We start from the raw sequence: 114122 nt of genomic DNA on the forward strand, positions 1-114122 counted from the left end.
AGCACTTTCTCCCCGCCGTACGGCTCGCGTGGAGCTATTCGTGGAGCTATCGAGCTACTCTCGGGCCCGTGGCAGGGACGAAGCGGCAACGCGGCGAGATCATGACGCTCCCCAGCGGGTCACTCAGGGTGAGGGTCTACGCAGGCGTCGACCCGCTCACCGGGAAGCGGCACTACCTCACCGAGACGGTCCCGGCGGGTCGGAACGCCCAGCGGGAGGCCGAGAAGGTGCGGACCCGCTTCCTCAACGAAGTCGACGAGAAGCGCAATCCGCGCACCCGAGCGACACTGAACCAACTGCTCGACAAGTGGCTCGACGTCGCCGACATCGAACCGACCACCCGCATGGGCTACGAGAACAAGCTGAACAAGCACGTCCGGCTGGTGCTCGGCAAGCTGTCGCTGAATCGGCTCGACGCCGAGACGCTCGAATCCTTCTACGCGAGCCTGCGCCGCTGCCGGGACTGGTGCGGTGGCAAGGCGTCCGTGACGCACCGGGTGGCCGGCGAGCACCCCTGCACCGCGAGATGCCGGCCGCACGTGTGCAAGCCGCTCAGCCCGTCCTCGGTGCGGCAGATCCACTGGATACTGAGTGGTGCGCTGAGTCGGGCGGTGCGGTGGCGGTGGATCGCCATCAACCCCGCTGCACAGGCTGAACCACCCGCCGCGCCGCACCCCGACCCGCAACCACCGAACCCGACCGACGCTGCCCGCATCATCACCGAGTCGTGGCGTGACCCGGACTGGGGCGCACTGGTATGGCTCGCCATGACCACCGGCGCCCGGCGCGGCGAACTAGCCGCCCTGCGCTGGCATCACCTCGACCTGGCCGCCGGTGTGCTGACCCTCCGGCGAAGCGCCTACCTCGACGCCAACGGTGGGTTGCAGGAGAAGGACACCAAGACCCACCAGCAACGACGGGTCGCCCTCGACCCCGAAACGGTCGACGTACTCACCGAGCTGCACGCCCGGTACGTCGACCGCCTGGAGCAGCTCGACGCGACAGCCGACCCGACGGACTACGTCTTCTCCCCCGAGCCCGACAACAGCCGCGGCTACCGCCCTGACACCATCACCCAGCGGTACGGACGACTCGCCAAGCGCCTCGGCATCGACAGCCACATTCACGCCCTACGCCACTACTCGGCCACCGAGCTGATCAATGCCGGTGTCGACGTGCGTACCGTCGCCGGCCGGCTCGGCCACGGGGGTGGTGGTACCACCACCCTCCGGGTCTACGCCGCGTGGCTGTCGGAATCCGACCAGCGGGCCGCCGGCACCCTCGCCGCCCGGATGCCCTCCCGCCCGACGTCGCCCACCCTGCCGAGCAGCCCGTACAGGGTCATTGCTGAGGAACTACGAGAGCAGATCCGCACCGGGAGCCTCAGGCCGGGCGACCCGCTTCCCACGGTCGCCGAGCTGGCTGCGGCGCATGCTGTCTCGGTCGGTACCGCTCACCGTGCCGTGGCTTCTCTGACAGCAGACGGCCTCGTCAGCGTTACGCGGGGTCGCCGGGCGACCGTAGCAGGACAGCGCGACGGGTAACCGCTGGACAAGCCAACTGGGGCACTTCAAGCCTCTGATGGCAGCGGCTCAAGTTCGCCCACCTCGCTAGCTTTTCCCCGCCCTACAAGAAAGCTATTGTGACCGGGCCACAGATCGCTGTATCCCGGAAACAGGTGAGCCTCCACGTGGATCTGGTTGATGAGTTCATTGCTCGATACACCAAGGAATACGACTTTTACGAACAAGCCGGGCGGATCGCCGCAAGGGAGTTGGAGTCCACTCTCCAAGCTGCCGGCATACGGTCGATCGTAACCTATCGGGCAAAGTCGATCGATCGACTCCGAGATAAGTGCCGCCAACGGGAACAGAAAAAGGGAAAATATCAAGACGTCGAAAAGATCTTCGATGATATCGTTGATTTGGTGGGAATTCGAGTAGCACTGTACTTCCCGGCTGAGCAAAATCAGGTCGATGGGATCATCAGGAGGCTATTCACTATCCTAGGCATCAAGAACTTCCCCGAAAGCAGCGCACTACGGAATGGCAAACGATTCAGCGGCTACTCGGCGACTCACTACCGGGTACAGCTAAGGGAACAAGATCTGAACGAAACCGACAAGAGGTATGCAATCGCACGAATTGAAGTTCAGGTTGCATCGGTACTTATGCACGCATGGTCAGAGGTCGAACATGACCTGGTGTACAAGCCCCTAGCCGGCGATCTTTCAGAGGACGAACTAGCAATTCTGGATCAACTCAATGGCCTAGTCCTGGCAGGCGAAATTGCCCTAGAAAGACTCCAAAAGGCTGGCGAGGCCAGGGTTACAAATAGTGGTCGCAAGTTTGCGAATCACTACGACCTAGCGGTCCACCTATTAGGCCGCGTGCCAGAAGGGTTGAACCGACCGGTTAATGATGCCGGCCTAGGGCGAGTCGATCTCCTATTCGATCTAATCGCGCTCCTCAACGTGGACACGCCAGAGCAACTCTCTCCTTACCTAGGTGCCTTACACAATGACCTCGAAACTCGCCCTCTAGCAGAGCAGATTATTGACGCCATCCTGGCCGAAAAGCCTGACCGGTACGGGGCCTACCAAACAATTCGACAGAATAGGCGAGCGGCCTTCTCTGACGCGAAAGCCGACAGCAATGGCACCGCCACCCAAATCGGCAGCTTTCTCATGCACTGGATAGAGCTAGAGCACCTCATGAGAGATATCGGCCCACAATTGGGGCTCCACAGAAATCTATTGCCTCAAGGTCGACACTTGAGACAAAGCGGCCTACTTCCAAAAGAAATGGTCGTAGAGTACGACCGTATACGCCAGTTGCGCAATCATCTCGTGCACGGCTTTGAGCCCGCCTCAGCCGTACAACTCGAGGAGGCATCTCAGCGGCTTCAAGAGGTCACCGCTGAGATCCGCAGAAGGTTGGAGAACTTCAAAGATGGAGAATCCGGCGAAAGCCAGTCCACGAAGTAAACTAATCCGATGCGCTTGCTGGTGCTCGGCGGAACGTGGTTCGTAGGCCATGCGGTTGTCACGGCTGCCCTCAATGCAGGGTGGGATGTGACACGACGTTCAACCGGGGCACCTCCGGGCCGGACGTCAACGGCGTTCGCGCATTCCGGGGTGACCGGACACGGTCGGCCGACGTCGACGCCCTAGCTGACGTCGGGCCATGGGATGCCGTGGTGGATACCTCTGGCTACGTCCCGAGGAACACCCTCGACGTGGCCCGCGCGCTGGCTCCCGTCGCTGGCCGGTACGTCTTCATGTCGACGGTGAGCGTCTACCGGGACTGGCCGGTGAAGCCGCTCAGCGAGGAATCCGAGGTGCTGTACGGTCCGCCCGATGCCGGGCCGGACTACGGCAGCGACACGGAGGACGGGCCGACGCAGTACGGCTACCAGAAGTCGGGGTGCGAGGCTGCCGCACTGGCCGCGTTCGGCCCAGACCAGACGACGGTCCTACGGCCCGGTGTGGTGCTCGGCCCGCGCGAGTACGTCGGCCGGCTGCCCTGGTGGCTGCGCCGGGTCGCTGCCGGTGGGACGGTTCTCGCGCCGGGTTCGCCGGACCGGACGATTCAGCCCGTCGACGTCCGCGACCTGGCCGCGTTCGCCTTGCGTACCGCCGCCGAGGGAATCTCGGGTGCGTTCAACGTCTGCGCTCCCGTCGACGGGGCCACGTTCGGGGAGCTGCTTACCGCGTGCGCCGTCGCGACCGGTGCCGCACCGCGGTTCGAGTGGGTGCCGGATGACGTGCTCCTCGACCAGAGCGTACGGCAGTGGTCAGAGTTGCCGCTCTGGCGCACCTTCGAGGGAGTCTGGCGGGTCGACGCCGCCCGCGCGCACCGCGCCGGCCTGCTCTGTCGGCCGCTGGCCGACACCGTCGCCGACACCTGGCGGTGGATAGTCGAGACCGGCGAAATGAGCACCCACGACCGGGCCACCGAGATCGGGCTCAGCAGCGACAAGGAAGCACGGGTGCTCGCCGCGTGGCGAACGTCAAGAAAGCGGACGGGCTGACGTTTCCGCGAGCCAGACGGAGATACGTTCGGCGAGCTGCTGCGCTTCCGAGTCGTCACGCCACGCTGGCGTGGTCAGCAGCCGCCCGACCTTCTCCAGTCGCCCGGTCAACGACACGTTCCGCTTCTGCGCCGGCAGGTCGAGAACGCCTTGCAACGCTTCGGCCGCGCCGTCCCGGTCGTGCATGCGTCGCGGAACATCGCCACCGTCAACGACCGGCTGTGGATGGCCACCGGCAACAACCTCCAGGTCGGTGGCGACATGGCCTCCCGCACGGTCCGGGTGCACCTCGACCCGAACATGCCCCACCCCGAACTCCGCGACCAGTCCGGTTTCGGCATCCCGCACCTCGACCAGTGGATCACCGTCCCGGCGAACCAACTCACCGTGCTGTGGCACCTCCTGGTCCTCGTGCTCGACTGGACCCGCCACGGCGCACCCCGCATCACCGGCGTGTCGATGCGGCAGTTCACCCCGTGGGCGCAAGCCCTCGGCGGATTCCTCGCCCACCACGGCATCGATGGATTCCTGTCCAACGCCGCCGAGGTCAAGGGAATCGATGAAGACGAAACGCGCTGGCGCGCGTTCCTCACTACCTGGCACGAGCGCCACGGCGGTCGGGCTCTCACCGCCGCTGACCTACGCCGCGACGCAGAACCCACCCACATCGGCAGCGACATCCACGACCCGTGGGAAGGGCAGTTCATCACCACCAGCGCCGGACGCCTACCCAACCCGCTGCAACTCGGCCGACTCCTCACCGGACAGGCCGGACGGTGGCGCGGCAACCACGTCCTACGGGCCGGCAAACACGAACGCGGCAACCGGGCCGTGTTCTGGGTCGAACGCCACGACACCTGAAACCCGCTGGACCATCTCGGCAACTCGGCAACTCGGCGGAACCGGCCAGCTAGCAGGGCAAACAGCCTGCCGAGATCCGGTTGGTAGACCGGTATCGATCTCGGCAACTCGGCATCTCGGCAACCGGTCTGCCGAGATGAACGCCGGTTGCCGAGATGGAACAGCGAACCCTCAACGATCTCGGCACACGTTTCCCCAGCTCAACGGCACCTTTGCCGAGATGCCGAGATGCCGAGATGGTTCAGCCCTCCCCACAACAACCACCGAGCAGCCGGAGCAGCACTCCAGGAGCATGACGGCTCGCTTGCAAGCTCTACGCGCTCTGTTCGGGAACTTCTCGTCGCGTTAGTTCAGACCGAGGCTTCACGGAGAGTGACGTTCCTCGCCGCCAATACACCGTTGATCGCTGGCGCTGCCGACGCTTCGACACGCCGCCCTTCAAACCCTGAGGATCGGTCCTGGGCGTTGTAGACGATTACTGGACACATCGACCATCACAGCGATCTTCCAGAAGGTGACACTCTACGCACTTTCCCTGCCGCAACCAGCGCCAACGCAGCGCTACACTCTCGTCACCCAGAGGGTTAATTCTGGCACCCAAGTAAGGAAGGATCAAGCCGTGAAGAAGTTCGGCCAGTCTTCCACATTGGCCTCAGTCGTTCTATTGTCGCTTTTCGCAACGTCCGGATGTACCACCACAGAGGAACCACCATCAAAAGAAACCACACCCTCATCAACATCATCGGCAGGACCCTCGCGTTCAGGTACTGCGGATATCCTCGTATCCCTTGAGCGAAAGGCTGCGTACGAAGTACCCACCAGGGACCAGGAGATCATTGCAGACGGCGCTCTTGTCTTCAAGAACTCTTCCGACGCCCCAATTCGAATCAAAAGAGTGGAGCCCGTGCTTGGGGTTGGCGGTAACGGCTTGGATGTGGTGGGCATAAAGGTCGCCCCGCTTCGAAGCCCTACCGACGAACCGGTAGGCATACAGAGAAAGTTTCCCCCAAACAAGTCCGTGGCGGAACGCTGGCAGGATGCAGCGGGCGCAACGATCGAGCCGGAGGACATCGTTACCGCTTATGAACTCATAATCGGCTTCCGCGTCCAGGCAGGCACCCATCGCATCGTCGACGTGCGAATCGAATTCGAAGCGAACGGTTCCACCACCCAGACAGAACTCAGTCACGATCTGACCTTGTGCCGAATGGCAACCTCCTCAAGCACTACATGCTGACAGCCCTTCGTCCACCCCAGGGAGAAGACCATGCTCAAAAGAGCCAGCGCCGCTCTTCTGACGACTGCGGTAGCGACCGCCCTAGCCTCGGCGATTGCCCCCGTAATGCCTGCCGCAGCGTCCCCCGCTCCGGCTCCCTTAGCTTGTCCAATAGAGGAAACCTACGACCCCACCTCTCTCACCAAGGGCTGGTTCGCGTCCGCTGCTACCAGCGCCTGGCTCGCGGGACCAGGTACGATTTCTTACGCCGAATCAGAGGCCGCTTCGTTCTCGGGAACGTTCTCGGTTAGCTGGACGTTTAGCGCGAGCGCGGTCTGGGCTTCGGTTAGCACCGAGTACAGCGTGGCCCTAACGGCCTCAACCACTCACACGAAGCAGTGGGCTTACACCAAGCCCGTTCCCTCGGGAGCGACAGCACGCGCTGTGGTCCATAAGCGCGGAGCGAAGTACAACTTCAACAAGCACCGCCTGAACTCCGACTGCTCGACTAGCAGCTACTATAACGGGTCGGGAAGTCACCCATATGTTGCCAACTCGCTTTCCGAGTACTGCATTGCCCTGGACACCTACCCAGCGACCGATTTCCAGGCAACTACAGGCGCCTGCACCGATCACTAATCGAAATGGCTCATAGAATCGGCGTCTAGCACCTACGTCATGGGCTCCAGCCGCTTTGACTCCCAGGCAAACGCTCATAACGTATGGCTGAGCTTCGCCAAGCTACTCTTCAGGCTACTCCCAACCAACGAATTAGACGATTCGCCATCCCGTTCACCGTCGAACCGCACTCCTATGGAGCGGATCGCCGATCGGCCGGACAGCCACGCCAAGACGGTCCTGACGGCTGGAAGGACACTGGCGCTCCGGGCGATGGTCTGCTCGGCTCGCTCTGATCGACGGTGGACGGGATGGCTACCGTCCAAACCACGGACCGCAGGCCGCCGACGTGTCCCGGCCACCCTGAAAACCGGAACGCCGATGCCGGAGGCGCAACGACCGCATCCCCGGCATCGGCCCGGTGCGTGACCGTCTACGCGCCGCGGCACGACACAGGGGTGGTCGGCCGCGCGTCCAAGCCGGGCTGCCAGCCAAGCACCCATTGGAGACGGCCTGCCATCCTGCAGCGGCCGACCGTCCCACCCGCTGTCTGCGCCAGCCGCCGGGCGTGGCCGGAGCCGGAGCCGTCAGCGGAGCGACGGGCGCGTCCAGGCTGTGGCTCGGGCGGCCCGTTCAGGGCCGGCTTGAGAAGCTACATAAGCCTGAACCGCAGCGGCTCACCTCCCGGGAGGGCGGAGGATCACAGCTAGTCACCAATATGGAGACCCCCGGACCACATCTTCTTAGCCGCCCGTGGAGCTATTCGTGGTGCGAAATGCGGGCCATCGGGGAAGCCAGAGACGACCAGAGCACGGGTTTGCGCAGCTAGCGAAGCTGGTGAAGCCAGGGAGTGGAACGTGAACGCCACTTCTAATCCCAAGGCCGCAGGTTCGAATCCTGCCAGGCGCACAGCACTTCCCCCAGCCGAACGAACCTGACCGACGCCGCCCGCATCATTACCGAGTCGTGGCGCGCCCCGGACTGGGGCGCGCTGGTCTGGCTAGCCATGACCACCGGCGCTCGGCAGGGCGAGCGGGCCGCCCTGCGGTGGCATCACCTCGACCTGGCCGCCGGCCCGCTCAACCTCCGACGGAGCGCCTACCTCGACGTCGACGGCGAGCTACCAGAGAAGGGCACCAAGACCCACCAGCAACGGCGCGTCGCCCTCCATTGACCCATCTTGCGCACTGCATCGGGCACGGACCGGGCACGCGGCAGACAATGGCCCGGCGTCCGCGAGGGCCTTAGCCAGGTCTCCGTCGTATGTAGTGTGCGGAAATGACAAGAAGCGAGCATCTCGCGGAACAGTTGGACTGGTACTGGCGCAAGAACCTGCGGCCACGGCTGGAGGGTCTCACCGACGAGGAGTACTTCTGGGAGCCGGTGCGTGGCTGCTGGAGCATCCGTCCACGTGGCGCGGCGGCCGCACCGATGTCGGTAGGTTCGGGGGAATGGACGATGGACTACCTGTTCCCTGGCCCGGAGCCGGCGCCAGTGACCACGATCGCCTGGCGGCTGGCGCACATCATCGTCTCGTGCCTGGGCTATCGGGTCGGATGGTACTTCGGCGGCCAGGACGTCGACTCCGAGACATTCGCCTACGCGGGGACCGCGGACGAGGCGCTGAAACAGCTCGATGAGATGTATGGGAAGTGGAACGCGGGGGTCCGCGATCTTTCGGACGCTGACCTGGAGAATCCGCCCACGGTGGGTCCCGAGCGGTTTCCCATGGAGAACAGAATCCTGCACGTCAACAGGGAGCTGATCCATCACGGTGCCGAGATTTCCCTGCTGCGCGACCTCTACCGCTGGCAGGACGGAGCCGTACCGCACCGAACATCACTTCCCCGGTGACCGGCGATCGAGCCTCGGAGACCTACGTGGCCTCCGTGACGCTCCGTGGCTACGAGCTTCAGTGAAGCTGCGCTGTCGAGCAACCGTCCGATCCCGTCGCTGCCTCCGGCTGAATCACGCACGCGAGGGTGCAGCCGGTCCGGCCGATGCCGGCGGCAGGTGGCCAGCAGGCCGGGGCCGAGCCGGCCCGGCCCCGCACGACAAACGGGACCTTGACGCACGGTCGGACGCTGCCGGAACAGCTCTCGTGTCACGGAACCGCGCCCTCGACCGGCACCGCCCCCATGCTTGGGCTTGCCGCGCGGCTCCGCACGCGCGCTCCTGGGTGATCATCGCTCGGGTATGTGGTGGGTCCACTTACGGCAGTCGGTCAACGACAACAAGTTTGCCAATGCCGCCCAAACCCTGACTGCTTACCCTTTTATCCCGCCGGGGATGCCCCCGGCGGGATGGTGCAGGATGGGTGATCAGTCGCGCACCCGTACGACGCAGTAAGTAGTGTCGGGGGTCGCCGGGGCGGACAACCGCGCGTTGACCGCGTACAGGCTCGAGCCGAAGGAAACCACTGCCGACGGCTCGTCGAGGTCGCGGTCACGGATCACGTCGACCGGCGTAGCCCGCGTCAGCCGCTCGTTGAGGCGGAACTTGGCGATCACATTGTTCCGGTTGCGCACCACATACAGCGTGCGCCCCTCAAGCAGCAGGCCATCGCCATTGGATACCGACACGCCGCCCGTGCTGATCTGAGCGGCCATGCCCGCGCGGGGATCGAAGCAGTAGAGCCGGCCGGTCTTGGCCTGCACGATAATGAGCTTGCCCGACCACGCGGCGACGATGCCGGTGTTACAGGCGGTGGGGTCGCCGAGACCACCCGGCAACGGCAGCGCCCGTACTCCCGACTGTCCGGGCAGCGACCCATTGCGGCCAAACTCGACGCAGTAAACCTTGGCCTTCTCCGAGTCGGTGAAGAACATGGCATTCTTCGTGGCGGTCACGCCGTCGATGAACCCGCCGCCGAAATCGTACGTCGCCAGGCATTCGCCGGTCGACTCACGGTAGACGGCCGCGCCGCCCATGTTGCCGCAGGCCGCCCAGATCCGACCTCGTTCGACCTCCAGACCCGTTGCCTGGGTACCGGACACCGGCGGCACGAGGAGCATCCCGTTGCCGGTGCGCAGGTCGGCGCACCAGATACACCCGTCGGCCATGGAGCTGACGTAGATCTTCGTGCCGGTTCCGCGGGCGATCCCCTCCGGGCAGAACCCGTTCGGTAGGTTGATCACTGAGGGATACCGGCCGTTCCCGTGGTGGGCCGAGGCCGGAACTGCGGCGATGGCGGCCCCGATGGGCGCGGCAACGGCTGCGGCCAAGAGCGTTCGTCTGTGCACTGTCGTGCTCCTTCTAATAGGCGAACACGTATATGGATATATGCGGATCAAGCACCGGGGCCACTTCGCCATTGCTCGACAAGCGATCGGATAGAGCCCGCGTGCCAAACCTGCCGATCGCCGCCGCCGGAGGATCCAGCGAGCCGAAGATCCGTGGCGGCCGGGTCGCTGGTGCACATGGAAGCGGTCTCCGGTGGCCTCACCACCGGCCCCGACGACGACTCCCCGCCACCCATAGCCGCCAGCACTGTCACCCCTGCCGGGCTCGCCGGTCTGCTCGCCGAGCACGCCTACGTGTAGCGGCTCAAGGCCCGCAAGGGCGACGGCGGCAACCCCGAGGTGTTCAGCCCGAGGTTACGGGGAGTCACTCCGGTGTACCCTCGAGCCTCTCGGCCACGTCTAGTCATGGAGCTATTCATGATGCGAAACACGAGATACCAGAGAAGTCAGGCATAGGCGGAGAACTGTTTGCGCAGCTCGTGAGGCGGGTGAAGCCACGGATCGAAACGTGGAATGCCAATTCCGATCCCAGGGCCCCAGGCTCGAATACTGCCAGACGCACAAGACTTCTCCCGCCGCATGGACAACGTGTCCACCGACTGAAGACTCCGGCTGAACGCTCTCATGTTCCGCGCGGACGGAGTTCCGCACAGACGGAGACGGGGAACACCTTCCGGTGCTCCCCGTCAGCCCCTTCACCTCACGATCTTGTGAAGGAGCGCGACGACCGCGATCCCTACCGACAGGCCCGCGATGTACCCCTCGCCTGCCGGGCCGACGGTTGTACCGATGCCGGTTCCGGCAAGGAGGATCACCACCCACCTCAACGACAGGAGCTGCGCGGTCGACTCCTCTTCAGTTGTTTCCTCCTGCGCATCTCGCCCCCTTCTCTCGTCACTTGCCATGAGAGAAGCAGGCGACTCAGAGAAGGGGGAAGAATGCCCGTCGCTTGTGTGCTGGAATCCAGGTCAGCGGACGCAGCAAACCGTGTTAAGAAACAGTGCTCCTGAGCCGGCTAACCGACAGAAATGCAGTCGACATAGACGTCGAAGATCAGACGATCGTTACTCACGGAAAGTGCTGACCTTGCCCGAAGCTCCTCTCGGCGGTGCCGACGGCCCACCAGCGCCCGCCCGTGCGGTGGTCACGGGAATCGTCCGGCGGGGTCGGAGGAGTGCGGGTCTCTGCGGACGTCGGTCCGCTCCCCGGCCGGCGATGCCCCCGGACGGAGATGGCCCCGGCCGCGCGGCGCACCCGGCGAGAAGCGGGGAAACGGCCGGCCTGCCGCCTTCGGTCCGCCACCGCCGGGCCGCCTCGGTGTCGGGAACGCTCCGTCGAGCGAACGATCAGCGATCAGGCGCGTAATGCCTGGGTACCAGGAGGCCGCGCTCGCATAGTGCTGTTGTAGTGCCGGGCTGGAGGTGAAGGTGTCGATGATGTACGCCCGCCAGCCCCACTCGCCCTCCGCGTTCAGGCTCCTCTGTCGATACCAGATCCACTCGAACGCGTCCAGGACCAGTTCCGCCACGGCTCGAACCCGGTGATAGTCGGGATCGTCGGGATCGACCGGCTTCCCATCGTAGATGTACGGTCGTGTCTCGGGATACTCCACGAAGGTCTTGTCCAACTCCCGGAAGAGACCGATCGCACCGTAGTAGGTGGAGACGTGGTGAGCCTGCCGGGACAACCGGTAGCTGTAGATCGCGGAAGCCAGCGATGCCACTATCGCTACGATTGAGAGGACTTCTGACGATTCCATGGTTTCCGGGCATCCAATCGAGGTGTGAGGCGTACCGCCAGGAGGATGAGGCGAGCTACCAACCAGCTCCAGGTACGTGCCGACTCCGACCGTCGCTCACCGCCGCCCGGAAAGCCCGATGACACCGTTCATGCTTCTCATACATTTACGCATACCGACATTGTCCTTAGCGGCGCAAGGCTGCCCGCCCGCGATTCGGAGTGCCTCGCCGGAGTCGCCCCCGCCAACGGACAGGTGCCCCGCAGGAAGCGCCCGCGCTGTCCCGCCGACCGCCGACCGCCGAACGCCGGCACGGCCCGGCACGGCCCGGCACGGCCCGGCACGGCCACCGGCTACCCGGTTCTGCTACGGCACGGCCCTGCTACCGGCGATCGTCCGGGCGGCGTACGCCGCACTTGAGGAATGGTGACGATCCGTCGGGCTCGTCCGACGGCCGACGCCGAACGGTCAGCGGAGTTGGAGGTCGCTGGCGGGGAAGTCGTACCAGGACAACTCGAAGGACGAGCCGACCTGCGGCACCACCGGGAACACGGCCCAGCTCGTCAGTTCCCGGCCGGGTGCGAGGTCGAACGACTCGCCGGGCCGGGTGGTGGCGCAGTACGTGCTCTCCGCCTGCACGGTCCTGCCGTCGGCCAGGGTGAGCTGCGCGGACTCGCGGTCCTCGGCGGCGGTGGGGCAGTTCAGCGTCCACGGCACCACCGAGCCGTTGCGGTACCGGACGTTGAGCCGCAGCTTGCTGCCGGTGACCTCGGCGTTGACCAGGGTGACCGTCATCGACGCCTGGTCGTAGAAGACCCGGTCGAGGCGGTACGTCCGGGGCTGCCCGTCTCCGGGAGGGGCGGACGGTGCCGTGGAAGTGGACGAGCCCGCTGGCGGCTTCGTCGACGGAGCAGCCGAGTCCGGTCCCCCGGTGGCCCCGGGGCCACCCGTCGGAGCGTCGGCGTCGGGGGTCCGGCCGGCGTCCACCGTACGGTCGGTCGCTGCGCGGTCGTCCCGGTTGGCCAGGTAGTTGCCGCCGACCGCGCCGACGACCGCCACACCGGCCAGCACCGTGACGATGGCCACCGTACCGACGTGCCTCTTCTCCATCACGGACTCCCACTGTGGCCGGCGCTGCTGGCGTGACGGTAACACCGCCCGACCAGTGGCCGGCGTCTCCGAGTCCGACAAGCCAGGGCGGTCCGTCCGTGGGCCGCGATGACCGTCCCCGCCAGAGCCGACGCCGCGGGTCGACGCCGCGGGTCGACGCCGCGAGGGTCCGACGCCGTGGAGTGCGTCGGACCCTCGCTTTCGCGTCAAACGGACTAGACGTCCTTGAGGCAGGTCATGTAGGTGTAGCCGTACTGGTTCGAGAAGGCGATCTCGAGCCATCCGTTCGCATTCGACGTACCACACGCGGTGTACCGGTCACCCAGGGCGTACCACCCCGAGCAGTTGTACTGGTAACCGACCTGGGCGGTGGTAATCAGCGGGGCATCGTGGAATGGTGCCACCCGAATCGGCAGGTTGGTGGCGATGGATTCGACCCGACCGGTGGTGCAGTTGGCGATGGTGGCGCCCACATCCGACGTGGCGGCCGACACCCGGGTGAAGCTGGCACTGTCGGCTGCGGAGGCGGCCGAAGGCGCTCCCACCACGAACACGAACGCAAGCAGGAAAGCCGGAACGAATCTTCGCACGTCGATAATCTCCCTTGTTTACCGTACGGACAGTCGTCTCGTTGAGCAGCGCGACCGAGTGACGGAAACTCCACGGAAAACTGCCCGCCCCCGTTCCCACCTCGATCCTGCAAGACATCCATCGATATAGCAAGGGGTTATCCTCGCGTCACCCTCAGCGAGAATCGGCGTCGTCCGGCCCGGCCCACCTCCTCCGGCCGGAGACCATGCAACCGTCGATGCCGCAGGCGCGGCCGACGCCAGCGCGGTCACGTCCAACCATCCGCAGGAACGGCCGTCGACGCCGTATGCACGGTCGGCTACCCCGACAGGTCATGGCGGCGGGGCGGACGGGACGGGCGTTGCACCAGCCGGCCGGCCCGCTGGATCAGCAGCCCCGCCGGCTGCACGAAGATGGCCCGACGGGCGACCGCCTCGCCCTTCGCGTCGAGCTGGTAGCCGTCGACCCGCCTGGTCGGCCTTCCTCACCCGGCTACGGCACGCCCCACGCTGAGCACCCCCGCACCGCCTACGGCACGCCCGGCGCCGAGCACCTCCGCACCCGGCCGGTCCGGGTGAACCGCCGGCTCGGAGTGGACGGCCAGCCGGTTCGGGTGGACCGGGCGGCCATCCGCCGCCCTGGCGGAACACCCCGTCCACGGGACGTTCCGCCAGGGTGCGGGGCACGGTAAGGCTCAGCAGCCGGCGGTACGGACGTAGTTCTGCGTCCCGAAGTACAGCGCCAGGTTGCCACTGAACCGCACCTTGATGTCACTGCCGTTCAGCCGCTGCTCGTAGTGCAGGTGGGAGCCGCTGGAACCACCGCTGTTGCCGACGTACCCGATGGTGGTGCCGTAGCCGACGCTGTCCCCCACCGAGACGTTGAACCCGCTGAGGTGCGCGTAGTACGTGGTGTACCCACCCCCGTGGTTGATCCGCACGTACCGGCCGTAGCTGGTGTCCCCGAGGTTGGCGACCACGTCGACGGTGCCCGGCGCGCTGGCCTTGACCGGATCGCCGTGGTCGTCGGCCCGGTTGAAGTCGATCGCGTACTGCGGGCTGTGGCCGGTCCGGGTCTCGCCGGACCAGTTCTGGTTGCAGGGGAACGGCACCCGGAACGAGGGTGCCGCCGCGGCCGGGGCCGCCGGGACCAGTACGGCGGCGACCAGCACCGCGCCAACGCTGAGCAGACTCGCCAGACGGGACCGCATCCGAACCTCCACACTCGACAACATCGACTCTTCTGGATGTTGCCAGGGCGGCCGGAGCCGGGAAAGGCCGCGCCCTCGAATCCGGCTGGAGGAGCTACCGGCTGGAGGAGCTAGAGGAGCTTGCGCATCTGCACGGAGACCACCTGGTACCCCAGTTCCTCGTACAGGGCACGGGCACCGGTGTTGTGACCGAAGACGTTGAGGCCCACCGCCACCACGCCGGCTTCCCGGCACCACCGGTCGACGGCCTGCATGATTCCCCGGCCGTAGCCCCGGCGGCGCAACCCCTCGTGCACCTCCACGTCGTAGACGAAGGCGTGCGGGCCGTCGGACTTCCGCTCGGTGCCCACCCACGCCAGGCCCACCTCGACGTCGCCGTCGTAGACGGTCCAGAGCCGGTGGCCCGCCGTACCCAGCCCGTCGGGCAGCAGCCGCCGGTAGTCCGCCCGTGCCTTCTCCGTCGCCTCCGGCAGCGCCATCGCCCCACTGGCGACGATGCTCTGCGCGTAGTCGGCCTCGGCCCGCGCGGAATAGCGGGCGTACTGTTCCTCGGTCATCGGCTCGAGCCGGAGAGTCTGCATTCCGGCACCCTATGCGGGCTCTCATTCCGCCTGGTGCACCCACCGGTGCAGCAGGTAACGCCGGCCCTTGTCCTCGACCTCCTGCGGGGCGAGGTCCGCCGGACGGAACCCCGCCGACCGGGCGACGGCGACGCTGCCGGCGTTGTCGGCCTCGATGTCCAGGTACACCTCGGGCATCGCCAGGGTGTCGTGCGCGTACCCGGTGACCAGCCGGAGAGCGGCGGTCGCCAGGCCACGCCTGCGGTACGCCGCCCCGACGACGTACCCGATGGTGTGCCCCACCGGGTTGAGCAGCACCTCGCCGCACGGCCGGTCGTCGCCCGCCTCGGTGATCACGAGATAGCGCCAACCGCCCTTCGCCCACGCCCGCCGGGTCATGTCCAGGTGGGTCCGGGCGGCGGCGAGGTCGAACGGGGCGGCCACCGGCACCCGGAAGGCGATCTCGGGTTCGTCGAACAGGGCGACCATCGCGGCCAGGTCGTCGTCCGCCCAGGGGCGGAGCACGACGCGACCGTCGGACAGCCGAAGCTCGTCACCGCTCATCGGGGGCCGCCACCGTGAACTCCTCGAACATGACCTCGTACCCGTCCGGGTCGAGACCGTAGAAGATCCTGGCCCAGCCGACGTCCTCCGGTTCCAGGGTCACCGGCAGCCCCTCGGCCCGCCACAGCTCGTACGTCGCGGTCAGGTCGGGGGTCGGCACCGCGAGGACGAAACCCTGCCCCACCGGGCCGGCCTTGACCGCCTGCTCCCGCTCGGCGTCGTGGTAGCCGTGCCGGTGCAGGTCCGACAGGATCAGCCAGGTGTGCCCGAAAGTGAGGTACCGCAGGTTCGGCTGGTCCTGGCCCGGGATCTGCCGGAAGCCGAGCCGCAGGTAGAGGGCACAGGACCGGTCCAGGTCGGCGACCCGCAGCCCGACCTTCAGTTGGCGGGCACCCATCATGCCGTGTTCCTCCCCAGGTTCGACGCGACGACCCGTTCAGGATCGCGGACCCGTTCAGGATCGCGGTGACCCGATAAGGCACGCGGACCCGTTCAGGGGTCGCGGTGACCCGTTCAGGGTCGCGGTGACCGGACGCCGCCCGCAAGCCGCCGGCCCCGGACGCCGCCCGGGAGCCGCCGGGACCGGACGCCGCCCGCAAGCCGCCGGCCCCGAAGCGGTCCGTACTCGTCCGGGGGCGTCCGTCCGCTTTCCGGCGAGCGGTTCCGGACCGGTCCGGGTGCGGTTCGCGATACCGGGGCCAGGCCCCGGCCGCCGGTTCTACAGTTTCGTCGTGGGCACGTACCAGAAACCGAGAGTCACGGCTTCTGCGGCACTGCCAGCCGGCCCCGAGCAGCCGCCACCCGGCTCGACGGACCTCCGGGGCACGAGGGGCGGCGGGACGCTGGTGGCGCTGGTGATCCTGGCCGGCATCGGCCTGGCCCTGTTCAGCGTCTTCGTCAGCGGCGCGTGGTCGCCCTCCGGTGGGGGTCAACACGTCGCCCGGTCGACGGCGGACTGGGCCGGCACTCTGGCCCAGGTGCTGCGCCTCAGCCTGGTCGCGGCCAGCCGGAGCGTCTCGTCGGCCTGACCCCCACACGGGTCGGGACAACAGCGGACCAGGAGCACGCCCGGCCCGGGTGGGGGTCAGACCACGGCCAGCAGGACGGCCTGCCCGGCCCCGGCCGCGGCGCGGTAGAACTGGCGTAGCAGCGTGTAGTGCGGCGCGAGATAGCTGTCGAACTCGTCGTCGCCGTCGTCCCAGATGTTCGGGTACACGTCGGCGGCGCGCAGCGCGGGCACGTCGTACCGGGTGCGGAGCGTCTCGACGGTGACCGCTTCGAGCCCGGCGGCGATCGTGCGGACCTGCTCCGGGTCGAGCAGCCGGGCCGGGCCGTAACCGATGTCGCCACCGACCGGCCCGCCGCCGAGCACCGCCGCGCCGGCCCCGGTGCCGGTTTCCCAGGCGGTACCGGTGAGCAGAAAGTGGATGGCGTGCCACGCCTTGTCCAGGGCCGACCGCGTTCCACCCCGTGGGCGGGTGGCGGGCATGCCGCATCATGACGCACATGATCAAAATTGGTGGGCACGGCCATCATCACCACCGTCAGCGCAAGCGGAAGCGCAAACGCGACTACTGCGACGGCCCGAACTGCGACGGCCCCAACTGCGACGGCCCGGGCTGCTGCGACTTCGGACTCTTCTCCACCCTGCTCACCCTCGGCGCGGTGACCGCCGGGGCGGTGCGTACGCCGGTCGTCGACCGGGCGGGTCGGGCGGCCATTCTCGGCTACCGCCGGTGGCTGTCGCACCGCTGGCCCGGCCAGTGCCGGTTCACCCCGACGTGCAGCGCGTACGGGCTGACCGCCGTCGAACGGTACGGCCTCGCGGTGGGTGGCCGGCTCGCCGCCGACCGGCTGCGGCGCTGCCGTCCCGACGTCCCACGGGGCACCCACGACCCGGTGCGGTGAGCCGGCGGCGGGGGGAGTTATCGGGTTGACCCGGTCCGGACGGACGGTAGCGTGAACGCCGTGAGACCGCTGGACGCCACGGCCGCCGCCTACGCGCAGTGGGTCCGCCCCGACCTCCCGCTCTACGGCAACGACCACGAGCGCGCCGACTTCGCTCCCTGACAGGGCCGTACCGCGACGGCCCCTGTCCTTTCTCCTCCACCGGGAGCGATCCGCCATGTCCACCGACCGTCAGACCCCGATGACCGGACCACCCCGTCCCCGCGTGACCGAGGTGCTGCGTGCGCCCCAGGTGAGCTGGGTGCTGGTGGCGAGCCTGGTGGGACGCGTCCCGCTGGGCGCCGCCCCGCTGGCCCTGCTGCTGTTCGCCCGGGACACGATGACCATCTCGCTGGCCGGCCTGCTGGTCGGCGCGTACTCCGCCGGGCTGGCCGTCGGGCAGCCGATGCTGGCCCGGATGGCCGACCGGTGGCGGCAGCCGCCGGTGATGTGGGCGGCGGTGGCGCTGTCCACGGCCGGCTTCGTGCTCACCGCCGTACGTCCCGCCCCGGCGCTGGCGGTGCTCGCCGCCGTCGCCGCCGGGCTCGGCGCGCCGCCGTTCGAGGCGGGGCTACGGGTGCTCTGGAAGGACCTCGTCGCCGACCGGCTGCGGCACGCCGCGTACACCCTGGACGTGACCATCCAGGAGCTGATCTTCATTGCCGGGCCCTTGTTGACCATGGTGGCGCTGGCCGTCGCCGGACCGGCCGGCGGGCTGCTGGTGATCGCCGCCGGCCAGGTCGTCGGTACCGCCCTGTTCACCCTCGCCCCGGTGGTGCGAGGCTGGCGCGGCGAGACCGCCGTACGGCACTGGGCCGGTCCGCTGCGCGCGGCCCGGCTGCGGCTGCTGCTGGCCGTCACCGCCCTGGTCGGCGCGGCGGTGGGAGCCACCACCGTCGCGGTCGCCGGCTACGCCGAGGCCGAAGGGGTACGCTCCTGGGCCGGCTGGCTGCTGGCCGCCCAGGCGACCGGGGCGCTGGTCGGCGGGCTGGTCTCCGCCCGGCACACCCCCAGCGACCCACGCCGTCACCTGCGGCTCGCCGTCGCGCTGCTGGCGGTGGGGTACCTGCCGCTGCTGCTCGTCCCACCGCCGCTGCTGATGGCGGTGGGCATGGCGGTCAGCGGGCTCGCGCTGCCCACGGTGCTGACCGGCATCTTCCTCAGCGCCGACGGGGCGGCCCCACCGGGCACGGCGGCCGAGTCGTTCGCCTGGGTGGCGACCGCGTTCGCGCTGGGCAGCGCCGCCGGATCGGCCGTGGACGGTGCGCTGCTCGACACGGTCGGCGGGGTGCTGGTGGGGTTCGCGCCGGCCCCGCTGCTCATCCTCGGCGCGGCCCTGCTGGTCCGGGTCGGCACGCGGACGGTTCAGCCCCGGTAAGGGCCGGGTCCGGCCGGCGTGCGGCAGGTACGGAGCCACGGGACGTCGGTCACGCAGGGTTCCGGCCCGGTCGCGCTCGCCGCGCCGGCCGTGTCACCGCGTGTTATTGTCCGGCCGCTGTCCCCCATCGCCCGCCCGTACGGACCCACTGTCGGGAGGACGCCACCCCGATGCCGGTCGTCACCACGCCGTACCTGACGGTGGGAGCCCCGGGCCGTCCCACCGCGCCACCACCACCGTCCCCACCCGTCCCGGACAACCCGGCCGCCGACGCGCTGGCCCGGGTCTTCACCACGCTACCGATCGTGCTGCGACTGACCTGCGGGATCGCCGGAGCGGCGGCGGCCCTGGCGGTCCGTAGCGAACCGGTCGACCCGACGCTGCTGGCCGTGGCGGTGGTCGTCCTCACCGGATGGTCGGGGTGGTTCGCGTGGCGGGGTCACCGGTCCGGGCTCACCGGCCGCCTGGTCGCGGTGGACGTGGCGCTGACCGTCGTCGCCTGTCTGCTCATCCCCCGGTTGGTGGCCGCCGAGGTGCTGCCCGGGGAGGTGAGCTGGGTGGCGATCCTGGCCAGCACGTCGGTGATCGTGGCTCAGCTCGCCCTGCGTTCCCGCTGGGCGGTGCCGGCCGGGCTGCTGGTCACCGGCGCGTACGCGGTCGGCGCGCACCTGGCCGGCAACGACGTCGAGGCGATCGCGCACGCGACCACCCTGACCGTGCAGACCGCCTCGGGAACGGCACTCGCGGTGGTGCTGCGGCGCAGCAGCCGGCGGGCGGACCGGGCCTTCGCCGAGCGGCAGCGCGTCGCCCGGGACGCGGTGATCGCCCGCACCGCCCGCGAGGCCGAGCGGCGACAGAACCGGGACCTGCACGACACGGTGCTCTCCACGCTGACCATGGTGGGGCTGGGCGCGGTCCGCGCCGACTCGGTACTGCTGCGGGAACGGGCCGCCGCCGACCTGCGTACCCTGACCGGCCCCGACCTGCCGGCGCTGGCCGCCACCGTGCCGGTGGCCGACCGGCTGCGGGCGGTGCTCGCCCGGTTCCCCGACCTGCCGTTGACCACCGAGCTGGGCCCGGTCACGGCACCGGCGGCGGTGGCCGGGGCGGTCGCCGACAGCACCTTCGCCGCCCTCGCCAACGTGGTGCGCCACGCGCCCGGCGCGGCCGTACGGCTGCGGCTGGCCGGGGTCGCCGGCACCGTCGTGGTCGAGGTGGTCGACGACGGGCCGGGCTTCGACCCGGTCGGGGTGCCCGCACACCGGTACGGGCTACGCGAGTCCGTCCGGGGCCGGATGGCGGCGGCCGGTGGCCGGGCCACCGTGGACTCGGCCCCCGGCCGGGGCACCCGGATCACCCTGGAGTGGCCGGATGACCGTTGACTCCTCGATCGCACCGCCGCCGGGGGCGACCGTCGACCCGTCGACCGCACCGACGGCGGGAGCGGTGGCGGTCGCGGCCAGCTCCGACCGGGCCGCCCGGATCGCCGCACTGGTGATCGCGTACGGCTGGCACCTGCTGATCAGCCTGCCCGCCGTACTGCTGAACTGGTCGGAGCTGCGGTGGCCGTGGGTGGTCGGCGGCGGTTGGCTGGCGGTGGCGCTGGCCGGCGGTTTCGCGGCCCGGCGGCTGCTGCGCGGCCGGGCGCTGCCGGCGGGGCCGCTGGTGGTGGGCCTGCTGGTGGTCGACGCGGTGGTCTTCCCGGCCAGCGGGGAGGAGTTCCTGTTCCACTCGGCGAACTGGGGCTGGGGGACCGTCGGTTGGTTCGCCATCCTGTTCCTGTGGGGTCGGCCGCTGCGGGAACTGGTCGCCACCATCGCGGCCGGAGCGGTGATCGCGCTGGTCGCGGTACTCGGGCAGGGCGCGGACGCCGCCGACCTGAGCCGCTACGGGATGTACGTCTACGGGGTGGCGGCCCTGCCGATCGCGCTCGCGGTCGGCGCGGCGACCCTGCGCACGCTCGCCGCCGAACGGGCCCGGGCCGCCTCGGCCAGCGCGGCGGTGACCGCCCAACGCCTCGCCGCCGCCCGCGCGCAGCGGGACCGGCGGGACCGGCTGGCCCTGGTCGACGCCACCGCCGGCGACGTTCTCGCCGACCTGGCCGCCGGCCGGGCCGACCCGGCCGATCCGGCGGTGCAGCGACGCTGCGCGTTGGCCGCGGCCCGGCTGCGCCGGCTGATCGCCGAGTCCGACGACGTGCCCGATCCGCTGCTGCATGAACTGCGGGCCAGCGCCGACCTGGCCGAACGGCGGGGCGTCGCGGTGGACCTGGTCACCCTGGGTACGCCGCCACCGGTGCCGGTTCCGGTCCGCCGCCGCCTGGTCGATCCACTGGCCGCTGTACTGTCCACCGTGGACGACCGGGCCCGGCTCACCGTCCTCGCGTCCCCGGACGCGGTGGAGATCAGCCTGGTCACCCCGGACCGGGGCACCCTGGAGGAGGTCGTGCCCCCGCCCGGGGACGAGCCGGTCGAGTACGAAGACGTTCGGGACGGGGAGGTCAGATGGACGCGGACCCGATGGCAGGCCCGGTGAACGGCCCCGACACGGCCCCGCCGGACGGCGGCGAGACGGCCCCGGCGGACGACCGCGACACCACGTCGGCGGCCGGGCCACCGGCACCGGCGGGTGACGACGTGGTGTCGGCGGGCGGGCGGGCGGTGCGGGTGGCGATCGTCGACGACCATCCGGTGGTCGTCGAGGGCATCCGCTCCTGGCTGGCCGCCGAGCCCCGGCTGACCGTGGTGGCGACCGGGGACGACCCGGACGTGGTGCTGCGGGCGGCCCCGGACGCCGACGTGGTCCTGCTGGACCTGCGGTTGCACGGCCGGATGGCGGTGGAGAAGGTGACCGAACTGAGCGCGGCCGGACGCCGGGTGGTGGTGTACTCCGAACACACCGACCCGGAGACGGTGCTGGCCGTCCTGGACGCCGGCGCGGTGGCGTTCCTCGCCAAGCACGAGGGCCGGGAGCACTGCGTGGCGACGGTGCTGGCAGCGGCGAGCGACCGGGCGTACGTGCCGCCGACCCTGGCCGGGGCGATCGTCGGTGACGCCCGCCCGGACCGGCCGGCCCTGTCCGACAAGGAACGCGAGGCGCTGCTGCTGTGGTTCCAGTCGATGTCGAAGGCGTCGGTGGCCCGCCGGATGCGGATCAGTGAGCACACGGTGAAGCAGTACGTGGACCGGGCCCGGATCAAGTACACCCGGGCGGGCCGGCCGGCCGCCACCAAGTCGGCGCTGCTGGCCCGGGCGATCGAGGACGGCCTCATCCGGCCCGAGGAGATCGGCACGTACCAGTCGTACGCGGCGGACGACCGGCCGACCCCCTAACGGGTGTCATGACAACCGGCCACCCGGCAGGCAAGGCTCGACGGAGGACCGCCCCGCTCCGGGTCCCCGGCCCGGGCGTGGTTCCCGTCCGCCACCACCGCGTGCACCCGGGAGGTTCGATGTCCCCCGACGACGGGTCGCCCTTCTTCATCGCACCGCACCGGTTCGACGCGGCGGAGGCCGCCGACCGGCCGGTCCTCGACCGGCACCTGGCGCCGGTGCCGGAACCGGGCGAGCGGGCGCTCGGCCGGTACCGGTCGACGCTCGCCGGTCACCTGCTCGGCCCGACCGGGGATCTTCGGCAGTGGGCGCTCGGTCCGGTCGCCACGGTCACCGTCACCGACCGGCGGATCGTGTACGTCTGCGAGGACCTGACGCTCGCCCAGGTCGGCACCGGTCCCCGGCACCGACGCAGCCTGCGGGCGGCCCGCCCGGTAAGCGGGCAGATCCGCTGGCAGTGGCCGTCCCGGCTGGAGCTGCGACCGGTCACGCCGGACCAGCCTGCGCAGTCGCGGGACGCCAGCCCGGACGGCTGCCCCGAGTTGCTGATCGTCTGCGACGCGCTGCGCACGATCCAACAGCCCGCGCTCGGTCTCGGTGGCCTGCCCACCCGGGAGGCCGCCGCCCTGGCCCGGCTGGTCCGCCGGTCGGTGGCCGGGTTCCGGCTGGCGAACCCGGCCCTGGTGGAGCTGTCGGCGGCCGAACGGGACGTGCTGCTCCGGCGGGCCGGCACCGCCCCGGTGGTGCACGGAGTCCCGGTCACCCTGCCCGGGGCGCTGCCACTGGAGTTCCTCAGCCGGGACGACTACTACCGGCCGGCCGGCCGGTCCCGCCGGGTGACCCTGCGCCGACCGGCGGGCCGTCCCGGCTCCGCCTGCTGACAGCTTCCTGATCCACTGTGGACGCGGGACGGCCGACCGTTTAGGCTCCTCAGCTCGGTGCCGGACGACCTCGGCACCGCGTCGACAAATGCCCAGGGTTCCGACCGGAGACGGCCCGGCCCACGGATGGGGAGCGCCGCATGCCGGTGATCGAGACCGCCGCCACCGGGTTGGCGAAGACGGTGGTGACCCGCGCCGTCGGGCAGTGGCTGGGACACCGACAGGCCCGGGACGCCCGCAGTCTCGACCTGTCGGAACTGGTCGCCACGACGTTCCGGGACCGGATCGTGCGCCGCAAGGCCGAGGCACAGATCGGCAGCCTGGTCACCGAGGTCACCGAACGCATCGAGCAGACCTTCGAATCCGAGTACGGCAAGCTGCCCGAACACGAGGTGGCGGCCACCCTCGACACGGTCAGCCGGGTGGTCGCGTCCGGGGTGGCGACCGACGGGCAGCTGTTCGCCGCCGACGCCGACCCGGCCCGACTCACCCGGGCCCTCCAACCGGCGTACGCGGCAGCGGCCGAGCGGGCCGGGCTGAGCGAGGCCGCCGGCCGGCTCGGCGAACGGGTACTGGCTGACTGCGTACGCTGCCACGTCGAGCTGGTCCGGCACCTGCCCGAGTTCACCAACCGGGCCAGCCAGGAGATCCTCGCCCGGTTCTCCCGGCTCTCCGCCGACCTGGCCGAGGTGCTGGCCCGGCTGCCCGCTCCGCCGAGCGCCGCCGCCGGTGACGACGACTCCTTCGAGCAGCGCTACCGGCAGTTCGTCTCCACCCACCACGACCAGCTCGAACTTTTCGGGGTGGACGTGCACAACTTCACCCCGGAGACCACCCTCAGCATCGCGTACCTGAGCCTCAGCGTGACCGGCTCCGGGGGCGGCGGTCGTCGGGTCTCCGCTGCCCGTCCGCACGCCCATGGCGCGTTCGGCCGGCTGGTCGAGGTCAGCTCGGGGAAGGCCCTGTTCGGGGGCGGCCAGAGCGGGCTGCGCGTGGAGGGGGCGCTCGGCCAGCACCGTCGGGTCCTGCTGCGCGGCGAGGCGGGCTCGGGCAAGAGCACCCTGCTGCGCTGGCTGGCGATCAACGCCGCCCGAGGGGGGTTCGCCGACTCGCTACAGGACTGGAACGGGCGGATTCCCTTCCTGGTGAAGTTGCGCGCGTACGCCGACCGGCCACTGCCACCGGTCGGCCCGCAGCTCGGCGACGACATGACCCAGTTCGCCACCGAGGCACCACCCGGCTGGGTCGAGCGGATCTTCGCCGAGGGTCGTGCGCTGCTCCTCGTCGACGGCGTCGACGAGCTGGTCAGCAGCCAGCGGGCCGGCGTCCGGGAGTGGTTGCGTCGGATCCTGCACCGGTATCCGGGAGCGATCGCCGTGGTGACCTCCCGGCCCACGGCGGCACCGGCCCGCTGGCTGGCCGCCGAGGACTTCACCACGCTGATGCTGGAGCAGATGAGCCCGGCCGACATCACCGTCTTCGTCAACCGCTGGCACCGGGCGATCGGTGGGGCCCGGCACCTGCCCTGCCGGTCCGAGGACCTGCCCCGGTACGAACGCCGGCTGCTCACCCGACTGGACGCCAACCGGCACCTGCGCGGGCTGGCCACCAACCCGTTGATGTGCGCCATGCTGTGCGCGCTCAACCTGGACCGGGGCGACGACCTGCCGCACGACCGGATCAGCCTCTACCAGGCCGCGCTGGACATGCTGTTGGAGCGGCGGGACACGGCCCGGAACGTGCCGGCGTACCGGCGGGTGGGGTTGGGCGCGCAGCACGCCCGCACCCTGCTCCAGGACCTGGCCTGGCGGTTGGCGATCAGCAACCGGTCGGAGCTGGACGTCGGGCAGGCCCGGGACCACGTGACCCGCAAGCTCGCCACCATGCCGAAGGTCACCGCCGAACCGGCCGACGTGTTCGCGCACCTGCTGGACCGCAGCGGCGTCCTCAAGGACGTGGCGGAGGACCGGATCTCCTTCGTGCACCGCACCTTCCAGGAGTACCTGGCGGCGAAGGAGATCGCCGAGGAGAACTACGTCGACGCGCTGCTGGAGCTGGCCGGGCGGGACATCTGGCGGGAGACCGTCATCATGACCGCCGGCCTGGCCAACAGCGAGTACCGTGAGCGGCTGATCGGCGGGCTGCTCGACCGGGCCGACGCCGCGTCCGGCCGCAAGCAGCGTCTGTTGCGGCTGCTCGCGGCGGCCTGCGTGGAGACCGCACCCGGCCTGACCCCGGCCACCCAGACCCGCATCGACGTCAGCCTGGTGGCGCTACTGCCGCCCCGCAGCAAGCTGGAGGCCCGCTCCCTGGCCCTGGCCGGGGAACGGGTCCTCGACTACCTGCCCGACGACCTCGGCGATCTCACTCCCCCGGTGGCGGCGGCCGTGGTCTCCACCGCCGCCTTCGTCGGCGGGCCCCGCGCCCTGGACAAGCTCGCCCGGTACGGCCCGGACCAGCGTCCCGAGGTGGTCGCCGCCCTGGTCAGCGCCGCCGACCATTTCGAGCCCGACGAGTACGGCCGCCGCGTCCTCGCCGACTCCCCACTCGAGGACGGCTGGATCACCGTCGACGGCTGGACCGCGCCGATGGCCCGCCACCTGCGGCACCTGCGCTACCTGCGGTTCGACGTCCAGATGTCGCCGGAGGTGGTCCGCGCGCTTCCCCCGGTCCGCGGTCTGTACCTTTTTGAGGGCATCGGCGGCCCCGCCGACCGGGAGATCGGGGCCCTCCACGCCCACCCCGGTCTGGAACGCCTGGTCGTCAACTCGCCGGTGGACCCGGTGGCGATCCCGGCCACCCTCAGCCAGCTCCGGTTGCTCGACCTCGACCTGCTGCCACCGTACAGCGGCCGGACGAACCTGTCCTGGCTCGCCCAGTTCCCCCGGCTCACCGCGCTGACCCTCTGGGGCCTCTACCGGCCGTACAGTTGGCGACCGCTCACCGAGCTACCGGAACTGAGCGACCTGTTCCTCACCCCCGGGCCGGGGCGGCGCCCGCTGGACGACGTGGCGTTCCTGCGACAGCTTCCCGCGCTGACCTCGCTGGGGCTCGGCGTCTGCACCGACCCCCGCGTCCTGGCGCACGTCGCCGCCCACCACAACCTGAAGAGACTGTCGCTGATCTGGCTGGACGTGCCGGGCCTCGATCTGGGGACGATCCGCGACCTACCGCTGGAGTACCTGGACCTCAGCCGCTTCGTCGGCCCACTCGATCTCACCAGGTTGGCAGGTCATCCCACCCTGGAGGCAGTCAGCCTGCAGGGATGTGCCAACCCGATGGATCTGGGCCCGCTGGCCACGATGCCCCGACTACGCAGGCTGTTCATCGGCAACGCGGGACCTCCCGCCCTCGGCCTCGATCTCGGGCCGCTCCGCGACCGTCGCCGCCTCACCGTGTACGCCGAGGCAGACCAGGTGCTCCACAACCGGGAGGGCGTCCGGGTCCGCACCTGACCCGCCGGCGGGCCGCTGCGGCCAGTACCGGCCAGGCCCGCCAGAGCCGGGGCTACGCGGTCGGGGCGGGCCGCGGCGGGCGGCCCTCCATGGCGGCGGCCTGCTCCGGGGTGGGTGCGGTGCCGCCCAGGTGGGCCGGCTGCCACCAGGCGTCGTCCGGGCCGGACGGCTGGTCCGGGTACTCCCGCTGGGCCCGGTCGACCAGGGCGGTGAGCCGCGCCTTGAGGTCCGCGTTCATCTTGCCGGCGTACTGGTAGCCGGCCGGGTCCAGCGGCTCGCCGATCAGGATGGTGATCGGCACGTGCCGGGTGAGGGTGGGCTTGCGGTCCTTGGTCCAGATCCGCTGCCCGCCCCACAACGCCACCGGCAGGACCGGCACCCCGGCCTCCTGCGCCATCCGGACGGTGCCGGTCTTGAGGCTCTTGACGGTGAACGAGCGGCTGATGGTGGCCTCCGGGAAGACCCCGACCACCTCGCCCCGGCGCAGCGCGGCCATCGCCTCGTTGAACGAGCCGGCGCCGGCCGCCCGGTTCACCGAGATGTGCCGCATGCCCCGCATCAGCGGACCGGAGACCTTGTGCGCGAACACCTCGCTCTTGGCCATGAACCGGACCAGCCGCTTCGACTCCTGCGCGCCCAGCCCGCAGAAGATGAAGTCGAGGTAGCTGACGTGGTTGGCGGCCAGCACCGCCCCGCCGGTCCGCGGTACGTGGTGTGCGCCCTCGATGGTGATCTTCAGGTCGAGGACCCGGAACATGGTCTTGCAGGCGGCGATCACGGGCGGGTACACGAGTTCCGGCATTGGGCGAGATTACCCTGCCGTCGCCGCCCCGAAGCCCACCGACGGCACCCGGGCGGCCGGGCCGGGCGGACCGGTACCCGGCCCGCCCGCTCAGTCGCGATGGTGCTCCAGCTCAGTCGGGATGGTGTTCCAGCTCCAACCGGCCCCGGGCGAAGGCGTCCACCCGCCCCCACCGGCCCGGGATGTCGAGCACCTCGATCCGACCCATGCCGACCGGTAGCCGGGGCTCCACCGACAGGTGCCCCTCGTGCGGTTCGATCCCGAGCATGGTCCGGATCAGCAGCAGCGGGGTACCGGTCGACCAGGCCTGCGGGCTGCACGCCGTCGGGTACTCCACCGGGAACTTGGTCAGCTCCCGCTGGTACCCGCCGAACGCCTCGGGCAGCCGCCCGTCGAAGTAGCCGGAAGCGGCGATGATGCCGTCGGCGATGGTGGCGGCCTCCTCGGCGAACCCGTACCGGCGCAGCCCCCAGGCGATGAACGAGTTGTCGAACGGCCAGATCGTGCCGTTGTGGTAGCCGATCGGGTTGTAGCGGGCGTCCCCCTCGGCGAGGGTCCGCACCCCCCAGCCGGAGAACAGCCGGGGACCGACCAGGTGTTCGGCGATCTTCGGGGCGCGTTCGTCGGTGACGATCCCGCTCCACAGCAGGTGCCCGATGTTGGAGGTGAGCGAGTCGACCTGCCGGCCGTCCGGCTCCAGGGCGATCGCGTAGTACTCGCCGTCGGCGACCCACCACTCCCGGTTGAAGCGTTCCTTCAGCTCGGCGGCCTCCCGTTCGAGCTGGTCGGCGTACGCCGGATCGTCCCAGAACTCCCGGGCCAGCCGGGCCGCCCGCACCTTCGCGTCGTACGCGTACCCCTGCACCTCGCAGGTGGCCCGGGGGAAGCCGGGCAGCCGGCCGTCCCGGTAGGAGATCGAGTCCCAGGAGTCCTTCCAGCACTGGTTGTCCAGGCCGGTCTCGGTGTTGCGCCGCTCGTACCAGACGTAGCCGTTACCGGCCAGGTCGGCGTAGTCGTCGATCCAGCGCAGCGCGGCCCGGCACTCCCGTTCCAGTTCCCGGACCAGCGCGGCGTCCCCGCTCCACCGCTCGTACTCGTCGAGCAGCACCACGAACAGCGGGGTCGCGTCCACCGAGCCGTAGTAGGGCGAGTGGGGTTGTTCCTCGAAGGCGGCCGTCTCGCCGTACCGCATCTCGTGCAGGATGCGGCCGGGGTCCTCCTCCCGGAAGTCGTCGAACCGGCTGCCCTGCAACGTGGCGAGGACGCGCAGCGTGGTCCGGGACAGTTCCGGGGTGAACGGCAGTGTCTGGAGGCAGGTCAGGATGCTGTCCCGGCCGAACATGGTCATGAACCAGGGCAGCCCGGCCGCCGGGATCGCCCCGGGCACCGAGATCGGCCCGAACCGCAGCGCGGCCAGGTCGACCAGGCTGCGCCGGTACGTCCGGGCGAGCGTCTCCCACTCGCAGTTGACCTTCGGCGCGTTCGCCAGCCACTCCTGGAGGTCCTGCTGAAGTGAGATCTGCCCGGTGCCGTGCACCCGCGCCCCCATCGGCACGGGCCGGCCGCCCGGCCCGAGCACCAACGTGTCGACGTCGATCCGGCTGGTCCACTGCTCGTTGGGTTCCAGCCGTACCGTGTACGCGAAGCCCCGGGCGTCGAACCGGGCCGGCTCGGACGACGTGATCACGGTTTCCCGGTTGAAGTTCCCCCGCCGGTAGCCCAGCCGGAGCCGGTCCGCCTCGGCCTCGGTGTAGGACTCCCCCTTCTTGTTCAGGATCTCGTCCTTGACCTGGAACAGGTCGGCGAAGTCCGCTGCCGCGTCGACCCGGATCTCCAGGTCGACCGGTCGCTCGTCGTGGTTGAGGACGGTCAGTTGTTCCCGGAAGCTGCCGCCGACGACCCGTTCCCGGATCACCGACAGCTTCGCGTCGGTGTAGTGGCTGGCCGTCCCCGGCACCAGGAAGAAGCGCGCTTCGTAGTACTGGAGGTCGTCGTAGGAGAGCGCGTTGAGCCGTTCCCCGTTGACGGTGAGCACCCAGGTGGAGAGGAACCGGGTGTCGTTGGCGAACATGCCGGTCGGTTCGGTCGGCGTGGCCTCGATGTCGCCGGTGTCCTCGCAGACCACGAAGGTGTTCCCGTCGAGGATCCGGACCAGGTTGGTGTTCGCCATCAGCGTGCCTCCTTCGCGACCACCCGGCGCGGACCGCAGGCGTCCGGCGGGCCGGGGAAGATCCGCTCCACCTGGGCGAGCAGGCGGGGATCACCGGTGGCGCTCAGTTCGGCGCGCAGCGCGGCCGCGATCAGGCTCTCCCGGCCGGTGATGATCCGCTCGAACAGGTCGGGACCGATCCGTACGACGCTGTCCGCCGCCCGTTCCTCCTGGTCCGCCCGTGTTCGTCCCCGGTCGATGCTGACCAGCCAGTGCGTCGTCCGGGCCCCCTCGTGGAGGTCGAAGCGGATCGTCCCGGACGTCTTGGTCAACAGCGGCTCGAACCCCCGCCGGTCCAGTTCCTCGAAGAACTGCGTGATCGCGTCCGCCATCGGTGTCCGCCCTCCCCTGTCGAGACTGTCGGTCACGGTGGCCCGGCGAGACGGGTCGCCGCCCGAGCAGGGTCCCCACCGCCGGGCCGGCCAACCTCACCCGGACCGGGTGAGGTGGGTGCGGGACGCGCGACGGCCCGCCGGTCCGGTGGACCGACGGGCCGTGGTGAGAGCCGGGAGCCGGGTCAGTTGTTCGGTTCGTCGGCGCTGATGTCCGCCAGCACCGACTGCGGCTCCCGCTCGACCGCCAGGTCACCGATGGAGATCAGGCCGACCAGCCGGCCGTCGTCCATCACCGGCAGCCGGCGTACCGCGTACGTCCGCATCAGGTCGGTGGCGGCCACCGCGTCGTCGTGCTGGCTGACGGTGATCAGTTCGGTGCTGGTGATCTGGCGCAGCCGGGTGGTGTCCGGGTTCCGCTGCTCCGCCACGCCCCGGACGGTGATGTCCCGGTCCGTGACGATGCCGAGCACGGCGTCACCGTCGGTCACCACCACGTCTCCGATGGCGCTGTCCCGCATCTCCTGGGCCGCTGCGGTGAGCGTGTCGTTGCCGTCCATGGTCACCAGACGGGTCGTCATGAACTCTCCGACCGTGGTCATGCTGCTCCCCTCTCGGTGTCGGCCCGGCCGTCTACCCGTCGCCGGGGGCCGGGTAACCCGCAGGGCCTCGACCGCAGCCGGTGCCGCTTCAGCCGCCGCCGGGTCCCACCTCGACCGCAGCCGGTCCCGCCTCAGCCGCGCACCGGGACGCCGACCACCCGGTCGACGCGCAGCCGCAGCACCAGCCGCCGCTGCGTCACCATGGCCTGGCGGAACTCGGCCCAGTCCGGGTGTTCGCCCTGCACCGACCGGTAGAGCCCGACCAGTTCCTCCACCACCGCGTCGTCCGGGTGGGCGGCCACCCCGGTCAGCTCAGCCCGCACGTCCGCCGCCGTGTACGACCAGCCGTCCCCGGCGCTGACGTGGAAGCTGGCCCGGGGGTCGCGGCGCAGGTTCGCCGTCTTCGCCCGACCGTCGGTGACCGAGACGCGGATCAGTCGCTCCGCCCGGTCGAAGCTGTACACCACGGTGGACTGTTGCGGTCGACCGTCCCGCCGGACCGTGGCCAGCACCCCCAGCCGCCCGGCGGCGAGGGTGTTAATCAGTTTGTCCTGGTACTCGGCGTCCGTCACGCGAATCCCTCCATCGTCTCCGTCGCCCGGTGCGTCCCCCCATCCAACCGGATCGGCCTCGCGCCCGGCCGGAGGCCGGCGGATCCGACACCGACGTGGTCCGGCCCGGAGACGACGCACCCGCCGTCGCGGCGGCGACGGCGGGTGCCCACGGTACGAGTTCAGCACGGCCCGGTGGCAGCGGCTGCCCACCGTACGGGTCGACGCGGCTCAGGTCAGCGCGGCTCGGCGGCGACCAGTTCGGCGATCTGCACCGCGTTGAGCGCGGCGCCCTTGCGCAGGTTGTCGTTGGAGCAGAAGAACGCGATGCCGTGCGCGACGGTCTCGTCGGCCCGGATCCGCCCGACGTACGTCGGGTCCTGGCCGGCGGCCAGCAGCGGGGTGGGCACGTCGGCCAGCGCCACACCGGGGGCGTCGGCGAGCAGCTCACGGACCCGCTGCGGGGTGATCGGCCGGGCGAAGCCCGCGTTGACCTGGAGCGAGTGGCCGGTGAAGACGGGCACCCGGACGCAGGTGCCGGAGACCTTCAGGCCGGGGATCTCGAGGATCTTCCGGCTCTCGTTGCGCAGCTTCTGTTCCTCGTCGGTCTCGTCGGAGCCGTCGTCGACGATCGAACCGGCGAGCGGGAGCACGTTGAAGGCGATCGGCTGGGCGAAGGACCGCGGGGCCGGGAACTCGACGGCGGTGCCGTCGTGGGCCAGCCCGGTGGCGTCGGCGGCGACCTTGCGGACCTGCTCGTCCAGCTCGGCCACGCCGGCCAGCCCGGCCCCGGAGACCGCCTGGTACGTGGCGACGACCAGGCTGACCAGTCCGGCCTCGGCGTGCAGCGGGCGCAGCACCGGCATCGCCGCCATCGTGGTGCAGTTCGGGTTGGCGATGATGCCCTTGGGGCGGTTGGTAACGGCGTGCGGGTTGACCTCGGCCACCACCAGCGGCACGTCCGGGTCCATCCGGTACGCCGAGGAGTTGTCGATCACCACGGCGCCCGCCTCGGCGACCCGGGGAGCGAGTTCCTTCGAGGTGGTCTTGCCGGCCGAGAAGAGCACCACGTCCAGGCCCCGGTAGTCGGCGGTGGCCGCGTCCTCGACGGTGACCTCGCCGCCGTCCCACGGCAGGGTACGCCCCGCCGACCGGGCGGAGGCGAACAGCCGGAGCTGCTCGGCCGGGAAGCGCCGCTGGGCCAAAACCTGCCGCATGACGCCGCCGACCTGGCCGGTGGCGCCCACAATGCCGATCCTCATGCCCGCGAGGCTACCCAGGCCGGGGCCCGGACCGGGAACGCTTTCCCACGGCCCGGACCGGGCACGACGTACGTCACACCCCGACCGCCCGACCGGCCGCACGACCGGCCGACCAGCCACCCGCCCGACGGGCCGACCAGCCGTCGGGCCGGTCGGCGTCGGGCACCCGATGGCGGCCAGCTGCCGCCGGTCAGCGGTCGGCGTCGACCACCTCGCCGAGGCCGGTGGCGACCAGTTCGTCGCGGATGACCGCCGCGTCCCCCTCGACGACCAGGGTCAACGCCTCCGGACGCAGGTGCGCGGCGGCAGCCGCGGAGACCTGTGCCACGTCCGCGGCGAGCAGCGACTCCCGCAGTCGGGCGTGGTAGTCGTCGGGCAGGCCGTGCACCACCAGGGTGGTCAGCGCGGAGGCGATCGCCCGGGGCGACTGCAACTCGACCGAGAGCTGCCCGGCCCGCCAGGCCCGGGCCACCGCCAGCTCCTCCTCGGTGACCCCGGTGAGCTGGGTACGGGCGATCTCGCCGATCGCCTCGACCAGGGCCGGCGCGGTGACCGCGGTCTGCACCCCGGAGGAGACCGCGAACCGCCCGAACCGCCGGGAGGTGGCGAAGTCCCCCCGGATGCCGTACGTGTAGCCGTGCACCTCGCGGATCAGGTGGTTGAGCCGGGAGGTGAAGGCCCCGCCGAGCACCGTGCCGGCCAGGGCGGTCGGCACGTGGTCGGGGTGGGCCCGGTGCGGGGCGGGGTGGCCGAGGCGCAGCGTGGACTGCACCGATCCGGGCCGGTCGACCAGCAGGATGCGTCGCCCCTCGCGGAAGGTCAGCCCGATCGGGCCCTCCTGGGGGGCCGGGCCGCCGCCGGCTCCGGCGAAGGCCGCCGCGCCGAGCGCGGCCAGGTCGATCCGCTCCAGGTCACCGGCGACGACCAGGGTGCCGGGCCGGAGGAACCACTCGGAGTGGAAGACCCGTACGTCGTCGACGTCCAGCCCGGCCACCGACTCCGGGTCGCCGTACATCGGCCGGCCGATCCGGGTGTCCGCGCCGTACAGCTCGGCCCGGAGCACCGCGTCGGCGCGGGGGCCCGGGTTCGCCCAGTCCATCCGCAGGGCGGTCGCCTCGTCGTCGCGGACCCGCAGGATGTCGGCCGGGTCGAGCCGGGGCGTCCGGACCGCCTCGGCGAGCAGCTCCACGGCGGCGGTCAGCCGGTCCACCGGCACCTGCACGCTGACCTGGAAGGAGTCCCAGTCCAGGCCGGTCACCAGCTCGGTGCCGAGCGCCTCGATGGCCAGCGCGAACGCGGTGGCGTCCCGCTGGGCGGTGCCCTCCTCGACGGCCTTGGCGAGGACCGCGCCCAGCCCTTCCCGACCGAGCGGTTCGCGGCCCGCGCCGGCGTCGAGCAGCAGCAGCGCCACGGCGAGGTTCTGGCCGGGCAGGTGCGCGGCGACCACCTCGCCGCCGGCCACCGTCCGGCGGGTCACCGCCGGGAACCGGTACGGGCGGGCCGTACCGGGACCAGGGCGTTCGGCGATCAGGGTCATCGGGCCTCCTCCTCGGGCTGGTAGGTGAGGATCGCCCGGTCCTGGGGCGCGAGCACCTCGGCGGCCGTCCCGGCGATCTGTTCCGCGGTGACCGCCAGCCAGGCGGGCAGCCGTTCACCCACCCGGGTCGGGTCACCGAACTGGATGGTGTACCGGCTGAGCAGGTCGGCCCGGCCATCCACGGTGGACGTCTGCCGCCACCAGGCGGTGGTGAGCAGGGCCCGCGCCCGGTCCAGCTCGGTGCCGGTGACCGGCACGGTCGCCAGTTCGTCGACCACCTCGGCCAGCCCGTCGGCCAGGCGTCCGGCGGTCACCCCGGGCCGGGCGGTGGCGGTGGCGATCAGCGGGGCGGGGGCGTGCGCGAGGTCCACCCCGTACGCGCCGACCAGGTCCGGCTGGGCGATCCGTTCGCCGTCGGCGAGCCGCTGGTAGAGGCGGCTGCCCCGGCCGCTGCCGAGGACGGTGGCGAGCACGGTCACCACGTCGTACCCGCCGGAGCCGAAGGGGTGGGTGCGGTGCGCGAGGTACACCCGGGGGGCGGGCACGTCACCGGTGACCACCTCGTGCACCGGCGTACCGGCGGCGGCGACGGTGTGCCCGTCCGGCGCGGCCGGGATGTCGGCGCGGGCCGGGATCGCGCCGAAGTACCTGTCGGCCAGCGCGAAGACCTCGTCGGCCCGGGCGTCGCCGACGACCGTGAGCACGGCGTTGTTCGGCGCGTAGTAGGTGCGATGGAACTCCTGGAAGGTGCCCAGGTCGGCGGCGTTCAGGTCGGCCATCGACCCGATGGTGGCGTGATGGTACGGGTGGCCGGGCGGGTAGAGCATCGGCAGCAGCCGCAGCCAGGCGTCGCCGTACGGGACGTTCTCGTAGCGTTGCCGCCGCTCGTTCTTGACCACGTCCCGCTGGTTGTCCAGGGTCTCCTGGGTCAGCGCGGGGACCAGGCCGCCCATCCGGTCGGCCTCCAGCCAGAGCGCCAGTTCGAGGTGCTCGGCGGGGACGGTCTCGAAGTAGTTGGTCCGGTCCGGGTTGGTGGTGGCGTTCAGCGAGCCACCGGCGCCCTGGACCAGCTTCATGTGTTCGGTCTTCGCGACGTTGACCGAGCCCTCGAACATCAGGTGCTCGAAGAGGTGGGCGAAGCCGGTCTGGCCGGCCGGCTCGTGCCGGGAGCCGACGTCGTACCAGAGGTTGACCGCGACCGCCGGGGCGGTGCGGTCCTCGCTCACCACCACGCGCAGGCCGTTGTCCAGTCGGGTGGTCTCGATCGGCCAGGGGTAACCGCTGTCGGGCATGGCCCCGACGCTATCCGATCGTCCCGGTCGGGGTGGGCCGCCCGGCCGGTGGCGGCGCGGCGGCCCCGGCGGCCACCGGCCCGGCGGGGGCCGTCGGTCGCCGACGCCGCCCGCGCCGGGTCCGCGGGTCAGTCCGGGGGTTCGATGGGGGTCACGGTCTCCTCCGAGGTACGCCGTTCCAGCACGGTGTCCGGTGCGGCGTTCGGGTCGGCCTCCCGACGGTCGGAGTCGGCGAGGATGGCGGAGGCCTGCGCCTGCGGGTCGTCGCTGCCGGCGGCCCGTTCCTCCGGCAGCAGGTGCCGCGCGCGGGACTCCACCCGTTCCTGATCGGTCACGTCGCTACTCATGGCCGCTCTGATACCCCGCCGGCGCTCGCGCCACGCCCCTGCGATTGCGCCGTTCACGGTCAGCGGAACGGTCCGCGTACCTCGTAGGTGATGCCGCCGGAGGAGAGGCCGGAGGTGCCGCGCTGCGAGGAGAAGTAGAGGCGGCTGCCGTCCGGGGAGAACGCCGGTCCGCAGATCTCCGACGAGGACTGTCCGGTGATCCGCAGGAACGGGGCGACCACCTCGTCCGGGGTGATGATGTTGATCTCCATGTTGCCGCCGTCCTCGGCCACGTAGAGGTCCCCACCCCGGCTGCCGGTGATGTTGTCCACCCCGGTCAGCGGCGCACTTCCGGAGACCAGCGAGTCGTCGTACGCCAGGTCGATCCGCTGGGCGACGGCGTCGTACGCCCAGACCCGGTTGTCGCCCTTGGTGGTGAACCAGCAGGTGCCGTCGGCGTACCAGCAGCCCTCGCCGCCGTTGAACCGTTTCGCGCCGGCGACCTGGTCGCGGGTCTGGGTGGGCGAGCCGTCCGGGTCGGGCACCCGGGCCCAGCTGACCGGCCCGCTGGTGCCGGTGCCGGCCACCAGCACCTCCAGGGTGCCGGCGGAGAGGTCGCTCCAGACGGTGGGCCGGAACCGGTAGAAGCAGCCGGTCGGCTCGTCCTCGGTCAGGTAGATCACCTGCCGGTCCGGGTCGCAGGCGGCGGCCTCGTGGCTGAACCGGCCCAGCGCCGCCCGCCGTACCCCGGCCCGGCCGCCCTCCGGGTACGTCTCGTAGACGTAGCCCCGGTTGACCTCCTCGCCGGAGAGCCAGGTGCCCCAGGGGGTGGCTCCGCCGGCACAGTTGCGGTTGGTGTTTCCCAGGATGCGGTACGCGGACAAAATGTTCCCGGTGGCGTCGAAGCGTACGGCCGAGGCTCCCCCGGTGAGCGAGATCTCAGAGTTCGAGACGTAGATCCAGCCGGTTCCGGCGGCGAAGCAGGCCCCACCGTCCGGTGCGTCGTGCCAGGTGTAGCCGGTCGATCCGACCTGCTGCCGGGAGCGGGCGACCACCCGGCTGCTGAAGCCGGCCGGAAGCTGGATCCCGTTGGTGTCGGCCGCACCGAGCGGCCCGTACGGGCTGCTCCCGGGCTGGGCCGGAGCGGCCAGGGCGGCCCCGGACCAGAGGCTGCCGGAGAAGGCGGCGGCACCGGCCACGGTGGCACGCAGGAGGGTGCGACGGTCCACGGGGGCCTCCAGAATGGGGGTGATGAACGCCGATGAAGCTACCGACCATTCCATCGATGATGGTGAATGTCAGGGGGCTCCTTGCCGACGTCCGGATGAGCTTTTGGGGCACCGGTCGGGTAGGCTCGCCCCCGTGACTCGCTCGTATCGATGGTTTAGCCAGCCGGCTCGCAGCCGGTGACTCGACCATGAGCTGACGTCACCACACTCCGAGCCGGCCAGGCGGGGATCACGCGATCCCCCTGCCATCTTGCCTACGAGCAGCCGGCTCGACCCGGGCGCCGGCCCCGGGGTTGGTCGGCGGAAGGACATCCACCGTGACGACCCCGGAGTCCGATCGCGTCATCGATCAGCGGATCCAACGCGTCGTGCCGCTGACCACCCCGGCCCTGCTCCACCACGAACTCCCCCTCGACGACGCCCTCACCTCGGCCGTGATCGCCGGCCGCCGGTCGGTCAGCCGGGTGCTGGACCGCACCGACGACCGGCTGCTGGTGGTGGTCGGCCCGTGCTCGGTGCACGACCCGGCCGCCGCGCTGGACTACGCCCACCGGCTCCGGGTGGCCGCCGAGCAGCACGCCGACGACCTGCTGGTGGTGATGCGGGTCTACTTCGAGAAGCCGCGCTCGACCGTCGGCTGGAAGGGCCTGATCAACGACCCGGGCCTGGACGGCTCCGGCGACGTCAACACCGGCCTGCGTACCGCCCGGGCGCTCCTGCTCGACGTGCTGCGCCTCGGCCTCCCGGTCGGCTGCGAGTTCCTCGACCCGATCACCCCGCAGTACATCGCCGACACGGTGGCCTGGGGCGCGATCGGCGCCCGGACGGTGGAGAGCCAGGTGCACCGGCAGCTCGCCTCCGGCCTGTCCATGCCGATCGGCATGAAGAACCGCCCGGACGGCAGCATCGGCACCGCCGTGGACGCCATCCGGGCCGCCGGGGTGCCGCACGTCTTTCCGGGTATCGACGTCTCCGGTACGCCGGCGATCCTGCACACCCGGGGCAACGCCGACGGGCACCTGGTGCTGCGTGGCGGCCGGGGCCTGCCCAACTACGACGCCGACTCGGTGGCCGGGGCGCTGGCCCAGCTCCGGGCGGCGAACCTGCCCGAGCGGGTGGTGATCGACGCCAGCCACGACAACAGCGGCAAGGACCACCGCCGCCAGCCGGTGGTCGCGGCGGACGTGGCCGACCAGCTCGCCGCCGGCCAGCGCGGCATCGTCGGGATCATGCTGGAGAGCTTCCTGGAGCCCGGCCGGCAGGACCTGGACCCGACCCGGGAGCTGACCTACGGCCAGTCCGTCACCGACGCCTGCCTCGGCTGGAGCGACACCGCCCAGGTGCTGGAGACCCTCGCCACCGCCGTCCGGGCCCGGCGCGCCTACACCCCGCACCCCACCCCGGCCTGACCGCCGCAAACACAGCGCCGCCCTCCAGCCTGACCGCCGGAAACACAGCGCCGCCCTCCAGCCTGACCGGCGGACACCAGCGCCGGCCCGGCCTGACCCCGCAAACACAGCGCCGCCCCGGGCGAGGCCCGGGGCGGCGCTGGTGTCGGTGTGCAGGTCGCCTCTCGGCGAGTGGCACGACGCGGCTCCAGCCGGACGGTATTCCGCGAAGGCAGTTAGGTGAGGCCCGGGGACACTGGTCACACCGACACCTCACACAACGGCCGGACCCGGTCGGGTGTTCCGGGCCGGGATGTGGTCCCGCTCACCCGCCGCACCCGTGGTGGGCGCGACGTTTGACCGATTCCGGCACGGGTAGCTGATCACCGTGACCGACGAACCAGCCAACCGGGCGATGCTCGACGACCTGCTGGACGACATCTACCACGGGCAGGAGCGGGTGACTCAGGCCGAGATCCACCGCCGGGCGGTGGCCGCCGAGCTACCCGCCGAGCTGCTGACCCGGATCTCCGCGCTGCCGCAGGGCGAGTACGCGATGGACGAGGTGGCCGACCTGCTCGGCGGCTCGGCGGTCTGAGCCGGCGCACCCCCGACGGGTCCGCCCGGACCCGGACCGCCCGACGACGGAGAGGACGAACGACATGACCGACCGGGACGAGCACGAGCAGGTTCCCGCTCTCGGCCAGCCGCCGGAGGGCCAGGGCCTGACCGACGAGCCGGACTTCGCCGAGGAACACGACCGCACCGCCGTCGACCGGGACATCGTCACCGGTGAGGACGAGGAGGAACGGGAGCCGGAGTCGCCGCGCGGCTGGTCCGGCATGCAGCGCTGACCGGGGACGTACCGGCCGGAAGGGGAGGGAGCCACGGCTCCCTCCCCTTCTCGCGTTCCCCGGCGCTCAGTCCCGGTGCCGGTCCCCCTCGGCGGCCTGCTGCGCGACGGCGTACCCCATCTGGAGGAAGTCGGAGGCGGCGACCGCGGTCAGCGCGGTGGCGACCAGCCGGGTCAGCCGGGGCGCGAGGACCAGACCCCCGGTCAGCCCGGTGGCGACCCAGACCGCCAGGCAAAACGGGCAGCTCAGCAGCTCCCCGATGGCGTGCCGGGTGGCGCTGCCGGAGTCCCGTACCTCCTCCATCACCTCACCGCTGCCGATCGGCTTCTCGTACCGGGTGAACGGGGCCCGCAGCGGGCTGGTCACCGCGTCCTTCGAGAGCAGCCGGCTCAGTTTGTGGGTGGCGACGGCGAGCAGCACCACGTCGGCCGGCGCGGGCCGCTCCGGCACCGGCCGGCCGGTCGCCTTGACCAGCGCGGCGATCGAGGCGGTGACGGCGGCGTAGGTGCCCATCGCCGCCAGGTAACCGTCCAGCGGTCGGTGCTCGTGCGGCGCGTACGCCCGGCGCAGCCGCGCCACCCTCTCCTTCAGGCCACTCCGGGTCACAAGTTTCTCCTTGCGTCGATGGGGTCGGGCGGGTGGACGGCCGCCGACCGTCCCGGGCGGGCCCGGCCGCTCGCCGGATCAGCCGGGAGCCGGTCCGGTCGCGGGCCGGAGCAGCCGCTCGCCGGTTCAGTCGGGGCCGGGTCAGCCGGCGGTCAGGTTGTCGGCCACCTCGCGGGCGAGGTTGGCCAGGGTCCGGTCGGCGAGCGCCTCGTCGGCGCGCCGCTCGGCGGAGTCGCCGGCCAGGTCCAGCCGGACCCGGGCACCCCCGGCGTCGGCCGGCTCCACCTCGATCTCGGCCGACCAGCCGGGGTTCGCGGCGCTGCTCCACCGGGCCCGCAGCCCCTCCGGCATGACCTCCGGGCGCTGGTCGCCGTCGGTACGCAGCGGTTCCGGCAGCCAGGCCGCCGCCCGGTCCGGATCGGTGGCGGTACTGAACACCACCTCCGGTGGCGCCGACATGCCCCGCTCGACGTGCGCCATCAGGCGTCCCGCAGCCGACTCGGGTCGACCTCCCGGCCCGGATGGCGGGCCAGGTACTCCGTCTCCAGTTCGGCGGTCCGCCGCAGGTGGTTGGCGAGCGCGGAGTCCGCCGCGTGCCGCAGGGTGTCCAGCCGGGTGCGGTGCAGGCTGTGCATCTCGCGGATCAGATCCTCGTCCCCCAGCTCGGCGGGGTCGATGCCGAGCAGCTCGCTGTCGGTGTCGGCGTCGACGGCGGCCATGTCGTGCAGATGGTCACCGTCCCACTCGGGCAGCCGCTGCTCCGGGCTGTCCACCGCCGCGCCGCGCGGCGGGAACCCGTCAGGTCGTAGCGATCCGGTCATCGTCGCCTCCCTGGTCTCGGATGGGCCGGCAGCTAGACGGATGCCCACACGGGCGGACACCAAACCAACGGTCGTCCGGCTTGGTCTGCTCCCCGGTCACCGGGACACCCGGCTACGACGCCGTGTCGGAGACGCCGGGCGGCCCCGGTACCCTCGATGCCATGAAGCGGCTCTGGACACCGGCGTGGATCGCCCGCCACGTGGCCATGGTCGTGCTGGTCGTCGGGTTCTGCGCGCTGGGCTGGTGGCAGATCAGCCGGGCCACCGCCGGCGGCAACTCGTCGAGCTGGGCCTACGCCGTGGAGTGGCCGATCTTCGCGGCCTTCGTGGTCTTCGTGTGGTGGCGGGAGATCCGGCACACCCTGCGGGAGGACGCCGGCCCGCCCGGCGAGCCCGACGGCCCAGCGGACGGCCCCGGCGCGGGGTCGACCGGCGCAGCCCCGGGCGGCCCGGCCGCCGACGCCCCGGCCCGGCCCGGCGCCCCCGGGAACCCGGGGCCGGTCCCGTCCGGCAGCACGCCGGGCGCGCCGGAGCCGGCCCCGACCGGCCCGCCGGTGGTACGCCGACCGGTGCGGGTGGTCCGGGCGACCGTACCGGCGGCCGACGGTGAGGACGCCGACCTGGCCGCGTACAACCACTACCTGTCATGGTTGAACGCCAATCCGGGCGCCCGGCCCGGTGACTACCCCGGCTGAGCCGGAGCGGAAGGACGGAACGAACCGTGCGCGCAGCCCTTACCCGGTACCGCGTGATCGCCTGGATCGTGGGCGTGGTGCTGATCCTGTTGGTGGTGATCGGCATGCCGCTGAAGTACGGCTTCGACGAGCCGGTCGTGGTCGAGACGATCGGTCCGGCGCACGGCTTCCTGTACATGGTCTACCTGGTCGCCGCCTTCGACCTGGCCCGGCGGGCCGAGTGGTCGCTGAAGCGGATGGCGCTGGTGATGCTCGCCGGTACGGTGCCGTTCGTCTCCTTCTACGCGGAGCGTCGGGTGAGCCGCTGGGTGACGGCCGACCCGGCCCGCACCCCGGAACCGGTCGCCGGCTGACGTCCCACCGGTCCCGTCCGTCCCGGGCTTCCCGGCGGTCGACTCCCGTCCCGGGTTAGGTTGGTACGCCGGTGGAGGTCCCGCTCCACCGCTGCCGCCGGACGTCCCCGGTGGTGCCCCCCGGGAGAGGAGCCGGCCACTCGTGTCGTCGTTACGGATCCTGCTGCGGTCCCTGGTCGTCGGCGGTCTGGTCGCCGCCCTGCTCGCGCCCGGCGCGGTGGCCCGCGCGGAGCCGACACCGGCGGAGCTGACCCGGCAGATCGAGGCGTCCTCGACAAAGCTGGAACGGGTGGTCGAGTCCTGGAACAAGCTCAACGAGGACATCAAGGCCAACCGGGCGGCGGTGGCGAAGCTGGAGGCCCGGATCGGGCCGCTGGAGAAGCAGGTCGAGCAGGGCCGCGCCGACGTCGGCCGGTACGCGGTGACCGCGTACAAGACCGGTGGTCTGGGCACCGCCGACGTGCTGCTGCGCACCGACGACCGGGCCGAGCTGCTGGCCCGGCTCGGCACCCTCGACCAGCTCGCCCGGCACCGGGAACAGCAGATCACCGGACTGAGCACGACCCAGCGGCAGCTGCTGGACACCAAGGCCCGGCTGGAGGCCACCCTGGCCCGGCAGGCCGCCCAGGCCCGCGAGCTGGCCGCCGGCCGGAAGAAGATCGAGAAGGACCTGAGCCGCCTGTACGAGCTGCGCCGCCAGGCGTACGGGTCGGCCACCGAGAAACCGAAGCCGAAGCCGGCCGCCGCGCCGAAGACGCCCGCCGCCTCCGGGAAGGCCGGCGTCGCGGTGCGGTACGCGTACGGTGCGCTGGGCAAGCCGTACCGGTGGGGCGAGGACGGCCCCGACGGGTACGACTGTTCCGGGCTGACCTCGGCCGCGTGGCGGGCCGCCGGGAAGTCGTTGCCGCACAACACCGCGATGCAGTGGAACGTGGTGGCCCGGATCGGCCGCGCCGACCTGCGCCCCGGCGACCTGGTCTTCTACCGCAGTCTCGGGCACGTGGCGCTGTACGTCGGCGACGGCAAGGTGATCCACGCGCCGACCTTCGGCCGCAACGTGGAGATCCGCGACGTCGACCTGCTGCCCCCGTACGGGTACGGCCGGGTCCGCTGAGCGTGCCGCCGACGGACCGGCAGCGGGGCGGCCCGCTGATGACCCCGGACACGACGAACGGCCGGCGTCCCATCTCGGGACGCCGGCCGGACGTGGTCGTTCCTACCGGATCAGGCCGCCTGGAGCCCTTCCGCGCGGGCCAGCTCACGCAGCCGGCCGAGCGCCTGGATCTCCAGCTGCCGGATCCGCTCCCGGGAGAGCGAGAAGCGCGACGCGACCTCGGTCAGCGAGTGCTCCCGCCCGTCCTCCAGGCCGTACCGGGCCCGCATGATGCCGGCGGACCGGTCGTCCAGGTGGTTGAGCAGGCCCTCGATCCGCTGCCGCTCCAGGCCGGTGAGGACGATCTCCTCCGGCGAGGGGGCGTCGCTGTCGGCCACCAGGTCACCGAGGTTGGTGTCGCCGTCGTCGCCCACCGGGGTGTCCAACGAGACGGTGTCCTGCGACCAGCGGACCAGCTCGTTGACCCGCTCGACGGTGACGCCGAGGGCCGCCGCGATCTGCTCCGGCTCCGGGTCGCTGCCCAGCTCACGGGTGAGCTGACGGGCCACGTTGCGCATCCGGTTGACGTCCTCGACCAGGTGCACCGGCAGTCGTACGGTGCGCTCCTGCTGGGCGATCGCCCGGCTGATCGCCTGCCGGATCCACCAGGTCGCGTAGGTGGAGAACTTGTAGCCCCGCTCGTAGTCGAACTTCTCGACCGCCCGGACCAGACCGGTGTTGCCCTCCTGGATCAGGTCCAGCATGGGCATTCCGGAGCGGACGTAGCGGCGGGCGATCGAGACGACCAGCCGCAGGTTCGCCCGGATGAACAGGTCCTTGGCCCGCTCCCCCTCGGCGACCAGCCGCTCCAGCTCGTCCCGGCCGACGCCGACCGGGATCCGGTCCTCGACGAGCAGGTGCTCGGCGTAGAGGCCGGCCTCGATCGCCTTGGAGAGTTCGACCTCCTTGGCGGCGTCCAGCAGCGGCGTCCGGGAGATCTCGTGAAGGTAGACGCCGACCAGGTCGCGCTCCTCGGCAACCTCGTCGGTTCGCATGCCGATGTTCTTGTCCACGTTGCCCACGGTCCCCTCGCTCGCGCCGGTCACCCGGTTCCTTGCCATCCCCACGTCCATCAGCCCTCCCCCGTAATCTCCGCTGTGCCCACCGGTGCTGACACCTACACAACAGATGGGACGCGCCGGGGATTCCATGTCATGAGTCGAAACTGTCACGAGTGCCTGAGTGTCAGCTGAAAGCACGATCGACGTTTGCTGTCAGCACCCCGTCCGGCGGCCTGCCGGTGGGCAGCGGAGAATGGCGACGGGACTGCTCGTCCGCTGGTGGGCAGCGAATCATCGCGTACCCCCCACGCACAGCGACCCACGTCACCGGTCGGCTGCGATCCTGGTCACTGGGAGATACGCGTCGCAGGGGTGGTCGGTTCATCCATGTGCTCAGGATTACCCCGCGCCCCGGTGAAGTATCCGCCCCCGCACCGCCACACCGTGGATGTGGTCGCCGGGTGGGCGGTGACGGCGGCCCGCACGGGCGCGGGCGGTGGGCGGTGGGGCGGTCAGGAGGCGAGCAGCGCGAGCGCGTCGCGTACCTGGTCGTCGGAGCGGGCTAGGGCGTCCCGGGCCTCGGTGACGGCCGCCCCGGAGACCAGTGACACCAGGGCGGTCTTCAGGTCGCCGTCGGCCTCGTGCAGGGCCCGCCGGGAGAGTTCCTCACTGCATCCGGTGGCCTCGACCAGAATGGTGATCATCCGACCGCGTAGTTTGGCGTTGGTCGCCACCACGTCGATCATGAGGTTCGAGTAGACCCGCCCGAGCCGGACCATGACCGCCGTGGAGAACGCGTTCAGCACCAGCTTCTGCGCGGTGCCCGCCTTCATCCGGGTCGACCCGGTGATCACCTCCGGGCCGGTGTCCACCCCGATGAACACGTCCACCTCCCGGGCGGCCTCGGCCTCCGGGTTGGCGCAGAGCAGCACCGTCGCGGCCTGCCGGGCCCGGGACGCGGCCAGCGCCCCGAGAACGTACGGGGTGCGCCCGCTGGCGGCCAGCCCGACCACCACGTCACCGGCGCCCACGCAGTCGGTCGCCTCGGCGGCACCGGCCCGGTGGTCGTCCTCGGCGTCCTCCACCGCCTGCCACATCGCGTCCCGGCCACCGGCGACGTGCGCGCAGAACCAGTGCCGGGGCGAGTTGAAGGTGGGGATCAGCTCGACCGCGTCGAGCACCCCGAGCCGGCCGGAGGTGCCCGCGCCGAAGTAGTGCACCCGCCGGCCGGCCCGCAGCGCGGTCACCGCGAGGTCCACCGCGGCGGCGGTCTGGTCGAGCACCCCGGCGACGGCCGCCGGCACCCGGCGGTCCGCGTCGTTGATGACGGTGAGCATGTCCCGGGTCGACAGCAGATCGAGGTCGGCGCTGAGCGGGTTGCGTAGCTCGGTGGGCGCGCCGACGCGGACCACCGGCCGGACCTCGGAGGGCACCTGGTCGGTCGTCATCCCCGCCTCCGGCTGGCACCGACCCGGTGCGACTTGACCGCCTCGGCGGTGACCTCGAGGGCCTTGCGGGCCCGGGCCCGGTTGCGGGCGGCCACCCCGACGAAGAGGCAGTCGACCACGGTGAGCTGGGCGAGCCGGCTGGCCATCGCCCCGGACCGGTACGTCGTCTCGCGGGCCGCCGTGGTCAGCACGAAGTCGGCGCCCTCGGCGATCGGCGAGCGGGGGTAGTTGGTGAGGGCGACGGTGAGCGCGCCCCGGGCGCGGGCCTGCTCCAGCACCTCGATCACGTCGGAGGTGGTGCCGGTGTGTGAGATGCCGACCGCCACGTCGCCCTTGCCGAGCAGGGCGGCCGAGGTGAGCGCGGTGTGCACGTCGGGGAAGTAGAAGGCGGTGCGACCGATCCGGTGCAGCTTCTGCTGGAAGTCGGAGGCGACGAAGCCGCTCGCCCCGGCACCGTAGATGTCGATGCGGCCGGCGTGCGAGATGGCCTCCACCACCTGCTCGCAGACCGCCGGGTCGAGCTGTTCGGCCGTCTCCTCCACCGCGCGGGCGTCGTTGAAGGCGATGGTGGCGATGATCTGCGCGAGGTCCGCCCCGGGCGGGATGTCGCCACCGACCACCCGGGCGTCCGGCGGCTCGATCCGGCGCGCCGCCTCGGCGGCGAGCCGGATCCGCAGCTGCGGGTAGCCGTCCATGCCGACGGAGCGGCAGAACCGGATCACGGTCGCCTCCGAGGTCTCGGCGGCGGTGGCGAGGTCGGTGATGGTCCGGCGGGCGGCGTCGGCCGGGTTGGCGACGACCAGTCGGGCGACGCGTTGCTCGGCCGGGGAGAGCGACGGGAGCAGGCCGCTGATGTGGACGATCAGGCCGCCGGTCTCGTGACTCTGGCTCACCGAACCGCCCGGCTCGTTTCTCGCCGAGCCGACAGGCTCGCTCCTCGCGGAAATCTTCGGACTCTTCGCCACGGATGAAACTTACTTTCATCAGGCGTAGGCGTCAACCACGATCCGGCTTATCGGGAAAAGTACCCTCGAGCGGGTTACCCCCGAGCGGCGAGCGGATTACCCCGCTAGCTGGCAGCGTGCCATTCCCGAAGGATCCTCGCCTCCTCCGCCGGGTCGAGACCGCCCTGCTTGACGGCCCCGGGAGACTCCGTCATCCAGGCCAGGGTCGCCCGCGCACTCTCCGCCACCGGCCGGGTGACCAGCCCCGATCCGAGCGCCGGACGGGCGTCCCGGTCCAGCAGCCCACCGAACCCGCTGTCGCCGGTCCAGAGCGGCAGGGAACCCACCCCCGACCACGGTCGGACCTCCCGGGCCAGGAGGAACTCGTCCGGCACCCAGGTCAGGGCCGGACCGGGCGCACCGACCCCGACCGCGACGTCACGCAGCACCGCCTCCAGCGGCTGCGCCGCGCCGATGCCGTCGTAGGTGCCGGTCAGACCGGTCGCGGCGGCGTGCAGCAGCCAGGCCGCCAGGTCCGCCACGTCGACCACCTGCACCGGCACGTCCGGCCGACCGGGCGCCAGCACCTCGCCGCCGGCGGCCAGCCGGCGCACCCAGTACGGGAAGCGGTCGCTGGGGTCCTCGGGGCCGATGATCAGCCCGGCCCGGCAGACGAAGAGTCGTTCGAACGCCTGCGCGTACTCCCGTTCGATGCTGACCTTCAGCTCGCCGTACAGCTCGAAGTTCGGCCCGGGTGCCACCACCTCGGCCGGGGCCGGGGGCAGCAGCGGGGTGTCGGCCACCGTGCCGCCGGGCGGGACCGCCAGCGGGTACACCGAGATGCTGGAGACGAAGCCGACGTGGCCGACCCGGTCGGCCAGGGATGCCACCGCGTGCCGGGCGTGGTCGAGCCGACGGGTCACGTCGATCATCGCGTCGAACCGCTCCCCGTCGAGCGGGGCGAGCCCGGCCGGGTGGTCGCGGTCCACGGCGACGAAGCGGACGCCCGGCACCGGCCGGCCGGAGACGGCCCGGGCGGCGCAGGTGACGTCGTGTCCCTGGGCGTGGGCGAGCCGGGCCACCGCCCGGCCGAGGAACTGGGTACCACCGAGAATGAGCAGTCGCATGGCGACGATGCTCGACCGGGCGGGAGCGGCTGACCAGTCTGGTTAGCCCTGGGCAGAAGCGTTACGCCGTGAGCGCAACCGTGTCCACGACGCTGGCGCTAGCGTGTGCCGCATGGCGGAGCGGAGCGTACTGGTGACCGGCGGCACGGGTGGGTTGGGCGGCGCGGTGACCGCGGCGTTCGTCGCGGCGGGCTGGCGGGTGGTGGTGGCCGACCGGCATCCCACCGGCCCCGGCGACGGGCCGACGGTGGTCACGGTGGACCTCACCGATCCGGCCGGGGCGGACCGGGCGGTGGCGGTGGCGGCGGGCGACCCGGGTGCGCCGTTGCGGGCGGTGGTCAACCTGGTCGGCGGGTACGCCAGCGGTGGGCTGGTGCACGAGACGCCGGTCGAGGACTTCGACCGGATGCTCACCCTGAACCTCCGTCCCACGTACCTGGTCACCCGGGCGGCGCTGCCCGCGCTGACGGCGGCCGGGGGCGGCGCGGTGGTCTGCGTGTCGGCGCGGGCCGCGCTCGCGCCCTTCCCCGGGGTGGCCGGATACGTCACCGCCAAGGCCGCCGTGCTGGCCTTCGCCAACGCGGTCGCGGTGGAGTACCGGCACGCCGGGGTGCGCTGCAACACCGTGCTGCCGAGCGTGATCGACACCCCGGCCAACCGGGCCGCCCAGCCGGACGCCGACCACGGTCGCTGGGTCGACCCGGCCGAGATCGCGTCCGTGGTGCGGTTCCTGGCCGGTGACGAGTCCGCACCGACCAGCGGGGCGGCCGTCCCGGTCTACGGCCGGGCCTGACCCGGCCCATCGGCGCCCGGGAACGGCCGGCCCACGGACGACCGGGAACGGCCGACGGGACGACGGGACGACGGGACGGTGACACGGCGGACCGGCCCGATGGCCGGCGCGTCCTGGAGACGACCGGCGGGCAGCGGGACGGCCGGGGCGGGCTGCCGGGTGGTCAGGAGTGCGCGGGGGCGGCCGGGCGGGTCGGGGTGGGTCGGCGGGGGGTGAGCAGCCGGGTCCGGGGCACGCTCGGCCCGGTCGGCACGCTCGGCCCGGTCGCCGGCAGCCAGGCGGTCAGGTGCGCGCGGATCTCACGGGCCACCTCGTCGGGCGTCCGGTTCGCGTCGATCAGCACGAAGGTGGAAAACTCCGGCAGCGACCGGTACGCCGCGTCGGCGGCCACCAGGTAGCCGATCGGCTCGTGGTCGGTGCCGCGCCGCTCGATCCGCTGGTACGCCTCGGTCGGGTCCACCGCCAGCAGGAAGGTGATCTGCGGCGGCGGGAAGAGCCGGTACGCGAACCGGGCCGACCGTTCGCCGCGTCCGCCGCCGTGCGCCCGGATGCTGGCGTACTGGCAGACGGCGTACCGGTCCATCACCGCCGTCCGGCCGGTGAGCAGCGCGCCGAGCAGGGCCCGCGCGATGGCGAGCCAGCGCAGCACCGACTCGACGGCCAGCATGCCCCGGCGGCCGAGCAGCCCCTGGGCGTCCCGCCGGCCGAGCCGCTGGGCGAGCCGGCCGAGCCAGGCCCGTCCGCCGGCGTTGCGGTGGTAGGTGGCCGGCAGCCCGGCCAGGGTGAGGGCGTCGGCGAGCCGGTGCGCCTGGGTCGTCTTGCCCGAGCCGTCGATGCCGATCAGAGCGACGGCGCGCAGCCGGGCCGTGCCGCGCCGCGCCCGCAGTGATCTGGCCACCCTGCCGAGGATATCCGACGAGCGCTTCACATGTAGGTAGCCTACGGTCAAAGACCACCATGAGATGCTTCATCCGTACATTTCGCTCGGAGCCCGCGTCGGTGACAGGTGTGGCCGATCGGAATGCCGGGTACGCAACTTCATTGCGACCGCCCGTCCGCCCACCGACCCAGGGGAGACTTCGATGGCCCAAAACGGGGACGCCAGCCTGTTGCACACCCTCAAGCGGGTCGCCGCCGTGCTCAAGCAGTCCGACATCCCCTTCGCCCTCGGCGGCAGCTTCGCCGTCTACGCCCACGGCGGGCACTCCAGCGAGCACGACGTCGACTTCCTGATCCGGCACGAGGACGTGGACGCCGCCCTGGACGCGCTGGTGGCCGAGGGCTTCACCGCCGAGCGTCCCCCGGAGGACTGGCTGGTCAAGGTCTACGACGACGGGCGGATGGTCGACCTCATCCACCGGCCGATCGAGACCCCGGTGACCCAGGAGACCTTCGCCGACACCGTGGTCCGGCCGGTCGACGCGATCCACATGCCGGTGCTGTCGGCCACCCAACTGATGGTGCACAAGCTGCTCAGCTTCTCCCAGCACTACTGCGACTTCGCCCGGGGGCTGCCCCTGGCCCGCTCGCTGCGGGAGCAGATCGACTGGGAACGGGTACGGAAGGAGACCCAGCACTCCCCGTACGCCGAGGCGTTCCTGGTGCTGCTGGACCGACTCGACGTGGTGCCGGACTCCGGCACCCCGGAAGGAAGGGAGCAACCGTGACCGAGCACCTCAGGGCGGCCACCGGACCGCCGGACGAGTACGTCGAGGCCGAGATCCAGCGGCTGCTGACCGAGGACCCGGCCGTCGCCGAGCAGGGCATCACCGTGGTCCGCCGGGAGCACGGCCTGGTCCTGTACGGCGAGGTGGAGAGCCCGCACCGCCGGGACGAGATCCTGCGCCGGGTCACCGAGAACTTCCCGGACGTCGCGGTGACCAACGACATCGGGGTGACCCGGGCCCAGGCCCCGACGGGCTTCGAGGAACTGCCGTGAGGGGGGTTACGTCATGATCCGGATCGCCGCGGTCGGCGACGTGCACGTCGACCAGGACGTGGTGGGCCGGTTCCGACCGGCGCTGGAGGAGCTGCCCGACTGCGCCGACGTCCTGCTGCTCGCCGGGGACCTGACCCGGCACGGCACGGAGAGCGAGGCGCACTGCGTCGCCAAGGAGTTCGGTGGGCTGGGCGTGCCGGTGGTCACCGTGCTCGGCAACCACGACCACCAGTGCGACCAGGTGCCGCAGGTGGTCAAGGTGCTGGAGGACGCCGGCATCACCGTGCTGGAGGGCGACGGGACCGTGCTGGAGATCGATGGCCGACGACTCGGGGTGGCCGGGGTGAAGGGCTTCGGCGGCGGGTTCGCCGGCCGGTGCGCCAGCGACTTCGGTGAGCCGGAGATGAAGGCGTTCGTCCGTACCACCACCGACAGCGCCGACCGGTTGGGCGCGGCGCTGCGCGGCCTGGACTGCGACGTCCTGGTGGCGCTGACCCACTACTCCCCCGTACCGGACACGCTGGCCGGGGAACCACCGGAGATCTACCCGTTCCTCGGGGCGTACCAGCTGGGTCAGGCGATCGACTCGGCGCCCACCGCGTTGGCGCTGCACGGGCACGCCCACGCCGGCAGCGAACGGGGCACCACGCCCGGCGGGGTACGGGTCCGCAACGTCGCGCACCCCGTCATCAAGCAGGCCTACAGCGTCTTCCACGTCGGCAACCACGTCGACTGAGCCCAGGTTTCCCGAATCGACGCACCGGGTATTCAGCAGCCATGGAGCTGATTCTCTGGATTCTCGCAGTCGTACTTGTGGTCGCCGGCATCCTCGCGCTGTTCCGCCGGCAGATCCTGTGGGGCGTCGTGCTCATCGTGGTGGGCCTGCTGGTCGGCCCAGGCGGGGTGAGCATCTTCAGTTGACGCCCGTTCCACCCGTCCCCCGAGGACCCGCCGGGGTCGTCGGATCCGAATCTCCGTCCTCCCAGACAGGAGCCCCGGACCCGACGACCCCGGCGTTCGCCGTGTGCGGGTTTGCCGGACCACCGGCCCGGGGACTTCTCCGGGCATGACGACGACACACGACGTACGCCGCACGCACGGGGCGCGGACCTGGTGGGCCCTGCTCGGCTTCGGCGCGGCGGTGGTCGTCGCGGCCGGGATCGGCGTGCTCGGCGTGTCGGACACCTCCGGCGAGTACGCGAGTCTGCGCCAGCCGGCCTGGGCCCCGCCGTCGGCGCTGTTCGGCCCGGTCTGGTCGGTGCTGTACGCCATGATCGCCGTGGCCGGCTGGCTGGTCTGGCGGCGGGCCGGTTTCGGCCCGGCGCTGTGGGTCTGGACGGCGCAGCTGGTGCTGAACGCGATCTGGACCCCGATCTTCTTCGGCGCGGGCCGCTACGGGCTGGCCTTCGTCGACATCGTGGTGCTCTGGCTGCTGATCGCGGCCACCGTCGCGCTGTTCTGGCGGCTGTCCCGGCCGGCGGCGCTGCTGATGCTCCCCTACTGGGCGTGGGTGACCTTCGCCGCCGCCCTCAACCTCGCCATCTGGCGGATGAACTGACACCGGGAGATCCGGCGGGGGCCGGCCCGGTGGCGGGGGCACTCGCCACCGGGCCGGCCGTCGGTGGTCCGCTGTCGGCTCAGCTCCGCCGGCAGTGGACCGTCCCGCGCCCGTTCAGCAGCGCGGTACGTTCGGGATGAAGCCGTCGTAGCCGGTGTAGACGTAGGCGTCGGCGATGTACCGGCCGGAGCCGATCCTGTCCCAGATGTTGCTGGTGCCGTAGGTGCCGGTGACGCTGGTACCGGTGGTCTGGCACTGGATGGTCACCCGGGTGCCGTCGGCGACGGTACCCACCGCGGTGTAGCCGGTGCCCGGCCCGGAGCGGACGGTCAGCGCGGTGCCGCTGGTGTTGACCGTGCCGTTGCCGGTCGAGCTGGAGCAGCCGTTGTCGCTGGTGTACGTCTTGGTGCCCCAGTACAGCGCCAGCGCCCCGTTGAACCGGATCTGGATGTCGCTGCCGTTGAGCCGCTGCTCGTAGTGCAGGTGCGGCCCGGTGGAGCCGCCGGTGCTGCCGACGTATCCGATCACGGTGCCGTACCCGACGGACTGGCCGACCGAGACGTTGAAGCCGTTGAGGTGCGCGTAATAGGTGTGGTATCCGCCGCTGTGGGCGATCCGGACGTACTTGCCGTAGCTGGTACCGCCCAGGTCGGTGACCCGGTCGACGGTGCCGGGGGCACTGGCGACCACCGGGTCGCCGAGGTCGTCGGTGCGGTTGAAGTCGATCGAGTACGGCGGGCTGTGGTTGGTGCGGGTCTGACCGGACCAGGACTGACCGCACTTGAACGGCACCTTGAAGGTGGGGGCCGCCATCGCCGGCGACGCCGGCACCAGCGCCATCGCGGTCAGCAGTCCCGCTGCCGCCACCAGGCCGAGCAACCGTCTGCGCATCCAGATCCTCCTATGTTGAAAGCTTTCCATGCCTAGCTGTCAGGGTGGCAGAAAACTCCATCTGTCGAAAGAGATCGATTGGATCTTCCAGGTTTCCTCGAGTGGGAGCGCGCCCAGGTAAAGGTGAGAGTTTCTGGATTGTTACTCGCTCGTGTCCGATACGGGCTGGACCAGCGTAGATGCAAGCGCTTACATGTGTTGACGCCCAATCGGTTCGGCGAGGTCACCAGATGACGACCGCGCCACCTAGAGAAGGAGGACGGCATGGCGGTCACTGCCAGACCACGCCAGGCCATCGCGATCATCGGTGCGCTGGGGCTGGCCCTCACCGCCACCGCCTGCGGCAGCGACGACGACAACAGCGGCAACAACGCCGGCTCGGCGGAGTGCTCGGCATACGAGAAGTACCAGGGCAACGACGGCAAGAAGGTCTCGATCTACGCGTCGATCCGGGACGCCGAGGCGGACCTGCTCGAGCAGTCCTGGGAGCAGTTCGTCGACTGCACCGGCATCGAGATCGACTACGAGGGCAGCGGCGAGTTCGAGGCCCAGCTGCAGGTGCGGGTCGACGGCGGCAACGCCCCCGACATCGCGTTCATCCCGCAGCCCGGTCTGCTGGCCCGGTTCGCGGAGGCGGGCAAGCTCAAGCCGGCGTCGGCCGACACCAAGACGATGGCCGAGCAGAACTACTCGCCCGACTGGCTGAAGTACTCCACCGTCGGCGGCCAGTTCTACGGCGCCCCGCTCGGCTCGAACGTGAAGTCGTTCGTGTGGTACTCCCCCAAGACCTTCAAGGAGAAGGGCTGGGAGGTCCCCACCACCTGGGAGCAGCTCGTCGCGCTCAGCGACAAGGTCGCGGCGGACGGCACCAAGCCGTGGTGCGTCGGCATCGAGTCCGGTGACGCGACCGGCTGGCCGGCCACGGACTGGATCGAGGAGTTCATGCTCCGGACCCAGACCCCCGAGGTCTACGACCAGTGGACCACCCACGGCATCCCGTTCAACGACCCGAAGGTCGCCGAGGCGGTCAACCTGGCCGGCACCATCCTGAAGAACGAGAAGTACGTCAACGGCGGCTTCGGCGGCGTGAAGAGCATCGCCACCACCTCCTTCCAGGAGGCCGGCACGCCGATCCTGCAGAACAAGTGCGCCATGCACCGGCAGGGCTCGTTCTACGCGAACCAGTGGCCCGAGGGCACCAAGGTGGCCGAGGACGGCGACATCTTCGCCTTCTACTTCCCGACCCGCGAGGGCTCGCAGGGCAAGCCGGTGCTGGGTGGCGGCGAGTTCACCGTCGCCTTCGCCGACCGCCCGGAGGTCCAGGCGGTGCAGACGTACCTCGCCTCCGGTGAGTACGCCAACTCCCGCGCCAAGCTGGGCAACTGGGCCTCGGCGAACAACAAGCTCGACGTGGCGAACGTCGCCAACCCGATCGACCGGCTCTCCGTGGAGATCTTCCAGGACAAGACGACCGTCTTCCGCTTCGACGGCTCGGACCTGATGCCGGGTGCCGTCGGCGCCGGGACGTTCTGGAAGCAGATGATCGAGTGGATCAACGGTAAGGACACCACGGCCGTGCTCAACAGCATCGAGAGCAGCTGGCCCAAGTAAGTCGCTCGGTGGTCCGGTCCGCACCCCGCGGACCGGACCGCCGGCACCGGGCCGCGATCCCCTGGGAGTACGGATGAACTTCGACTTCGCCGACGAGTCACCCAAGCTCGTCATGTTGCTGTACGGCCTGGTGGCCTTCGTCGTGGTGGTGGGCGGCCTGCTCCTGCTGCTCGACGCGGTGCCGGCCTGGTTCGCCCGCCGTCGGGAGGCGCAACTGGTCGCCGCGTCGGCCAGCGGCGCGCCGATCCCGCGTAGCCGGACGAAGCCGCGGGAGGGGCTGTTCGCGGTCTTCTTCCTGCTGCCGGCGGTGCTGCTGCTGCTCATCGGGTTGGTCGTCCCGGCCATCCGCACCACGGTGCTGTCGTTCATGGACGGCGGCAGCGACAACTGGGTGGGGCTGCGCAACTACGGCTGGCTCTTCTCCCAGGACGAGATCGTCCGGGTGCTGACCAACACCCTGGTCTGGGTGTTCCTCGTCCCGCTGATCGCCACCACCATCGGTCTGCTGTACGCGGTGCTGGTGGACAAGGCCAGGATGGAGGCGCTGGCCAAGTCGCTGATCTTCATGCCGATGGCGATCTCGTTCGTCGGGGCCAGCATCATCTGGAAGTTCGTCTACGCCTACCGGGGTGACGGACAGGAGCAGATCGGTCTGCTCAACCAGATCGTGGTCAGCCTGGGCGGGGAGCCGAAGCAGTGGCTGCTGGAGTCCCCGCTGAACACCCTGCTGCTCATCGTGATCATGGTGTGGATCCAGGCCGGTTTCGCGATGGTGGTGCTCTCCGCCGCGATCAAGGCCATCCCGGCCGACATCGTCGAGGCGGCCCGGCTGGACGGCGTCAACCCGTGGCAGATGTTCTGGCAGGTCACCCTGCCGAGCATCCGGCCGGCACTGATCGTGGTGGTGGTGACCATCTCGATCGCCACGCTGAAGGTCTTCGACATCGTCCGGACCTCCACCAACGGCAACTTCGACACCAACGTGATCGCGAACGAGATGTACAACCAGGCGTTCCGGTACGGCCAGGCCGGGCAGGGCTCCGCCATGGCCGTCTTCCTCTTCATCCTGGTCATCCCGATCGTGATCTACCAGATCCGCAACCTGCGGCAGCAGCGGGAGGGCTGAGATGACCACCACCACGCCCCCGGTCGCCGCCGGCACACAGGCCGGCGCCAAGCCGACGACCGCTGCCGGCCGGGTACGCAAGCGGCTGAACAGCCGAACCGCCACGCTGGTGTCGATCGTCATCGCGGTGGTCTGGACCATCCCCACCTTCGGGCTGTTCATCTCGTCCTTCCGGCCCGAGGACCAGATCAAGACCACCGGATGGTGGACGTTCTTCACCGACCCGCAGTTCACCCTGGAGAACTACCAGGACGTGCTCTTCGGCCGGTCCGCCTCGTCCGGCCAGTTGGCGAGCTACTTCGTCAACTCGCTGGTCATCACGCTGCCGTCGGTGCTGTTCCCGCTGGCCTTCGCCGCGCTCGCCGCGTACGCGCTGGCGTGGATCAACTTCCGCGGCCGGGACTGGATCTACATCGGCATCTTCGCGTTGCAGATCGTGCCGCTCCAGATGGCCCTGGTGCCGCTGCTGAGCTTCTTCTCCACCGGGGTCAACGTCGGCGGCATCACCCTGATGCCGGCCTGGGACCTCGCCGACGAGGAGAAGTTCGTGCAGGTCTGGTTCGCCCACACCTGCTTCGCGCTGCCGCTGGCGGTGTTCCTGCTGCACAACTTCATCTCGCAGCTGCCGAGAGACCTGATGGAGGCGGCCCGGGTCGACGGGGCCACCCACCCGAAGATCTTCCGGACCATCGTGCTGCCGCTGGTCACCCCGGCGCTGGCGGCCTTCGGCATCTTCCAGTTCCTGTGGGTCTGGAACGACCTGCTGGTCGCGCTGATCTTCGCCGGGGGCGGGGACGAGACGGCGCCGCTCACCGTCCGGCTGGCCGAGTTGGCCGGCACCCGGGGCAACGAGTGGCAGCGGCTCACCGCCGGTGCGTTCGTGTCGATCGTCGTACCGCTGATCGTGTTCCTGTCCCTGCAGCGCTACTTCGTGCGGGGCCTGCTCGCGGGCAGCGTCAAGGGCTGACCCCCGACGTCCGCCGCCGCCCGCCGGGACCGCGGGCGGCGGCGAACGTGGCGGATCGGGTGAACCGTGACGAAGATCGATGACGTCGCCCGGCTCGCCGGGGTATCCACAGCCACCGTCTCGCGCGCGCTGCGCGGACTCCCCACCGTCTCGGCGGCCACCCGACGGCGGGTGCTCGCCGCCGCCGAGCAGCTCGACTACGCCGTGTCGCCGAGCGCGTCCCGGCTGGCCGGCGGACGCACCGGCACCGTCGCCGTGGTGGTCCCCCGGATCACCCGCTGGTTCTTCGCCACCGTCGTCGAGGCGGTCGAGGAGGTCCTCCACTCGGCCGGGTACGACCTGCTGCTGCACAACCTCGGCGGCCGGGAACAGACCCGGCAGCGGGTGCTGCGTACCGCCAACCTGCACAAGCGGGCCGACGCGGTCCTGCTGGTCGCCACCCCGCTGCGGGCCGCCGACCTGACCGCGCTCACCGCGCTGGACCTGCCCGGCGCGATCATCAGCTCCGGCAGCGTGGTGCCCGGCTGGCCGTGCGTACGCATCGACGACGTGGCCGCCGCGCACGCCGCCACCCGACACCTGCTCGGCCTCGGCCACCGGCGGATCGCGCACATCTCCGGTGACCCGGAGGACGAACTGGCCTTCACCACCCACCTGGACCGGCGGCGCGGCTACCAGGAGGCGCTCCGGGCGGCCGGCATCATGCCCGACCCCGGCCTGGACGTGGAGAGCCAGTTCACCATCGACGGCGGCCACCAGGCCACCGTGGAACTGCTGCGCCGGGGCGACCCGCCGACCGCCGTCTTCGCCGCCTGCGACGAGATGGCGATGGGTGCGCTGCGGGCGCTGCGCGAGGCCGGCCTGCGGGTGCCGCAGGACGTCAGCGTGATCGGCATCGACGACCACGACCTGTCGGTGGTGCTGGGGCTCAGCACGGTGGCCCAGCCCGCCGCCGAACAGGGCCGGCTGGCCGCCCGGATCCTGCTCGACCCGCTCGTCGGCAGCCCCCGGCTCCCCCGGTCCGCCTCGTCGGTGATTCTTCCCACCCGGCTGGTCGTACGTGATTCGACCGCGCCACCGAGGGCAGACTGAACGGGTCCGGTGTGCCCCGGCGCGACCGCAGCGCGGCGGCAGGCCGGGGTCGAATCCGGCTCGACATTCGGGAGAACGCCCTGAACACCCACCACAACGACCAGGAAACCGCCGGTGGTCCGGCCACCGACTGGTGGACCGAGGCCGTCATCTACCAGATCTACCCCCGGTCGTTCGCCGACTCCGACGGCGACGGCATCGGTGACCTGCCCGGCATCACCGCCCGCCTCGACCACCTCGCCGAACTCGGGGTGGACGCGGTCTGGCTGTCGCCGTTCTACCCGTCGCCGCAGGCCGACGCCGGCTACGACGTGGCCGACTACCGGGACGTCGAGCCGCTCTTCGGCAAGCTGGCCGACGCGGACCGGCTCATCGCCGACGCGCACGCGCGCGGCATCCGGGTGATCGTCGACCTGGTGCCCAACCACACCTCGTCGGCGCACGTCTGGTTCCAGGCCGCGCTCGCCGCCGCGCCGGGCAGCCCGGAACGGCAGCGGTACGTCTTCCGGGACGGTCGCGGACCGGCCGGCGCCGAGCCGCCGAACGACTGGCAGAGCGTCTTCGGTGGACCGGCCTGGACCCGGGTCACCGACCCGGACGGTCGCCCCGGCCAGTGGTACCTGCACCTGTTCGACACCGCCCAGCCCGACCTGAACTGGGACAACCCGGAGGTGCGCACGGAGTTCCTGGACGTACTGCGGTTCTGGCTGGACCGGGGCGTGGACGGCTTCCGGGTCGACGTGGCGCACGGGCTCGTCAAGCAGGCCGACCTGGCCGACTGGCAGGAACCGCAGGAGATCCTCTCCGGCGCCGACGCCGACCGGCCCCGCCCGCCGATGTGGGACCAGGACGGGGTGCACGAGATCTACCGGGAGTGGCGTCGGCTGCTGGACGGCTACGACGACCGGATCCTGGTCGCCGAGGCGTGGGTGGAGCCGGCCGAGCGGCTGGCCCGCTACGTCCGCCCCGACGAGATGCACCAGGCGTTCAACTTCGAGTACCTGCTCGCCGCCTGGACCGCGCCCGCCCAGTACGCGGTGATCACCCGCTCGCTGGAGGCCACCGACGCGGTCGGCGCGCCCACCACCTGGGTGCTGTCCAACCACGACGTGGTCCGGCACGCCTCCCGGCTGGGGCTGCCGGTCGGTACGCCCCGACCCAACGGCATCGGCGCGGACGACCCGCAACCGGACGCCGCGCTCGGCCTGCGCCGGGCCCGCGCGGCCACCCTGCTGATGCTGGCCCTGCCCGGCTCGGCGTACCTCTACCAGGGCGAGGAGTTGGGGCTCCCGGAGCACACCGCGCTGCCCGACGAGGCCCGGCAGGACCCGACCTGGGAGCGCAGCGGGCACACCGAGCGGGGCCGGGACGGCTGCCGGGTACCGATCCCGTGGGAGGCCGACGCCCCGTCGTACGGCTTCGGGCCGACCGACACGAGCTGGCTGCCGCAGCCGACGAGCTGGGCCGAGTACGCGCTGGACCGCCAGCGCGGGGTGCCCGGCTCCACGTACGAGGTGTACCGCACCGCGCTGCGGCTGCGCCGGGAACACGGCCTGGGTCGGGGCACCCTGCGCTGGCTCTCCGCCGGCGACGAGGTGCTGCACTTCGGCAACGGCGGCGTCGGGGTGCTGACCAACTTCGGCGCGGCACCGGTGCCGCTGCCGGCGGGCGCCGAGGCGCTGCACGCCAGCGGTCCGCTGGACGACGGCCTGGTCCCCACCGACGTCACCGTCTGGTACCGCACCGCCTGAGGTTCTCGCGGCGGCCCTCGTCCCGGTTCGGGCGGGGGCCGCCGTGCTGCTTCGGGCGGGGGCCGCCGTGCCGGTTCAGGCGGGGGCCGCCGTGCCGGTTCAGGCGGGGGCCGCCGTGCCGGTTCAGGCGGGGGCCGCCGTGCCGGTTCAGGCGGGGGCCGCCGTGCCGGTTCAGGCGGGGGCCGCCGTGCCGGTTCAGGCGGGGGCCGCCGTGCCGGTTCAGGCGGGGGCCGCCGTGCCGGTTCAGGCGGGGGCCGCCGTGCCGGTTCAGGCGGGGGCCGCCGTCCGCGGCCCTGACGGTGAGCGCCTGACGGTGGCCGGGGCGAGCGGCGGCCCGGCGGTCACAGCCGTTCGGCGCGGGTGTGCAACAGGGTGCGCACGTCGGTGATGTCCCGGGGCGAGGTCCGCGAGGCGAGCCAGTACATGATCCCGGTCGGCACGAAGAACAACTGGAACGCGGCCAGCCCGACCGCGAAGTTCAACGGCGGCGGGAACGCCCCGCGCAGCGCGTGGAAGGCCACCCCGACCAGACCGTTGCCGGCCGCCCGGCCCACCCCGTTGACCAGGTTGCCGAGGCTGTAGACGGTGCCCCGGTGCTCGGGCGGGTTGACGTCGGCGATCAGGGCGAACCAGTTCGGCGAGTTCGCCGAGGTCAGGGCGAGCGCCAGCACGGCGGCCAGCAGGCTCAACCCGACCGTCGGCTCGGTCACCACGCTGGTCAGCACGGCCGAGGTCACCGCGCCCGCGCCCGCGCCGTCCGGCACGTCGATCCGGATCGGCACGAAGAACAGCACCAGGTAGAACGGGACGGCGGCGAGGATGCCGACCGAGGCGACCAGCGCCCGGCCCCGTGGGGTACGCCGTTGCAGCGCGTCGCCGACCAGCCCGCCGACGATGGAGAACACCCCGCCCAGCTGGAACAGGGTGGCGAAGACGCTGCCCACCACGATCGCGGTGGCCGCCGAGTAGCCCTGCTCCTGGGCCCGCTCGGTGAATAGCACCGGCAACCAGACCAGCGAACCGAACGCGGCCTGCGCGGTCAGTCCCTGGAGGATCAGCCAGCGGTTGGTCCGCCGGTCCAGGATGCGGGGCAGGTCGGCGCGGCTGATCCGGTAGTCGTACTCGGCCCCGTGGGCGAGCGCGCCGGCCAGCTCCGGTTCGCTCTGTCCACGCCGGACGTCGTAGGTGAACAGGTACGCCGCCGTGGCGGCCAGGCCGACCACGCTGAGCAGCAGGAACGGTCGCCGCCAGTCGGCCGCGCCGAGGATCCCGCCGACCAGGGTGCCGGCCAGCGTGCCGATGCCCTGGGAGAGCCCCCAGAAGCTCATCACCAGCCCCCGGCGGCGCGGCGAGATCAGGTCGGTGACCACCGAGAAGCCGACCGACCCGACCGCGCCCAGCCCGACCGCCGCCACCAGTTGCGCCGCCAGGAACGCCGGATAGTTCACCGCCAGGGCGCTGCCGGCGGTACCGGCCGCCCAGAGCAGGGTGCCGACCATCAGCAGCGGCTTGCGGTTGGCCCGGTCGCCGACGTACGCCCAGCCGACCGCGGCCACCGCGCTGACCAGGAAACTCACCGCGGTGACCAGGCCGACCAGGCGCTGCGGCACGTCGAGCGAGCCGGCGATCGGGCCGTACAGCGGCGGCACCAGACCGATCGCCACATTGTCCAGCGAGGCGAGCAGCACGAACACGACGACGCTGTACAGCCGGTGCACCCGGGTACCGCCGCGGACGGGAGCGGGCTCGCTGGTGGTGATCACTCCCGGCACTGAACCAGGAGCAGATAACGACCGGGTGACGACGCGCGGGAGATCAGAGGTAACCGCCGATCTCCGGCCGGACGACCGGCTCGGTGGCCGCGCCGGACCGCAGCGCGTACAGCTCGGCGAGGGTGGCCCCGGTGGACGGTACGCCGGTGCCGTGGCCCAGCCAGCCGGTCGCCTCCGCGTACGACAGCGGCCCCACCTCGACCCGGGCCAGGCACCGGCCGGGCCGGGTGACCGCCGGGTGCAGCCGGGACAGGTCCTCGTTGGTGGTGATCGCGACCAGCACGTCCCGGCCCTGGCCGAGCAGCCCGTCGGTGAGGTTGAGCAGCCGGGACAGCGCCTGACCGGACGCCTGCCGGGCCTCCCCCCGGATCAGCTCGTCGCAGTCCTCGACGATCAGCAGCCGCCAGCGGGGGCCGCCGTCCGGTTCGTCCTCGTTCCCGACGGCCACCTCGGAGAGGTAACCGGCGTCGGCGAAGAGGGTGTCCGGGTCGAGGACGCAGTCCACCTGGCACCACTGCCGCCAGGCGCGGGCCAGGGCGCGCAACGCGGTGGTCTTCCCGGTGCCCGGCGCGCCGTGCAGCAGCACCAGCCGGCCGACCACGTCGTCCGCGGTGACCGCCATCAGCCGTTCCAGCGCGTCCCGGGCGGCGGCGGTGTAGTTGGCCCGGATGTCGGCCCAGTCGGGGGTGGCGACGCTGCGCACGTCCCGCTGCGCGCCCCGGCGCGGGTTCTGGTGCCAGAACCCGATCCGGCCCACCCCGCTGTCCTCCCGGTCGGTGGCCCCGGCCACGATCCGGTCCAGCGCCGCCTGGCCGACCTCACCGCTGACCGCGGTGACGGTGACCTCCGCGCCGTACCCCTTCCAGACGACCACCCGGGCCGTCCAACCGTCACCGCCGAGGAGCTGGGACCGTTGCCGGCTCTCGATGGCGGTCCGCAGCAGCTTGCCGTCCGCCGGCACCAGTTCGGCGTCGGGCCGGGCCCGGGGCAGCCGGACGGTGTGCGACCAGGGGTGGTGTCCGGTGATGAAGTCGGCCAGCGCCAACGCGTCGACGACGTCGCAGGGGGTGTCCGCGTCGTCGTAACGCAGCACGGCCGGCAACGCGGGGACGGTCTGCGGCACGGCCGGCGACGCCGGGGCGGTCTCCGGAGCGGCGGGTGGGGTGGGCAGGTCGAGCGACGACATCTGTCGATAATCGCCAACCCGACCCGCCCCGTACAGTCGTTTACCCGTCAGCGCGGTCGACGATCCGGTCCCGGGCCTCGGCGTACCGGGCGCGGATCGCGGGGACCGGCTCGGTCGCGTACTCCTCGGTCGCGCCGACCGTCCACTGCGGTGGTTCGGTGCCGCCGAGGGCCAGCCAGGCGGCCTGGCGGGCCGCGCCGTCGGCGACGTACTCGCCGGGCGGCGGGACCAGCACCGGGCAGCCGAAGACCTGCGGGGCGATCCGGCGGACGGCCGCCGAACGGGCGCCCCCGCCGACCAGGATCACCCGGTCGACCCGGGCCCCCTGGGCACGCAGCGCGTCCAGCCCGTCGGCCAGCGCGCAGAGCATCCCCTCGACGGCGGCGCGGGCCAGGTGGGCGGGGGTGGAGGTACGCAGGGTCAACCCGTGCACCGCGCCGGTGGCGTCCGGCCGGTTCGGGGTCCGTTCCCCCTCCAGGTACGGCACCAGGACCAGCCCGTCCGCCCCGGCCGGCGCGGCCAGTGCCAGGTCGGCCAGGTCGGCCAGGTCGACCCGGAGCAGCGCGGCGGCGGCGTCCAGCACCCGGGCCGCGTTGAGCGTGCAGACCAGGGGGAGGTACCGGCCGGTGGCGTCGGCGAACCCGGCGACCGCGCCGTCGGGGTCGGCGGCGGGGGTGTCGGCGACGCTGAACACGGTGCCGGAGGTGCCGATGGAGACGACCACGTCACCGGGGCGGGCCCCGACACCGAGCGCCGCCCCGGCGTTGTCCCCGGCACCCGGGCCGAGCAGCACGCTGCCGTAGGCCCCACCGACCGTGCCGGCGGACTCGGCCGGGCCGAGCACCACCGGCAGCGCCGGACGCCGGCCGAGGGCCTGTTCCAGCAGGTCGGGACGGTACTCCCCGGTGGCCGGGGACCAGTATCCGGTGCCACTGGCGTCACTGCGGTCGGTGCGCAGCGCGGCCAGGTCACCGCCGCCACCGAGCCGCCAGGTCAGCCAGTCGTGCGGCAGGCAGACCGCGGCCACCCGGTCGGCGTTGGCCGGCTCGTGCCGGGCCAGCCAGCGCAGTTTGGTCACGGTGAAGCTCGCCACCGGCACGCTGCCCACCGCGTCGGCCCAGAACCGCCGGCCCGCCTCCCCCGTACCGGCCTCGGCGACCAGGTCGGCGGCGGCCCCGGCGGACCGGGTGTCGTTCCACAGCAGGGCCGGCCGGACCACCCGACCGGCGTCGTCCAGGCAGACCATGCCGTGCTGCTGCCCGGCGACCGACACGGCCGCCATGTCACCCAGCCCGCCCATGGTGCCGACGGCGTCGGTGAGAGCCTGCCACCAGGCTTCCGGGTCGACCTCGGTGCCGTCCGGGTGCGGCGCGCGGGCCTGCCGGACCAGCGCGCCGGTCTCCGCGTCCCGGACGACGATCTTGCAGGACTGCGTCGACGAGTCGACGCCGGCGACGAGCGGCACGGCGCCCTCCTCAGCGGGCGCCGAGCAGGTGCTCGACGGCGAGCTGGTTGAGCCGGACGAAGCCGAAGCCCCGGGCGGTCACCGCGTCGACGTCCAGGTCCTCGAAGGCGGACCGGTCGGCGAGCAGGTCGGCGGTGGTCTCGCCGTCGCCGAGGGTGGGTACGGCCAGTTCGGTGACCTTGCTGGTCTCCAGGGCCTCGATCACCTCCGGGTCGGCCCGGAACGCCGCCGCCCGCTCCTTGAGCAGCAGGTAGGTGGCCATGTTGGCCTCGGCCGAGGCCCACACGCCGGTGCTGTCCTCGGTGCGGGACGGCTTGTAGTCGAAGTGCCGGGGGCCGTCGTAGCCGGGCGCGCCGGTGATGCCGCCGTGCTCCAGCAGGTCGACCAGGGCGAACGAGTTGAGCAGGTCACCGTGGCCGAAGACCAGGTCCTGGTCGTACTTGACGCCACGCTGGCCGTTGAGGTCCATGTGGAACAGCTTGCCGTGCCAGAGCGCCTGGGCGATGGCGTGCACGAAGTTCAGCCCGGCCATCTGCTCGTGCCCGACCTCCGGGTTGAGGCCGACCAGCTCGGAGTGCTCGAGAGTGGAGATGAACGCGAGCGCGTGCCCGACGGTGGGCAGCAGGATGTCGCCGCGCGGCTCGTTCGGCTTGGGCTCCAGGGCGAAGCGCAGGTCGTACCCCTGGTCGATGACGTACTGGGTGAGCAGGTCGACGGCCTCCCGGTAGCGGTCCAGCGCGGCCCGGACGTCCTTGGCGACGTCGTACTCGCCGCCCTCCCGGCCGCCCCACATGACGAAGGTCTTCGCGCCCAGTTCGGCGGCGAGGTCGACGTTGCGCAGCACCTTGCGCAGCGCGAACCGGCGGACCTGCCGGTCGTTGCTGGTGAACCCGCCGTCCTTGAAGATCGGGTGGGTGAACAGGTTGGTGGTGACCATCGGCACCACCAGGCCGGTGTCGGCGAGCGCCTTGCGGAACCGGGCGATGTGGTGGTCCCGGGTGGCGGCGTCCGCGCCGAACGGGATCAGGTCGTCGTCGTGGAAGGTGATCCCGTACGCGCCGAGCTCGGCGAGCCGGTGCACGGCCTCGACGGCGTCCAGTTCGGGCCGGCTGGCCTCGCCGAACGGGTCGCGGCCCTGCCAGCCCACCGTCCAGAGCCCGAAGGAGAACTTGTCGGCGGGAGTGGGACGGGGTGCCATGGCAGACCTCCGGTGGTGGTGGCGGCGCTGGCCCGCCGTGGGTGATGACGACCCGCGACGGAGCTATTTGTTCAGCGGTTGAATTATTTGGCGACGATGTGGCAGTGTCAAGGCCGTGAGCAGCACCACCAATCCGACCCCGGTCGGGGCGGTCCGCCAGGCCAGCCTCCGCGAGATCAACCTCGCCCTGCTGCTCGGCCGGATCGCCGCCGCACCCCGCCCGCCGTCCCGGGCCGACCTGGCCGCCGACACCGGGCTGACCAGGGCGACCGTCTCCGCCGTCGTCGACGACCTGATCGGCGGCGGGCTGGTCACCGAGGTCGAGCCGACCCCCCGGGCGGGTGCCGGCCGGCCGGCCCGGGGCCTGCTGCTCGCCGGGCACGGCCCGGCCGGTCTCGGCCTGGAGATCAACGTCGACTACCTGGCGGCCTGCGTGCTCGACCTGGCCGGGGCGGTCCGGCACCGCACCGTGCACCGGGTCGACCTGCGCCTCACCTCCCCCGCCGAGACCCTCGCCCGGACCGCCGAACTGGCCGCCCGCGCCCGCGCCGACGCCGACGACCAGGGGCTCACCCTGGCCGGGGTGGCGCTCGCCGTCCCCGGCCTGGTCGGCGCGGGCGGCGTGGTCCGGCTCGCCCCCAACCTCGGCTGGCGGGAGGTGGACGTGCCGGCCCTGCTCCCCCCGCTGACCGAGACGATCCCCGGGTTGCCCCCGCTGGTGGTCGACAACGAGGCCAACCTGGCCGCGCTGGGCGAACTGCACACCGGCCACGCCACGGCCACCGACTTCCTCTACATCTCCGGCGAGGTCGGCATCGGCGCCGGAATCGTCCTCGACGGCGCCCTGTACCGGGGCGGACGCGGCTGGAGCGGCGAGATCGGCCACCTTCCCGTCCACCCCGAGGGACGCCCCTGCCGGTGCGGCGGGCGCGGCTGCCTGGAGCAGTACGCCGGCCAGGAGGCGATCATCGCCGCCGCCGGACTGGCCGGCGAGAACCTGCCCGCCGACGCCGCCCGGCTGGCCCGGCTGGCGACCGACGGCGACCCGGCCACCTGTGCCGCGCTGGCCGGGGCCGGCACGGCGCTCGGCGTCGCGGTCGCCGGGGTGGTCAACCTGCTGGACCTGGACACCGTGGTGCTCGGGGGCGGGTACGCGCCGCTCGCGCCGTGGCTGAGTCCACCGGTGGCCGCCGAGGTCTCCCGCCGGGTGCTCACCGCCGCCTGGGCTCCGGTCACCATCCGGCCGGCGGTGCTCGGCGCGGACGCCGCCGCCGTGGGGGCGGCCGGCTCGGTGGTCCGTCGGATCATCGCCCAGCCCAACGCCTGGCTGGCCCGGTAGCCGGCGACCCCCACCGTCGGGCCGGCCCGACGGCTCACCGTCCGGCCGGCCCAGCCGGGACGGCGGCCACGCCCGACCGCCCCGGGGCAGGCGGAGTCCACGCCCGGCCGGCCCGGTGGAGGCGAAGTCCACGTCCGGCCGATGGGCGCTCGACCGATCACCTCGGTACCCTTGCCGGAAAGCAAGCTTTTTCCGGACCCGAGGAGCACCACCCCAGCATGTCCACAGGCCAGCACACCGGGGCGCCCGGCGAACGACGGTGACCACCACCCGACGGGAAGGGGTGGCCGATCCGGTCAGCGGAGGTGGGCACGCCTCACGCCCCCGCCCCCGACCCGCCGCGGACGACACCGTCCCGACCGATGCCACGCTCGCCCGTGAACTGCTCGACGGGCTGGCCGAGGCGGTCGTGACCACCGACCCCCGGGGCCTGGTCACCCTGGTCAACGCGATGGCCGTGGAACTGCTCCCGGAGCTCACCCCCGGCACCGTGCTGCCCCTGGCCACCGTGCCGGCGCTGGCCGAGGCAGCCCGCTCCGGGGCGGAGAGCTTCGAGACCGAGCACCGGGGACGCCGGCTGCGCGGCACCCGCCGGGCCCTGCGCGGGCCGGGCTGCGCCTGGTACGTCCGGGACGTCACCGAGGAACACGCCCGTACCGACGCGTTGCTGGCCGAACGCGCCCGGACCGCGTTCCTGGCCCGCGCCGGCAGCCGGCTCGGGCTCTCCCTGCACCGGGAGCAGACGCTCCGGACCGCGGTGACGCTCGCGGTGCCGTACCTCGCCGACGTCGCGGTGGCGGTCCACCGACCACCGCCGCCGGCTCCCGCCGACGCCGACCCCGCCTGGGTACGGTTCGTCGACGGTGACCCGGCTCCGGTCGGCGGCACAGGCCCGGCCGGGCTGACCGGCTCGGTGCCCGGCCTGGCCGAGGCGCTCGACGGCGACCGCACCGACGCCAGCCCGTGGCTCGACGCCGAACTCTCCGACCTCGGTCCGCTGCTGCCGGCCGGTTTCGGACGCCCCGGCACCGTCCTGGTCACCCCGATGATCGGGGCCGGCGGCGCGGCCGGCGCGTTGATCATGGTACGGCGGACCGGGCGGACCGGCTTCGACCAGCGGGACATCGAGGTGGCCCGGGAGTTCGCGGCCCGGGCCGGAGCCGCCCTCGCCACCGCCGAACTATACGGCGAACAGACCCACCTGGCCCGGGTGCTCCAGGCCAGCCTGCTCCCGCCGGAGCTGCCCGACATCCCCGGGGCGGTCCTGGCCGGCGGCTACCGGGCGGCCGGCGACAGCCTACGGATCGGCGGCGACTTCTACGACGTCTCCCGTACCCCCGACGGCGGCACGTTCGCCCTCGGTGACGTGTGCGGCAAGGGCGTCGGCGCGGCCGTGCTCACCGGCCGGGTACGCCAGTCGTTGCAGACCCTACGCCTGGTCGAGCAGCGTCCGCTGGAGCTGATGGCCCTGCTCAACCGGGCCCTGTTCGACGCGCCGGACGCCGCCCGCCGCAGCCAGTTCACCACCCTGCTGCTCGGCACCTGCACCAGCCGGCCCGACGGTGGCCTCACCCTGCGCGTCGCCGGTGGCGGCCACCCGTCGCCGCTGGTCGTCGGACCCGACGGACAGGTCCGGACCGCGGTGGTCGGCGGCATGCCGGTCGGCGCGCTCAGCAACGCCCGCTTCGTCGAGGTGCGGATCGACCTCGCCCCCGGTGAGCTGCTCCTCGCGTACACCGACGGGGTGACCGAGGCACGCGGCGGGCCGGGAGCGATCGAGATGTTCGGCGAGCACCGGTTGCGGCAGGCGGTCGCCTCGGGCGCAGGGCTGCCGCCCCGGGTGATGGTCGACCGGTTGCTGCAACTCGTCGACGAGTGGCTGGACGGGCAGGGACACGACGACATCGCCATGTTGGCCGTCGCGGCAGCGCCGTCCGCGTGACCGGTACCCCCGCCGACGAGGTGAGCGGCACACCCAGCGGCACCCCCGCCGACGAGGCGAGCGGGGCAGCGGGCGGAGCGGCGGGTGACGGGGCGGTCGCCGTCGACGCGTACCTGGACTGCCTGGACCGGGTGGATGCCGACGCCGCCACCCGGCTGGTCCTGGGCCTGCTGGATGCCGGCTGGTCGGTGGCGGACGTCCTGGTCGACCTGGTCGCGGAGGCCCAGCGGGAGATCGGCCGCCGCTGGCTGACCGGGCGGTGGAGCGTGGCCCAGGAGCATGCCGCGACACACGTCAGCGAGCAGGTGGTGGCCGCGGTGGCCCGGCGGATCCCGGTCGCCGGGCACCGCGGGCACGTGGTGCTGGCCTGCGTCGAGGGCGAATGGCACGCGCTGGCCGCGCGGATCGTGGCCGAGGTGGTCCGGGCCGGCGGTTGGCGGGTGACCTTCCTCGGTGCCAGCGTGCCGCCCCGGCACCTGGTCACCTACCTGCACCAGACCGGGCCGGACGCGGTGCTGCTGAGCTGCGTGCAGCCGAACCGGCTGACCCGGGCCGCCCGGATGATCGAGATGTGCCGGTCCGCCGACGTACCGGTGGTGGCCGGCGGCCCCGGGTTCGGGCCGGACGGCCGGTGGGCGGCGGCGGTGGGCGCGATGGCCTGGGGAGCGTCCGCCCGGGACGCCGTCGACCTGCTGGAGCGGCGGTTCGAGCTAGCCTCGGCCGACGCGCCGGCACCGCCACCCGGCGACGAGCACGTCGCGGTGCTGCGCCGCCGACGCGAGGTGGTGCAGGCCGTCGACCTGGCCCTGGCCCCCGGCGAGGACGAGTCCGAGCTGCTCGCCGCCACCGTCGCCCAGGTGCTGGAGTCCCTCGCCGCGTCGATCCGGGTCGGCGATCCGGAGCTGGTCGCCGAGTTCGTCCGGTGGCAGCGGCAGACCTTCGCCGCCCGTCGGCCGTTGCACGACGCGCTGCTGGCCGCCTGTGCCGCCGCCCTCACCGAGCATCCCCAGGCCACCCGTTACCTGGAGCTGGCCCGCCGTACCGACTGAACCCGGCTCAGGCGGGGCGGGCGATGGGGGGCGGCGGGCCGGGCACCGCCGGCGGGACGGCCGTCAGCGCCGCGCGTCCCCGTCCGGCCTCCGGTCCGGGTGCCTCGACCGGCCGCGGTTCACCGGCGCGGCGCGGCTCGGGCAGGGGCTCCCGGCGGCGGGCGGACCCGGTGGCGTCCGGTTCGGCGTACCAGCGCGGCGACGGCTCCCGGCCGGGCGGTCCCGCCGGCTCGTCCGGTTCCAGCGTCGGGGGCGGCAGCCGACGGGCCACCTCGTCGAACTCGCCGACGCCACGCAACAGCGCCTCCCGCCCGGCCGGGCTCATCCCCGCGAGGATCTCGGCCAGCCGGGCCCGTCGGTCGGCCCGCAGCTCGGCCAGCAGGCGGGCCGCCTCCGGGGTCAGGTGCAGCGAGATCTCCCGACGGTCGAAGCGGCCGGGCTCCCGTTCCAGCATGCCGGCCGCGACCAGCCGGTCACAGAGCCGACTCGCCGAGGAGAGCAGCATGCCGAGCAGACCGGAGAGCCGCCGCAGGTTGATCCCGTCGTGCTCCTCCACGGCCATGACCGCCCGCAACTGGGCGGCCGAGAGCCGGTTCGTGGTCCGCTCCCGGGCCTCCTCCCACACGGACAGCAGGGCGGCCGCCGCGTCGTCGAGGGCGGCAGCCATACTCGCTTCTGGTCCGGACGGACGCTGTTCTTCGGCCATCGTGTGCCTGAGACTACCCCCCGAACCGCTGGTAGCTGGATCGTCAGAAGGAGTGATGATGAGCGAGCCGGTCACCCGGGCCCGCCGGACCCTGACCGATGCGCCGACCGACCTCCTCCTGGACCGGATCGCCACCGAGCTGGCCACGTCGTACGGCATCACCGACACCGAGCTGTTCCAGGTCGACTACCGGCTGTCGGTGCTGCTGCCGCTGCACGACGGGGAGCCGCTGACCGGCCCCGGCCACCCGGCCTGGCGGTGCTTCGACCACCAGGAGCCCATCGTCGCCGCCGGGACCGGGTACTTCCCGGTCGGGATGCGGGGCGAGCGGCGCGGCGTGCTCCGGGTGGCCCCGGTGCCCGACGACCCCACGGTGCTCGCGGAGCTCGCCGAGATCGCCACCGTGCTCGGGCACGAGCTGGCCGCCGTGTCGGCCGGTACCGACGTCTACCGGACGGCCCGACGCAGCCGCCGGCTCACCCTGGCCGCCGAGATGCAGTGGGAGCTGCTGCCCGGCCGCAGCCGGGTCCGTCCCTCGTTCAGCCTGGCCGGGCAGCTCGAACCGGCCTACGCGGTACGCGGCGACAGCTTCGACTGGTCCGACGACGGGACCCGGCTGTGGCTGTCGGTGGTCAACGGGATGGGTGAGGGGGTCGCCGCCTCGATGCTCACCTCGCTGGCCGTGCACGCGCTGCGCAACGCCCGGCGGGCCGGGCTGCCCCTCGCCGACCAGGCGGCCCTGGCCGACCAGGCGATCCACGCGGTGTACCACGGTGACCAGTACGTCTCGACGCTGCTGCTGGAGCTGGACCTGCGGGAGGGGACGCTGGACGTGGTCGACGCCGGCTCGCCCCGGCTGGTGCTGCTGCGCGACGGTGAGGTCCGCGAGCATCCCCTGGAGCCGCAGTTCCCGCTGGGCATGTTCGAGGCGACCGAGTACCGGCCCCAGCAGCTGCGGTTGCACCGCGACGACCGGCTCTTCGTGGTCAGCGACGGGGTGATCGACGCCACCGGCCAGGACATCCGGTACGGCGACAGCGCCCTGGACCGGTTCCTGCGCCGGACCGGGCCGATGGCCCCGCTGGACGCGGTCCGGTCGCTCATCGGCGACCTGCGCGCCTTCGTGGCCGGAGACCTGATCGACGACGCGGTCGTGGTCTGCCTGGACTGGACCGGCCCGCAGCCCTGACCGTGACCCCGGCCTGACCGTGCGCCGGGCCTGGCCGTGCGCCGGGCCTGGCCGTGCGCCGGGCCTGGCCGTGCGCCGGGCCTGGCCTGGCCTGGCCTGGCCGTGGGCCTGGCCGGGCGGCCCGTGGCAGCCGGTCTTCGGGCCGGGTGGCGCGGGCCGCCGGGTCAGTACGCGCCCCGGCTGCGGACCACCGCGCCGAAGGTCTTCCACAGGATGGTCAGGTCGGCGGCCAGCGACCAGTTCTCCACGTAGTAGAGGTCCAGCCGGATGCCGTCCTCCCAGCTCAGGTCGGAGCGTCCGCTGACCTGCCAGAGACCGGTCATGCCCGGCTTGACCAGCAGCCGGCGGGCGACGTCGCCGTCGTAGCGGGCCACCTCGGAAGGGAGCGGCGGGCGCGGGCCGACCAGGCTCATGTGCCCGATCAGCACGTTGGCGAGCTGCGGCAGCTCGTCCAGGGACCACTTGCGCAGCAGCCGGCCGACCCGGGTCACCCGGGGGTCGTCGCGCATCTTGAACAGCAGCCCGTCGCTCTCGTTGCGGGCGGTCAGCTCGGCGAGCATCGCGTCGGCGTCGACCACCATGGTGCGGAACTTGAACACGCCGAACTCCTGCCCGCCCTGACCGACGCGGACCTGCCGGAACAGCACCGGACCGGGGTTGTCGAGGCGGATCGCCAGGGCGATCAGCGCCAGCACCGGGGCGAGCAGCGCCAGGGCCAGCAGGGAGAGCGACCGGTCGACCAGCCCCTTGATCAGTTTGCGGGCGCCCCGGAACTCGGGGGCCTCCACGTGGATCAGCGGCAGCCCGGCGACCGGACGGGTGTGGATGCGCGGCCCGGCCACGTCGGTCAGCGCGGGGGCCAGCACCAGGTCGATGCCGGTCCCCTCCAGCTGCCAGCCGAGCCGGCGCAGCCGGGTCGCGGTCAGCTCGCTGGAGGTGGTGATCGCGACGGTGTCCGCGCCGATCGCCTCGGCCGCCTCGGGGATGCCCCGGAACGAGCCGACCACCGGCACGTCACCCAACCGCTGCGGCACCGGGGCGAGCAGCGCGTCCGGGATGCACGCCCCGACCACCTGGTAACCGGCGTACGGCTCGCGGCGCAGGGTGTGCACCAGCTCCAGGACGTGCGGGGTGTCCCCCACCGCCAGCACCCGGCGGGACCAGCCACCGCCCTTGCATCGGGCCAGGTGCAGCCGCTTGCGGGCGGCGAACCGGGTCACCAGCAACCCGAGCGTGCCCACGGCCAGGGTGATGGCGAGGAAGCCCCGGGACACGCCCACGTCGGCGATGTAGCCGGTGATGGCGATGGTCGCGGCCAGCCGCAGGCTCGCCGAGGTGACCCGCCGGTACTCGTCCGCGCCGTAGCCGAGGACCCGGTCGTCGTAGCAGCGCAGCATCCGCAGCGACAGCAGCCAGGCGATCACCAGCCCCGGGGCCACCAGCACGTAGGGCACCTCGGAGCCGCGCGGCTCGTGGTCGCCGAAGCGGGTCACGTAGCCGACCAGCACGGCCACGGCGAGGATGGCGGTGTCCAGCACCACCAGGGTGTGGATGTAGGCCCGTTCGTCGGCCCGGACCGTCCGCGCCGGGCGCGGCGCGGTGGACGTGGACGACGTCGAGGCAGGGGTCAACAGCGCCGAGGTCAACGACCCTCCCCACTAGCGTCGATGGGCGCTGCCTCCGCACCGGCCCCCCGGTGGCCGGTGCCGCGGAGCACCCGGGACATCTTCCCCCGTTAATCCTCGCGTCGGAAGCCACCGACGGAATACCGTCAATTGCGGGATCCGATGTGGACAGATCCGGTTCCACCGGACGTTCCGCTCCCCCCGACCGCCCACTGTCGGCTGTCCGACCGGTCAGCGGGACGTGTGCGACCGGTCAGCGCGGTCCGTCCGAGCGGCCGGCGCGCCACGTCCGACCCGTCAGCGCGCCACGTCCGACCCGTCAGCGCGGCGCGTTCGGCCGGTCAGCGCGGCGCGTTCGGCCGCAGTGCGATCGCCTTCAGGAAGATGTCGCCGATCCTGGTCGGGTCCTCGGTGACGAAGACCCCGCCCCCGGTGACCTTGGTGATCGCCTCCAGCTCGGCACGGCTGACGTCCGTACCGATCCCGATGATCACGACCTGGACGGGACGGTCCGGGTCGGCGATCCTGGTCAGCTCGTCGAGCAGGGCCCGCTGGCTGATCCCGTCGTCGTCCTCGTTCTTGCCGTCGGTGAAGAGCACGACCGAGTTCACCCGACCGGGCTCCCAGTCGTCCTGCACCGTCCGGTAGGCGGCCAGCACCGTGTCGTACAGGCCGGTGTCGCCGCTGCTCGGCCGGACCGTGCCGAGCGCCGCCTCCAACCGGCCGCGCTGGGTGGAGACCGGGCCGATCGGGACCAGCTCCCGGTAGTCCCGGCTGCCGACCAGCCGGGTGGAGAAGGTCCACAGCCCGATCGCCCAGGAGTCGTCGAACAGGCCCAGACCGCGGCTCGCCGCCGCGACCGTCACCTGCGCCCGGGAGGCGTTGTCGGCGGTCGGCACCGGCTGCTTCATCGAACCGGACACGTCGATGACGCAGAGCATCCGACCCGACTGGGTGGCGATCGACCAGCTCGACACGGCGGCCTCGATCGTGTTCGGGTCGAGCCCGCCCGCGGCGGTGCCACCGCCGGCCGGAGCGGAGGCCATGCCCCCGGCCGGCGCGCCCTGCGGAGCCTGGAACCCGGCCCCGGCGCTGCCGTCCGGGGCACGCAGGGCCTGGTCGGCCAGCCGGTCCCGGAAGGCCGCCGTGGTGAGCGCCTCGAACAACACGTTCGCGGCGGACGCCTTGGCCGGCTCGATCCCCGGCAGCACCGCGTACGGGTAGTCCAGCGGCATCGGTGCGGGTTCCAGGTAGAGCGCGGCCAGCGGCACCGGCGGTTTGGTGCCGTTGTACGCGATCACGTCCTCCTCGGAGAGGGCGGCGGCACCGAGCGCGCCCGCCACCGTCGCCGGGTCGGTGGAGCGCGGGAACCGGGCCAGCAGGTCCTGTCGGAGCGCGGAGCGCCCGGTCGCCAGCGCCCGCAACGCGCCCGTCCTGGCCTGCTGGACGTCGCCCCCGCCCGCGCTGGCCGCCGCGGTCATCGACAGCAGCCCGGCCAGCCCGGCGGCGTCCCGGGTCGGCTCCACGATCCCGGTCCGCAGGTTCGTCCCGGTGTTCACCTGCTGCAACAGGTTCGACCAGGTCAGTTTCTGCTGCGGCCAGCCGAGCCGGGTGGCGACCGGCTCCGGCATGGCGACCACGACCGGGCTACGGGCGATCGACTCGCCGTTGCCGGGCTCGAAGGCGGTCGCCCCGCTGTTCTTCAGCCGCAGCAGCCAGGTGGAGGAGTCCGGCACCCAGACGTCCGGCGTGATCGCCGTACCGCTGGCCTGCCCCACCCCGGCGAGGGTGACGCCGTGCTTGCCGGCGACCGCCGCGGCCACCTCGACCGGGTCCTGGGCGGCGACGTTCACCGTGATGCAGGTGCCGCCGACCGCCGCCCCGTCGGCCACCCACTGCCCGGCCGCCGCCTGCACCGCCGGGGCGATCTCCGGTGCCGCCGCCACCGTCAGCTCGACCTGCCCCGAGCAGGCCGGCTCGGCCAGCCGCTGGTAGCCGAACCACGCCCCGGCGACGACGACAACAAGCGCCGTCGCTGAGGCGACGGCGCCTGCTCCGCGGATACCCGTACGCATGCGATGGCGGCCTGACACGGTCACCATCTTGCGGACCGAGGGACGTTACTGCTACGTCCGTTCGGACGAAAGTTACTCAGGATGAACAGTTGACCTGCGTATACGGTCGTTTCGTCACGCTGGGTGAGAGCGACGCGACCCTGCGGGTCAGAGCAGGACGCAGCTCGGGCTCGGCACGGCGACCGGCTCCCCCACCGGCTCCGGCACCCCGCTGGCCGGATCGACGCGGAACTGCCGCACCATGTCGGCCCGCTGGTCGGCCACGTAGAGATCGCGGCCCGACCAGGCGAAGTGCCGGGGCCACTCCCCGCCGGTGTCCACCTCGGCGACGAGTTCCGGCAGCTCACCGTCGAGGGCGAAGACCGCCAGGGTGCCCGCTCCCCGGTTGGCGACGTACAGGACCCGGCCCTGCGGCCCCACCGCGATCTCCGAGGGCTGGACGTGCCCGGTCCGGCCGCTCGCCGGCACCCGGCCCCGCTCACGCAACCCCCCGTCGGTGTCCCGGTCGTACGCGGTGACCGTGGCGTCCAGCTCGCCGACCAGGTAGACCCGCCGCCCGTCCGGGTGCCGGGCCAGGTGCCGGGGGCCGGTCCCGGGGTGGGTACGCACCCGGGGTGCCCGGGGCACCAGCCGACCGGTGGCGGCGTCCAGGTCGTACCGGTACACCGAGTCGGTGCCCAGGTCGACCACGTACGTCGGCCCGCCGGACGGGTCCGGCGAGACCATGTGCGCGTGCGCGTGCTCCTGGCGCTCCGGGTCCGCTCCGTGCCCGGCGTGCACCACCAGGTCGCTGCGCTCACCGGGCACGCCCGCGTCGTCCAGCGGGAAGACCGCCACACTTCCCCCGCCGTAGTTGACGGCGACCAGGTGCCGGCCGTCCGGGGTGACCGCCAGGTGGCAGGGCGAGTCCCCGCCGGTGTCTCCCGCGCCGAGCGGCGTCAGGTCACCGTCCGGCCCGATCCGCCACGCGCCGACCCGGCCCTGTGGTAGCTCGTTCACCGCGTACAGCACCGGCAGCGCGGGATGCCGCACCAGGAACGACGGGGACGGGGTCACCGCCACCGTGCCGAGCGGGGTCAGCGTCCCCGTGTCCGGATCGCGGCGGGCCGCGACGATGCCGTCGCCCTTCCCGTCGCCCTCCGCCGTGTAGCCACCGATGTGGACGATGCCACCCTGGTCGGTCACCGGTACCGCCTCTCACCTCGTCCGGAGTCGATCACCCCAGAGCCTTCCCGGGATCAGCCGCCGGTGAACCGGATTTCCCGGAATTCTCCGGCGGCGGCCCACCCCGCCACCCCGCCGGCTCGCCCGCCGGGTGCTCAGGCCGCCGGCTCGCCCGCCGGGTGCTCAGGCCGCCGGCTCGCCCGCCGGGTGCTCAGGCCGCCGGCTCGCCGCGCTGGGCGGCGACGTGCTCGACCAGGGCGACCAGCACCAGCTTGCCGGACTGCCGGTCCCGGGCGTCACAGAGCACCAGCGGCACGTCCGGGTCGAGGTCCAACGCGTGGCGTACCGAGTTGAGGCTGAACCGGCGGGAACCGTCGAAGCAGTTCACCCCGACCACGAACGGGATGCCCCGCTGCTCGAAGTAGTCCACCGAGGGGAAGCAGTCGGCCAGCCGACGGGTGTCGGCCAGCACCACCGCGCCGAGCGCCCCGAAGGCCAGCTCGTCCCAGAGGAACCAGAACCGGTCCTGGCCCGGGGTGCCGAACAGGTAGACCTGGAGATCCTCGTTGATGGTGATCCGGCCGAAGTCCATGGCGACCGTGGTGGTGGACTTCCCCTCCACGCCGAACGTGTCGTCCGTGCCGATGCCGGCGTCGGTGAGCACCTCCTCGGTCTGCAACGGGCGGACCTCGCTCAGCGCACTCACCAGGGTCGTCTTGCCGGCCCCGAAGCCCCCCGCGATCAGGATCTTCAGGGCGAGCGGTACCCGCTGCCCGGATCCGACCCGCTCAGAGTGCACGGAGTCCATTCGCCACCGCCTTGAGGATGTTGTCGTCGGGAAGGTACGCAGTGGTCGGCGGCTCGTGCACGCTGACGAGCCCACCGGCGAGCAGGTCGCCCAGGAGCACCCGGACCACACCGAGGGCCAGGTTGAGGTGCGCGGCGAGTTCCGCCACCGACACCGGCTCGCCGGCCAGCTCGACGAGCTGCCGGTGCTCCGGATGCAGGTGCGGGTGGCCGGCCGGGTCGGCGCCCGGGTTCGCCAGCACGAACGCGACCAGGTCGAAGTCGCCGGTGGTCGGGGCCACCCGGCCACCGGTGACGGTGTACGGGCGGACCACCGGACCGGCGTCGTCGTCCAGCCACTCGTGCTGCGGCCCCGGCGGCTCAGCCCGCATCGGCCACGACCGTCGAAGCCCGGGACGGGGCGCTCAGGTACTCGCCGACCCGGGTCACCAGCATCGCCATCTCGTACGCGATCAGGCCGATGTCCGCGTCGGCGTCGCTGAGCACCGCCAGGCACGCGCCCTGCCCGGCGGCGGTGACGAAGAGGTACGCCGATTCCATCTCCACCACCGTCTGCCGGACCGGTCCGGCGGCGAAGTGGCGGCTGGCCCCCTTCGCCAGGCTGGCGAAACCGGAGGCCATCGCGCAGAAGTGCTCGGCCGCGTCCCGGTCCAGCCCGGTGGAGGCGCCCATCGGCAACCCGTCGGCGGAGAGCACCACCGCCTGGCGGGCGGCCGGCACCCGGTCCACCAGTTCGTCGAGCAGCCAGTCGAGATCGGTGGCCTGCCTCGTGGGTTGCACCACTACGCGTCCCTTCCAGTTCCGGTGACAGTGTCGACGGTCGTCCCGCCGGGCGGCACCCGGGGTAGCTCCGTGGTCGGTTCGTCCACCGTCCTACCGGTGGGCACCGTGGGCGCGTCCACCGGCCCGGCCGGTCCCGCACCGGGCCCGGTCGGAGCGGCGGGCACCGGGCGTACGCCCGACCCACCGGCGGCCCGCGAAGCGGCGGCCGGCCCACCGACGGCCGGCGGAACAGCGCCCGGACCACTTGCGGGTGGCAGCTCACCGGCGGCCCGGCGGCCCCGGGCGGTCCCCGCCTGTAGCGCCGCCATCGCGGCCCGGATCTGCTCCGGGGTGCGCGGCGAGGGTTCGGCGGCGGCCGGACGGCGGGGTTGCCGGGCCGGGGCACGCTGCCGGACCCGCCGGGGCAGACCGTCCGGCCCCACCGGCGCCTCGGCCGGGCCGGGTCGGGCCGACGACAGCGGGACCACCGCGGGCGCGTCCGTCCGTTCCCGGGTGGCCCGCGCGGTACGCGGACGCGGCAGGGTGGTCAGCTTCGTCACCTTCGCCATCCGTCCCGACCCGGAGCCGGGGTCGCCGCCGGGCGGTCGGGGCGGCAGCGTGGTGACCACGTCGGTCGGGAGGAGCACCACGGCGGTCACCCCGCCGTGGACGGACGGGCGCAGCTGCACCCGGACCCCGTGCCGGGCGGCCAGCCGGGCCACCACGAAGTGCCCCAGGCGGGCGCTGGCCGACGGGTCGAACTCGGGCGGCCGGCCCAGTCGCCGGTTGGTCTCCTCGATCGCCTCGGCGGTCATCCCGAGACCCTGGTCGGTGATCTCGACGGCGTACCCGTTGGGGACCAGTTCGCCGCGGACCTGGACCCGGGTCTGCGGCGGCGAGAACGACGTGGCGTTCTCGACCAGCTCGGCCAGCAGGTGAATCACGTCACCGACGGCCCGGCCGACGACCGCGGCCGGCTGTACGCCGGCGATGTCGACCCGGTCGTAGTTCTCGACCTCGGAGATCGCGCCCCGGATCACGTCGAGCACGGCGACCGGGTTGCGCCAACCCCGGCCCGGCGCGGCCCCGGCCAGGATGACCAGGTCCTCGGCGTGCCGCCGCATCCGGGTGGCGAGGTGGTCGACCCGGAACAGCTCGGCCAGTTCCGCCGGGTCCTCGGCCCGCCGTTCCATCCGGTCGAGCAGGGCCAGCTGCCGGTGCACCAGCCCCTGGCTGCGGCGGGCGATGTTGAGGAAGACCTCGTTCAGCCCGTGCCGCAGGGCCGCCTCGTCCACCGCCGACCGCACGGCGGTGGACTGGACCACGCTGAAGGCCCGCCCCACCTGGCCGATCTCGTCGTTGCCGTACTCCAGCGGTGGGGCCTCCCGGGCCACGTCGACCGGCTCGCCCCGGCGCAGCCGGGCCACCACGTCGGGCAGCCGCCGCTCGGCCAGCTCCAGCGCCGCCGCCTGGACCCCGGTCAGCCGCTGGATCAGCGACCGGCCGACCCGCAACGCCACGACCAGGGAGATCACGATCGCCACCAGCCCGAGCAGCCCGGCGGCGGCCAGCCGGACCAGGATGCCGATCGCGGTCGGCACCGACCGTTCGGTCAGCGCCGACGCCTCGGCCAGCTCGAAGTCCCGCAACTCCTGCTGGACGGCGTCGTGGGTGGTCTGCCAGGCCACCGGGTCCACCGGGGGTGGGCCGGAGCGCTCGGCGGCGATCAGCTCGTCCTGCATCCGCCGCAGCCGGAGAAAGTCGTCATTCTCGGTGAGCTGCTGGAACGCGCTGCGGGCCGAGTACGGCAGGTCGGCGATCGCCAGGTTGGTGGCGTACCGGTGGTTGCCGATGGTCTGGACCAGCTGGGCGTGCTCGCCCCGGGCGAACCGGCCGGCGGTGAGCGCGCCGGCGGCCAGCGCGTCGGCCTGTCCGAGCAGCTCACGGGCCTGACCGAGCAGGTTGAGCGCGCGGGCCTGCCGGGTGAGGTCGCCGTCGGGCGCGACGGACATCGCGGAGAAGGTCTGGAAGGCCGCGGTGAGCATGCCGGTGTAGAGGCCGTGCGCGCCGGCCCGGTCCATCTCCCGTTGGTCGATGAAGCCCCGCCCGGCGGGGAGCGCCTCCAGGGCGGTGAGGAGCCGGTCGAGGCGGGCGTCGATGAGCTCGTCGGTGGCGTCCCGCAGGTCCCGGCCGGCGGCCCGGCGACGCAGCTCGGCCACCGCCTGGTCGGTCCGCAGCCGTTGCTCGCGCAGCGCGGACGACTCGCCGTCCCCGGCGAGCTGGACCACCGAGAGCCGCCGTTCCCGTTGCAGGTCGATCACCAGCCGGTCACCGGGCAGCCCCAGCTCGCTCAGCAGGGTACGACCGGAGAGCAGGTCGAGGGCGGGCCCCAGGGTGAGCGTGGTGGCGAAGATCCAGAGCGCCAGCAGGGCGGCCACCGGGGCGACGACCAGCGCGGTCAGCTTCGAGCGGATCGGCCAGTCGCGGGAGTTCATGAGACCTCGCCCGGAAGGTGTGGCAGGGGTGGCACCGGCACCGCCGCCGGGCAGCGTCGAGCCCGGAACACCAGGCACCGGTACGAGCACCTTGGGCAGGATACGTAATCGGGGCCCGTTGCACTACCGTCTGTTCCGTCCGCTCATGTTCGACCGGAACCGGTCCAGGGTGGACGAACGTACCCGGACGCCCGGTTTTCTCCCCCGTCGCCATTTCTCGAAGCGGTCGAGCCCCACGCGGGCCGTTCCGGTCATGTCCGCGCGCGGAAAGGGAACGGTGACACCACAGGAGAGGACCCCGGAACCGGAAAGTCGGCGCAATCGGGATTGGCGATCAGGTCGGGGCGGGAATAGCAGGTGGCGAAGGAGGAGGCCATGTCGCCCACGCAGGTAGTCGTCATCGTTCTCGTCGTGCTCGTGATCGCCGCCCTGGTGGCGGTGGCCGTGATCGCCGGCCGCCGCCGCGAGCTGCGCCGACGGTTCGGCCCGGAGTACGACCGGGTGGTCGCCGAGCGCGCCAGCCGCAGCGCGGCGGAGAAGGAACTCCGCGCCCGGCAGCGCAAGCACGCCGAACTCACCCTCACCCCGCTCACCGCCGAGTCCCGGGCCCGCTACACCGCCGCCTGGGAGGAGGTCCAGTTGCGCTTCGTGGACACCCCCGCCGAAGCGGTCGGCGACGCCGACGCGCTGGTGGGTCGGCTGGTCGCCGAACGCGGATACCCCACCGGGGACTTCGACGAGCAGGCCGCCCACCTCTCCGTGGAGCACGCCCAGACGTTGACCCGGTACCGCGAGGCCCACGAGATCCACCTGCGCAACGAGCGCGGCGAGGCGAGCACCGAGGAACTGCGGCAGGCGGTCGTCCACTACCGGGCGCTCGTCGCCGACCTGCTCGGGACGGACCCGGTCGGGGCGCAGCCGCCGGCGCAGCGGTCCGTGACCGCCACACCGGCACAGCGGTCCGTGACCGCCACCGAGACCCCGCATGACGCCACGAGCCGCTGAGGAGACCGCCACCATGCGCCAGCACGAGCAGACCGACCAGCCCGAGGTGATCCGGTCCGAGCCGGTACCGGTTCCGCCGGCCCACGACACCGCCGGCCGCCCCGGGGACCGGGCCGGCCGGACCGAGGTCCCCGAGGACGTCCTCGACGACCGGGGCACCTTCGACGACCCGGCCGTGGTGGAGCGGCACGGCCCGGCCGACCGGGCCGACCAGGACCGGGTCCCGGGTGACCGGGCCGACCACGACCACGACCGTGACCGGGCCGACCACGACCGGGTCCCGGGTGGGCAGACCGACCACGACCGGCGACGCGACGGTCGGGAGCCGGACGACACGCGGCCCTTCGACCTGCGGGGCGTCGACACCGACGGGCGGGACGGGTTCCACGAGCCGGGGCCGGTACCGACCGCCTTCGGCGCGACCACGGTGGGGGGCGCGGTGGCCGCCTCGGCACTGGCCAGCCCGCGTCCCGAGGACGAGCCGGACCCCCGCGAGGAGCGCACCGCCCGGCCCGGCGACGGCGTCGACGGCGACCGCCGGGTCGGTCGGGACGCCGACCCGACCGCCCTGCTGCACGGTCACCACCGGGAGCAGCGGACCGACGAGGCGGAGCAGCACGTCCCCGGAGGGCCCGGCCGGCACGCGCAGGAGCCGACCGCCGTGGACCACCGGGACACCGGGGTGCGTCGCAACGCCAGCACCGACGGCGCCGGGTACGGTAGCCCGGCCCCGCAGATGGTGGACCCGGACGCCACCCCGGAGACCCGGCCCGGCGCCACCGGACCGGGAGCCGGGTCGGGCAGCGACACCGACACGCTGACCGCCGCCGGCACCACCGGTTCCACCTCCGCCGCCCTCGCCGAACCGGCCACCCTGTTCGACGCCGGGACCGCCCAGGGCTTCCGGGACCGGTGGCGGGACGTGCAGCTCCGGTTCGTCGACGACCCGAAGGCCGCGGCCGGGCAGGCCCAGGGCCTGGTGGAGGAGGCGATCCAGGCGCTCGCCGCGGCGCTCGCCGCGCAGAAGAACGAGATCAGCGGCTGGCAGGACGCCGGCTCGGCGGACACCGAGCAGCTCCGCCAGGCGGTACGCGGCTACCGCGACTTCCTCGACCGGGTACTGGGGCGCTGACCGGCGTACCACGTCCGTCCATACCGGAGCGTCCCGACCGCGTACGTGGTCGGGACGCTCCGCCGTGGACGGAGCAGTAGTGCGCGGCACCGCCGTGGGTCCGCCGCCCGGCTGTCCGGGACCTCCGCCGGTGGTCGGTGGCCGGTTCGTCGCGTACGGCCTGATCGGGGGCGGAACCGGACGGTCCGGCGACCGGGCCGCGCCGGGGGTGGGCCGGACGCATGCTGCCCGCCGCACCGGGTACGCGGAAGGGATCAGGGGAACGCGCCCGGGAACAGGAGGCGACAACGATGACCGATCGCGACCGTGACGTTCGCCGGCCGCTCGAGGAGAGCCCCGAGGTGGCCGCGGCGGTGGACGACGACACCACGGTGCCCCAGTTGGCGAACGACGGCGGGCCGGACGAGCAGAGCCCGTCCTTCACCCAGCCCGGCGAGGTGCCCGCCGACGGGACCGGCGGTGAGGAGCTGATCGGTGCCGCGTACGCCGGGGAGAGCGGCGCCGGGCGCACCGCCGTGCGTACCGGTGCGGAGCAGCCCTGGGATCCGGAGGACCTGGCGGCGGCCCGGGGGCAGGACCCGGATCCGGAGCACGTCGCACGGGCCCGGCGGGACCTGGACCGCGAGGGACGGGCGGCGGTCGAACGGACGGTGCCCTGACCGCCCCACCGAATGCCGAGGGGCCCCCGGCCCGACCGGTGCAGGTCGGACCAGGGGCCCCGGGTGGCCGCCGCCTCCAGCGCCTCACGACCGGAGGCGGCGGGCCGGAGTGCCGTCAGGAGAGCGGCGGGTAGGCGTTCTGCATGAGCTGCTGGAACTGGGCGGAGAACCAGGCACCGGAGATCGGGGCGTTGTCCAGCGCACCGCTCGGGTTGTTGCCGTTGCGCGGGTTACCGGTGTAGGTCGGGTCGCACATCCGGTCGAAGCCCTTGCCCTCGTCGTTCGGGATGAGCTTGCTGGAGCCGTCCGACTCGCCCGGGGGCTTCACCCAGACGTAGGCGTCGATGCCCGACTCGGGGGCGACGGTGGGCCGCTCGCCGAGGCCGGCACCGGACTGGTTGCACCAGTTGCCGAGGTGGATCCGCCGGTCGACCCGACCACCGTTGACGTAGGTGTCCACGTTGGTGGTCGCACCCGGGCCGGTGGGCCGGGCGGAGCCGCCCCAGCCGTTACGGGAGGTGTCGATCAGCATGCCGATGTTGGAGTTGAAGCCCTTGGAGATCAGCTCGTTCCGGAACGCCTGGGCGAAGGAGAGCTCGTCGACGTAGAAGTTCCAGTCGACCCACTTGGACTGGCGGACGGACTGGCCGTTCACCTGGTCAGTGATCTTGAAGTACGGCTCCTTCAGGGCGGAGTAGTTCGCCGTGTTGACGATGAAGCCGTGTACGTTGTTCACGGTGCTGCCGGAGGCGACGGCGGCGTCCTTGATGATCTGGGCGGCCGGGCTGAAGTTGCTGTCCCAGCCGAGCCAGCCGTGGTGACCGGCGTCGACGTAGTTGTAGACGTTCGGGATCGCGCCCAGCTTGGACAGCGCGTAGCCGACGCCGTTGACGTATCCGCCGTTGGCCTTCATCGTGTCGCAGGTCGCGGTGCCGCCGGGGTTGTTGGTGGTGTTGGTCACCAGGTTCGGCAGCGAGTCGATCTCGACGATGTTGATGATGCGCAGGTTCCGGTACTTCGCGTCACCCTGGATCGCGGAGATCGGGTCGATGTACTCGGCCTTGTAGCGGGGCAGCTCGTCCGGCTTGAGCTCACCGTTGGAGGCGAGCGCCGCGCAGTCCCGGCCGGGCAGGTTGTAGATGACGAACTGGATGTAGCCGGCACCCTGGGCGAGGGCGGCGTCCAGGTGGTCACGGACCCCCATCGAGCCGTTCGAGCTGCTGTCGTCGGTGCCGTTGATGGCGGCGATCCGGTCGATCCAGACGGCGGTCGGCGTGTTGGAGATCCGGCTACCGCCCGGCTCCGCGTCGGCCTTCGCCTTCCACTCCGGGTTCACGTAGCCCTTCACCCCGGCGTAGGGGTTGTCCACCTTGGGCCCACCGGGCGGCGGGGTGGTGGTCGGCGGCGTCGTCGGCGGCGTGGTGGGCGGCGTCGTCGGCGGGGTGGTGGGCGGCGTGGTGGGGTTGGTGGTGCCACCGTTGCAGGCCACGCCGTTGATGGTGAACGAGGTCGGCTTCGGGTTGCTGCCGCTCCACGAGCCGTTGAACCCGATGCTGGTGCTGGCGCCGGTGGGAAGCGAGCCGTTGTAGCCCTCGTTGCGGGCGGTGACGTTCTGGCCCGACTGCGAGAAGATGGCCGACCAGCCCTGCGTCACCCGCTGGCTGCTGTTCGGGAAGGTGAAGCCGAGCGTCCACCCGTTCAGGGCGTCGCCGAGGTTCTTGATGTTGATGGTGGCGGTGAATCCACCCTGCCAGTCATTGGTCGTGTAGGCGACGTCGCACTGGGTGGCAGCGTACGCGCCGGTGACCGGGATGGTCACCAGTCCGCCCGCGACCAGGGCGCTCGCGCCGGCCAGCGCGACCGCCCGGCGCCGGCCGGACAGACTTCTCCACAGATTCATGCCACTGATCTCCTTGGGCGAGACCGGACCCGGGTACGGCCCGGCTGGCGAGGCTTACGGAAACGTCGTTCCACAGAAGCCATCGGGGGGTGATGGGGGTTGCCCGACCCGGACGGGCAGCGGTGTTGCGCTGCGAACGGGTGGAGCCGACCGGCGGTGGTGCCTACGACGTCGTCCGGACGAACCGGCTGCCCTCGACGCCTGGCCTACGCGGTGTGGCTCCGCTGACGCAGTGAAGTGATTCTTGCATGGGAGCGCTTCCATGACAACCTCTCGATACCTCGACGCCACCAGCTCGGAATTTACGGGCAGCAGTCCCGTAACAACCCAGCGAGGGCGGACCGGCCCACGGCAGCCGGCCACTGCCGCTAAAGCCACCTAAGCGGCAAAAACCAAAACACGAATCTTTCCCCGCATAGGTCGCGAACAGGGCTAACGTCTGAACTAGCTCGGCTTCCGCCGGGCCAGGACGAAAAGGGATGGAGTGACGCAGGACATGGCTACCAACATGCTCGGAAAGGTCGTCGCCGGTGCCGCCCTCGGCGGGGCCTCCTTGCTGGCCTTCACGCCGGGGATCGCTTTCGCCGACGGCGCGCAGGGCGGCGAGGGTCACCACCGCGAGGGCAAGGTCTACGCCGATCCGCACGCCGTCAAGCCGGGCCACGACGTGAAGCTCATCGAGGTCTGCGTGGAAGCGCAGGAGGACGCCTTCGTCTGGTCGGAGGTGACCGGCAAGGTCAAGCTCCACCCCCGGGAGGACAGCGGCAAGGGCGGCCGTGAGCGTGACCGGCAGCACGAGGAGCAGGAGGGCCGCTGGCCCGGCTCCGAGGGCGGCCAGTCGCGCCAGGGCACCCAGCCCGGCGCGCCGGGAGCGGAGGACAGCGAGCAGGGCCGCTGGCCCGGTCAGGACGCCGAAGAAGGCGAGCAGGGCGGCGAGCAGGGCCGTGAGCAAGGCCGTGAGCAGGGCGGCGAGCAGGGCCGCGGGCCCGGCCAGGGCGACGAGGGCGGCCAGCCGGGCGCCCCGGGAGGCGCCCCGGAGCAGGGCGGCCAGCCGGGTGAAGGAGTGACCCAGCCCGGCGGCATGGCCGGCGGCGACGAGGTCAAGGACGAGGACAAGAAGAAGGCCGACGAGGAGGCCAAGAAGAAGGCCGAGGAAGAGGCCAAGAAGGGCGAGGAAGCCAAGAAGGGCGAGGAAGCCAAGAAGGGCGAAGAGGCCAAGAAGGGCGAAGAGGCCGAGCGGAAGAAGAAGGCCGAGGAGGAGGCCGCCGCCGAGCACGAGGGCGCGAAGGACGAGACCTACTTCGTCTACTACGGCGAGGCCACCATCCCGTGGGACGCCGAGCCCGGCACGTACGAGCTCAAGGGCTCCTGTGGCGAGGGCAGCCTGGTCGTCCTGCCGAAGGGCCACGTCAAGGGCGGCGACGGTGGCGCCACCGGCAGCGACCGGGGCATGGCGTTCGGCGGAGCGACGATGCTCGGCGCCGCGGCGCTCGGCGGCATCGTGCTGATGCGGCGTCGTCGGGCCGATGAGCTGGTCTGACACGGGGACACCCCGGGCCGGCGGCCGACACGGGAAACCGTGGCGTGCCGCCGGCACGGCCGTGGTGCTCCTGACCGCAGCACTGGGCGCCGGCATGCTCGGTGCGGGGCTGACCGAGGAACCCGCGCCCCGCCCGCCACAGCCGGTGGTCCAGGCCGGCGCGCCCGACGTCGCCGGGACACCCGCCCCGGCGGACGACCCCGCCGACCCCATCGGGGCCGAACTCGGCCGGACCGCGGGCGACCAGGGCGCGCCGGGCTCCGCCGGGCTGCCCCGGTCCACCCCGACCACCATCACGATCCCGCGGATCGGGGTGAACGCCCCGATCATGTCGCTCGGTGTGGAGGCCGACGGAACGGTCCAGATGCCCCCACTTCAGCAGGCCCGGAACGCCGGCTGGTACTCCCGGGGCCCGAGCCCCGGTGAGATCGGCAACGCCGTCATCGTCGGGCACGTCGACTCGGCGTACATCGGGCCGGCGGTCTTCTTCGACCTGGGGACGCTGCTGCCCGGCGACGCCATCACCGTCGCCCGGGCCGACGGCACCTCGGCCACCTTCCGGGTCGACACGGTGCGCTCGTACCCGAAGACGGAGTTCCCCGCCGAGCTGGTCTACGGCGGGAACGACCGGCCCGGCCTGCGGGTGGTCACCTGCGGCGGCACGTTCGACGAACGGACCCGGGACTACCTGGACAACGTGATCGTCTTCGCCACGCTGGTGTCCTGAGCCCGGTGCGCCATCGAACACCGCGACGCCCGGTGGAGGTCGTCCACCGGGCGTCGCGGTACCCGGATCAGCTCGCCGAGGAGGTCCGGACCAGGGTCCGGATCTGCCGCAACAGGACCGAGAGCGCGGCCAGGTCGGCCCGGGACTCGTCGAACTCCCCCATCGCCCGCTGCGCGCGGTGGATCGAGGTGGCGTTCGACTGCTCCCACTCCTGCACCCGCTCCTGCGGCGGCCGGCCGCCGTCGGTGGAGTCGAGCACCTCGTTGGTGAGCGCGGCCAGAGCGGCGTAGAGGTCGTACCGCAACGCCATCCGGGCCAGCGTCTGCCAGCGGTCCTCCCGGGGCAGCAGGGAGATCTTCGACAGCAGCGAGTCCACCCGGAACCGGTCGGACAGGACGAAGTAGACCGAGGCCACCTCGCCCACGTCCTTGCCGGTCTGGGCCGCCGTCTCCACCACGTCGAGCAGGCCGAAGCTGTACATCAGCCGGGTCGCCTGCTCGGCCAGCTCCCGGGGCAGCCCCCGCCCGGTCATCGCCTCGACGTGCGCGGCCAGCGCCTCCCGCTCGGTGCCGTAGAAGAGGTCCTCCAGGTCGGGCAGGAGACGGGCCACCCCGTCCCGGAGGCGCTTCGTCTCGGCCGGTACGTCGATCGGCGACCGGCGGTTGGTGACCAGCCAGCGCACCGCGCGGTCCAGCAGCCGCCGGGTGTCCAGGTAGACGGTGGTCTGCAACTCCGGGGCCACCCGGTTGTCCAGCGCCTCGACCGCGTCCCACAGCTCCCGCAGCCCGAAGACGTCCCGGACCACCACGTACGCCCGGATGACGTCCGCCGGTGAGGCGGCCGTCTCCTCGACCACGCGGAAGACGAACGAGATGCCACCCCGGTTGATCACCTCGTTGACCAGGACGGTGGTGACGATGTCCCGGCTCAACCGGTGCCGGCCCATCCGGTCGGCGAACCGCTGCCGCATCGGCGTCGGGAAGTAGTTGACCAGGACCTCGTTCGTCCACTCCTCGTCGGGCAGCCCGTCGGTGAGGATCTCCCGTTCCAGCGCGATCTTCACGTACGCGAGCAGCACCGCGAACTCCGGCGCGGTCAGCCCGGACTCGGTCCGGACCGCCAGTTCCTCGTCCGGCGGGAGCGCCTCCAGCGCCCGGTTCAGCACCCCGGACCGCTCCAGCTCGCTGATCATCCGGCGGTGCACCGGCAGCAGCGAGGTCGCCTGGGCCTGGGCGTTGTTCAGCGCCCGCGCCTGGTCGTAGTTGTCCCGCAGCACCAGCTCGGCGACCTCGTCGGTCATCGCCGCGAGCAGCTCGTCCCGCTCCGGGACGGTCAGCTCACCGTCGGCGACCGCGGTGTTCAGCAGGATCTTGATGTTCACCTCGTGGTCGGAGCAGTCCACCCCGGCCGCGTTGTCGATGAAGTCGGTGTAGATCCGGCCGTCGTTCTGGGCGTACTCGATCCGGCCGAGCTGGGTCCAGCCCAGGTTGCCGCCCTCGCCGGCCACCCGGCAGCGCAGGTCCTTGCCGTTGACCCGGATCGCGTCGTTGGACTTGTCCCCCACCTCGGCGTTGCTCTCGCTGGCCGCCTTGACGTAGGTGCCGATGCCGCCGTTCCAGAACAGGTCCACCGGGGCGGTCAGGATCGCCTTCATCAGCTCCGACGGCGACAGCTGGGTGACCTCGTCGTCGAGGTCGAGCACCGCGCGGACCTGCGGCGAGACCGGCACCGACTTGGCGGTACGCGGGTACACCCCACCGCCAGAGGAGATCAGCTTCGTGTCGTAGTCCTCCCAGGACGACCTCGGCAGGTCGAACAGCCGCTTCCGTTCCGCGTACGAGGAGGCCGGGTCCGGATCCGGGTCGAGGAAGATGTGCCGGTGGTCGAAGGCCGCCACCAGCCGGATGTGCTCGCTGAGCAGCATCCCGTTGCCGAACACGTCACCGGACATGTCCCCCACGCCGACCACGGTGAAGTCCGCGGACTGGGTGTCGTGGCCCAGCTCCCGGAAGTGCCGCTTGACCGACTCCCAGGCGCCCCGGGCGGTGATGCCCATCTTCTTGTGGTCGTACCCGGCGGAGCCGCCGGAGGCGAACGCGTCACCCAGCCAGAACCGGTGCGCGGTGGAGATCTCGTTGGCGATGTCGGAGAACGTCGCGGTGCCCTTGTCCGCCGCCACCACCAGGTACGGGTCGTCGCCGTCGTGCCGGACCACCTCGGTCGGCGGGACCACCTCGCCGCTGACGATGTTGTCGGTGACGTCCAGCAGCGCCGAGATGAACTCCCGGTAGCAGGCCACCGCCTCGTCCCGGTCGCCCGGCTTCTGCTTCAGCACGAAGCCGCCCTTGGCACCCACCGGCACGATCACCGCGTTCTTCACCATCTGCGCCTTGACCAGGCCCAGCACCTCGGTACGGAAGTCCTCCCGCCGGTCGGACCAGCGCAGCCCGCCCCGGGCCACCGGCCCGAACCGCAGGTGCACGCCCTCGAACCGGGGCGAGTAGACGAAGATCTCGTACTTCGGGCGGGGCGCGGGCAGGTCCGGGATCGCCTGCGGGTCCAGCTTGAACGCCACGTACGACTTGGGTCGGCCGCCCTCCTCCATCTTCTGGAAGAAGCTGGTCCGCAGGGTGGCCCGGATCAGCGTCAGGTACGCCCGCAGGATGCGGTCCTGGTCCAGGCTGGCCACGTCGTCCAGGGCCGCGTTGATGGTGTCGGCCAACTCCTCGCCGCGCCGGTCCCGTTCCTCGGCGGTCAGGCCGTTGGCCGGGTCGAACCGCACCTCGAACAGCTCCACCAGCAGGCCGGCGAGCCTCGGGTACGCGATGAAGGTGGACTCCATGTAGTCCTGCGAGAAGACCGTGCCGGCCTGGCGCAGGTACTTCGCGTACGCCCGGAGCACCACCGCCTGCCGCCAGGTCAGCCCGCCGCGCAGCACCAGCTCGTTGAAGCCGTCCACCTCGGCCTCGCCCCGCCAGGCGGCGGCGAAGGCGTTCTCCACGTGCGGGCGTACCTCGGCCAGCTCCTGGTGCCCCTCGGGCAGTTGCAGCCCGAAGTCGTACAGGTAGATCCGCCCGTCGATCCGGTCCACCTCGTACGGGTGCTCGTCGACCACCCGGACGCCGAGCGAGTGCAGCACCGGCAGCACGTCGGACAGCAGCATCGGCTCGGCGTTGCGGTACACCTTGAACCGGACGTCCAGCGCCTCGGCCGGGTCGGCGTGGGTGCGGGCCCCGTTGCGCGGCGCGAGCTGCTTGCGGAACAGGTGCATCTCGAGCTGGCCGGGCTCCTCCAGCAGTTCCAGCTTGGCCAGGTCCTTCATCGCCTCGTACGGCGTGTGCCCGTCCTTGTAGCCCTCCGGGAAGGCGTCCGCGTACCGGGTGAACAGGTGCTTGGCCTGCTCGTCACCGAGCTTGCGTTCCAGCACCAGCCGGTAGTCGTCGTCCCACAGCCGGGTCGCGTCGGCCAGTTCCTCGGCCAGCAGGTCGGCGTCGACGTCCCCGGGCGGGTTGGTCGGGTCGGTCCGGACGATGAAGTGCACCCGGGCCAGCATCGACTCGGTGACCCGGGTGGTGTAGTCCACCCCGACGCCGTTCAGCTCGCGGAGCAGGATGTCCTGCATGCGCAGCCGGTTCTGGGTGGTGAAGCGGTCCCGGGGCAGGTAGATCAGGCAGGAGATGAACCGCCCGTACCCGTCGCGGCGCAGGAACACCCGCAGCTGCCGCCGGCCGGCCATCCGGAGCACGCCGACGACCGCGTGGTACAGGTCGTCGGTCTTGATCTGGAACAGCTCGTCCCGCGGGTAGGTCTCCAGGATCTGGAGCAGGTCCTTGCCGGAGTGGCTGCGCTCGCTCAGGCCGGACCGCTCCATCACCTCGGCGACCTTGCGGCGCACCACCGGCAGCTCACGCACGCTGGTCCGGTACGCGGCGGTGGAGAACAGCCCGAGGAAGCGGCGCTCGCCGACCACCTCGCCGTACTCGTTGAAGATCTTGAAGCCGACGTAGTCGAGGTAGGCCGAGCGGTGCACGGTGGCCCGGGAGTTCGCCTTGGTGATGATCAGCAGGCGCTTCTCCAGCACCTTCTCGTGCGCCTCCGGCGTCATCGACGACAGCGTCCGGGGCTCGGTGCGGTCGGAGCGCAGGATGCCCAGGCCGGTGCCGAGCACCGCCTCCAGGGCCTGCCCGGCCGGCTCGTCACCGTCCCCGGTCGGGATGTCGACCAGCCGGTACTCCCGGTAGCCGAGGAAGGTGAAGTGGTCGTGGGCCAGCCAGCGCAGCAGCTCCACCGAGTCGGTGATGTCCTTCTCCGGCACCGGCGGGCGGGTCTCCGAGGTACGCGCCGCGGCCAGCTCGTCGGCGAGCGCGAGGGCCCGCTGACGCATCTTCGGCCAGTCCTCGACCGCCTCCCGGACGTCGGTGAGCACCCGCTGGAGTTCGGCCCGCAGCCGGTCCCGCTGGCCGGCGTCCCGGATCGGGTCGATCTCGATCCGCATCCAGCTCTCGACGATGTCGCCGTCGATCGCGTCGTCCGGTTCGACGTCCGCCGCCACCTCGGTCAGCGCGCCGAGCGGCTCCCGGCGGACCACCACCAGCGGGTGCACCAGCAGGTGCACGTCCAGGTGGTGGGCGTTGAGCAGCGCGGTCACCGAGTCGACCAGGAACGGCATGTCGTCGGTGACGATCTCCACCACGGTGTGGTGCTGCTCGGCGTCCGGCTCGTGGATGCGCAGTTTCAACTCGCCCGGCACCCGCTGCTGGGCCAGCTCCCGGTGGGCCCGGGCCGCCTCGAGCATCTCCTCGGCGGTGAAGCCGATCAGCTCCTCGTCCGGCGCGAACCGCCAGAACCGGTCGACCAGGGTGGCTGCGCCGTGGTCGTCCCCGGCCAGCACCACCGCCTGGGCGACCAGGCGTTCCGCGTTGGGCACCGGCTCGTCCAGCTCGGCGTCCTCCACGTCGTCGCCGAGTGCTTCCGGCGGCAGTCCCAGGTCATACAGGGTGTCGACGCTCGAACCGGTCATCCCGGTTTTTCCTGCATCGAGTCTACCGAAACCCTCCCGGTCGGTCGTAGACTCGTATCTATCGCCCTGGCCGGTGTCAACCAGCCGGAGGTCGGGTCCCGGTTTGATCGCCGGAGGCCGGTCCATCGGTGCCACTCCCCTCGACCCACCGCGTTGTGGGCCCAATCCTCCCAATCTTGCCCTGCCTCGCGATCTCAGGCATCAGCGGGCCACCTATTGGGATCTCCGGTCGCGACATGTTCGATCCACCCGTTCACGTTCGCGGTGACCTGCGGTGAGTTACCCGCACCGGCGACGTTCATCACCACGTCACAGGTCCGACTTGACGCCAACCGGTGGGACAACGCCCCGCGGGGTGGCGTACTAGCGTGCAGGTCAGCCAGAGAACGGAGGGTCCATGCCGCTGTCGTACCCCGATCGCCCCCGGCGTACGCGAACGACCGTGCGGGCCCTGCTCGCCACGGTCGTCGCCGCCACCACCCTGGTCGGCTGCTCCGACAGCGACGGCCCGGCGGAGAGCGTGTCGGCCTTCCTGTCCGGTTGGCGGTCCGGGACGCTGCACTCCGTCGGGTTCCGCGACCCGACCGGGGCCAGGGTGCCGGCGGACCAGGTCATGGCGGAGATCAGGGCGCTCTCCGGCGAGCTGGCCGACCAGCCGCCGAAGCTGACCTCCTCCGGTGAGCCGAAGGTGACCGGCGACTCCGCCGAGGGGCGGATCCGGGTCACCTGGCAGCTGCCCGGCACGGTCGAGTGGAGCTACGAGCGGCCGATCCGGCTCGCCCGGGGTGGGGACGACGCCTGGCAGGTGATCTGGGAGCCGGCCCTGGTGCAGGAGCAGTTGCTGCGCGGCGACCGGCTGGCGGTCCGCCGGGTCGGCGCGCCGCGCGGCGGGGTGCTGGACGCGGCCGGCGCCCCGATCGTCGCGCCCCGGCCGGTGGTCCGGGTCGGGGTCCAGCCGGGCGAGGTCACCGACCCGGCGGCCCTGGTCCGCCAACTGGACGCCGCGTTCAAGGCGGTCCGCCCGGTGATCACCCCGCCGGTCGACCTCTCCGACCTGCCGAAACGGCTCGCCGACGCGAAACCGGAGGCGCGCGTCGAGGTGGTCACCCTCCGCGAGGAGGCGTACCGGCAGATCCGGGACCGCATCTACGACCTGCCCGGCACCAAGTTCGTCACCGAGCAGGCGGAGCTGGCCCCCACCCGCGAGTTCGCCCGTGCCCTGCTCGGCTCGGTCGACCCGGCCACCGCCGACGACCTGGCCGCCAAGCCCGGGGTGTACGCCGAGGGCGACCGGGTCGGCCACGGCGGCCTCCAGGGCCGCTACGACGAGCGGCTACGTGGCCGGCCCGGAGTCAGCGTCATCACCGAACGGAAGGGGCCGGAGGGCACCTGGGGACCGAGCGGCACCGAGGTGTTCCGGGCCGAACCGCAGGCCGGGCAGACGGTGAAGACCACCCTCGACCCGGCGGTACAGAACGCGGCCGACGCGGCCCTGCGCGGCGAGCGACGCCGGGCCGCCCTGGTCGCCGTACGGATCAGTGACGGCGTGGTGCTCGCCGCCGCCAACGGTCCCGGCCCGGCCGGCGAGAACCTCGCCTTCACCGCCCAGGTGCCCCCGGGCTCGACGTTCAAGATGGTCAGCACGCTCGGCCTGCTCGACCGGGACGCGGTCAGCCTGGACGGCCCGGTCGACTGCCCGAAGACGGTCACCGTGGACGGCCGGTCGTTCAAGAACTCCGACAACTTCGCCCTCGGCCGGGTGCCCTTCCGCACCGACTTCGCGAAGTCCTGCAACACCGCCTTCGCCGCGCTCGCCCCGAAGCTCGGCCCGGACGGCCTCGCCGAGACCGGCCGGACGCTCGGCCTGGAGGCGACCTGGAACCTCGGCGCGGACGTGTTCACCGGCAAGGTCTCCACGGGTGGCTCCGCCGCCGAGCGGGCCGCCGCCGCGTTCGGGCAGGGCACCACCCTGGTCAGCCCGGTCGCCATGGCCGCCGCCACCGCCGCCGTCGCCCGGGGCCGCTGGGAGCAGCCGAAACTGGTGCTGGACCCGGCTCCGGAGCAGAGCGCGCCGGCCGGTCCGCAGCTCCGTCCGGAGTCGGTCGACCCGCTGCGCACGATGATGCGCGAGGTGGTCACCGCCGGCACCGCCACCGCCCTGCGCGGCGTCCCGGGCGGCCCGGTGTACGGCAAGACCGGCACCGCCGAGTACGACGACAACCCGGCGAACACACACGCCTGGTTCGTCGGCTGGCAGGGCGACGTGGCGTTCGCCGTGTTCGTGGAGAAGGGCGGCGGCAGCACCGAGTCGGCCGTCCCGATCACCGCCCGTTTCCTCCGCGGCCTGTCCTGACCCCACCCGCAGCCGATCGTGGTGGGAAACGGCCCGTGGAGAGGCCGTTTCCCACCACGATCGGGTGGCGTGGGGCGGGCCGGTCAGGCGCGGTCGAGGTCCGGCAGTGCCTCGGTCAGCGGGCGCGACGGGTCGGCGTCGACACTCCGCTCGGGCTGCGGCGTCAGATCGTCGGCCGGCTCGATGTCGGCGACCGACCCGACGGCCTGTGCGGGCGGACGGGACGACAGGACCGGGCCGGACGGGGACGCCGGGCGGGGGGCGAGCAGGCGGGGGGCCACCGCGCCGGGCGCGGAGACCGGGGCCAGCCCGGCCACCAGAGTGTTGACGATCTCCGCGGCGTACGAGCCGTCCGGGTCGTAGTCGGGGTCGAAGACGGTGACCTCGAGGCCGAGGCAGTGCGGGGTGTCGACCAGCCCGGCGATCAGGATCTCCAGCTCGGCGAAGGCGATCCCGCCCGGGTCGGGGGCGTCCACCGCCGGCATCACCGCCGGGTCGAGCACGTCCACGTCCACGTGCACCCAGTAGCCGGCGCAGTCGACGAGCTGTTCGTGGGCCCACTGGGCGGTCCGGGCCGCGCCCTCGGCGCGCAGCGCCGGCACCGGCCGGTTCACGATGCCGGCGGCCTGGAGGTCGAGACGGTACTCGTCCTGGGCGCGGATGCCGAGCACCACCACGTCGATGTCCCGGAAGTACGGCCGGCGGCCCTCGATGGCGGCCAGGTCGGCCTGCCCCCGGCCGGTCACCAGGGCCAGGTCCTCCCCGGCGGCGGCCCCGACGTAGGAGGCGTTGCCGGGGTGCCGGAAGTCGGAGTGGCCGTCCACGAAGACCAGCCCGATCCGCCCGCCGACCGCCTCGCCGAGCCGGTGCATGGCCAGCGCCGAGCCGATCAGCACCGAGCAGTCCCCGCCGAGCACCACCGGGAACTCGCCCCGGTCGATGATGTCGCCGATCCGGCCGGCCAGCGCGGCAGAGTACTCGGAGATCTCCCGGGCGTGGCACACCCCGTCGCCGGGCCGCCAGTCCCCCGGGTCGTACCGGGGCGGGGTGAGGCAGCCGGCGTCGCGGGCCCGCAGCCGGGCGAGCAGGCCGTGGTCGCGGAGCGCGCCCGGGGCCTTCCCGCAGCCCGGGACGGAGGTGAGCGTGGGTGGGCGCAGACCGAGGTTGGTCGGCGCGTCGAGGACGGCGATCCGGCGCATCATGGGCTCCCGTCCTCGATGGTCGGGCGGGCCGGCCACCGCCGGCCCGCGCTGGCGTGTACGGGTGGGTCAGAACAGGGCGCTGGCCAGGGCTCGGCGGGCCTTGCCGACCGCCGGGTCGTCGGGGCCGGCGATGCTGAACAGCGAGACCAGGTGCTGGCGGGCCTTCTCCCGGTCGTCGCCGGCGGTCCGCCGGACCACCGCGACCAGTCGGGCGTACGCCGCCTCGGCCTGGCCGCTGAGCACCTCGATGTCGGCGGCCAGCAGTTGCGCCTCGACGTCGTCGGGGGTGGCGTCGGCGGTGGCGAGCGCGGCGGCCGGGTCGGCGCCGCCCACCCGGCGGGCCAGCCCCACCTGGGCCAGCCCCGCCTCGGCCGCGGCGTCCGCCGGGGTCTCGGCGAGGATCTTCCTGTACGCCGCCTCGGCCGCGTCCAGGTCGCCGCTCATCAGCGCGTCGTCGGCCTCGTCGAGCCGGGGGTCGCCGGGGGCCTCGACGGTGACCCCGCCGGCCTTGAGCACGGCCCCGATCCACTGCCGCAGGTGCGCCTCGGGCACCACGCCGGCGAACGCGTCGACCGGACGGCCGCCGACCACCGCGTACACCATCGGGATGCTCTGGATCTGGAACATCTGGGCCAGCCGGGGGTTGGCCTCGACGTCGACCTTGGCGAGCACCCAGGCCCCGCCGCCCTCGGCGGCGAGCTGCTCCAGCAGCGGGGAGAGCTGCTTGCACGGCTCGCACCACTCGGCCCAGAAGTCGATCACGACGGGGGTGGTGAGCGAGCGTTCCAGCACCTCGGCCTGGAAGGTCGCCTCGGTCACGTCGATCACCGCGACCCCGGTCCCCGGTGTGGCCGTCCCCGGCATCCCGGCCGGCGGACCGGCCTGGGTGGGTGCGGCGGATCGGGCGGGGGTGGGGGTGGACGGGCGCAGCGCGCTGAGGTCGACCGCGCCGCGGGTGAAGATCGACGAGGTGATCCGTGGGTCGCTCATGGTTATCTAGTCTCGCACGTGACCGGCCCAACTCAGATCAGCCGGCGTGCCGACACATGTGACTTCCACGGCTGGTCGAGGGCGGTGCGGCGGGGTGCCGGGCACCGCCCTCGACGGGCCGTGAGGACGGCTCAGAACCGGGCCGGCTCCCGGTACACGCCCCACTCGGCGCGCAGCGCGTCGCAGATCTCGCCGAGGGTCGCCTCGGCGCGGACCGCGTCGAGCATCGCCGGGATCATGTTCTCCCCGGTCCGGCTGACCGCCACCATGCGCGCCACCGCCGCCTCGACCGCCGCGTTGTCCCGGCCGGCCTTGCGCTCGGCGAGCACCCGGCGCTGCTCCAGCTCGACCTCGTGCGAGATGCGCAGGATCTCCAGTTCCTTGGCGACCGTACCGGTGTGGCAGTTCACCCCGACGATCTTCTTCTCGCCCTTTTCCAGGGCCTGCTGGTAGACGAAGGCCGCCTCGGCGATCTGACCGGTGAACCAGCCGTCCTCGATGCCGCGCAGGATGCCGGAGGTCATCGGGCCGATCTGGTGCGGGCCGTCCCCGCCCAACTGGCGGATCCGGGCGAAGATCTCCTCCGCCTCGGCCTCGATCTTGTCGGTGAGCGCCTCGACGTACCAGGAGCCGCCGAGCGGGTCGGCCACGTTGGTCACGCCGATCTCCTCCATCAGCACCTGCTGGGTGCGCAGGGCGATCTCGGCGGACTCGTCGGTGGGCAGCGCCAGGGTCTCGTCGAGGGCGTTGGTGTGCAGCGAGTTGGTGCCGCCGAGCACCGCGGCGAGCGCCTCGACCGCCGTCCGGACCACGTTGTTGACCGGCTGCTGGGCGGTCAGCGACACCCCGGCGGTCTGGGTGTGGAACCGCAGCCACATCGCCTTCTCGCTGGTCGCCCCGTAGACCTCCTTCAGCCAGCGGGCCCAGATCCGCCGGGCGGCCCGGAACTTGGCGATCTCCTCGAAGAAGTCGACGTGCGAGTCGAAGAAGAAGCTCAGCCCCGGCGCGAAGACGTTGACGTCCAACCCCCGGGAGAGTCCCAGTTCGACGTAGCCGAAGCCGTCGGCGAGGGTGAACGCCAGCTCCTGCGCGGCGGTCGAGCCGGCCTCCCGGATGTGGTAGCCGGAGACCGACAGCGGCTTGTAGCGCGGGATCTCGGCCGCGCAGTACTCCATCAGGTCGCCGATCAGGCGCAGGTGCGGCTCGGGGTCGAACAGCCACTCCTTCTGCGCGATGTACTCCTTGAAGATGTCGGTCTGCAGGGTGCCGTCGAGGGTGGTGATGTCCGCGCCCTGCCGCTCGGCGGCGACCAGGTACATGCAGAACACCGGCACCGCCGGACCGGAGATGGTCATGCTGGTGGTGACCCCGGCCAGGTCGATGCCGTCGAAGAGCGCCTCCATGTCGGTGGCGCTGTCGATGGCCACGCCGCAGTGGCCGACCTCGCCGAGCGACTGCGGGTCGTCGGAGTCCCGGCCCATCAGGGTGGGCATGTCGAACGCGACGGAGAGGCCACCACCGCCCGCGCCGAGGATCATCTTGTACCGCTCGTTGGTCTGCCGGGCGTTGCCGAAGCCGGCGAACTGCCGGATGGTCCAGGTCCGCCCCCGGTAGCCGGTGGGGTGCAACCCCCGGGTGTACGGGTACTCGCCCGGCCAGCCGATCCGCTCGAAGCCGGGCTGGTCGACCCCCTCCGGCGGCCCGTACACCGGCTCGACCTCCAGCCCGGAGAGCGTGGTGAAGTCGGCGTCGCGCTTGCGCGCGGCGTCGTAGCGGGCCTGCCAGCGGGCCCGTCCGGCAGCGATCTCGTCGGCGTTCATGCGTAGGGCTCCTCCTCGAGTCCTCGACTGCACGTCGAGTGTAGAGCCGATGCCTGAACGATCGCTAAGGAAACCCGTACCGGCGGGTAGCGGCTCGATCAGCGTTCGAGGTCGGCGAGGAGTTCGTCGGCCGCCGCGTACGGGTCGAGGGAGCCCTCGGCGACCTTGCCGGCGAGCGCCGCGAGGCCGGTACCGTCGCGCAGCGAACCGATCCGGGCACGGAGCGTGCCGAGCGCGATCGCCTCGATCTCGGCGGCGGCCCGCGCCTCCCGGCGGCGGCGCAGCTCGCCGTGCTCGACCAGCCAACCCCGGTGCTTGTCGATCGCGGCGGCGATGTCGTCGATGCCCTCGCCGCGCGCGGCGACCGACCGCACCACCTGCGGACGCCACTGGCCCGGCCCCCGCTCACCGAGGGCGATCATGCCGTTGATGTCGCGGACCGTGGCGTCCGCGCCGTCCCGGTCGGCCTTGTTGACCACGAAGACGTCGGCGATCTCCAGGATGCCGGCCTTCACCGCCTGGATCGCGTCGCCCATGCCCGGCGCGAGCAGCACCAGCGTGGTGTCGGCCAGCGAGGCCACCTCCACCTCGGCCTGCCCGACGCCGACCGTCTCCACCAGCACCACGTCGCAGCCCGCGCCCTCCAGCACCCGGACCGCCTGCGGGGTGGCCGCCGACAGCCCGCCCAGGTGCCCCCGGCTGGACATCGACCGGATGTAGACGCCGGGGTCGGTGGCGTGGTCCTGCATCCGGACCCGGTCACCGAGGATCGCCCCGCCGGTGAACGGGCTGGACGGGTCCACGGCCAGCACCCCGACCCGGTGCCCGCGCGCCCGCAGCGCCCGGACCAGCTCGTTCGTGGTGGTGGACTTGCCCACCCCGGGAGACCCGGTCAGGCCCACCACCTGGGCCTGACCGGCGTACGGGGCGAGGGCCGCCGCGACCTGCGGCAGCACCTCGTCACCGTTCTCGACCAGGGTGATCAGCCGGGCCACCGCGCGCGGGTCACCGGCGCGGGCCCGCTCCACCAGCAGCGGTACGTCCCGACTGCGCCGGATCGACGGCACCGCCGTGCCCGCCTCGCTCACTGCGCGTGCTCCCCCTCGGCCGGGACGTGGATGATCAGCGCGTCGCCCTGGCCGCCACCGCCGCAGAGCGCCGCCGCCCCGGTGCCACCGCCGCGCCGCTTCAGTTCCAGCGCGAGGGTGAGCACCAGCCGAGCCCCGGACATGCCGATCGGGTGGCCGAGCGCGATCGCCCCACCGTTCGGGTTGACGATCTCCGGGTCGACGCCGAGGTCCCGGGTCGACTGGATGCCCACCGCCGCGAACGCCTCGTTGATCTCGATGAGGTCCAGGTCCTCGATGCTCAGCCCGCCCTTCTTCAGGGCGTGCACGATCGCGTTCGACGGCTGCGAGTGCAGGGAGTTGTCCGGCCCGGCCACGTTGCCGTGCGCGCCGACCTCGGCCAGCCAGGTCAATCCCAGCTCCTTGGCCTTGGCCTTGCTCATCACCACCACGGCGGCGGCCCCGTCGGAGATCGGCGACGCGCTGCCGGCGGTGATCGTGCCGTCCTTCGCGAACGCCGGCCGCAGCTTGGCCAGCGACTCGACGGTGGTGTCCGGCCGGATGCCCTCGTCCTCGCTGATCACCAGCGGGTCGCCCTTGCGCTGCGGGATGATCACGGGGGTGATCTCGTCGGCGAAGTGGCCGTTCTTCTGCGCGGCGGCGGCCCGCTGGTGACTGGCGGCGGCGAAGGCGTCCTGCTCCGCGCGGGTGATGCCGTGCCGCGCCCCGTGCCGCTCGGTGGACTCGCCCATCGAGCAGCAGTCCCAGGCGTCGGTCAGCCCGTCCAGCGCCATGTGGTCCTTGACCGTCACGTCGCCGTACTTGTAGCCGGAGCGCTGACCGAGCAGCAGGTGCGGGGCGTTGGTCATCGACTCCATGCCGCCGGCCACCACGATGTCGAACTCGCCGGCCCGGATGAGCTGGTCGGCCAGGGCGATGGCGTCCAGCCCGGAGAGGCAGACCTTGTTGATGGTCAGCGCCGGGGTGGACATCGGGATGCCCGCCTCGACCGCCGCCTGCCGGGCCGGGATCTGCCCGGTGCCGGCCTGGAGCACCTGCCCCATGATCACGTACTGCACCTGCTCGGGGGACACCCCGGCGCGCTCCAGCGCGGCCTTGATCGCCACGCCGCCGAGCTTCGTCGCCGGGAGGTCCTTGAGGTTGCCGAGCAGGCGACCCATCGGGGTCCGCGCGCCGCTGACGATCACCGAAGCCATTGCCTGCCTCCGAGGGGGTGGGCGAACCTGTACGCCTTAACGAGTGTTCGGCCAGACTATCGCCATGGCTGAGAACTCCCCCGTCGAGCCCGCTGCGGACTACGTCACAGACATCGGCATCCGCCGAATCGACCACGTCGGCGTGGCGGTGGCCGACCTGGACGCGGCGATCGACTTCTACCGGCGCACCTTCGGGATGCGCTGCGTGCACACCGAGACCAACACCGAGCAGGGCGTCCGCGAGGCGATGCTGTCGGTCGGCCCGACCACCGAGGGCGGCTGCGTGCAGCTGCTCGCCCCGCTGACCCCGGAGTCCACGATCGCGAAGTTCCTGGACCGCAACGGGCCGGGGGTGCAGCAGGTCGCGTACACCGTGGTCGACATCGACCGGGCGTGCGCGGCGCTGCGGGAACGCGGCATGCGGCTGCTGTACGAGACCCCGCGCCGGGGCACCGCCGGCTCCCGGATCAACTTCGTCCACCCGAAGGACGCCGGCGGCGTCCTCGTCGAACTCGTCCAACCGGCCTGACGCCGGGCACCCGCGCCGCCCGGCCGGCGGACGGCGTCCGGAGCCTGTCCGGACGGCCCATTGCGATGTAACGAGATTGCCTTTCGACGGTCACCCGTCGGGCACCCAATCGATCGATACCCGCGGTGATGAAAAGGGTGGTACGCCGGCCGGTGTACCACCCTTTCCGCCCGCCCGGCGGGCCGCCCGCCGCCGCCGGGAAGCCGGCCGGGAGCTGCCAAGATCGGCGGCCGCCGGTCGTTCGGGCATGTCCGGAGTTGACCATGTAAAGAGGACGTGGAAAGCTGCGCCCCGCTCTTGCGAAGCACCCCGGGGCGTCTGCGAGTATGTGCCAATGCCCCAGCAGCAGTCCTCCCCTCTGGCGTTCTTCGATAACGCGAACTCTCAGCCCGATTTCACCGTTGGCCTGCGCGGATACAACGTCGGTCAGGTCGACGACTTCATCGGTCGGCTGACCGCCGCGCTGACCCAGTCCGAACAGGCCCGCGCCGAGGCCGAGCAGCGGATGAACGACGCGCAGCGCCGGTTGCGGCAGGCCGAGCAGCGCCTCGCGGCGCTGGAGCAGAAACTCGCCGAGACCAACAAGCAGCTCGAGGAGAACAACCGGCCGACCCTCTCCGGCCTCGGCACCCGGGTCGAGCAGATCCTGCGGCTCGCCGAGGAGCAGGCCAACGACCACCGCAACGAGGCCAAGCGCGAGTCCGAGGGCATCCTCTCCGCGGCCCGCCTGGAGGCCCGCGAGATCACCGACAAGGCGCGCGCCGAGGCGGCGGCGATGAAGGCCACCGCCGAGCGGGAGGCGGGCAGCGTCCGCACCACCGCCGAGCGGGAGGCCGCCGAGGTCCGGGTGCAGGCCCGCCGGGAGGCCGACACGCTGCGCGCCGACGCCGAGCGGGAGACCAAGCAGCTCCGTACGGTGACCGCGCACGAGGTGGCCGAGCTGAAGTCGACCGTGGAGCGGGAGGTCGCCACCCTGCGGGCGACCGCCGAACGGGAGATCACCCAGCAGCGGGCGAAGGCCGCCCGGGAGGCCGAGGAGAAGCGCGCCGAGGCGACCAAGCTGCTCACCGACGCCCGGGACAAGCGGGACAAGGACCTGCAGGCCCTGGAGCTTCAGCTCGCCGAACGCCGGGAGAAGGCCGAGCGCGAGGAGTCCGAGCGGCACGCCGCGCAGGTCGCCCAGACCCAGAAGCTGGTCGGCGAGGCCGAGCAGCGGGCCCGCGCCGCGCAGGAGCGCGCCAAGGAGATCGAGCAGCGGGCCGAGGCCCGGCGGGTCGAGTCCGAGCGCACCGCCGCCGACACGGTCGAGAAGGCCAAGGCGCTCGCCGAGAAGACGCTCAACGAGGCCAAGACCGAGGCGCAGCGCCTGCTCAACGAGGCGCGTACCGAGGCCGAGCTGACCACCCAGGCCGCCCGGCGCGAGGTCGAGGACCTCACCCGGCAGAAGGACGCCGTCACCTCCCAGCTCGGCCAGATGCTCTCCGGCCTGGCCGGGATCGTCCCGGGCGTGCCGCCGAAGGCCGAGCCGGCGGCTCCGGCGAAGGCCGAGCCGGCCGCTTCCCAGCCGGTGACCGCGGAGAAGTCCAACTGACGGCCCGCGCGTCGTACGGGGCATGAGAGTCGTCCGGCGGGGTGCCACCTGAAGAGGTGACACCCCGCCGTACGCTGTCGCCACCACCGACCACGAGCCCGCTCCGCGACGGGTGAATCAGGTCGCACCGACGCCGTGCGTATCGCCGCGACGGGGGCGGGGCCGTGTGAGGATGGGGGTATGTCGCACGGCGAGGAACTGTTCGCTCTCGGCGGGGACGTGACCACGGAGCCCAGCTTCGAGTCCGCCCTGCGGGGGTACGAGAAACGACAGGTCGACCGGTACGTTGCCCGTGCCGAACACGAGATCGCGGCGTTGACAGCCGAACGGGAACAGGCGTACACCCAGATCCACAAGCTGGCCGGCCAGGTGGAGGTGCTCCAGCGCGACCTGGCGCAGGTGCGCAAGCAGGTCGGCGTGGTGGACCGGGCCTCCTTCCGGCATCTGGGTCCCCGGGTGGAGCAGATCCTCAGCCTCGCCGAGGAGCAGGCCGACGACATCCTGGCCTCCGCCAACGAGGAGATCGAGGCGCGCCGCGCCGCCGCCGAGCACATCATCGAGGAAGCCCGCGGCCAGGCCGCGAAGGCACTGAAGGACTTCGAACTGGCCCTCGCCGCCCGGCGGTCCGAGGAGGAACGGCACAGCGCGGCCCGACGGGCCGAGGCGGAGGCCACCCTCCGGTCGGCCCGGGACGAGGCGGCCAAGCTGCGGGAGGCGGCGCAGGCCGCGCTGAACAAGGCCCAGCAGGAGGCCACCGAGCTGCGGGACGCCGCCAAGGAGATCCACCACCGCGCCCAGCAGGAGGCGACGAAGCTGCGCGAGGCGGCCCGGGAGGCGCACGCCAAGGCCCAGCAGGAGGCGGCCCAGTTGCGCGACGCCGCCAAGGAGGTGCACGCCAAGGCCCAGCAGGAGGCCAAACGCCTCACCGACCAGGCCACCGAGGCGGGCCGGGCCACCCACGCCAAGGCCCAGCAGGACGCCAAGAAGATCACCGATCAGGCCGGCGAGGCGGCCCGCGCCACCCGGGCGAAGGCCCAGCAGGAGGCCGACCAGCTCACCGCGCAGGCGACCGAGGCGGCCAAGCGCAACCGGGCCGAGACCGAGGCGTACGTGTCCCGGATGCGCGCCGAGACCGAGGCGTACGTCCAGCAGGCGCGGGCGCAGACCCAGCAGGAGCTGGGCGCCTGGCGGGCCGGGGTGGAGCAGGAGGTCACCAGCCAGCGGGAGGCGGCCGAACGGGAGCTGACCCAGCGCCGGGAGACCGCCGACCGGGAGTTCGCGGCACGACGCGCCGAGTTGGAGCAGCAGCACACCAGCCGGCAGGAGACCCTGGAGCGGGAGTACACCGCCCGGCGGGACGAGATCGAGCAGGGGGCCGCCGCGATCCGGCAGGCCGCCGAGCAGGACGCCGCCACCCTGCGCCGGACCACCGAGGAGGAGGTCCTGGCGCTGCGCCGGGACACCGAGCAGGAGACCTCGACGCTGCGCCGGGAGACCGAGGAGCAGGTCGCGCAGTTGCTGCGGCAGGCCGAGGCGGACGCCACCGAGAAGCGCCGCAAGGCCGACGAGCACGTGGCGGCGTCCCGGCGGCAGTTCGAGGAGTACGCCGCGACCACCCAGCAGCACCTGGCGACGACCCAGCAGCACCTGGCCGCCACCCAGCAGGAGGTCGCCGCCGGCCGGCAGCAGTTGGCCCAGGTGATGCTGGAGATCGCCCAGGCTCAGCAGGAGCTGGCCGACCTGCGGCAGGAGACCTGGAAGTCGCGGCAGGAGTCGGACGACCTCCAGCGCACCCTGACGGAGATCCGCCAGCAGCTCGGCACCGAGCAGACCCGGCTGGCCGAGACCGACGCCTCGGTCCGGCAGGCCGGCGAGTCGGCGGCCCGCGCCCAGGCCGAGGCGCGCCGGGCGGCGGAGGTGGCCGGCGACGGCGGTCCCGACAAGCCACGTACCCGGCCGGTGGCCGAGCCGGTCACCACCCTGGACGGGGCCAGCGCCGGGGCCGGGGTGGAGGGTGAACCGACCGTGGCGGCGATGCCCGGTGCGGGTGGCCGGGGAGCCACCCCGACGAAGATCACCAGTACCGGGGAGGGCGGCAAACGGCCGACCAAACCGACCACGGACGAGCGCAGCGCCAAACCCGCCAAGGTGAAGGTCGAATCCGAGTAGTCGATACTCTTCGTATGCGGCAGATGACCCGGGCCCGGCTCGCGGCGGTGGCGACCGTCGTGGCCGGGCTCCTCAGTGTGACCGCCTGCGCCGCCGACGGCACGTCCGAGCGGACCCGGCCGTCCCCGACCGGCACGGCCGGATCGGCTCCCGACGATACGGCCGGGCCGCCGTCCGCCGGCGGGTCCGGGCCGGCGCCGACGACGGATCCGGGGTTCGCCGCCCTCGAGGACCGGTTCGGCGCACGGCTGGGCGTCCACGCCGTCGACACCGGTTCCGGCGCGACGGTCGGGCACCGGGCCGACGAGCGTTTCGCGTACGCCTCCACGTTCAAGGCCCTGCTCGCCGGAGCCCTGCTGGACGCCACCACGACCGCCGAGCTCGACCGCGTGGTCCGGTACACCCGGGCCGACCTGGTGGCGCACTCGCCGGTCACCGGGCGGCACGTGGCGGACGGGATGTCGCTGCGGGACCTCGCCGACGCGGCGGTGCGCTACAGCGACAACACCGCCGCCAACCTGCTGCTGAAGCAGCTCGGCGGACCGGCCGGCTTCGCGGGGCACCTGCGGGCCATCGGTGACACGACGACGAAGCCGGCCCGGACGGAGACCGACCTGAACGAGGCCACCCCCAGTGACGAGCGGGACACCAGCACCCCCCGGGCGCTCGCCACCGACCTGCGGGCGTACGTGCTCGGTGACGCGCTCGACGCCGGGGACCGGGCGGTGCTGACCGGTTGGCTCCGGGGCAACACCACCGGCGACAAGCTGATCCGGGCCGGCGTCCCGGCCGGCTGGACGGTCGGCGACAAGACCGGCTCGGGCGGCTACGGCACCCGCAACGACATCGCCGTGCTCTGGCCGCCCGACGGCGCGCCCATCGTGCTGGCGGTCATGTCGAGCCGGGACGCCAAGGACGCGAAGCACGACGACGCCCTGATCGCAGCGGCGGCGCAGGTCACCGTGGCCGCCCTCCGCCGCTGACGGGGCCGACGGGGTCCCTCCCCGGTGACGGTCAGCGGAGAGAACTCCTCCTCCGTCAGGCCCTCGTAGCCGGCCACCCGGTGGCCTGGGCCACATCAGCGCATCAACCACAACCGGGGGATCAGCCGGCGCGGTCAGTCGACGGACGGGCCGGGCACCGGGCGGTCGGCGAAGGAGGCCACCGTCCGGTCGGCGTACGCGCTGACGTCCCCGGTCTCCATCGGGCCGTCCCAGGTGGTCGGCAGGGGCACCGGGACGGCCGGGTTCACCCGCCGCACCACCTCGTCGAGGACGGTCTCCGCGTCGCCGACCCAGAGGTGTTTCGCCCCGGGCACCCCGACCACCTCGGCCTGCGGCACCGCCGCGAACCGTTCCCGGGCCTCGTCCGGGCGCAGGTAGTCGTCGAACTCGGGGACCAGCGCGGTGAGCGGCTTGCCGTTGCGCGCCCAGACCGCCAGGTCGTCGGGGTTGGAGTAGCGCAGTGGCGGGGACAGCAGGATGGCCCCGGCGACGGCCGGGTCGCAGCCGTACCTCAGGGTCAGGTCGGTGCCGAAGGACCAGCCGAGCAGCCAGATGTCCGGCAGTTCGGCGAACTCGGCGTACTCGATGGCGGCGGCGACGTCGTACCGCTCGCCGACCGCGTTGTCGAACTCCCCGCCGCTGGTGCCCCGCACGCTGCTGGTGCCCCGGGTGTTGAACCGCAGCACCGCCAGGTCGGCCAGGGCCGGCAGCCGCCAGGCCGCCTTGCGGAGCACGTGGCTGTCCATCATCCCGCCGTGCGTGGGCAGCGGGTGCAGGCAGACCAGCGTGGCGACCGGCTCCCGGTCGAGCGGGCGGGCCAGCTCACCCACCAGGGTCAGACCGTCGGCGGTGTGCAGTTCGATGTCCTCGCGGCGACCGGGCAGGATCGAGGAGGCACGGATCGGGGTGCTCACCCCTCCAGTGTCCCGCCTGACCGGCCGGTACGCCGGCTCGGCCCGGCACAAGGGTGACGCAGATCGCCGCCGGCACCGCACCAGCCCGAGCCGGCACCGCGGGTCGCCGCCGGGCACCGCCCCCGAGCGGGGTCAGCCGTGTCGGGGGGCGCCGCGCCCGCGCTGTACCACCGGCCCCCGTCGGTCCCGGGCCCGCCAGCAGCCGTTGTGCCAGTGCCGGCGGTCGGTCAGGTCGCCCCGCCCGTCCGCCGGCCAGGCCACCAGGTGCGGCACCCCGGGGCGGATCTCCTGGTCGCAGCCGGGGCAGCGGTACGTCTTGGCCGACGCTCCCCCGCTGATGCCGCGTACCTGCCACTCGCCGTCCCGCCACTGCTCGACCGTGGGCAGGCCGTACCGGGACCGGTCCGGGTCGAACTGGGCGGGCTCATCGCGGCGGGGTCGGTTGCGACGGGGGCTCACGCTTTCCAGCGTACGGGCGGGCGGCCGTCACCAGCTCGACGGCTCGGCCAGGTCCGGCGCGAGCCGCACCCCGGCCAGGACGGTCGCCGCGTCGTCCTCGGTGAACCCCTGGTACCCCGCGCCAAACCGGGCCGTCAGGTGTCCCCCGGGGACGTCCAGCAGCCTCAGCTCGCCGCCCCCGGCCAGGGCGGGACGCCCGTCGACGGTCCGGTTCCCCCGGCTCCGGTGCCCCGGGAAGTCCCGGAGGTGTTCGAGACGGATCTCCAGCCTGCCCCCGCCGGGACGGGTGACCACGACGGACGTGTCCAGCGCGTCCGGGAACCCGATCGCGTTGACCAGGCAGCCGGCCACGGTGGCACCGGCCGGCAGCGCGGTCAGCCGCAGCGGTGTCGCGCACCGGACCACCGCGTCGAGGCGTACCGCGTCGACGGTCTGCCGCAGCGCGCGGTCGTCGGGCCCGACGGTCAGCACCCGGGCGTACAGGCCGGGCACCGGCTGCCAGCGCCGCACCCAGCCGGGGTCACCGCCCGGCCCGGCCGGCGGCAGCCGCACCACCTCGCCGTCGAAGTCCGCCCCGGTCACCGGGGCGGCGTCGTAGATCATCCCGTCGTGGAACGACTCCTCCACGTCGGCGGGGGTACGGCCCAGGTCGAAGACGGCCTGCCGCCCGCCGTCGAGGGTCAGCCGGGCGCTCTCCACCCCGAGGCCGGACCGCCAGCCGAGGTAGCGGGCCCGGCTGGAGTCGACGCCGAAGTGCAGCACCGTCGGGTCGGTACCGACCAGATCGGGCCGGGCGCTCGCGCCGGACGACCCCACCACCGGGGGCGGGGCGACCGTGGGGGCGGCCGGGCCGGCACCCGGCCACCGCAACGCCGGCAACCCGGCGGGGAGTACGCCGGGGCCGAGCAGCGCCACCAGGGCCAGGGCGGCGACCCCCACGGCGGTAAGCCGCCGACGGCGCTGCCGGCCCCGGGCCACTGCCCCGCTGGTGAGGCGGGCGACGTCGACCGGGGTGTCGGCGTGCTCCCGCAGTACCCGGGTGATCCGTTCGTCGAGATCGGTCATGGCCGGCTCCCGTTGGTGGAGGGGACGCCGTAACGCGCCCGCAGGTGGGTGAGCGCCCGCATGGCGTGGGTGCGGACGGTGACCGGGGAGCAGTCCAGGATCTGCGCGATGGTCGCGTCGTCGAGGTCCTCGTAGTAGCGCAGCACCAGCACCGCGCGTTGGCGGTCGGGCAGGGCCTGGACCAGCCGCCACATCTCGTCCCGTTCGGCCGTCTCGGTCCCGAGGTCACCGGGGTACGGCCGGTCGGCGAAGCCGGCCACCGCCAGTTCCCGGCTGGACCGTCGACGCCACCAGGACGTGTTGGCGTTGACCAGCATCCGCCGGACGTAGACGTCGGGCCGGTCGGTCCGGGCGATCCGCCGCCAGCGCAGGTACGCCCGGGACAGCACGTCCTGGGTGAGGTCCTCGGCCCGGTGCTCGTCCCCGGTCAGCAGCCGGGCCAGCCGGACCAGTGCCGGCCCGCGGCTGCTGACGTACTCCTCGAAGGTCACGTCCTCCAGACGAGGTCGGGGGCGGCGGCTGTTGACGACCTCAGCGGGTGGTGTGGTCGCGGAAGCCCCGGCCGGTACGGCGGCCGAGGTGGCCGGCGGTGACCAGTTGCTCCAGCAGCGGCGCGGGCGCCAGGCCCGGTTCCCGCGACTCGCGGTACAGCTGGCGCTGGATGGTCGACGCGACGTCCAGCCCGACCGTGTCGAGCAGCTCGAACGGGCCGGTCGGGTAGGCACAGCCCAGCTTCATCGCGTGGTCGATGCCGTCCACGGTCGAGTAGCTCGCCTCCAGCATCTTCACCGCGTCGTTGAGGTACGGGAAGATCAGCGCGTCAACCAGGAGCCCGGCGCGGTCACCGCAGACCACGCCGGTGTGGCCGAGCCGGGCGACGACCGCGCGGGCGGTGGCGACGGCCTCCGGCGCGGTGCGGACGGTCCGGACGATCTCCACCAGCGGCACCGCCGGGGCCGGGTGGAAGAAGTGCAGCCCGACCACGTCGGCCGGGCGCTGGGTGGCCATCGCCAGCTCGATCACCGGCAGGGACGAGCTGGTGGTCGCGAGCAGCACGCCGGGCTTGCAGATCCCGTCCAGGTCGGCGAGGAGCGCCTGCTTGACGGTCAGGTCCCCGGCCACCGCCTCGACCACCAGATCCACGTCGGCGAGCTGGTCGAGCGCGGTCGCCCAGGTGATCCGGCCGAGCGCGGCGTCCCGGTCCGTCCCGGTGAGCGGGCCGGCCGCCACAGCCGCGTCGAGCGAGGCGGCCAGCGCCTCCGGCCCCCCGGTGGACGGTTCCGCGCCGGGCGTGACGGCGACGACCTGGTAGCCGGCCCGGGCGAAGACCTCGACGATGCCGGTGGCCAGCGGGCCGGAGCCGACCACACCGACCGTGGCGACGGCCAGTCCGCCGTCGGTGTCCACCGGGCCGGTCGCCACCGGCGTCCGGTCGTCCGGGACGACCTTGCCCGAGCCGGGCCGTTCGTAGGTGTAGAAGCCCCGGCCGGACTTGCGGCCGAGCAGCCCGGCGGTGACCATCTGCCGGATCAGCGGCACCGGCGCGTGCCGGCGGTTCCGGCCGCCCCGGCGGTACATCGTGTCGAGGATCTCGTACGCGGTGTCCATGCCGATCAGGTCCAGCAGCGTCAGCGGACCCATCGGCAGGCCACCGCCGAGCTTCATCGCCGTGTCGATGTCCTCCCGGCTGGCGTAGCCCGACTCCAGCATCTCGACGGCCTGGTTGAGGTAGCCGAAGAGCAGCGCGTTGGCGATGAAGCCGGCCCGGTCACCGATGGTCACGGCGACCTTGCCGAGCCGGGCGCACAGGGCCTCCACGTCGGCCACCACCTCGGGCGCGGTGACCACCGTCCGGATCACCTCGACCAGCTTCATGACCGGGGCCGGGTTGAAGAAGTGGATGCCGACCACCTGGCCGGGCCGCCGGGTGGCGACCGAGATCTCGGTCACGCTGAGCGACGAGGTGTTGGTGGCGAGGATGGCGTCGGGCCGGCAGATCCGGTCCAGGTCGGCGAAGAGCCGCCGCTTGAGGTCGAGACGCTCGGGCACCGCCTCGATCACCAGGTCGACCGTGTGCAGGGCGTCCAGCCCGACGGCGAAGTGCACCCGTTCCAGCAGCGCGTCCCGGTCGGCGGGGGCGAGCTTGCCCCGCGCCACCGCCCGGTCCGTCGAGCCGGTCAGGGTCCGGCGACCGCGTTCGAGGGCGTCAGCGGTGATCTCGACCGCGACGACGTCGACGCCGTTACGGGCGAAGACCTCCACGATGCCGGCACCCATGGTGCCCAACCCCACGACGCCCACGCTGGTGAACTCACGCGCCACGACCGGCCTCCCCATCGCTCGCGGACCGCACCTGAACGGCCGCTAAGGTTCTACGCGCGAGTCTGCCACGTGCCGCCGGACGGCCGAGGGCCGGACGACCACCTCCGCCGGGACGCGGTCCGCCGGGGGTGACGCGACCGGCAGCGGCAGGGTGGGCCGCTGGTGCCGGCGGATCACCCCGAAGGTGAGCCCGACCGGGTCGGTCCGGGCCACGCCGGGGTCGAAGAACCGCAACTCGGTACGGCCGATCCGGATGACGTCGCCGTCGGTGAGCGGCTCGAGGTCACTGATCCGGCGGTCGTTCAGCCAGGTGCCGTTGGTGGAACCCAGGTCGTTCAGGGTCACCACGTCGCCGGCCAGTCGGACCACCGCGTGCCGGCGGCTCAGATGCGGGTCGTCGAGGACGATGTCCGCGGTCGGCGCACGGCCGACGACCAGCGCCCCGGCCCGTAGCCGGAAGCGGGCCCCGCGCATCGCTCCACCTGCCACCGTCAGCACTGGCAGCAGTTCCGGGTGTTCCTCCATGGACAGTCCGCCCCTCCACCCCACCGGTCCCCGCCGCGTCAGCCTGCCACCGATCGGCCATCGCTCCCACCACCGGCCGGTCAACTCGTCGTCAACGGCCGGTTAACTCACGTTCACCGATTCGGCGGACCTCGGCCGAGGCACACACCGATCGGGGCCGGCACCATGCCGGGCCGGCCGGGAACCCCCGTTCCCGGTACACCCGGGAACGACCATCGACGGAGGCGAACACGCTGCGCTGTAGCAGCACTCGCAGAACGTGACCCTACCGGCCGGTAAACCCCAGGTCTAGACTTCCCGCCATGACGGTAGCGAACGCCCCGGGCACCCCGGTCGTCGACGGCGGCCACCTGGTCTCGACCAGCCCGGCGACCGGCGACGAGGTGGGTCGCCTGCCGGTGGCCGCCACCGCCGACGTACGCGCCGCGGTGCAGCGGGCCCGGACGGCCGGTGACTGGTGGGCGGGGCTCGGCTTCGACGGTCGCCGGGCCCGGCTGCTGCGCTGGCGGGCGCTGCTCGCCCAGCGCGTCGAGCAGCTCGCCGAGCTGATCCACGCCGAGGGCGGCAAGCCGGTCGCCGACGCGGTCGTCGAGGTGGTCACCGCGATCGAGCACATCGACTGGGCGGCCCGTAACGCCGCGCGGGTGCTCGGGCCGCGCCGGGTCCGGTCCCGGCTGATCCTCGCCGAGTTCTCCGGCCACCTGGAGTACCAGCCGTACGGTGTGGTCGGGGTGATCGGCCCGTGGAACTATCCCGTCTTCACCCCGGTCGGTTCGGCCGCGTACGCGCTGGCCGCCGGGAACGCGGTGGTGTTCAAGCCGAGCGAGTACACCCCGGTGGCCGGACAGTGGCTGGTGGACAGTTTCGCCGAGGTGGTCGACGAGCAGCCGGTGTTCACCGCCGTGCACGGGCTCGGCGACGTGGGCGCGGCGCTGTGCCGGTCCGGGGTGGACAAGCTGGCGTTCACCGGCTCGACCGCCACCGCGAAGAAGGTGATGGCCGCCTGCGCCGAGTCGCTCACCCCGGTGCTGCTGGAGGCGGGCGGCAAGGACGCCATGATCGTCGACAGTGACGCCGACCTGGACGCGGCGGCCGAGGCGGCGGTCTGGGGCGGGCTGACCAACGCCGGGCAGACCTGCATCGGCATCGAGCGGGTCTACGCGGTCGAGCCGGTCTTCGACGCGTTCGTGGCGAAGGTGGTGGAGCGGGCCGGCCGGCTGACCGTCGGGGCCGACGGGGCGGACATCGGCCCGATCACCATGCCGTCGCAGGTCGACGTGATCCGCCGGCACATCGACGACGCGGTGGCCCGGGGCGGCCGGGCGGTGCTCGGTGGCCCGGACGCCGTCGCGCCGCCGTACGTGCACCCGACCGTGCTGGTGGACGTGCCGGAGGAGTCGGCCGCCGTCCGGGAGGAGACCTTCGGTCCGACGCTGACGATCAACCGGGTGCGCGACGCCGACGAGGCGGTGGCCCGCGCCAACGCCGTCCCGTACGGGCTGGGTGGTGCGGTCTTCGGGCGGCGTCGGGCGGCGTCGGTCGCGCGGCGGCTGCGCTCCGGGATGGCCTCGATCAACTCCACGCTCACCTTCGCCGGCATGTCGACGCTGCCGTTCGGTGGGGTCGGCGAGTCGGGCTTCGGCCGGATCCACGGCGAGGACGGCCTGCGCGAGTTCGGCCGACCCAAGGCGGTCACCCGGCGGCGCGGCCCGTCCCTGCTGCCCTCGATGACCTTCGAGCGGACGCCGAAGGACGTCGCCCGGCTGGTCAAGGCGATCAAGGTGCTGTACGGCCGCTGACGTTCCCGGCCCGACCCGCCGGCTGGCCCGGGACAGGGCCCGCCGCGCCGGCCGGCTCAGAACAGGGCTCGGGGCGCCGCGCCGGCTCAGAACAGGGTGAGTTCGTTGCGCTCGATGCCGCGCAGCCGGTCGTAGTCGACCACCACGCAGCGGATACCCCGGTCGGTGGCGAGCACCCGGGCCTGCGGCTTGATCTCCTGGGCGGCGAACACCCCGGCCACCGGGGCCAGCAGCGGATCCCGGTTGAGCAGTTCGAGGTACCGGGTGAGCTGCTCGACCCCGTCGATCTCGCCGCGTCGCTTCACCTCGACCGCGACGGTGCCCTGGGTGGCGTCCCGGCAGAGCAGGTCCACCGGCCCGATCGCGGTCATGTACTCCCGGCGGATCAGGGTGTACCCGTCGCCGAGGGTCTCCGGGTTGGCGGCGAGCAGCTCCTGCAGGTGTGCCTCGACCCCGTCCTTGCGCAGGCCCGGGTCGACACCCAGCTCGTACGAGGTGTCCTGGAAGACCTCCTCCAGGGTGATCCGCAGCTCCTCGCCGGCCTTGTTGACCACCCGCCACACCCCGGGCGCCTCCTCCAGCCGGCAGGGCGGGCTCATCCAGTTCAACGGCTTGTACGCCCGGTCGTCGGCGTGGATCGACACCGACCCGTCCGCCTTCACCATCAACAGCCGGGTGGCCGGCGGCAGGTGAGCCGAGAGCCGTCCGACATAGTCCACCGAGCACTTCGCAATCACCAGACGCACCCGACGAGGGTAGCGGAGCCGGCGGCGGTCGCCACCGAGCACCGCTGGCGCGCCGGTGCGATCCTGAACGGGTGTTCGAAGTCCTCACCGGTACCGGTCTGGCCGCCTCGGCCGGCCTGAACGCCTACATCCCGTTGCTGACCGTGGGTCTGCTCGCGCGCTACACCGACGTGATCAGCCTGCCGGCCGGGTGGCAGTGGCTCGGTGACGGGTGGGTCGTCGCGATCCTGGCCGTACTGCTCGCGGTGGAGGTGGTCGCGGACAAGGTGCCGGTGGTCGACCACGTCAACGACATGGTGCAGACGGTGGTCCGGCCGACGGCCGGCGGGCTGGCCTTCGGGGCCGGGGCCAGCTCGGAGACCGTCACGGTCGACGACCCGGGGCAGTTCTTCTCGTCCAGCGACTGGGTGCCGGTCGTGGTGGGCGTGGTGATCGCGCTGGGGGTGCACCTGTTGAAGTCGGCCGCCCGACCGGTCATCAACGCCACCACGGCGGGTGTCGGCGCGCCCGTCGCCAGCACCGCCGAGGACGCCACCAGCGTGGCGATGTCGGTGGTGGCGATCCTGCTTCCGGTGCTGGTGCTGGTCTTCCTGCTGGGGCTGGTGCTGTTCGTCTTCTG

At 72.3% G+C, this 114122-nt stretch carries 103 protein-coding genes and 2 pseudogenes (1 of these 105 running past the window's edge); 48 read left to right on the forward strand and 57 right to left on the reverse strand.

Annotated elements, in window-relative coordinates; genetic code table 11:
* The first annotated feature begins 101 nt into the window (after positions 1-101).
* From PVK37_RS00005 to PVK37_RS00015, 3 genes and pseudogenes are all read left to right on the forward strand, one after another.
* Complete coding sequence (locus tag PVK37_RS00005; protein WP_275031591.1) at positions 102-1544, forward strand: tyrosine-type recombinase/integrase; 1443 nt, start codon at positions 102-104, stop codon at positions 1542-1544.
* A gap of 134 nt (positions 1545-1678) precedes the next feature.
* Positions 1679-2986 (forward strand): GTP pyrophosphokinase, encoded by a 1308-nt coding sequence (locus PVK37_RS00010; RefSeq protein ID WP_275031593.1) that lies wholly within the window; start codon positions 1679-1681, stop codon positions 2984-2986.
* Between the two features lie 9 nt (positions 2987-2995).
* Positions 2996-4032: pseudogene (locus PVK37_RS00015) on the forward strand (NAD-dependent epimerase/dehydratase family protein).
* On the opposite strand, the gene PVK37_RS00020 reads toward PVK37_RS00015, so the two are convergent.
* Positions 4012-4218 (reverse strand): hypothetical protein, encoded by a 207-nt coding sequence (locus PVK37_RS00020; RefSeq protein ID WP_275031594.1) that lies wholly within the window; start codon positions 4216-4218, stop codon positions 4012-4014. The pseudogene PVK37_RS00015 and the gene PVK37_RS00020 sit on opposite strands and share 21 nt — an antisense overlap.
* Here PVK37_RS00020 and PVK37_RS00025 point away from each other — a divergent pair.
* Positions 4213-4893, forward strand: coding sequence for a hypothetical protein (locus PVK37_RS00025; RefSeq protein WP_275031595.1), 681 nt, complete (start codon positions 4213-4215; stop codon positions 4891-4893). The two genes, PVK37_RS00020 and PVK37_RS00025, sit on opposite strands and share 6 nt — an antisense overlap.
* Before the next feature lie 760 nt (positions 4894-5653).
* Here PVK37_RS00025 and PVK37_RS00030 read toward each other — a convergent pair.
* Positions 5654-6082, reverse strand: a complete 429-nt coding sequence (locus tag PVK37_RS00030; protein WP_275031596.1) for a hypothetical protein — start codon at positions 6080-6082, stop codon at positions 5654-5656.
* 1582 nt (positions 6083-7664) lie between these two features.
* On the opposite strand from PVK37_RS00030, the pseudogene PVK37_RS00035 reads away from it, so the two are divergent.
* Together PVK37_RS00035 and PVK37_RS00040 are read left to right on the forward strand one after the other, a co-directional pair.
* Positions 7665-7895, forward strand: a pseudogene (locus tag PVK37_RS00035) (site-specific integrase); the annotation flags it as partial.
* Between the two features lie 110 nt (positions 7896-8005).
* Positions 8006-8581, forward strand: coding sequence for a DinB family protein (locus PVK37_RS00040; RefSeq protein ID WP_275031598.1), 576 nt, complete (start codon positions 8006-8008; stop codon positions 8579-8581).
* Positions 8582-9048: 467 nt separating this feature from the next.
* Here the strand turns inward: PVK37_RS00040 and PVK37_RS00045 are convergent, their stop codons facing one another.
* Positions 9049-9864 carry an NHL repeat-containing protein gene (locus PVK37_RS00045; RefSeq protein WP_275031599.1) on the reverse strand — a complete coding sequence of 272 codons (816 nt, stop codon included), beginning with the start codon at positions 9862-9864 and terminating at the stop codon, positions 9049-9051.
* A 258-nt stretch (positions 9865-10122) separates the two neighbouring features.
* Between PVK37_RS00045 and PVK37_RS00050 the strand changes: the two genes are divergently transcribed.
* Positions 10123-10269, forward strand: coding sequence for a hypothetical protein (locus PVK37_RS00050; RefSeq protein ID WP_275031600.1), 147 nt, complete (start codon positions 10123-10125; stop codon positions 10267-10269).
* A gap of 395 nt (positions 10270-10664) precedes the next feature.
* Here PVK37_RS00050 and PVK37_RS00055 read toward each other — a convergent pair whose 3' ends face one another.
* The 8 genes from PVK37_RS00055 to PVK37_RS00090 form a co-directional block, all read right to left on the reverse strand.
* Positions 10665-10874, reverse strand: a complete 210-nt coding sequence (locus tag PVK37_RS00055) for a hypothetical protein (protein ID WP_275031601.1) — start codon at positions 10872-10874, stop codon at positions 10665-10667.
* 239 nt (positions 10875-11113) lie between these two features.
* Complete coding sequence (locus PVK37_RS00060; protein WP_275031602.1) at positions 11114-11692, reverse strand: hypothetical protein; 579 nt, start codon at positions 11690-11692, stop codon at positions 11114-11116.
* A gap of 483 nt (positions 11693-12175) precedes the next feature.
* A complete protein-coding gene (locus PVK37_RS00065; RefSeq protein ID WP_275031603.1) occupies positions 12176-12817 on the reverse strand; it encodes a hypothetical protein in 642 nt (213 codons plus the stop codon).
* 215 nt (positions 12818-13032) lie between these two features.
* Positions 13033-13407, reverse strand: a complete 375-nt coding sequence (locus PVK37_RS00070; RefSeq protein ID WP_275031604.1) for a hypothetical protein — start codon at positions 13405-13407, stop codon at positions 13033-13035.
* A gap of 674 nt (positions 13408-14081) precedes the next feature.
* Positions 14082-14597: a M23 family metallopeptidase gene (locus PVK37_RS00075; RefSeq protein WP_275031605.1), complete on the reverse strand. Its 516-nt coding sequence runs from the start codon at positions 14595-14597 to the stop codon at positions 14082-14084.
* 110 nt (positions 14598-14707) lie between these two features.
* Positions 14708-15178 carry a GNAT family N-acetyltransferase gene (locus PVK37_RS00080; RefSeq protein WP_275031606.1) on the reverse strand — a complete coding sequence of 157 codons (471 nt, stop codon included), beginning with the start codon at positions 15176-15178 and terminating at the stop codon, positions 14708-14710.
* A 21-nt stretch (positions 15179-15199) separates the two neighbouring features.
* Positions 15200-15721 carry a GNAT family N-acetyltransferase gene (locus PVK37_RS00085; RefSeq protein WP_275031607.1) on the reverse strand — a complete coding sequence of 174 codons (522 nt, stop codon included), beginning with the start codon at positions 15719-15721 and terminating at the stop codon, positions 15200-15202.
* Positions 15711-16118: a VOC family protein gene (locus PVK37_RS00090; protein WP_275035302.1), complete on the reverse strand. Its 408-nt coding sequence runs from the start codon at positions 16116-16118 to the stop codon at positions 15711-15713. Before PVK37_RS00090 ends, PVK37_RS00085 begins: the two co-directional genes overlap by 11 nt.
* 334 nt (positions 16119-16452) lie before the next feature.
* On the opposite strand from PVK37_RS00090, the gene PVK37_RS00095 reads away from it, so the two are divergent.
* A complete protein-coding gene (locus tag PVK37_RS00095) occupies positions 16453-16749 on the forward strand; it encodes a hypothetical protein (RefSeq protein ID WP_275031608.1) in 297 nt (98 codons plus the stop codon).
* Positions 16750-16805: 56 nt separating this feature from the next.
* On the opposite strand, the gene PVK37_RS00100 is transcribed toward PVK37_RS00095, so the two are convergent.
* Positions 16806-17210: a YfbM family protein gene (locus PVK37_RS00100; protein WP_275031609.1), complete on the reverse strand. Its 405-nt coding sequence runs from the start codon at positions 17208-17210 to the stop codon at positions 16806-16808.
* Positions 17211-17227: 17 nt separating this feature from the next.
* Here PVK37_RS00100 and yidD point away from each other — a divergent pair, with 17 nt between their 5' ends.
* The 7 genes from yidD to PVK37_RS00135 all read left to right on the forward strand — a co-directional run bounded on the left by yidD (position 17228) and on the right by PVK37_RS00135 (position 26714).
* Positions 17228-17629, forward strand: a complete 402-nt coding sequence (yidD, locus tag PVK37_RS00105; RefSeq protein ID WP_275031610.1) for a membrane protein insertion efficiency factor YidD — start codon at positions 17228-17230, stop codon at positions 17627-17629.
* 217 nt (positions 17630-17846) lie between these two features.
* A complete protein-coding gene (locus PVK37_RS00110) occupies positions 17847-19046 on the forward strand; it encodes an MFS transporter (protein WP_275031611.1) in 1200 nt (399 codons plus the stop codon).
* A 170-nt stretch (positions 19047-19216) separates the two neighbouring features.
* On the forward strand, positions 19217-20428 hold the full coding sequence (locus tag PVK37_RS00115) for a sensor histidine kinase (protein ID WP_275031613.1): 1212 nt from the start codon (positions 19217-19219) through the stop codon (positions 20426-20428).
* Entirely contained in the window at positions 20418-21581 is a 1164-nt protein-coding gene (locus PVK37_RS00120; protein WP_275031615.1) for a hypothetical protein, read from the forward strand. The genes PVK37_RS00115 and PVK37_RS00120 overlap by 11 nt, the downstream gene beginning before the upstream one ends.
* Positions 21566-22378: a response regulator transcription factor gene (locus PVK37_RS00125; RefSeq protein ID WP_275031616.1), complete on the forward strand. Its 813-nt coding sequence runs from the start codon at positions 21566-21568 to the stop codon at positions 22376-22378. Before PVK37_RS00120 ends, PVK37_RS00125 begins: the two co-directional genes overlap by 16 nt.
* 119 nt (positions 22379-22497) lie before the next feature.
* Positions 22498-23259, forward strand: coding sequence for a hypothetical protein (locus PVK37_RS00130; RefSeq protein ID WP_275031617.1), 762 nt, complete (start codon positions 22498-22500; stop codon positions 23257-23259).
* A gap of 140 nt (positions 23260-23399) precedes the next feature.
* Positions 23400-26714, forward strand: a complete 3315-nt coding sequence (locus PVK37_RS00135) for an NACHT domain-containing protein (RefSeq protein ID WP_275031618.1) — start codon at positions 23400-23402, stop codon at positions 26712-26714.
* Between the two features lie 52 nt (positions 26715-26766).
* Here PVK37_RS00135 and PVK37_RS00140 read toward each other — a convergent pair whose 3' ends face one another.
* From PVK37_RS00140 to PVK37_RS00185, 10 genes are all read right to left on the reverse strand, one after another.
* Positions 26767-27516 carry a lysophospholipid acyltransferase family protein gene (locus PVK37_RS00140; RefSeq protein ID WP_275031619.1) on the reverse strand — a complete coding sequence of 250 codons (750 nt, stop codon included), beginning with the start codon at positions 27514-27516 and terminating at the stop codon, positions 26767-26769.
* A gap of 112 nt (positions 27517-27628) precedes the next feature.
* On the reverse strand, positions 27629-29686 hold the full coding sequence (locus PVK37_RS00145; RefSeq protein WP_275031620.1) for an amylo-alpha-1,6-glucosidase: 2058 nt from the start codon (positions 29684-29686) through the stop codon (positions 27629-27631).
* Positions 29686-30057, reverse strand: coding sequence for an SCP2 sterol-binding domain-containing protein (locus tag PVK37_RS00150; protein WP_275031621.1), 372 nt, complete (start codon positions 30055-30057; stop codon positions 29686-29688). The genes PVK37_RS00145 and PVK37_RS00150 overlap by 1 nt, the downstream gene beginning before the upstream one ends.
* A gap of 185 nt (positions 30058-30242) precedes the next feature.
* Positions 30243-30659 carry a CBS domain-containing protein gene (locus PVK37_RS00155; RefSeq protein ID WP_275031622.1) on the reverse strand — a complete coding sequence of 139 codons (417 nt, stop codon included), beginning with the start codon at positions 30657-30659 and terminating at the stop codon, positions 30243-30245.
* Positions 30660-30790: 131 nt separating this feature from the next.
* Complete coding sequence (locus PVK37_RS00160) at positions 30791-31231, reverse strand: PPOX class F420-dependent oxidoreductase (RefSeq protein ID WP_275031623.1); 441 nt, start codon at positions 31229-31231, stop codon at positions 30791-30793.
* 215 nt (positions 31232-31446) lie between these two features.
* Positions 31447-32472: an aspartate-semialdehyde dehydrogenase gene (locus PVK37_RS00165; RefSeq protein ID WP_275031624.1), complete on the reverse strand. Its 1026-nt coding sequence runs from the start codon at positions 32470-32472 to the stop codon at positions 31447-31449.
* Between the two features lie 190 nt (positions 32473-32662).
* Positions 32663-34009 carry a M16 family metallopeptidase gene (locus PVK37_RS00170; RefSeq protein ID WP_275031625.1) on the reverse strand — a complete coding sequence of 449 codons (1347 nt, stop codon included), beginning with the start codon at positions 34007-34009 and terminating at the stop codon, positions 32663-32665.
* Positions 34006-35301 (reverse strand): M16 family metallopeptidase, encoded by a 1296-nt coding sequence (locus PVK37_RS00175; RefSeq protein ID WP_275031626.1) that lies wholly within the window; start codon positions 35299-35301, stop codon positions 34006-34008. The genes PVK37_RS00170 and PVK37_RS00175 overlap by 4 nt, the downstream gene beginning before the upstream one ends.
* Positions 35302-35429: 128 nt before the next feature.
* On the reverse strand, positions 35430-35648 hold the full coding sequence (locus PVK37_RS00180; protein ID WP_275031627.1) for a hypothetical protein: 219 nt from the start codon (positions 35646-35648) through the stop codon (positions 35430-35432).
* Between the two features lie 59 nt (positions 35649-35707).
* Positions 35708-36856: an alkaline phosphatase PhoX gene (locus PVK37_RS00185; protein WP_275031628.1), complete on the reverse strand. Its 1149-nt coding sequence runs from the start codon at positions 36854-36856 to the stop codon at positions 35708-35710.
* A gap of 317 nt (positions 36857-37173) precedes the next feature.
* On the opposite strand from PVK37_RS00185, the gene PVK37_RS00190 reads away from it, so the two are divergent.
* The 3 genes from PVK37_RS00190 (at position 37174) to PVK37_RS00200 (ending at position 39098) form a co-directional block, all read left to right on the forward strand.
* Positions 37174-38265, forward strand: coding sequence for a 3-deoxy-7-phosphoheptulonate synthase (locus PVK37_RS00190; protein WP_275031629.1), 1092 nt, complete (start codon positions 37174-37176; stop codon positions 38263-38265).
* 394 nt (positions 38266-38659) lie between these two features.
* Complete coding sequence (locus PVK37_RS00195) at positions 38660-38842, forward strand: hypothetical protein (protein ID WP_275035303.1); 183 nt, start codon at positions 38660-38662, stop codon at positions 38840-38842.
* Between the two features lie 64 nt (positions 38843-38906).
* Positions 38907-39098: a hypothetical protein gene (locus tag PVK37_RS00200; protein WP_275031630.1), complete on the forward strand. Its 192-nt coding sequence runs from the start codon at positions 38907-38909 to the stop codon at positions 39096-39098.
* A 66-nt stretch (positions 39099-39164) separates the two neighbouring features.
* Here PVK37_RS00200 and PVK37_RS00205 read toward each other — a convergent pair whose 3' ends face one another.
* The 3 genes from PVK37_RS00205 to PVK37_RS00215 form a co-directional block, all read right to left on the reverse strand.
* Complete coding sequence (locus PVK37_RS00205) at positions 39165-39704, reverse strand: DUF1360 domain-containing protein (RefSeq protein WP_275031631.1); 540 nt, start codon at positions 39702-39704, stop codon at positions 39165-39167.
* Positions 39705-39845: 141 nt separating this feature from the next.
* Positions 39846-40184 (reverse strand): SRPBCC family protein, encoded by a 339-nt coding sequence (locus PVK37_RS00210; RefSeq protein WP_275031632.1) that lies wholly within the window; start codon positions 40182-40184, stop codon positions 39846-39848.
* Positions 40184-40525, reverse strand: coding sequence for a DUF6158 family protein (locus PVK37_RS00215; protein WP_275031634.1), 342 nt, complete (start codon positions 40523-40525; stop codon positions 40184-40186). The genes PVK37_RS00210 and PVK37_RS00215 overlap by 1 nt, the downstream gene beginning before the upstream one ends.
* A gap of 161 nt (positions 40526-40686) precedes the next feature.
* Here PVK37_RS00215 and PVK37_RS00220 point away from each other — a divergent pair, with 161 nt between their 5' ends.
* The 3 genes from PVK37_RS00220 to PVK37_RS00230 all read left to right on the forward strand — a co-directional run bounded on the left by PVK37_RS00220 (position 40687) and on the right by PVK37_RS00230 (position 42687).
* Positions 40687-41220, forward strand: coding sequence for a hypothetical protein (locus PVK37_RS00220; RefSeq protein ID WP_275031635.1), 534 nt, complete (start codon positions 40687-40689; stop codon positions 41218-41220).
* A gap of 26 nt (positions 41221-41246) precedes the next feature.
* Complete coding sequence (locus PVK37_RS00225) at positions 41247-41573, forward strand: DUF3817 domain-containing protein (protein ID WP_275031636.1); 327 nt, start codon at positions 41247-41249, stop codon at positions 41571-41573.
* Between the two features lie 142 nt (positions 41574-41715).
* On the forward strand, positions 41716-42687 hold the full coding sequence (locus PVK37_RS00230) for a C40 family peptidase (protein ID WP_275031637.1): 972 nt from the start codon (positions 41716-41718) through the stop codon (positions 42685-42687).
* Between the two features lie 110 nt (positions 42688-42797).
* Here the strand turns inward: PVK37_RS00230 and PVK37_RS00235 are convergent, their stop codons facing one another.
* The 4 genes from PVK37_RS00235 to PVK37_RS00250 form a co-directional block, all read right to left on the reverse strand.
* Complete coding sequence (locus PVK37_RS00235; RefSeq protein ID WP_275031638.1) at positions 42798-43787, reverse strand: sigma-70 family RNA polymerase sigma factor; 990 nt, start codon at positions 43785-43787, stop codon at positions 42798-42800.
* Positions 43788-44239: 452 nt separating this feature from the next.
* Complete coding sequence (murQ, locus tag PVK37_RS00240) at positions 44240-45175, reverse strand: N-acetylmuramic acid 6-phosphate etherase (protein ID WP_275031639.1); 936 nt, start codon at positions 45173-45175, stop codon at positions 44240-44242.
* On the reverse strand, positions 45172-46068 hold the full coding sequence (locus tag PVK37_RS00245) for a MurR/RpiR family transcriptional regulator (protein WP_275031640.1): 897 nt from the start codon (positions 46066-46068) through the stop codon (positions 45172-45174). Before PVK37_RS00245 ends, murQ begins: the two co-directional genes overlap by 4 nt.
* A gap of 176 nt (positions 46069-46244) precedes the next feature.
* Positions 46245-47246, reverse strand: coding sequence for an NAD-dependent epimerase/dehydratase family protein (locus tag PVK37_RS00250; protein WP_275031641.1), 1002 nt, complete (start codon positions 47244-47246; stop codon positions 46245-46247).
* Positions 47247-47358: 112 nt separating this feature from the next.
* Between PVK37_RS00250 and PVK37_RS00255 the strand changes: the two genes are divergently transcribed.
* Entirely contained in the window at positions 47359-48039 is a 681-nt protein-coding gene (locus PVK37_RS00255) for an SDR family NAD(P)-dependent oxidoreductase (RefSeq protein ID WP_275031642.1), read from the forward strand.
* Between the two features lie 163 nt (positions 48040-48202).
* Here the strand turns inward: PVK37_RS00255 and PVK37_RS00260 are convergent, their stop codons facing one another.
* Complete coding sequence (locus PVK37_RS00260; protein ID WP_275031643.1) at positions 48203-48937, reverse strand: dTMP kinase; 735 nt, start codon at positions 48935-48937, stop codon at positions 48203-48205.
* Between the two features lie 184 nt (positions 48938-49121).
* On the opposite strand from PVK37_RS00260, the gene PVK37_RS00265 reads away from it, so the two are divergent.
* The 5 genes from PVK37_RS00265 (at position 49122) to PVK37_RS00285 (ending at position 51536) form a co-directional block, all read left to right on the forward strand.
* Positions 49122-49706, forward strand: coding sequence for a nucleotidyltransferase (locus PVK37_RS00265; RefSeq protein ID WP_275031644.1), 585 nt, complete (start codon positions 49122-49124; stop codon positions 49704-49706).
* Positions 49703-49978, forward strand: coding sequence for a hypothetical protein (locus PVK37_RS00270; RefSeq protein ID WP_275031645.1), 276 nt, complete (start codon positions 49703-49705; stop codon positions 49976-49978). Before PVK37_RS00265 ends, PVK37_RS00270 begins: the two co-directional genes overlap by 4 nt.
* 13 nt (positions 49979-49991) lie before the next feature.
* Positions 49992-50714 carry a metallophosphoesterase family protein gene (locus PVK37_RS00275; RefSeq protein WP_275031646.1) on the forward strand — a complete coding sequence of 241 codons (723 nt, stop codon included), beginning with the start codon at positions 49992-49994 and terminating at the stop codon, positions 50712-50714.
* A gap of 41 nt (positions 50715-50755) precedes the next feature.
* The gene (locus PVK37_RS00280) at positions 50756-50899 is read left to right on the forward strand and encodes a GPGG-motif small membrane protein (RefSeq protein WP_167179460.1); all 144 of its coding nucleotides are present in this window, start codon (positions 50756-50758) and stop codon (positions 50897-50899) included.
* Between the two features lie 145 nt (positions 50900-51044).
* A complete protein-coding gene (locus PVK37_RS00285; RefSeq protein ID WP_275031647.1) occupies positions 51045-51536 on the forward strand; it encodes a TspO/MBR family protein in 492 nt (163 codons plus the stop codon).
* Between the two features lie 114 nt (positions 51537-51650).
* Here PVK37_RS00285 and PVK37_RS00290 read toward each other — a convergent pair whose 3' ends face one another.
* Positions 51651-52427 carry a peptidoglycan DD-metalloendopeptidase family protein gene (locus tag PVK37_RS00290; RefSeq protein WP_275031648.1) on the reverse strand — a complete coding sequence of 259 codons (777 nt, stop codon included), beginning with the start codon at positions 52425-52427 and terminating at the stop codon, positions 51651-51653.
* Positions 52428-52691: 264 nt separating this feature from the next.
* On the opposite strand from PVK37_RS00290, the gene PVK37_RS00295 reads away from it, so the two are divergent.
* The 5 genes from PVK37_RS00295 to PVK37_RS00315 all read left to right on the forward strand — a co-directional run bounded on the left by PVK37_RS00295 (position 52692) and on the right by PVK37_RS00315 (position 58974).
* On the forward strand, positions 52692-54038 hold the full coding sequence (locus PVK37_RS00295) for an ABC transporter substrate-binding protein (protein ID WP_275031649.1): 1347 nt from the start codon (positions 52692-52694) through the stop codon (positions 54036-54038).
* Positions 54039-54111: 73 nt separating this feature from the next.
* A complete protein-coding gene (locus PVK37_RS00300; RefSeq protein ID WP_275031650.1) occupies positions 54112-55164 on the forward strand; it encodes a carbohydrate ABC transporter permease in 1053 nt (350 codons plus the stop codon).
* Position 55165: 1 nt separating this feature from the next.
* Positions 55166-56131: a carbohydrate ABC transporter permease gene (locus PVK37_RS00305; RefSeq protein WP_275031651.1), complete on the forward strand. Its 966-nt coding sequence runs from the start codon at positions 55166-55168 to the stop codon at positions 56129-56131.
* Positions 56132-56197: 66 nt separating this feature from the next.
* Positions 56198-57223, forward strand: coding sequence for a LacI family DNA-binding transcriptional regulator (locus tag PVK37_RS00310; protein WP_275031652.1), 1026 nt, complete (start codon positions 56198-56200; stop codon positions 57221-57223).
* 80 nt (positions 57224-57303) lie between these two features.
* Positions 57304-58974 (forward strand): glycoside hydrolase family 13 protein, encoded by a 1671-nt coding sequence (locus PVK37_RS00315; protein WP_275035304.1) that lies wholly within the window; start codon positions 57304-57306, stop codon positions 58972-58974.
* A 341-nt stretch (positions 58975-59315) separates the two neighbouring features.
* Here PVK37_RS00315 and PVK37_RS00320 read toward each other — a convergent pair whose 3' ends face one another.
* Genes PVK37_RS00320 through xylA form a run of 4 tightly spaced genes read right to left on the reverse strand, consistent with a single transcriptional unit; the run spans position 59316 to position 64595 of the window.
* Positions 59316-60734 (reverse strand): MFS transporter, encoded by a 1419-nt coding sequence (locus tag PVK37_RS00320; RefSeq protein WP_423791128.1) that lies wholly within the window; start codon positions 60732-60734, stop codon positions 59316-59318.
* 55 nt (positions 60735-60789) lie between these two features.
* Positions 60790-61932, reverse strand: coding sequence for a DUF5925 domain-containing protein (locus tag PVK37_RS00325; protein ID WP_275031654.1), 1143 nt, complete (start codon positions 61930-61932; stop codon positions 60790-60792).
* Positions 61933-61972: 40 nt separating this feature from the next.
* A complete protein-coding gene (gene xylB / locus PVK37_RS00330; protein WP_275031655.1) occupies positions 61973-63397 on the reverse strand; it encodes a xylulokinase in 1425 nt (474 codons plus the stop codon).
* Between the two features lie 10 nt (positions 63398-63407).
* Positions 63408-64595, reverse strand: a complete 1188-nt coding sequence (gene xylA, locus PVK37_RS00335; RefSeq protein WP_275031656.1) for a xylose isomerase — start codon at positions 64593-64595, stop codon at positions 63408-63410.
* A 115-nt stretch (positions 64596-64710) separates the two neighbouring features.
* Between xylA and PVK37_RS00340 the strand changes: the two genes are divergently transcribed.
* The 3 genes from PVK37_RS00340 to PVK37_RS00350 all read left to right on the forward strand — a co-directional run bounded on the left by PVK37_RS00340 (position 64711) and on the right by PVK37_RS00350 (position 68925).
* Complete coding sequence (locus PVK37_RS00340) at positions 64711-65934, forward strand: ROK family transcriptional regulator (RefSeq protein WP_275031657.1); 1224 nt, start codon at positions 64711-64713, stop codon at positions 65932-65934.
* 259 nt (positions 65935-66193) lie between these two features.
* A complete protein-coding gene (locus PVK37_RS00345; protein ID WP_275031658.1) occupies positions 66194-67876 on the forward strand; it encodes a PP2C family protein-serine/threonine phosphatase in 1683 nt (560 codons plus the stop codon).
* Positions 67873-68925, forward strand: coding sequence for a cobalamin B12-binding domain-containing protein (locus PVK37_RS00350; protein ID WP_275031659.1), 1053 nt, complete (start codon positions 67873-67875; stop codon positions 68923-68925). The genes PVK37_RS00345 and PVK37_RS00350 overlap by 4 nt, the downstream gene beginning before the upstream one ends.
* 7 nt (positions 68926-68932) lie before the next feature.
* On the opposite strand, the gene PVK37_RS00355 is transcribed toward PVK37_RS00350, so the two are convergent.
* Positions 68933-69592 carry a MarR family winged helix-turn-helix transcriptional regulator gene (locus tag PVK37_RS00355; protein ID WP_275031660.1) on the reverse strand — a complete coding sequence of 220 codons (660 nt, stop codon included), beginning with the start codon at positions 69590-69592 and terminating at the stop codon, positions 68933-68935.
* A gap of 97 nt (positions 69593-69689) precedes the next feature.
* On the opposite strand from PVK37_RS00355, the gene PVK37_RS00360 reads away from it, so the two are divergent.
* The gene (locus PVK37_RS00360; RefSeq protein WP_275031661.1) at positions 69690-70820 is read left to right on the forward strand and encodes a PP2C family protein-serine/threonine phosphatase; all 1131 of its coding nucleotides are present in this window, start codon (positions 69690-69692) and stop codon (positions 70818-70820) included.
* A gap of 164 nt (positions 70821-70984) precedes the next feature.
* On the opposite strand, the gene PVK37_RS00365 is transcribed toward PVK37_RS00360, so the two are convergent.
* The 7 genes from PVK37_RS00365 to PVK37_RS00395 form a co-directional block, all read right to left on the reverse strand.
* On the reverse strand, positions 70985-72466 hold the full coding sequence (locus PVK37_RS00365) for a sugar transferase (protein WP_275031662.1): 1482 nt from the start codon (positions 72464-72466) through the stop codon (positions 70985-70987).
* Positions 72467-72786: 320 nt separating this feature from the next.
* A complete protein-coding gene (locus PVK37_RS00370; protein ID WP_275031663.1) occupies positions 72787-74520 on the reverse strand; it encodes a VWA domain-containing protein in 1734 nt (577 codons plus the stop codon).
* Between the two features lie 147 nt (positions 74521-74667).
* Positions 74668-75705, reverse strand: coding sequence for a lactonase family protein (locus tag PVK37_RS00375; protein ID WP_275031664.1), 1038 nt, complete (start codon positions 75703-75705; stop codon positions 74668-74670).
* A 190-nt stretch (positions 75706-75895) separates the two neighbouring features.
* Positions 75896-76492: a GTP-binding protein gene (locus PVK37_RS00380; protein ID WP_275031665.1), complete on the reverse strand. Its 597-nt coding sequence runs from the start codon at positions 76490-76492 to the stop codon at positions 75896-75898.
* Positions 76473-76862 carry a DUF742 domain-containing protein gene (locus tag PVK37_RS00385; protein WP_275031666.1) on the reverse strand — a complete coding sequence of 130 codons (390 nt, stop codon included), beginning with the start codon at positions 76860-76862 and terminating at the stop codon, positions 76473-76475. The genes PVK37_RS00380 and PVK37_RS00385 overlap by 20 nt, the downstream gene beginning before the upstream one ends.
* A complete protein-coding gene (locus PVK37_RS00390; RefSeq protein WP_275031667.1) occupies positions 76852-77274 on the reverse strand; it encodes a roadblock/LC7 domain-containing protein in 423 nt (140 codons plus the stop codon). Before PVK37_RS00390 ends, PVK37_RS00385 begins: the two co-directional genes overlap by 11 nt.
* Positions 77274-79748 carry a sensor histidine kinase gene (locus PVK37_RS00395; protein ID WP_275031668.1) on the reverse strand — a complete coding sequence of 825 codons (2475 nt, stop codon included), beginning with the start codon at positions 79746-79748 and terminating at the stop codon, positions 77274-77276. Before PVK37_RS00395 ends, PVK37_RS00390 begins: the two co-directional genes overlap by 1 nt.
* 375 nt (positions 79749-80123) lie before the next feature.
* Between PVK37_RS00395 and PVK37_RS00400 the strand changes: the two genes are divergently transcribed.
* The 3 genes from PVK37_RS00400 (at position 80124) to PVK37_RS00410 (ending at position 82544) form a co-directional block, all read left to right on the forward strand.
* The gene (locus PVK37_RS00400; protein WP_275031669.1) at positions 80124-80753 is read left to right on the forward strand and encodes a hypothetical protein; all 630 of its coding nucleotides are present in this window, start codon (positions 80124-80126) and stop codon (positions 80751-80753) included.
* Positions 80734-81885: a hypothetical protein gene (locus PVK37_RS31760; protein WP_275031670.1), complete on the forward strand. Its 1152-nt coding sequence runs from the start codon at positions 80734-80736 to the stop codon at positions 81883-81885. The genes PVK37_RS00400 and PVK37_RS31760 overlap by 20 nt, the downstream gene beginning before the upstream one ends.
* Positions 81886-82175: 290 nt before the next feature.
* The gene (locus tag PVK37_RS00410; protein ID WP_275031671.1) at positions 82176-82544 is read left to right on the forward strand and encodes a hypothetical protein; all 369 of its coding nucleotides are present in this window, start codon (positions 82176-82178) and stop codon (positions 82542-82544) included.
* 115 nt (positions 82545-82659) lie between these two features.
* Here the strand turns inward: PVK37_RS00410 and PVK37_RS00415 are convergent, their stop codons facing one another.
* Entirely contained in the window at positions 82660-84444 is a 1785-nt protein-coding gene (locus tag PVK37_RS00415; RefSeq protein ID WP_275031672.1) for a glycoside hydrolase family 6 protein, read from the reverse strand.
* A gap of 496 nt (positions 84445-84940) precedes the next feature.
* Between PVK37_RS00415 and PVK37_RS00420 the strand changes: the two genes are divergently transcribed.
* Both PVK37_RS00420 and PVK37_RS00425 read left to right on the forward strand, forming a co-directional pair.
* Positions 84941-85984: a hypothetical protein gene (locus PVK37_RS00420; protein WP_275031673.1), complete on the forward strand. Its 1044-nt coding sequence runs from the start codon at positions 84941-84943 to the stop codon at positions 85982-85984.
* On the forward strand, positions 85971-86711 hold the full coding sequence (locus tag PVK37_RS00425) for a class F sortase (RefSeq protein WP_275031674.1): 741 nt from the start codon (positions 85971-85973) through the stop codon (positions 86709-86711). The genes PVK37_RS00420 and PVK37_RS00425 overlap by 14 nt, the downstream gene beginning before the upstream one ends.
* A gap of 67 nt (positions 86712-86778) precedes the next feature.
* Here the strand turns inward: PVK37_RS00425 and PVK37_RS00430 are convergent, their stop codons facing one another.
* Positions 86779-91857: an NAD-glutamate dehydrogenase gene (locus PVK37_RS00430; RefSeq protein WP_275031675.1), complete on the reverse strand. Its 5079-nt coding sequence runs from the start codon at positions 91855-91857 to the stop codon at positions 86779-86781.
* A gap of 271 nt (positions 91858-92128) precedes the next feature.
* Between PVK37_RS00430 and PVK37_RS00435 the strand changes: the two genes are divergently transcribed.
* Entirely contained in the window at positions 92129-94084 is a 1956-nt protein-coding gene (locus tag PVK37_RS00435) for a penicillin-binding transpeptidase domain-containing protein (protein ID WP_275031676.1), read from the forward strand.
* 83 nt (positions 94085-94167) lie between these two features.
* Here PVK37_RS00435 and PVK37_RS00440 read toward each other — a convergent pair whose 3' ends face one another.
* The 5 genes from PVK37_RS00440 to PVK37_RS00460 form a co-directional block, all read right to left on the reverse strand.
* The gene (locus tag PVK37_RS00440) at positions 94168-95286 is read right to left on the reverse strand and encodes an arginase family protein (RefSeq protein ID WP_341483411.1); all 1119 of its coding nucleotides are present in this window, start codon (positions 95284-95286) and stop codon (positions 94168-94170) included.
* A 66-nt stretch (positions 95287-95352) separates the two neighbouring features.
* Positions 95353-96276, reverse strand: coding sequence for a tetratricopeptide repeat protein (locus tag PVK37_RS00445; protein WP_275031677.1), 924 nt, complete (start codon positions 96274-96276; stop codon positions 95353-95355).
* Positions 96277-96407: 131 nt separating this feature from the next.
* Complete coding sequence (icmA, locus tag PVK37_RS00450; protein ID WP_275031678.1) at positions 96408-98096, reverse strand: coenzyme B12-dependent isobutyryl-CoA mutase large subunit; 1689 nt, start codon at positions 98094-98096, stop codon at positions 96408-96410.
* A gap of 98 nt (positions 98097-98194) precedes the next feature.
* A complete protein-coding gene (gene meaB / locus PVK37_RS00455) occupies positions 98195-99184 on the reverse strand; it encodes a methylmalonyl Co-A mutase-associated GTPase MeaB (RefSeq protein WP_275031679.1) in 990 nt (329 codons plus the stop codon).
* Positions 99181-100380, reverse strand: a complete 1200-nt coding sequence (locus PVK37_RS00460; RefSeq protein ID WP_275031680.1) for an acetyl-CoA C-acetyltransferase — start codon at positions 100378-100380, stop codon at positions 99181-99183. Before PVK37_RS00460 ends, meaB begins: the two co-directional genes overlap by 4 nt.
* A 64-nt stretch (positions 100381-100444) precedes the next feature.
* On the opposite strand from PVK37_RS00460, the gene mce reads away from it, so the two are divergent.
* From mce to bla, 4 genes are all read left to right on the forward strand, one after another.
* Positions 100445-100909 carry a methylmalonyl-CoA epimerase gene (gene mce, locus PVK37_RS00465; protein ID WP_275031681.1) on the forward strand — a complete coding sequence of 155 codons (465 nt, stop codon included), beginning with the start codon at positions 100445-100447 and terminating at the stop codon, positions 100907-100909.
* Positions 100910-101243: 334 nt separating this feature from the next.
* The gene (locus tag PVK37_RS00470; RefSeq protein ID WP_275031682.1) at positions 101244-102500 is read left to right on the forward strand and encodes a coiled-coil domain-containing protein; all 1257 of its coding nucleotides are present in this window, start codon (positions 101244-101246) and stop codon (positions 102498-102500) included.
* Positions 102501-102680: 180 nt separating this feature from the next.
* Positions 102681-104669 (forward strand): coiled-coil domain-containing protein, encoded by a 1989-nt coding sequence (locus PVK37_RS00475; RefSeq protein WP_275031683.1) that lies wholly within the window; start codon positions 102681-102683, stop codon positions 104667-104669.
* A 14-nt stretch (positions 104670-104683) separates the two neighbouring features.
* Complete coding sequence (gene bla, locus PVK37_RS00480; protein WP_275031684.1) at positions 104684-105652, forward strand: class A beta-lactamase; 969 nt, start codon at positions 104684-104686, stop codon at positions 105650-105652.
* A gap of 134 nt (positions 105653-105786) precedes the next feature.
* Here bla and PVK37_RS00485 read toward each other — a convergent pair whose 3' ends face one another.
* The 6 genes from PVK37_RS00485 to PVK37_RS00510 form a co-directional block, all read right to left on the reverse strand.
* Positions 105787-106587, reverse strand: a complete 801-nt coding sequence (locus tag PVK37_RS00485; RefSeq protein ID WP_275031685.1) for an alpha/beta hydrolase — start codon at positions 106585-106587, stop codon at positions 105787-105789.
* 132 nt (positions 106588-106719) lie between these two features.
* Positions 106720-107046, reverse strand: coding sequence for a hypothetical protein (locus PVK37_RS00490; protein WP_423790977.1), 327 nt, complete (start codon positions 107044-107046; stop codon positions 106720-106722).
* Positions 107047-107073: 27 nt separating this feature from the next.
* The gene (locus PVK37_RS00495; RefSeq protein ID WP_275031686.1) at positions 107074-108111 is read right to left on the reverse strand and encodes a hypothetical protein; all 1038 of its coding nucleotides are present in this window, start codon (positions 108109-108111) and stop codon (positions 107074-107076) included.
* Positions 108108-108602, reverse strand: coding sequence for a SigE family RNA polymerase sigma factor (locus PVK37_RS00500; protein ID WP_275031687.1), 495 nt, complete (start codon positions 108600-108602; stop codon positions 108108-108110). The genes PVK37_RS00495 and PVK37_RS00500 overlap by 4 nt, the downstream gene beginning before the upstream one ends.
* A gap of 40 nt (positions 108603-108642) precedes the next feature.
* The gene (locus PVK37_RS00505; protein ID WP_275031688.1) at positions 108643-110433 is read right to left on the reverse strand and encodes a 3-hydroxyacyl-CoA dehydrogenase family protein; all 1791 of its coding nucleotides are present in this window, start codon (positions 110431-110433) and stop codon (positions 108643-108645) included.
* A gap of 42 nt (positions 110434-110475) precedes the next feature.
* Complete coding sequence (locus PVK37_RS00510) at positions 110476-110907, reverse strand: FHA domain-containing protein (protein ID WP_275031689.1); 432 nt, start codon at positions 110905-110907, stop codon at positions 110476-110478.
* 353 nt (positions 110908-111260) lie between these two features.
* Here PVK37_RS00510 and PVK37_RS00515 point away from each other — a divergent pair, with 353 nt between their 5' ends.
* Positions 111261-112757, forward strand: a complete 1497-nt coding sequence (locus PVK37_RS00515) for an aldehyde dehydrogenase family protein (protein WP_275031690.1) — start codon at positions 111261-111263, stop codon at positions 112755-112757.
* Between the two features lie 86 nt (positions 112758-112843).
* On the opposite strand, the gene nucS is transcribed toward PVK37_RS00515, so the two are convergent.
* A complete protein-coding gene (gene nucS, locus PVK37_RS00520) occupies positions 112844-113503 on the reverse strand; it encodes an endonuclease NucS (protein ID WP_275031691.1) in 660 nt (219 codons plus the stop codon).
* Positions 113504-113574: 71 nt separating this feature from the next.
* Here nucS and PVK37_RS00525 point away from each other — a divergent pair, with 71 nt between their 5' ends.
* Positions 113575-114122, forward strand: partial view of a DUF4126 domain-containing protein gene (locus tag PVK37_RS00525; RefSeq protein WP_275031692.1) — the 5' portion only. It continues 55 nt past the right edge of the window; the window shows 548 of its 603 coding nt (coding positions 1-548); the start codon lies at positions 113575-113577; its stop codon lies off the right edge, out of view.

The sequence above is a fragment of the Micromonospora cathayae genome, from assembly GCF_028993575.1.
Taxonomy (GTDB): domain Bacteria; phylum Actinomycetota; class Actinomycetes; order Mycobacteriales; family Micromonosporaceae; genus Micromonospora; species Micromonospora cathayae.

Coding starts and splice junctions, on each gene's coding strand:
- PVK37_RS00005 (WP_275031591.1), top strand. CDS start 102: ATGACGCTCCCCAGCGGGTCACTCAGGGTGAGGGTCTACGCAGGCGTC.
- PVK37_RS00020 (WP_275031594.1), bottom strand. CDS start 4,218: ATGCACGACCGGGACGGCGCGGCCGAAGCGTTGCAAGGCGTTCTCGAC.
- PVK37_RS00040 (WP_275031598.1), top strand. CDS start 8,006: ATGACAAGAAGCGAGCATCTCGCGGAACAGTTGGACTGGTACTGGCGC.
- PVK37_RS00055 (WP_275031601.1), bottom strand. CDS start 10,874: ATGGCAAGTGACGAGAGAAGGGGGCGAGATGCGCAGGAGGAAACAACT.
- PVK37_RS00065 (WP_275031603.1), bottom strand. CDS start 12,817: ATGGAGAAGAGGCACGTCGGTACGGTGGCCATCGTCACGGTGCTGGCC.
- PVK37_RS00075 (WP_275031605.1), bottom strand. CDS start 14,597: ATGCGGTCCCGTCTGGCGAGTCTGCTCAGCGTTGGCGCGGTGCTGGTC.
- PVK37_RS00080 (WP_275031606.1), bottom strand. CDS start 15,178: ATGCAGACTCTCCGGCTCGAGCCGATGACCGAGGAACAGTACGCCCGC.
- PVK37_RS00085 (WP_275031607.1), bottom strand. CDS start 15,721: ATGAGCGGTGACGAGCTTCGGCTGTCCGACGGTCGCGTCGTGCTCCGC.
- PVK37_RS00090 (WP_275035302.1), bottom strand. CDS start 16,118: ATGGGTGCCCGCCAACTGAAGGTCGGGCTGCGGGTCGCCGACCTGGAC.
- PVK37_RS00100 (WP_275031609.1), bottom strand. CDS start 17,210: ATGCCCGCCACCCGCCCACGGGGTGGAACGCGGTCGGCCCTGGACAAG.
- yidD (WP_275031610.1), top strand. CDS start 17,228: ATGATCAAAATTGGTGGGCACGGCCATCATCACCACCGTCAGCGCAAG.
- PVK37_RS00110 (WP_275031611.1), top strand. CDS start 17,847: ATGTCCACCGACCGTCAGACCCCGATGACCGGACCACCCCGTCCCCGC.
- PVK37_RS00115 (WP_275031613.1), top strand. CDS start 19,217: ATGCCGGTCGTCACCACGCCGTACCTGACGGTGGGAGCCCCGGGCCGT.
- PVK37_RS00120 (WP_275031615.1), top strand. CDS start 20,418: ATGACCGTTGACTCCTCGATCGCACCGCCGCCGGGGGCGACCGTCGAC.
- PVK37_RS00125 (WP_275031616.1), top strand. CDS start 21,566: ATGGCAGGCCCGGTGAACGGCCCCGACACGGCCCCGCCGGACGGCGGC.
- PVK37_RS00130 (WP_275031617.1), top strand. CDS start 22,498: ATGTCCCCCGACGACGGGTCGCCCTTCTTCATCGCACCGCACCGGTTC.
- PVK37_RS00135 (WP_275031618.1), top strand. CDS start 23,400: ATGCCGGTGATCGAGACCGCCGCCACCGGGTTGGCGAAGACGGTGGTG.
- PVK37_RS00140 (WP_275031619.1), bottom strand. CDS start 27,516: ATGCCGGAACTCGTGTACCCGCCCGTGATCGCCGCCTGCAAGACCATG.
- PVK37_RS00145 (WP_275031620.1), bottom strand. CDS start 29,686: ATGGCGAACACCAACCTGGTCCGGATCCTCGACGGGAACACCTTCGTG.
- PVK37_RS00150 (WP_275031621.1), bottom strand. CDS start 30,057: ATGGCGGACGCGATCACGCAGTTCTTCGAGGAACTGGACCGGCGGGGG.
- PVK37_RS00155 (WP_275031622.1), bottom strand. CDS start 30,659: ATGACCACGGTCGGAGAGTTCATGACGACCCGTCTGGTGACCATGGAC.
- PVK37_RS00165 (WP_275031624.1), bottom strand. CDS start 32,472: ATGAGGATCGGCATTGTGGGCGCCACCGGCCAGGTCGGCGGCGTCATG.
- PVK37_RS00170 (WP_275031625.1), bottom strand. CDS start 34,009: ATGACCCTGATCGCCGAACGCCCTGGTCCCGGTACGGCCCGCCCGTAC.
- PVK37_RS00175 (WP_275031626.1), bottom strand. CDS start 35,301: ATGCCCGACAGCGGTTACCCCTGGCCGATCGAGACCACCCGACTGGAC.
- PVK37_RS00180 (WP_275031627.1), bottom strand. CDS start 35,648: ATGAGTAGCGACGTGACCGATCAGGAACGGGTGGAGTCCCGCGCGCGG.
- PVK37_RS00195 (WP_275035303.1), top strand. CDS start 38,660: ATGCTCGACGACCTGCTGGACGACATCTACCACGGGCAGGAGCGGGTG.
- PVK37_RS00200 (WP_275031630.1), top strand. CDS start 38,907: ATGACCGACCGGGACGAGCACGAGCAGGTTCCCGCTCTCGGCCAGCCG.
- PVK37_RS00210 (WP_275031632.1), bottom strand. CDS start 40,184: ATGGCGCACGTCGAGCGGGGCATGTCGGCGCCACCGGAGGTGGTGTTC.
- PVK37_RS00215 (WP_275031634.1), bottom strand. CDS start 40,525: ATGACCGGATCGCTACGACCTGACGGGTTCCCGCCGCGCGGCGCGGCG.
- PVK37_RS00220 (WP_275031635.1), top strand. CDS start 40,687: ATGAAGCGGCTCTGGACACCGGCGTGGATCGCCCGCCACGTGGCCATG.
- PVK37_RS00235 (WP_275031638.1), bottom strand. CDS start 43,787: ATGGCAAGGAACCGGGTGACCGGCGCGAGCGAGGGGACCGTGGGCAAC.
- murQ (WP_275031639.1), bottom strand. CDS start 45,175: ATGACGACCGACCAGGTGCCCTCCGAGGTCCGGCCGGTGGTCCGCGTC.
- PVK37_RS00250 (WP_275031641.1), bottom strand. CDS start 47,246: ATGCGACTGCTCATTCTCGGTGGTACCCAGTTCCTCGGCCGGGCGGTG.
- PVK37_RS00255 (WP_275031642.1), top strand. CDS start 47,359: ATGGCGGAGCGGAGCGTACTGGTGACCGGCGGCACGGGTGGGTTGGGC.
- PVK37_RS00265 (WP_275031644.1), top strand. CDS start 49,122: ATGGCCCAAAACGGGGACGCCAGCCTGTTGCACACCCTCAAGCGGGTC.
- PVK37_RS00275 (WP_275031646.1), top strand. CDS start 49,992: ATGATCCGGATCGCCGCGGTCGGCGACGTGCACGTCGACCAGGACGTG.
- PVK37_RS00280 (WP_167179460.1), top strand. CDS start 50,756: ATGGAGCTGATTCTCTGGATTCTCGCAGTCGTACTTGTGGTCGCCGGC.
- PVK37_RS00285 (WP_275031647.1), top strand. CDS start 51,045: ATGACGACGACACACGACGTACGCCGCACGCACGGGGCGCGGACCTGG.
- PVK37_RS00290 (WP_275031648.1), bottom strand. CDS start 52,427: ATGCGCAGACGGTTGCTCGGCCTGGTGGCGGCAGCGGGACTGCTGACC.
- PVK37_RS00295 (WP_275031649.1), top strand. CDS start 52,692: ATGGCGGTCACTGCCAGACCACGCCAGGCCATCGCGATCATCGGTGCG.
- PVK37_RS00300 (WP_275031650.1), top strand. CDS start 54,112: ATGAACTTCGACTTCGCCGACGAGTCACCCAAGCTCGTCATGTTGCTG.
- PVK37_RS00305 (WP_275031651.1), top strand. CDS start 55,166: ATGACCACCACCACGCCCCCGGTCGCCGCCGGCACACAGGCCGGCGCC.
- PVK37_RS00325 (WP_275031654.1), bottom strand. CDS start 61,932: ATGTCGTCGCTCGACCTGCCCACCCCACCCGCCGCTCCGGAGACCGCC.
- xylA (WP_275031656.1), bottom strand. CDS start 64,595: ATGGCACCCCGTCCCACTCCCGCCGACAAGTTCTCCTTCGGGCTCTGG.
- PVK37_RS00355 (WP_275031660.1), bottom strand. CDS start 69,592: ATGGCTGCCGCCCTCGACGACGCGGCGGCCGCCCTGCTGTCCGTGTGG.
- PVK37_RS00360 (WP_275031661.1), top strand. CDS start 69,690: ATGAGCGAGCCGGTCACCCGGGCCCGCCGGACCCTGACCGATGCGCCG.
- PVK37_RS00370 (WP_275031663.1), bottom strand. CDS start 74,520: ATGCGTACGGGTATCCGCGGAGCAGGCGCCGTCGCCTCAGCGACGGCG.
- PVK37_RS00380 (WP_275031665.1), bottom strand. CDS start 76,492: ATGGACTCCGTGCACTCTGAGCGGGTCGGATCCGGGCAGCGGGTACCG.
- PVK37_RS00385 (WP_275031666.1), bottom strand. CDS start 76,862: ATGCGGGCTGAGCCGCCGGGGCCGCAGCACGAGTGGCTGGACGACGAC.
- PVK37_RS00395 (WP_275031668.1), bottom strand. CDS start 79,748: ATGAACTCCCGCGACTGGCCGATCCGCTCGAAGCTGACCGCGCTGGTC.
- PVK37_RS00400 (WP_275031669.1), top strand. CDS start 80,124: ATGTCGCCCACGCAGGTAGTCGTCATCGTTCTCGTCGTGCTCGTGATC.
- PVK37_RS31760 (WP_275031670.1), top strand. CDS start 80,734: ATGACGCCACGAGCCGCTGAGGAGACCGCCACCATGCGCCAGCACGAG.
- PVK37_RS00410 (WP_275031671.1), top strand. CDS start 82,176: ATGACCGATCGCGACCGTGACGTTCGCCGGCCGCTCGAGGAGAGCCCC.
- PVK37_RS00415 (WP_275031672.1), bottom strand. CDS start 84,444: ATGAATCTGTGGAGAAGTCTGTCCGGCCGGCGCCGGGCGGTCGCGCTG.
- PVK37_RS00420 (WP_275031673.1), top strand. CDS start 84,941: ATGGCTACCAACATGCTCGGAAAGGTCGTCGCCGGTGCCGCCCTCGGC.
- PVK37_RS00425 (WP_275031674.1), top strand. CDS start 85,971: ATGAGCTGGTCTGACACGGGGACACCCCGGGCCGGCGGCCGACACGGG.
- PVK37_RS00430 (WP_275031675.1), bottom strand. CDS start 91,857: ATGGACCGGCCTCCGGCGATCAAACCGGGACCCGACCTCCGGCTGGTT.
- PVK37_RS00435 (WP_275031676.1), top strand. CDS start 92,129: ATGCCGCTGTCGTACCCCGATCGCCCCCGGCGTACGCGAACGACCGTG.
- PVK37_RS00440 (WP_341483411.1), bottom strand. CDS start 95,286: ATGATGCGCCGGATCGCCGTCCTCGACGCGCCGACCAACCTCGGTCTG.
- PVK37_RS00445 (WP_275031677.1), bottom strand. CDS start 96,276: ATGAGCGACCCACGGATCACCTCGTCGATCTTCACCCGCGGCGCGGTC.
- icmA (WP_275031678.1), bottom strand. CDS start 98,096: ATGAACGCCGACGAGATCGCTGCCGGACGGGCCCGCTGGCAGGCCCGC.
- PVK37_RS00460 (WP_275031680.1), bottom strand. CDS start 100,380: ATGGCTTCGGTGATCGTCAGCGGCGCGCGGACCCCGATGGGTCGCCTG.
- mce (WP_275031681.1), top strand. CDS start 100,445: ATGGCTGAGAACTCCCCCGTCGAGCCCGCTGCGGACTACGTCACAGAC.
- PVK37_RS00470 (WP_275031682.1), top strand. CDS start 101,244: ATGCCCCAGCAGCAGTCCTCCCCTCTGGCGTTCTTCGATAACGCGAAC.
- PVK37_RS00475 (WP_275031683.1), top strand. CDS start 102,681: ATGTCGCACGGCGAGGAACTGTTCGCTCTCGGCGGGGACGTGACCACG.
- bla (WP_275031684.1), top strand. CDS start 104,684: ATGCGGCAGATGACCCGGGCCCGGCTCGCGGCGGTGGCGACCGTCGTG.
- PVK37_RS00495 (WP_275031686.1), bottom strand. CDS start 108,111: ATGACCGATCTCGACGAACGGATCACCCGGGTACTGCGGGAGCACGCC.
- PVK37_RS00510 (WP_275031689.1), bottom strand. CDS start 110,907: ATGCGCGGGGCCCGCTTCCGGCTACGGGCCGGGGCGCTGGTCGTCGGC.
- PVK37_RS00515 (WP_275031690.1), top strand. CDS start 111,261: ATGACGGTAGCGAACGCCCCGGGCACCCCGGTCGTCGACGGCGGCCAC.